The following is a 111,938-nucleotide window of genomic DNA, read 5'->3' on the forward strand; positions in this document are numbered from 1 at the left end:
TTGTTCTGTATTTCATTGGCAACACTCCTTCCGCTCATGCAGAATTTAAGGTGTTGCAGCGACCGGTTGAATCCGCCCCGCATTGTGGCCGTTTGTTGTTCCCTTGCGCATCCCCTGTTCGGGTTAATCTTCCAGTTCTCCCTTTCTTCTTACACGCCACGCCAGGCAGGTAGTCCGTGTACCCGGGCGCAGGCCCCACTCGCGGTTGCCACAGAGCAGGCGCGCCAAGCACATCGTTCACGCAGTAACGCGAGTGAACCCGAAGCCGCCGCCCGCGACGAGGCCGGAGAACGGGTACACGGGCTGCCTGCTCACCAAATCCGCTGGCTCGCGGGGAGCCCCAATCCCCAGCCCTCCCTAAAATGCAAGCATCGCCACCCACTCCAAGCCAATGAAGCTCAAACTCCCCAGCCTCTTGCTCGCCGCGTTGCTACTCACCAGTTGCGGCACTGCCATGGTCAACCCGGTCACGGGACAGACCGAGATGTCAGTGATGAGCGAGGACGACGAGATTGCTGAAGGCGCCAAAGGGCACCAGGAGGTGCTCAAGGAATATGGCGTCTACAACAACCCGGCGGTGCAGGCCTATGTGAACGCGCTGGGCCAGAAGCTGGCCGCGCAGAGCCACCGCAGCCAGTTGCAATGGCACTTCACGGTGTTGGACAGCCCCGAGATCAACGCCTTTGCGCTGCCCGGCGGCTATGTGTACGTGACGCGCGGCATCATGGCCTATATGGACAGCGAGGCCGATCTGGCGGGCGTGATCGGGCACGAGATTGGCCACGTGACCGCGCGCCACGGCGCGCAGCGCGCCACGCGCCAGCAGAACGCCGGGCTGGGTGTGTTTGCCGCCAGCGTGCTCGGGGCCGTGCTGGAGAGCCAGGGCTTTGGCGGTGCCGGTCAGTTGGCCAGCCAGGCCTCGCAAAGTGTGGCGGCGGGCTATATCGCCTCCTACGGGCGCGACCAGGAGCTGCAGGCCGATGGTCTGGGGGCCGAATACCTCTCGCGCGTTCACTACGACCCGCGCAACATGGTCAATGTCATCACCGTGCTGAAGAACCAGGAACGTTTTGCCGCTGACCAGGCCAAGGCCGAAGGCCGCGCTGCCCCCGCACAGAGCGACTGGCTGGCTTCCCACCCCAGCAACGACCAGCGTCTGCAGTCCATCACCGCGCTGGCCGCGCAGTACAAAGGCCAGGGCGGCTACCAGGACGAGGGCCGCGCGCGCTACCTCAAGGCGATTGCCGGCATGACCTTTGGCGACAGCCCGGAGCAGGGCTTGGTGCGTGGGCGCAACTTCTACCACGAGGGGCTGGGTTTTGCGCTCACCGCACCTGCCGGCTGGGCGATCCAGAACGACGCGGACCAGCTCGCGCTGGTCAACACGGCGCGGGATGCCGCACTGCTGGTGCGCGTGGCGCCGCCGCAGGCCGGCAAGACGCACAACGAGGTGATCCGCAGCATGCTCAAGCCCAGCCAGGGCCGGACGGAAAGCACCACCGTGAACGGTCTGCAGGCCACGCGCTTCAGCGGTGCCCGTGCGGGCAGCAATGGTCAGGTGCAGGCCCTGGAAGCCACGGTGGTTACCGGGCCGGGTGAACGCATTTACCTTTTGCAGAGCAGCGCCAAGGACAGCAATGCCCTGCAGCGCGCCCGCGCCATGCTGCGCGAAGCCGAAGGCAGTTTCCGCACCCTCACCGCGCAAGACCGCAGCGCCGCCCGCCCCTGGGTCATCAAGACCGTGAATTACCCGCGCGGCGGTTTTGCCGAGCTGGCCAAGACCTCGCCCATCGCGAGGCCCGAGCAGCAGCTGCGTCTCATCAACGGGTACTACGGGGGTGGCGAGCCCGCCGCAGGGCAGCCGGTGAAGGTGGTGGATACCCCTTAATTGCTATTGTTTCGATAGCTGCTTGCGCAGCATCAACGGGGGCTGGATACAGATTTTTAGGTGAATCTGCGTGGACGGATGGGGTGGCTTCAGGCGAAGGTATTGAGCCGGGTACCCACCGTGCCGCTGGTGGCCAGGGGTTGTGCTGGTGGCAGGGCCTGGAGCAGGGCGGTCGCGGCCACGGTTTGCTGGTCCAAGGCCTTTTTCAGCACTAAAAGATGCACGGCATCGGCCGTAGCGCCTTGGGCGGCCGCAGTGGCGGCTTGTACGGCGGGGGTACTGGCGATGTTCATGGCGGGGCTCCGGAGTGCGCAGGGGCAGTGCCCCTGTATCGGCATCCGGGCGCCGGAACTTGAGGGCGACTTCTACAATCCACGGATTGCCCGGGCCCGAAATTCCGCTTGGTTCGCCCGCTTCTTGCCTTCTGTCCCTTTTCTGCATGCAGTCACTTCATATTTCCACCCAGTTCGATTCCGGCGCCATTGAGGTGGTGCGTCTGGAGAGTGCCGACGATATCCAGCTGCGCATCCGGCCGGACAATGCCTCCGAGTTCGCGCAATGGTTCCACTTCTGCTTGCAGGGCGCGGCCTACCAGCCTGTCACGCTGCGCTTTCTCAATGCGGGCACAAGCGCCTATCCCAAGGGCTGGGAGGGCTACCAGGTGTTGGCCAGCCACGACCGCCAGAACTGGACGCGCGTGGACACCGAGTACGACGGCCAGGAAATGACAGCGCGCCTCACGCCGCTGGCGCAGGCCGTCTACTTCGCCTACTTCGAGCCCTATTCCTACGAGCGCCACCTGGACCTGCTGGCTTCCGCCGCCGACTCGCCCTGGGTGACCTTGCAGCGCCTGGGCAGCACGGTGCAGGGGCGCGACATGACGCTCTTGCGCATCACCGACGAGGCCAGCGAAACCCCGCCCGAACAGCGCAAGAAGGTGTGGGTGATTGCACGCCAACACCCTGGCGAGACCATGGCCGAATGGTTTGTGGAAGGCTTTCTGGAGCGCCTGCTTGACGCGGACGACTCGGTCAGCCGCGTGCTGCGCGAGCGTTGCATCTTCCATGTGGTGCCGCACATGAATCCCGATGGCGCGGTGCTGGGCAATCTGCGAACCAATGCAGCCGGTGCCAACCTCAACCGCGAGTGGGCGGCCCCTAGCGCCGAGGCATCGCCTGAAGTGCTGCTGGTGCGCCAGGCCATGCTCGACACTGGTGTGGATATCAACCTCGATGTTCACGGCGACGAGGCCTTGCCCTACAACTTTGTGGTGGGCTCCGAGGGCACGCCCGGCTACAGTCCGCGCATTGCAGCGCTCGAAGACGCTTTCAAGACAGCTTGGCAGGCCAGTTGCCCGGACTTCCAGGACACACACCACTACCCGCGGATCGCGCCGGGCCAAGCCAATATGACGCTGGCCACCAACTGGATTGCCCAGCAGTTCGGCTGCCTGGCGCTGACGATTGAAATGCCCTTCAAGGACAACGCCGACCTGCCCGACGCCGCCGTGGGCTGGAGCGGCGAACGCTCCAAGCGCCTGGGCGCCAGCGTGCTGCAGCCGCTGCTGCAGTTCTGCCGCTAGGCGCCTTACCCAGGGTTTGCGGTGCACGTTCAACGTGTACCGCATGTGTGCCAGCGCACAGTGCGCGCGCCCGGCTGGCCCCATGCTCCGTCTATTCCTAGATCCTAGGACAACGACTGAGAGGTATTGCCATGGACCGATCCAAGCCCATTGATGTGGACGCATTGCGTGCGCGTGCCCGCTGTGACATGGAGCAGGGGGCTGTGACCGAAGGGTACTCAGCAGACCGTCACGCAGTGCTGGAGATGCTGAACGGAGCCCTGGCCACCGAGCTGGTGTGCGTGCTGCGCTATCGGCGCCACCACTACATGGCGCGTGGTATTCACTCGCAGGCGGTTGCCTCGGAGTTTTTGATCCACTCCAACGAGGAGCTGGGTCATGTGGACCTGATTGCCGAGCGCATTGTGCAACTCGGAGGTGAGCCCGACTTTGCACCCGATACCTTGGTGGAGCGTAGCCATGCGCAATACATGGAAGCGGCCTCGCTGGTGGACATGATCAAGGAAAATCTGGTGGCCGAACGCATTGCGATCGACAGTTACCGGCACTTCATCCAGTATCTGGGCGACCAGGACCCGACCACCCGTCGCATGCTGGAAAGCCTCCTCGCGGTTGAGGAGGAGCATGCCGATGATCTGGCCGATCTGTTGCAGCATGTGCCGCCCCAGCCCCTGCAGGCCCAGCAATTGCTTGGTTTGCATGCCACTTGATGCACGGGTGTGCCGCATGTTCCGGCTTGCGCACCTTTTTGCCTTGTGTGCAGCATGCTGCCTTTGCGCTTGCGGGGAGGTCGCGACACAGTCTGTGCTGGCAGGTACTGGGCCCTATCCGGCTTTGCCAGAGCCAGTGGTGAGCCTCGTGCCAACCATGAACATTGCCCCCGCACAAGGCTGGAGCCAGGGGCAGGCCCCTGTCCCTGCCGCTGGCCTGCAGGTGCGTGTGTTTGCCAGTGGTCTGGAGCATCCGCGTTGGTTGCTGGTGCTGCCCAATGGCGACGTGCTGGTGGCGGAGACCAATGCGCCGGCCCGGCCAACCCAGGCGCCCAGCGCCAGGGGCTGGTTCATGGCATGGCTGATGGGCAAGGCCGGCGCCAGCGGACCGAGTGCTGACCGCATTACCCTGCTGCGTGACACCGATGGCGATGGTGTTGCCGACCTGCGTACGGTGTTGCTGGACCAACTGCATTCCCCCTTCGGCATGGTGCTGGTGGGTACGGACCTGTATGTCGCCAACACCGATGCGGTGCTGCGCTTTCCCTATACCTCTGGGGATACCCATATTGCGGGGCCCGGCACCAAAGTGCTGGATCTTCCTGCAGGCTACATCAACCACCATTGGACCAAGAACCTGATTGCCAGTGCGGACGGCCAGCAGCTGTATGTCACCGTGGGCTCCAACAGCAATGTGGGAGAGCGCGGCATGGACGTGGAGGTGGGGCGGGTCGCGATCTGGCAGTTCGACTTGCGCACCCAGACGCAACGCATCTATGCCAGCGGCTTGCGCAACCCGAACGGCCTGGCCTGGGAACCTTACACCGGTGCCTTGTGGACCACGGTGAATGAGCGCGATGAAATCGGTAGTGACCTGGTGCCCGACTATCTCACGCAGGTCCACGACAACGGGTTTTACGGTTGGCCTTACGGCTACTACGGGCGATCGGATGCGCGGGTCACACCGCCCCGTCCGGATCTGTTGGCTGAGGCCCGCATGCCGGACTATGCGCTGGGGCCGCATACCGCGTCGCTGGGCCTTGCCGCTGCGACGGGTGAGGGTTTGTTGCCCGCCCTGGCGCAGGGCATGTTCATTGGCCAGCATGGCTCCTGGAATCGCCGGCCGCACAGCGGCTACAAGGTGGTGTTTGTCCCATTTGCGCAGGGCAAGCCGGTGGGGCTCCCCATGGATGTACTGACAGGGTTCTTGGGGGTCGATGGCCAAGCCCATGGACGCCCCGTGGGCGTGGTGCTGGACCGCCGGGGTGGCCTGCTGGTGGCGGACGATGTGGGCAATGTCGTGTGGCGTGTGAGCCGTGCCGCAGCCTCCTGACGCCATGACCCAGGCATCCGGTGCGACTCCCCCTGCCAATGCGCTGCGCGTGGTTTTGCTGGAGGGGATAGACCCGTCGGCTGCCAGCACCTTTCGCGATGCGGGGTTTTCCCACCTTGTATCGATGGCCCGTGCACCTGTGGGTGCCGCCTTGGTCGAGGCTTTGCAAGGGGCGCACCTGTTGGGTGTGCGTTCCGGTACGCAGCTGACCGAAGCCGTGCTGCAGGGCGCCCCCGACCTCATCGGCATTGGATGCTTCTGTATTGGCACCAACCAGGTGGATCTGCCCGCAGCCACGCGCCTGGGGTTGCCGGTGTTCAATGCGCCGTTTTCCAATACGCGCAGTGTGGCGGAGCTGGTGCTGGCCCACATCATCTATCTGTTGCGCGGCATTCCTCTGCGCAATGCCGACTTGCACCGCGGGCTGTGGGTGAAAAGTGCCGCGTCTTCATACGAGGTGCGGGGCAAGACCCTGGGGCTGGTGGGCTATGGGCACATCGGTTCGCAAGTCGGTGTGCTGGCGGAGCAGTTGGGGATGGTGGTGCTGTTTGTGGACATCGAGGACAAGCTTCCGTTTGGCAATGCAAAAGAAATGCCCAGTCTGCCCGCGCTGTTGGAGCAGGCCGATGTTGTCAGTCTGCACGTGCCGCAGACACCCGAAACACAGGGTATGTTTGGTGCCGAGCAAATCGATCAGATGAAACCCGGCAGCCACCTCATCAACGCGTCCCGCGGTACGGTGGTCGATATTGATGCCCTGGCCTTGGCCCTGGACAGAAAACATGTGAGCGGTGCGGCGGTGGATGTGTTCCCGCTGGAGCCTTGGGGCAATGAAACCGAATTTGATTCCCCCCTATCCCGGTTTGACAATGTGGTGCTGACACCGCACATTGCTGGCTCCACACGCGAGGCCCAGGCCAATATTGGCAAAGAGGTGGCTACCAAGCTTGTGCGCTATGCCCTCAACGGTTCCACCATCGCGGCGGTGAACTTCCCCAAGGTGGCGCTTCCTGCGCAGGCCGGGCGGCAACGGCTCTTGCATATCCACCACAACACGCCAGGTGTCCTGGCGCAACTCAACGCACTGCTGTCGGCTGCAGGGGCCAATATTGCCGCTCAGTACCTCAGCACCCATGGCGACATGGGCTATGTGGTGGTGGATGTGGAGGGCACGACCGACCTGCCCGCGCTGGATCGTCTGTGCGCCATTCCCGGCACTGTGCGGTGCCGCTGGGTCTAGCCGCTACGGCTTATTTTCCGTTGATGCCCAGCAGTTCCACCTCAAACTGCAGTGTGGCATTGGGCGGAATTACTCCGCCAGCGCCGCGCGCGCCATAGGCAATGGCAGCAGGGCAGGTGAGTTTGGCCTTGCCGCCCACCTTCATGCGCTGCACGCCCTCGGTCCAGCAGGGAATCACGCGGTTGAGCGGAAACTCCAGCGGCGTTCCACGTGCGTAGGAGCTGTCGAACTCGCGGCCGTCGGCCAGTGTGCCGCGGTAATGCACCTTCACCGTGTCGCTGGCCTTGGAGCTGGCGCCACTGCCTTCCTTGAGGCTGCGGTAGATGAGGCCGGAGCTGCTGGTCACGGCGCCGTCTTCCTTGGCGGCTGCGGTGAGGGTGGCGTCCTGGGCCCAGCTGGTGGCGCCGAACAAGGCGAGTGTGAGGGCGGCTATGCGGAGGGTGGTGTGCATGGGGTATCCCTGGGTTGTTATTGCGGCATTGTCGCCGCCAGCCGTTCAACCTTGCGCGAACGCAGCGCGGTGGTGAGGCCGACCGCGGCCAGCACCGCACCCGTCAACACCTCAAACCAGATGGTGAGATTCGTGGCCAGCGTGTGCTCGCCACACAGCGCCAGTGTGTAGTGCAGCAAGCCGGCCAGTCCCAGTGCGCCATACACCGCCAGCAGCAAGGCCCCGCTGCGCCGCCAGCCCAGGCTGCGCAGGGCCAGGCCCAGCACCCCGGGAAGGCAGACCACCAGCCACGCTTTGTAGACCGATTCGCGTGTCATCCAGACGGGGAGGTTGGGGTAGATGGCAATGAACTCTGCGTTGTGCGCGAAGTGGGTGAGGCTGGCGACGAAATACAGGGCCAGCAGGGCCCAGAAGGGTTTGGAGAGCCGGATGGCGGAGACGGGGTGGTGCATGTTGAAGAGGTGGCTGGGCGAGACGCCCTGGAACTGACGGATGGTACGGGGGCTTTAAGCCAACTCGCTCAGTGCCCAGCCCAGCACCAGCATGGCTGCGGCAGTGCATAACGATGGTGACAAAAGGCTGCGCCGCCTGTACTGCGGCCCATAGGTCGACAGGAGCATGCGGCTCTGGCGCTGACCTGCAAAAAAATACCAAAAGACGGTCAATGGCCAAAGGAAGAAGCTGGCCCGGAACAGGACAAAGGTCCCGGTATTCAGCATGTGGAACATGGCCATGCTGGTCACGCTTGCGGCGCCCAGCAGCGCCAGCCAAACCCAATGGCTGATGCGGCGTGCTGCCGGGCCCAGGAGCTGGGCATTGACGATTTGGATCACGATCGGAAATGCAGGCGTCAGAAAAAAGCTGAGCAATGCCGCACGGTCTGGATTGAATACAGCTGCGGGCTGCTCGGCGTGCACCACAGCGGCCACCTCTCCGTCGTCTGCGAGCTGGTAGTTGCCCGCGTGGAACTCGGCAATGGCTTGCTTGGCCTCGGAGACCTGAGACGCGGGAACCAGAACCCGTACACCCCCAACCGCCTGGGTGAGCCAGGAGTTCATCTGCACGAGGTGTTCATCCGCGATGAAGGCCTTGAGGCCATTGGATTCCAGTACGCCCTTGAGTACATGCGCTTCGGTGGGCGTTGCGCAGGTTGCCACGCGCACAAAGTCTCCTGCGTCTTCTGTCAATTCATCTGCCATTCTTTGCTCCCTGGGTGTGACTGCGTGCAGGGTACCGTACTCGCGCGACGGCGGAAGGGGTGTGGCCTATGTCCCGCTCTGTTCAAGAAAAAAGCCCCGCCAGTCTTCCGACTGCAGGGCTTCTCATTCACACGGAATCTGCTATATATTCAGTAGCATCTTGCGCATATTCCACGGGGGTTAGAGGTTGATTCTCTAATCCATTCGGACATCAAACGAGCAGGGCGTTCACGCGCTTCACATAAGCAGCTGGGTCGGCCGGCAGGCCGCCTTCGGCCAGCAGGGCCTGGTCGAACAGGATGTGGGCCAGGTCGTTGAAGTGCACCGAGCCATCCAGTTTTTTCACCAGCGCGTGTTCGGCGTTCACTTCCAGCACGGGCTTCACCTCGGGCGCAGCTTGGCCAGCTTGTTTCAGCATGCGGGCCAGTTGGGTGCTCATTCCGTGGTCTTGCACCACCAGGCAGGCGGGGCTGTCGACCAGGCGTGTGGTCACGCGCACGTCCTCGGCCTTGTCCTTGAGCGCTTCCTTGAGCTTGGCCAGCACGGGCTTGAAGGCTTCGGCGGCCTCTTCGGCAGCCTTCTTCTCCGCTTCGTCTTGCAGCTTGCCCAAATCCACCGCACCCTTGGCCACACTTTGCAGGGGCGTGCCATCAAAGTCGTGCAGGTAGCTCAGGGCCCACTCGTCCACGCGGTCGGTCATGAGCAGCACCTCGATGCCCTTCTTCTTGAAGACTTCGAGCTGCGGGCTGTTCTTGGCGGCAGCCAGGGTGTCGGCGGTGATGTAGTAGATGGCCTCTTGGCCGTCCTTCATGCGGGCCTTGTAGTCGGCCAGTGAAACGCTCACGGTGTCGCTGGTGCTGCTGGCAAAGCGCAGCAGCTTGGCGATGCGTTCCTTGTTGCTGAAGTCTTCGCCCAGGCCTTCCTTCAGGACCGCACCAAACTCGGCATAGAACTTGGTGTACTTGCCGGCGTTGGCTTCCTGTTCAGCCTTCTCTTCGGCGCTTAACACGTCAGTGACGCCATCGGCGCCAGCTTCTGGCACCTTGTCCTGCTTGGCCAGGGTTTCCAGCATGGAGAGCACGCGTTTGGTGTTGCCTTCGCGGATGGCCTTCACATCGCGGCTCTCCTGCAACAGTTCACGGCTCACGTTCAGGGGTAGGTCGGCGCTGTCGACCACACCCTTGATAAAGCGCAGGTAGCCGGGCAGCAGGGCTTCGGCGTCATCCATGATGAAGACACGCTTCACATAGAGCTTGAGGCCGCCCTTGCGGTCGCGGTTGTACAGGTCCATGGGCGCCTTGCCGGGGACGTACAGCAGCTGGGTGTACTCGGTGCTGCCTTCCACGCGGTTGTGCGTGTGGGCCAGGGGGACCTCAAAGTCGTGGCTGATCTGCTTGTAGAAGTCGTCGTACTGCTCTTGGGTCACGTCCTTCTTGGCGCGGCTCCAGATCGCGTTGGCCTTGTTGACGGTTTCCCACTCGCCGGTCTTGACCATGCCACCGGGCTGGCGGCCGCCATTCTCGTCCGAAGGGTTGATCAGCTCGCCGTCTTTCCACTCTTCCTTTTCCATGAGGATGGGCAGGCTGATGTGGTCCGAGTACTTGCTGATGATGCCCTTGACCTTCCAGGTCTGCAGGTAGTCAGAGGCGTCTTCGCGCAGGTGCAGGATCACGCTGGTGCCGCGGGCTTCGCGCGTGATGCCTTCCACCTCGAAGGCACCGCCACCGCTGGCGCCGCCGTCGCTGACCCAGCGCACGGCCTCGTCGGCCTTGAGGCCGGCGCGGCGGGATTCCACGGTGATCTTGTCGGCCACGATGAAGCCTGAGTAGAAGCCCACGCCAAACTGGCCGATGAGGTTGCTGTCGGCCTTCTGGTCGCCGGTCAGCTTGCTCACAAAGTCTTTGGTGCCGCTTTTTGCAATCGTGCCCAGGTTGTCGATAGCTTCTTGCATGGATAAGCCGATACCGTTGTCCGTGATGGTCAGCGTCTTGGCATCCTTGTCGAAGGTGACTTTGACCTTCAGCTCAGGGTCGTTTTCGTACAGGCCGCTGTTGTTGATGGCTTCAAAGCGCAGCTTGTCGCAGGCGTCGGACGCGTTAGAGATCAGCTCGCGCAGGAAGATTTCCTTGTTGGAGTACAGCGAGTGCGTTACCAGGTGCAGCAGCTGGGCCACTTCGGCCTGGAAATTCATGGTTTGCTTGGTCATAAGTCAGTCTCAGGGTCTTAAAAAACGGTTCACGCGCCCGCAAGGCGGTGCCTGCGACGCGGGCAACCCGCAATTATGGGCGAGGGCGGATGTTTCAAGCCTGCTGGCTCCATCCGGCCCATAGGCGAGTGCCGCCCAGGGGCTTGGGGTGGCCCCTTCCCTTCGCCCGGGCTTGGGACTACATTGGCAAAAAAGCAGCCAGGGACTCCGCCACATGACGCCAGACAAGTCACCGCCCAAACCACCCGCAGGCCCGGCCAGTACGCCCAAAGCGTACGACGCGTTGCTGGACCCCTTGCCCCTGCCCGACGTGTCCGAAAGCGATACGGATACGGCCTGGGGCTTGTGGGAAGCCAGCGTGGGCGGCTTGCTGGAAGAGGGCAAGGGTGCACCCGACACCCCGCCGCCCCATGGCTATGAGCCTACCCAGCCCTTGGGCCTGGATGGCGAGCCGCTGCCCAAGGACAAGACTTAGGGTGCGTCAGCGCCCGGCGCCAGCCAAGCCAGCAGTTGCGCCGTCACCTCGGGCCGGTGCAGCAGCTCCATGTGGTTCATCCTGTAGGCAATGCACTGGCTGGGTTTGGCAAACACCAGGGTGCGCTGTGTTTCGTCGTGCAGGCCCAGCGCGCTGCGCAGTGGCACCAGGCCGTCGCCCAGCAGCCGGTCGGCCAGTGCGCCGCGCCGGCTGGCGGTGGTGGCGGCCACGGTGTAGCAGGCCACACCCTCGGGCAGTGGCACGGGCGTGCGCCGGTCCGGCCCTTTCTGGAAGCGGTTGCGGCCCTGCCAGTCCTGCGGGCTGACCACGCCGTAGCGCAGGTCGGTGATGCCGGCACTGCGCAACTGGCCCAGCTTGGCGAAGGGGCGCGAGTAGGGCGTGGCGCCCAGAATCACATCCACCCAGTTACCCGCGCGTTCCAGCGGCGCGCCATGGTGCGGCGTGCCCAGAAAGATGATGTTCTGCAAGACCTTGCACCACGGTGTGGAGGGCCCGGCTTGCAGCACCGCGCTGCGCGTGACCAGCCCGCCCATGCTGTGCGCAAGCACACTGATCTCTGTCACCGGCACGGGCCAATGGGCCATCAGTTGGCCCAGTTCGGCTGCCAACATCGCACCGTTGCCCGAGGTGTGCAGGCCCGTGTTGTAGCGCACGTAGACCGGCGTGTAGCCCAGCGCAGCCAGAGCGCTGGCATGGTTGCGCACCTCGCCATCGGCCGTGGTGTGGGTCCACTGCAGGTCGTTCATGCACAGGCCGTGGATGATGATCAGCAGCCTGCCGCTCACCGCTGTGGCCGTGGGTAGTGTGGCGGGAGCATTCCAGTCCAGCGTAGTGCCTGCGTAGCGCAACTGCATGCGTGTGGCCAGTGGGTTGGCACTGGCGGCCAGGCGATCACCCAGCACGCCGTTGAGCGCGGCAAGCACAGCCTCGCGCTGCGGTGTCTCAGGGGTGGCCGCATCGGCTGCATCCAGCAGGGGCTCTAGCCTTGCCAGGATGGCATCGGCCCCGCTGCCCACCAGTTGGGTCACGCTCTGCACTGTTTGGTAGATGAGGCCCGTCAGCCCGCGTGTGGTGCCGGCGGTCTTGCCACCCCGCACGCCCATGCTGCCCCAAACCGACTGGTGCACGCCCTCGGCCATGCGGGCCACGCCGCGGGTGGCCTGGGTGGCCAGCTGCACCACGCCGCGCAAGTCCGTCGCGCGAAAGTGCTGGAGGGCCTTGGGGCGGGGCGGCAGCGCCATCAGAACTTTTCGTGCGGCTGCAGGTAGCGCCACTGGCCCACGGGCAGATTGCCCAGCATGACGCGACCCACGCGCACCCGTTTGAGGCCCACCACGCGCAGGCCGACGAGCTCGCACATGCGGCGGATCTGGCGTTTTTTGCCCTCCGTCAGCACAAAGCGCAGCTGCTCGGGGTTTTGCCATTCCACCTTGGCGGGCTTGAGTGCCTGGTCGTCCAGTCGCAGGCCGTGGCGCAGCAGGCGCAGTTTCTCGGCGGGGAATACGCTTTGCACATCGTTGCTGATGGGGTCGTCATCGTCGATGCGGCTGAGCTGTTGCACCTTGCCGCCGTAGGTGGCGGCCGGCGAGGTGGCCGCTGCGGCGTTGGCCACGCCGGTGTAGACCACACGCACCAAATATTCCTTCTCCATCACCGAGTCTTCGCCAATCAGCTGGCGGGCCACGCGGCCGTCCTGCGTCAGCACCAGCAGGCCGGTGGAATCAATGTCCAGCCGGCCAGCCGGTACCAGGCTCTTGAGCTGGCTGCCGTGGAAGAAAAAGCGTGCGTTGTCGTCGGCCCAGCGGTTTTGCGGCTGGATGAGCTTGATGGCAGGCTCGTGCCCGTCTTCGGCCTGGCCGCTGACGATGCCGATGGGCTTGTGCAGCAGGATGGTGACCTGGTTGGCCTGCTGGCCCTGGGCCTGCTTGTCGATCTCGATGCGCACGTTGGGCAGCACCTGCATGCCCATCTCGGCCACCTTGCCGTTCACTTTGACCCAGCCCTTGGCAATCCAGTCGTCCGCTTCGCGGCGCGAGGCCAGGCCCAGCTCGGCCATGCGCTTGTTCAGCCGCACCGTGCCGCCGGCACCTTGGGCGGCGGTATTGGTCTGGCCTGCGGGGATGGCGGCCTTCACCCGGCCCGGTGGCGGCGCGGCGCGGCGGAAGATGGGGGCGGGCGGTTTCTGGTCGGTCATGATTGCTATATTTTTAGGAGCTGCTTGCGCATATTTTACGCGGGCTGGGTGCCGAGTTGTTATGTAGCTGCGTGGGGTTGTACGAGGCAGAAAAATCACGCTGTGCATGCGCGAAAGACATCTAGGGTAAACCCTAGCTGTTGAACGCAACAGTTGGCGTGTTTGGGGGCAATCCGTATCGTCGCGCCCTGCCATTCACTCCCCCCAAAAGGTCATCTCCATGTCCGCAACCCCAGCGCGCAAACCGCTTTACAAATCCCTCTACGTCCAGGTCCTGTTCGCCGTCACGGTGGGCGTGCTGCTGGGCCATTTCTACCCGCAGCTGGGGACAGACATGAAGCCCCTGGGCGACGGCTTCATCAAGCTCATCAAGATGATCATCGCGCCCATCATCTTCTGCACCGTGGTCATCGGCATTGCCGGCATGGAAGACATGAAGAAGGTCGGCAAGACCGGCGGCCTGGCGCTGCTGTACTTTGAAGTCGTCTCCACGCTGGCCCTGATCATCGGCCTCGTCGTCGTCAACGTGCTGCAGCCCGGTGTGGGCATGCATGTGGACCCGACCACGCTGGACACCAAGGGCATCGCCGCCTACACCGGTCCCGGAAAGATGCAGGGCACGGTGGATTTTCTGCTCAACGTCATCCCCACCTCGGTGGTCGATGCGTTTGCCAAGGGCGAGATCCTGCAGGTGCTGCTGTTCTCGGTGCTGTTCGGCTTTGCGCTGCACAAGTTTGGCGGGCGCGGCACCATGGTGTTCGACTTCATCGAGAAGAGCTCGCATGTGTTGTTCGACATCGTCGGCATCATCATGAAAGTTGCCCCAATCGGCGCTTTCGGTGCCATGGCCTTCACCATCGGCAAGTACGGCGTGGACTCCCTGTTCTCGCTGGGCAAGCTCATGGGTGCCTTCTACCTGACCTGCCTGTTCTTCATCTTCGGCGTGCTGGGCGTGGTTGCCAAGCTGCACGGCTTCAGCATCTTCAAGTTCGTGCGCTACATCAAGGAAGAACTGCTCATCGTGTTGGGCACCTCGTCCTCCGAATCGGTGCTGCCGCGCATGATGGAAAAGCTGGAAAATCTGGGTGCGCGCAAGTCCGTCGTCGGCCTGGTCATCCCCACCGGCTACTCCTTCAACCTCGACGGTACCTCCATCTACCTGACGATGGCCGCCGTCTTCATCGCCCAGGCCACCGACACGCCCATGACCCTGGTGCAGCAGCTCACCCTGCTGGCCGTGTTGCTGCTCACCTCCAAGGGCGCCGCCGGCATCACTGGCAGCGGCTTCATCGTGCTGGCGGCCACACTCTCTGCCGTGGGCGGCGTGCCCGTGGCGGGCCTGGCACTCATCCTCGGCATCGACCGTTTCATGTCTGAAGCCCGTGCGCTGACCAACCTGGTGGGCAACGGCGTGGCCACCCTGGTGGTGGCCAAATGGACCGGCGACCTCGATACGCAGCGCCTGCAGGCCGGCCTGAACAATCCCACCCAACAGGAAGCCCAGGACCCCGAAGGCATCCTCGACCAGCGCGTGGAGCACATGGCAGTAACGCCCGCCAAGGGCTGAGTGGCTCGCAGCCCGGCGGTGCAAGCTGCCGGGCTATGTGCGTTGGCGAACGGTGCGCCGGCGTCAGGAGGCGCACTATGGGCCTCTTTGGGAGATCACTCATGAGCCTTTACCGGAATGCAGTGCTGCTTGGCAGTTTGCGGCGTGACCCGTTCAGCCGAAAGCTGTCCAGGGTTCTTGGGGAGCCGGTCAGAGCCGTCGGCGCGGCAATCGCCCTGCGCCATGTGCGCATCATCCCGGTCTGAGGAGATGGCGATGTTGCTTTCCCTGGATCTGGATACCTCCTCCCCCGCGCGCGAAGCGCTGGAAGCCCTGCCCCGGCCTTCGTTGCAGCCCGGCGCTTCGGGTACCGGGCTGCAAATCCGCGTCGGGTTTGAGCTCGAATACCTGTGCCCTGCCCCCACGCCCATGCTGCTGGCGCTCAGCATTCACTACACACGTGCAGGCGACTTGATCGTTCCTGATGTGCTGGTGAGCGAGCCACCCGTGGCCCTGGACGCCTACCGGGATCGGTTTGGCAACTGGTGTGGCCGTATCGTGGCTCCCAAGGGGCGGTTGGTGCTGCGCGCCGATGCGCTGGTGCACGACAGCGGGATGCCTGATACGGTACTGCCCATGTTGCACCAGACGCCGGTAGAGCAATTGCCTGAAGCCGTGCTGGTGTATCTGCTGGGCAGTCGCTACTGCGAGACAGACGAGCTCTCGGACTTCGCCTGGCGCGAGTTTGGCAACGGCCCCACAGGCTGGGCGCGCGTGCAGGCGATCTGTGACTTTGTGCACCGCCACATCGAGTTCGGCTACCACCATGCGCGCCGCACGCGCACCGCCCTGCAGGCTTTCAACGAGGGGCAGGGTGTGTGCCGGGACTATGCCCATCTGGCCATCACGCTGTGCCGCTGCATGAACATTCCGGCGCGCTACTGCACTGGCTATCTGGGGGATATCGGTATCCCGGCCAGCCCGGACCCGATGGACTTCGCTGCCTGGTTTGAGGTCTATTTGGGCGGACGGTGGCTCACCTTCGACGCGCGCAACAACACTCCGCGCATCGGCCGTGTGCTCATGGCGCGTGGCCGTGATGCCTGCGATGTGGCGCTCACGAATACCTTCGGCCCGAACACCCTGCAGCGCTTCAGCGTCTGGGCCGACGAGGTGCCTCTTCGCGCATGACGTACTGCGTGGGCGTCCGGCTCGACGAGGGGCTAATTTTTGCCAGTGATTCACGCACCCATGCGGGCGTGGATAACTATGCCAAGTTCAGCAAGATGATGGTCTTCGAGAGCCCGGGCAGCCGGGTTATCGTGCTGCTGAGCTCCGGGGGGCTGGCTGCCACGCAGGCCATCATCAATGTATTGCGCCAGCGTGCACTGGGCGACCCGCCGCATTTGTGGAGTGTGGGATCCATGTTTGATGTGGCCAACCTGGTGTCCGATGCCATGCGCGACATCGAACGCCGCGATGCCCCCTTCATGGAGCCGGATGGTCTCAAGTTCAATGCCTCGTTCATCTTGGGCGGGCAGATTGCAGGCGAGCCCATGCGCCTGTTTCGCCTGTATGCCGAAGGCAATTTCATCGAGGCCGGCTCCGACACCATTTTTTTGCAGACCGGTGAGGCCAAGTACGGCAAGCCGATTCTGGATCTGGCGGTCACCTCCCGTGCCACGCTGGAGGACGCCACCAAATGCGTGCTGGTGTCATTTGATTCCACCATGCTCAGCAACCTGTCCGTGGGCATGCCCATTGACCTACTGTGCTACGACAACAACAGCTTGCGGGTCAGCAAGCGGCGCAGATTCGACGAGAACGATCCCTACTTCGCCCAACTCACCGGACAGTGGTTGCTCGGCACCCGCCGGGTGTTCCACGAGTTGCCGGTATTGGAGTGGGGCCTGCCCTAGGCGCGGATGAAGGTTAGCAAATCCTGGCAAAGCTGCCGCTGGTGCGTGGCCAGCAGCCCGTGTGGGGCGCCGTCGTACTCCAGCAGGGTAGATTGGGCAATGCCCCTGGCCGCTGCGCGGCCTGCGGCGTCGATGGGCACAATCTTGTCCGCAGTGCCGTGTACCACCAGCGTGGGAACGGTGAAAGCTGACAAGTCACCCCGGAAATCGGTGCTGGCAAACGCCTTGGCACATGCCAGCGTGGCGGGCAGGCTGGCCTGCATGGCTTGGCGGCATGACCATTCCACCCGCTCGTTGCTGACGGGATGGGACATCAGCCCCACGCCATAAAAGTCTTTGAAGAATCCCGGGTAAAACTTGGCTCTGTCGTCTTGCAGACTCTGGGTCATCTGGTCAAACGCCGACTGTGCGGTGCCAAGGGGGTTCTCATCGGATTGCAGCATGCAGGGCACCACCGATGCCAGCAGCGCGGTTTTCACCACCGACTTGCCGGCATGGCGCGACATATAGCGGGCCACCTCGCCTCCGCCCATCGAAAACCCCACCAGCGTGACATCCTGTGCGCCGGTCTGGTCGATCACCGCGGCCAGGTCATCAGCCAGGGTGTCGTAGTCGTAGCCGCCCCAAGGCTGGGTGGAGCGGCCAAACCCGCGCCGGTCGTAGCTGATCGCGCGATAGCCAGACTGCGCTATCGCCATGGCCTGCTCATCCCATGTGTCGCAGGACAGTGGCCAGCCGTGCAGCAGCACCACGGCACGCCCGGCACCCCAGTCTTTGACATACAACGCCGTGTTGTCAGCGGTTTTGACCATGACCATAGTGTTTCCCTGTGTTAGTGGTATCCCACGCCCATCACGTAGTTGCGCAGGAGCGCCTCTTCGTAAGCGCCTGACGTCAACAGTGCGCGTAGTCCGTCGCGTGCATTGAGAACGCCCTGGGGTATGTTGTCTGTGCCGACCACGGGGACGTGGACGTGCCCGCGTTGGTGCATCACGGCCAGTACCTCTGCAATGGAGTCGCCGGGCGCGCACACCGGGTGGCCACGTTCCATGACCTGTTCGGCCTGTGTGGAAAAGATGTCCGCCTTGGCAAACCCGAGTTGCCGTACCAGGATGGTCTCCGTGATGGTGCCCACCATGGAACCCGTGGCATCGCACACCACCACCATGCCGATTTGTGCGTCGGCCAACAGGGCTGCCACTTTGGCCAATGACGCGTCGGCCCTCACCCGCAGCAGTCGGGTGTGTGTGATGGCGTAGATGCTGTCGACCAAGGCGGGTTTGGCTGTGCCGTGTGCGGATGTTTCGGAGCCCCCATCCAGGGTGCCGATATGGAGAAAGTCATGGCTCATGGGAGCATGGTGGCGCGCCACCCGCAACCGTGTCTGTTTGTCAACGTACAGAAAGTGGAGCCAGCGTGGGTATTTTTCTCAAATGTGCGCTGCAGCACAGGCAGTTCCAAGCATTTGCTGCATTGTGGGTGGGATGACACACGCCCCCAACTGGTATGACGCCCTGGAGCTGTGCCCGCGTGCCAGCCCGCCGATGATTAAGGCGGCCTACCGGTGTCTGGCCCAACAGCACCATCCTGACAAGTGCCCAGGCATGGCGGGTGCCGGTGCCCGGCTCGCACAGATCAACCAGGCGTATGCAGTGCTGTCAGACCCGCAGCGGCGCATGGTCTATGACCGTGGCCTGGGAATCGTCAGTACCGGCAGCGAGCGACGCTCGCCCTTCGCGAATACCGTACCACTCGCCTCTGGAGAGTTGGGGTTACGCCTGTTCGCCTTTCGGCCGCTGGTGTGACGCAATGCGAAAGCCCTCAAGGTATTTTCCTGTCATGGCCTCGGCTTCATCACGCAGTGGGGAAGGCACTTCCGCCTGAATATCGCTCAGGCTGCATGAGATCTCTAGCCAGGCGTCTCTGATGTCCTCCAGTGCCTTGGCCAGCGTTTCCCAATCCGAAATGCGCGAACTGGACCCAGTTGTAGGTGTCACGGTGTACCTCCTTGTTCAGGGAAAAACGACCGCACATTCATGTGCTGTATCGCTCAGGGGCCCTGGGTCATGGCCGCGTGCTGCGGCATGGTGTCGGGCTGCGGACAAGCGTAGTCCCGAACCCTGCGTGGTTCTGTGCGCAAACGCACGCCCCCTTGAACAGGGTCGCTGACTCGAGGCTCGCGAGCGTCGTCGCAGACGCCGCTTGATTTTGGGCGTACGAGGTGAACCGCTCAGTGACTCTCTCGGGTCAGGATTCCCTTGTTGAGGATCAATGGCGAATCCCCTCCGGGGTCACCACTTTTGATTTCTTCGCCGGCTTCCCACTGCAACGTATCCCGGACCAGCTTGGCCCGTCCCAAGACCATGGCGCCATTTCTGCCACTGGTGACGACCAGCAAGGCGGTATTGCCCACTGCAATCCCCTTTACGGTCCCTTCTCCGCCTTTGTTCAGGCGGCCGCATTGTGGTGTGGCCATGTAGTGATTGCCGGTAATCTTGTCGCCCGATTGGGTGAGTTCAAAGGTTGCTGTCCCACATTCCACATGCCGATTTCGCTCCTGCGCAGAGCAAAGATCAAGGCTCCAGATCCCGGAAAAGGACGCTTGCTGCGCAAAACACCAGCATGGCAACAGCGCCAGAAGCAAGGCACCTTTTCGACAATGAACGTTCATGGGGATGTCTCGGACGAGCGGCTTTCTGTATGTTGGCAACTGTAACCAGCTGCTCGGGAAGTGCCCTGCCAGCTTCACCCGGACAGAGTGAAAATTTCGAAAATGTCAAAGTAGTTCGCGATGAAAATAATAGCTGCTTGCGCAATATCTATAAGGGCTAAGAGCTGATTTGTCGTGTAAACACCCTTGACCGAAGCGCCTGTAAATCCAGTACCCGCAGCCCGCCGTATTCCACCCGTATGAAGCTCTGCGCCTCCAGCGCGTTGAGCGCTTCGTTGACCCGCTGGCGGGACAGGCCCACCAGGTAGGCCAGCTCCTGTTGGGTGATGCGCAGCACCTCGCCCACACCTGGGTAGAGCACGGGGTTGAAGAGCGAGGCCAGGCTGCGAGCCACGCGGATGTCAGGGTTGGTCATGCGGTCGATCTCGCGCGCGGCGATGAACTGGCCCAGGCGTTCGTTGAGCTGGTTCATCACAAAGCGGTTGAAGCCGATGGAGTGGTCCAGCAGCCAATGGAAGGTGTCCACATGCAGGCCCGCTACCAGGCTCTTGCGTAGGGCCTGGATGTTGTAGCGGTAGGTCTCGCGCTTGAGGGCCGTGCCTTCGCCAAACCAGCCGCCGGGCGGCACGCCGGTGAAGGTCATGGTCTGGCCCTCGGCGTTGTCGCTGCTCATCTTCAGAAGGCCATCCACCACGCCAAACCAGTAGGTCACCGGCCGGCCCATGCGGCAAAGGTATTCGCCGGGCTCGGCCTCGGCAATGCGCAGGTCGTCCACGGCGCGCTGGCGCTCATCGGGCAGCAGCACCTGCAGCCAGGGAATCGCAGCCAGCTCGCCCTCGGTCAGGGGGCGACGGCGCTGGTGCAGTGTGGTGTCGGAGCTGGGGGCCGGGGTGCGCATGCGGGCTTGTAAGTTGCGAATAAGCGAAGGGAAAACACCTAGCAAGAACTGCTGAAATTGTCGTCCAAACGACAACTTGGCGTCAAATGCAGTCCTACCATTCGCCCCATACCAAAGCCCCCGGCTACCCGCCGAGCGGCCATAACGAGGTGACATGCAATGGGACCACAAACGACATTCCCGCAGTTGTTGCTGCAGCACGCCAGCCAGCGACCCCAGGCGCCAGCGATGCGTGAGAAGGAGTACGGCATCTGGCAGACGCTGAGCTGGTCCGCCCTGGCGGACATGGTGTCGCATCTGGCTTGTGGCCTGCATCAGGCTGGCTTGCAGCGCGGCGAGCATATGGTGGTGGTGGGGGCCAACCGCCCGCGCCTCTACGCCACCATGTTGGCCTCGCAAAGCCTGGGCGCCATTCCCATTCCGCTCTACCAGGACGCCGCTGCGCCCGAGTGCGTGTTCCCGCTCAACAATGCCGAAGTGCGCTTCGCCTTTGCGGAAGACCAGGAGCAGGTGGACAAGCTGCTGGAGGCGCGCGCGCAATGCCCGCAGCTGGCCCACATCTACTTTGACGACCCGCGCGGCCTGCGCAACTACAACGAACCCGGCCTGCAGGCGCTGGACGCACTGCTGGACAGCGGCAAGACCTACGCTGCGGCGCACCCTGGCTTTTTTTCCAACGCTGTGGCCTCTATCCGTCCCACCGATGTGGCGGCCATGTTCTTCACCTCCGGCACCACGGGCAACCCCAAGGGCGTGGTGCACACGCACGACTCGTTGCTCAACCGCGCTCGGGCGGGCGCCATGTTCGACCGGCTCACCAGTGACGAAGATGTGCTGGCCTACATGCCGCCTGCGTGGATCGGGCAGAACATCTTCAGCTATGCGCAGTGGCTGGCATGTGGCTATGTGGTGAACTGCCCCGAGAGCAGCGCCACCTCCAGCATCGACCTGAAAGAGATTGGACCCACCTACTACTTCGCACCGCCGCGGGTGTTTGAGGGCATGCTGACTACGGTGATGATCCGTATGGAAGATGCCGGCGCCATCAAGCGCAACATGTTTCATTACTTCATGCGCGTGGCCCAGAAGGTCGGTCCCGCGCTGATGGATGGCTTGCCAGTGTCGGCGGCGGACCGTGCGCTGTATGCACTGGGTAATGTGCTGGTCTATGGCCCGCTGCGCAATAACCTGGGCTTCAGCCGCGTGCGCGTGGCCTATACGGCGGGTGAGGCGATTGGTCCGGACCTGTTCACGTTTTACCGCTCCATCGGCATCAACCTCAAGCAGCTCTATGGCTCGACGGAGACGGCGGTGTTCGTCTGTCTGCAGCCCGACAACCAGGCGCGCGCCGACACCGTGGGCGTGCCCTGCGAGGGCGTGGAGATCAAGGTGGCGGACAACGGCGAGATCCTGGTCAAGTCCCCCGGCCTGCTCAAGGAGTACTACAAGAACCCCGGTGCCACGGCCGAGGTGCTGACCGCTGACGGCTGGTACCACACCAGCGACGCCGGGTTTATCGATGCCCACGGCCACCTCAAGATCATTGACCGCGTGAAGGACGTGGGTCGCATCCGGGGCGGCGCATTCGATGCCGCCATGTTTGCACCCAAGTATGTGGAGAACAAGCTCAAATTCTTCTCCCACATCAAGGAGGTTGTCGCCTATGGCGATGGCCGCGAGAAGGTGTGCGTCTTCATCAACATCGATTTTGAGGCCGTGGGCAACTGGGCCGAGCGCCGTAACTTGCCCTACGCCGGCTATACCGATCTGGCGCAAAAACCGGAGGTCTACCAGCTGATCAAGGAGTGTGTGGAAAAGGTCAACGCCGACCTGAGTGCCGACGCGCTGTTGGCCGGCAGCCAGATCTCCCGCTTTCTGGTGCTGCACAAGGAGCTGGATGCGGACGATGGAGAACTGACGCGGACCAACAAGGTGCGGCGAGGCTTTATTGCCGAGAAATACCAGGTGCTGGTGGATGCGCTGTACGACGGCAAGACCAGTCAATTCATCGAAACCCAGGTCAAGTTTGAAGACGGGCGCACCGGCAGCGTGAGCGCCACGCTCAAGATCGAAGACGCCAAGACCTTTGCCCCCGTGAAGGCCGCCGCATGACAAGCAAAAAAATCGGTGACGTCATCCTCGACGTCAAGAACATTTCCCTGCGATTCGGCGGCGTCAAAGCGCTGACCGACATCAGCTTCAATGTGCGGGAGCACGAAATCCGGGCCATCATCGGACCTAACGGCGCCGGCAAGAGCTCGATGCTCAACTGCATCAACGGTGTCTATGCGCCGCAGGAGGGTGCGATCACCTTCCGCGGCCAGTCCTTCAAGCATATGGACAGCCACCAGGTCGCGAGCATGGGGATTGGCCGCACCTTCCAGAACCTGGCGCTCTTCAAGGGCATGAGCGTGCTGGACAACATCATGTCCGGGCGCAACCTCAAGATCAAAAGCAACATATTGCTGCAGGCCTTGCGCCTGGGCCCGGCCGAGCGCGAGGAAATCCGTCATCGCGAGTATGTCGAACGCATCATCGACTTCCTGGAGATCCAGGCCTACCGCAAGACGCCAGTGGGACAGCTTCCCTATGGCCTGCAAAAGCGCGTGGACCTGGGCCGCGCCCTGGCCATGGAGCCGCAGGTGCTGCTGCTGGACGAACCCATGGCCGGCATGAACGTCGAAGAGAAGCAGGACATGTGCCGCTTTGTGCTCGATGTCAACGACGAGTTCGGCACCACGGTGGTGTTGATCGAGCACGACATGGGCGTGGTCATGGATATCAGTGACCGCGTGGTGGTGCTGGACTACGGCAAGAAGATTGGCGACGGTACGCCCGATGAGGTGCGCAACAACGCTGACGTGATCAGCGCCTATCTGGGGACTTCTCACTGATGGCTTTCTTTCTCGAAACCCTCCTGGGCGGCCTGATGGCCGGCATGTTGTATTCGCTGGTGGCGCTGGGCTTTGTGCTGATCTTCAAGGCCTCGGGCGTGTTCAACTTTGCGCAGGGCGCCATGGTGCTGTTCGCGGCCCTGGCCATGGCGCGCTTTGCGGAATGGATTCCGCTACACCTGGGGATTGCCAGTCCCATCGCTGCCAATGTGCTGGCCTTTGTGGGGGCCGGTGCCGTGATGTTCGTCGTGGCCTGGATGGTGGAGCGCCTTGTGCTGCGCCATCTGGTGAACCAGGAGGGCGCCACGCTGCTCATGGCCACGCTGGGCATCACCTACTTCATGGAAGGTCTGGGCCAGACCCTGTTTGGTAGCAGCATCTACAAGATCGACATCGGCATGCCCAAGGACCCGGTGATGATTCTGGAGAGCACCTTTGAAGGCGGCATCCTCATCAACAAGGAAGACTTCTACGCCGCCATCATCGCCGCCGCGCTGGTGGCCCTGCTCAGCCTCTTCTTCCAGAAGACCGCCACGGGCCGGGCGCTGCGCGCTGTGGCCGATGACCACCAGGCCGCCCAGTCCATCGGAATTCCGTTGAACCGCATCTGGGTCATCGTCTGGTGCGTAGCAGGTGTGGTGGCCCTGGTGGCCGGAATGATCTGGGGCAGCAAGCTCGGCGTGCAGTTCTCGCTGACCACCGTGGCGCTGCGTGCCCTGCCGGTGGTCATCCTGGGCGGCCTCACCTCGGTGCCTGGTGCCATCGTGGGCGGTCTCATCATCGGCGTGGGCGAGAAGCTGTCCGAGGTGTACCTCGGTCCCATGGTGGGCGGTGGCATCGAAATCTGGTTTGCCTATGTACTGGCCTTGGGCTTTCTTCTCATCCGGCCACAAGGTTTGTTCGGCGAGAAGATCATCGACCGCGTGTAAGGGGAAGACATGTTTTATAGAGAAAACGGCCAGTTCAAGACCACGTACCGCGCGGACCAGCAGATCTTCCCCATCGCGCAGGACCGCTGGGCCATGCTGCTCCTGCTGCTGGCGGCCTTTGTGGCCGTGCCCATGGGCGCCAGCGACTACCTGTTTCGCGCCATCCTGATTCCCTTCCTCATCTTCTCGCTGGCGGCGGTGGGCGTGAACATCCTGGTGGGCTTCTGCGGGCAGATCTCGCTGGGCTCGGGTGCCTTCATGGCCGTGGGGGCCTATGCGGCCTACAACTTCTTTGTGCGCATCGAGGGTATGCCGCTGCTGGTGGCGCTGCTGCTGGGGGGTGTCAGTTCCATGCTGTTTGGCATTGTGTTTGGCCTGCCCAGTCTGCGCGTGAAGGGCCTGTACCTGGCCGTGGCCACGTTGGCAGCGCAGTTTTTTGCGGACTGGATGTTCCTGCGCATCCAGTGGTTCACCAACAACTCGCCCTCGGGCTCGGTGTCGGTGTCCAACCTGCAGGTGTTTGGCCTGTCGCTGGAAAGCCCGGTGGCCAAGTACCTGTTCTGCCTGAGTCTGCTGGCCGTCATTGCGTTGCTGGCCAAGAACCTGGTGCGCGGTGCCGTGGGCCGGGAGTGGATGGCCATCCGCGACATGGACGTGGCCGCCGCCGTCATCGGCATCCGCCCCATGTACGCCAAGCTCAGCGCGTTCGCGGTCAGCTCTTTCATCGTGGGCGTGGCGGGCGCGTTGTGGGGCTTCATATACCTGGGGGCCTGGGAGCCGGCGGCGTTCTCGGTGGACCAGTCCTTCAAGCTGCTGTTCATGGTCATCATTGGCGGCATGGGGTCCATCATGGGCAGTTTCTTTGGCGCCGCCTTCATCGTGGTCCTGCCCATCTTCTTGAGCCAATTCCTGCCTGCCCTGGCAGGCTTGCTCGGCATCGAGATTTCCACCGCTGGCGTGTCGCATGCCGAGCTCATGGTGTTTGGCGGCCTCATCGTCTGGTTCCTCATCATGGAGCCGCATGGCCTGGCCAAGCTGTGGTCCATTGGTAAACAGAAATTGCGTTTGTGGCCCTTCCCCCATTGAGAGGGGCCAGGTTCCGTGTTTTCCCCGTGCTTCAACCACTTATTACAGGAGAGACAAATGAAGCTTTCTAAACTTGCACTTGCAAGCGCCATTGTTGCCGCCGGTGCCTCTGTCTTGCTGGCGGGCAACGCCCAGGCCCAGTCCAAAGAGCAGTTCATCCCGGTGCTGTCCTACCGCACCGGGCCCTACGCACCCAATGGCGTACCGTGGGCCAACGGCTATGTGGACTACCTCAAGCTGGTCAACGCGCGCGGTGGCATCAACGGCGTGAAGCTCAGCTTTGAAGAATGCGAAACCGGCTACGACACGGCACGCAGCGTGGAGTGCTACGAACGCCTGAAGGGTAAGAACGGCGGCGCTTCGCTGGTGCAGCCGCTGTCCACGGGCGCCACCTTTGCCATTACCGAAAAGGCTCCGGCGGACAAGATCTCGGTGGTGACGGTGGGCTATGGCCGCAGCGAGAGCGCAGACGGCACGGTGTTCAAGTGGAACTTCCCCATCGCAGGCACCTACTGGGTGGCCGCCGACGCGATCCTGCAAGCCATCGCCAAGAAGGAAGGCGGCTTTGACAAGCTCAAGGGCAAGAAGATCTCGCTGGTGTACCACGACAGCCCGTTTGGCAAGGAGCCCATTCCGCTGCTGCAAGAGCGTGCAGCCATGCACGGGTTCACGCTGACGCTGTTGCCCGTGACCGCACCCGGCGTGGAGCAAAAAGCCACCTGGCTGCAGGTGCGCCAGAACCGGCCGGACTACGTGGTCCTGTGGGGCTGGGGCATCATGAACAGCACCGCCATCAAGGAGGCGCAAGCCACTGGTTACCCGCGCGAGAAGATGTATGGCGTGTGGTGGGCCGGTGCCGAGCCGGACGTGAAGGACGTGGCCGACGGTGCCAAGGGCTACAACGCCGTGACCATGCAGCACGGTGCCGAACCGCAGTCCAAGCTCGTCAAGGACGTGATGGAACTGGTACACGGCAAGGGCCAGGGAACGGGCCCCAAGGACGAAGTGGGCCAGGTGCTGTACATGCGCGGTGCCATGAGCGCCATGCTGGGCGTGGAAGGCATTCGCGCCGCCCAGGAGCGCTATGGCAAGGGCAAGGTCATGACCGGCGAGCAGGTGCGCTGGGGCCTGGAAAACCTGAACCTGACCCAGCCCAAGCTGGACGCGCTGGGCTTTGCCGGCGTGATGCGCCCCATCAGCACCTCGTGCGTGGACCACATGGGCGCCTCCTGGGCGCGCATCCACACCTGGGACGGCAGCAAGTGGCAGTTCACCTCCGACTGGCTGCAGGGTGATGAGCAGATCATCAAGCCGCTGGTCAAGAGCACGGCGGCGAAGTACGCGGCCGAGAAGAAGCTGACCCCACGTACTCCGGCGGACTGCCAGAGCTAAACCGTTTGGCGGCCCGCAAGGGCTGCCAATCGACAGCGCTGCGGTGCAGCTTTGTCGATTGGTAAAGGCAAACCTATGGACGCGAAAAACATCGTTCTCAACGTGAATGGCATCGAGGTCATTTACAACCACGTCATCCTGGTGCTCAAGGGTGTGTCGCTGCAGGTGCCCGAGGGCGGCATCGTCGCCATCCTGGGCGGCAACGGCGCGGGCAAGACCACCACTTTGCGCGCGGTGAGCAACCTGCTGGCGGGCGAGCGCGGCGCGGTGACCAAGGGAAGCATCGAGCTGCGCGGAGAGCGCATCGAGAACCTGAGCCCGGCCGACCTGGTGCAACGCGGCGTGGTGCAGGTGATGGAAGGGCGGCACTGCTTTGCCCACCTGACGATTGAGGAAAACCTGATGACTGGCGCCTACACCCGCAAGAGCAAGGCGGAGGTAGAGGCCAACCTGGAGAAGGTCTACACCTACTTCCCGCGCCTCAAGACCCGCCGTACCAGCCAGGCGGCGTACACCTCGGGCGGGGAGCAACAGATGTGCGCCATTGGCCGCGCGCTCATGGCCAACCCCAGCATGGTGCTGCTGGACGAGCCCTCCATGGGCCTGGCGCCGCAGATCGTGGAGGAGGTCTTCAACATCGTGAAGGACCTCAATGCCAAGGAGAAGGTCACCTTTCTGCTGGCGGAGCAAAACACCAACATGGCGCTCAAGTACGCGGACTACGGCTACATCATGGAAAGCGGCCGTGTGGTGATGGACGGCGCCGCCGAAGACCTGCGCATCAACGAGGACGTGAAAGAGTTCTACCTCGGCATGGGCGGCGGCGAGCGCAAGAGCTTCAAGGACGTGAAGAGCTACAAGCGGCGCAAGCGCTGGCTGGCCTGATGCGCTATAAAAACTATAGCTGTTTGCGCAAATTCTACGAGGGCTAGAGGCCCAAAACACACCTAATTACCTCGGCAGACCACCATGACCAGACCTTTTGATGCCCTGGAAATCCGCTCCCCCGACCAGCGCGAGGCTGCCCTCATGGCGGCGCTGCCAGCGCAGGTGGCGCATGCGCAGCGCAATGCTCCGGCGTTTGCCCGCATTCTGGATGGCGTGGACGCTGCCCAAGTCACCAGCCGCGCTGCCTTGGCGCGCCTTCCGGTTACCCGCAAGACCGAGCTGCAGGCCCTGCAGCAGGCTGCGCGCGAGCAGGGCGGCGACGTGTTTGGAGGCTTTAGCGCGTTGGGCTGGGGTGCAGCAGCACCCCGCGTGTTTGCCAGCCCGGGCCCCATCTACGAGCCCGAGGGCACCGGCAAGGACTATTGGCGCATGGCGCGCGCCATCTACGCGGCAGGCTTCCGGTCCGGCGAGTTGATTCACAACAGCTTCAGCTACCACTTTGTGCCTGCCGGCTCCATGATGGAAACTGGCGCCCACGCGCTGGGTTGCACCGTGTTCCCCGGCGGTACGGGGCAGACCGAGCAGCAGGTGCAGGCCATGCGCGAGCTGCAGCCAGCGGGCTACATCGGCACGCCCAGCTTTCTCAAGATCATTTTGGACAAGGCCGCCGAGATGGGCGTTGCCATTCCTAGCGTCACCAAGGCCATGTTTGGTGGTGAGGCCTTTCCGCCGTCCCTGCGCGACTGGTTTCTGGAGCGGGGCGTGGACGGCTACCAGTGCTACGCCACCGCGGATCTGGGCCTGATTGCGTATGAGACCAGCGCCCGCGAGGGCCTGGTGCTGGATGAGGGTGTGATCGTGGAAATCGTGCGTCCAGGCACCGGCGACCCGGTGGCTGAAGGCGAGGTGGGCGAGGTGGTGGTGACCACGCTGAATCCCGGCTACCCGCTGATCCGCTTTGGTACGGGGGACCTGTCTGCCGTGCTGCCCGGCCCCTGCCCCACGGGGCGCACCAATACCCGCATCAAGGGCTGGATGGGCCGGGCCGACCAGACCACCAAGGTGCGTGGCATGTTTGTGCATGCCAAGCAGGTGGACGCGATTGCCAAGCGCTTCCCCGAGGTGCTGCGCGCACGCCTGGTGGTCAGTGGCGAGATGGCCAGTGACACCATGGCCCTCCACATCGAGGTGCAGGGGCAGCCGGACGGCCTGGCAGCCCGCGTGGGCGAGGCGATTCGTGACGTAACCAAGCTGCGCGGCGACGTGCTGCTGGTGGCGCCTGGTAGCCTGCCCAATGACGGCAAGGTGATCGAGGACGCGCGCAGTTACAAGTAGCCGGACCCGGGCTAGAGCAAGGGTTTTCCCGAGCTGTTGAAGGCCACAGTTCCCAGGCCACGCCCGCGTGGATAAGCTGTCCGCAGCAGATGCCCCGTGGCCGGTAAAAGGCCTTACGCACTAAGTGCTTTCCGCATGACAGTGCGTAGGTGGGCACGCTAGACTGCACACATTAACAAGGAGACTTTGCTATGAAAAAACTACTCGTCGTTGTCGCCGCCATGGCTGCTTTCAGCGCCCATGCCGACACCTACCCCTCCAAACCCATCACCATCGTGGTGCCTTTCGCCGCCGGTGGCCCCACCGACCGCGTGGCCCGTGACCTGGCAGAAGCCCTGCGCAAGCCCCTGGGCGGCGTGAGCATCATCATCGACAACGCCGCAGGCGCCGGCAGTTCCATCGGCTCCAACAAGGTGGCCAAGGCGGCACCGGACGGCTACACCCTGCTGGTCAACCACATTGCCATGGCCACCATGCCCACGCTGGTGCGCAACATGCCCTTCAAGGTGGACAGCGATTTCGAGTACCTGGGCATGATCAATGACGTGCCCATGACCCTGATCGGCCGCCCCAGCCTGCCAGCCCAGAACTACAAGGACCTGAGCACCTGGATTGGCCAGAACAAGGGCAAGATCAATCTGGGTAACGCTGGCGTGGGCTCGGCTTCTCACCTGTGCGGCCTGCTGTTCCAGAACGCTGTGGCCACCGACATGACCACCGTTCCTTACAAGGGCACAGCCCCCGCCATGACCGACCTGATCGGTGGCCAGATCGACCTGATGTGCGACCAGACCACCAACACCACGCAGCAGATCGAAGGCAAGAAGGTCATCGCCTATGCCGTGACCACGGCCCAGCCGCTGACCACGCCCGCCCTCAAGGCACTGCCCACCCTGCAATCCGCCGGCCTGAAGGGCTTTGAAGTGACCATCTGGCACGGTATCTATGCCCCCAAAGGCACACCTGCCGACGTCCTGAAGAAGGTCAACGATGCGCTGAAGGTCGCCCTGAAGGACCCCGAGTTCATCAAGAAGCAGGAAGGCCTGGGCGCCGTGGTGGTGACTGACAAGCGCGTGGAACCGGCTGAACACAAGAAATTTGTGGCTGCCGAAATCGCCAAGTGGAGCCCCATCATCAAGGCCGCCGGCGTCTACGCCGACTAAGCCGGATGGCGGCGGCCCCGCCCGGGCCGCCTCTCCCTCACATCGTCTGGTGGTGCTTACGCGCCCCAGACGATTTCTTTTTGGGCCTCCTGGCTGCGCCGCAGCATGTCCAGCAGGGGCGTGGCGCGCTGGCGCAGCGACACGCCGCCGGCAGCGGCACCATCGTCACCTCGCGTCTGGGCCTCCAGCGCAGCCTGGGCGCGCTGAGCTTCTTCGTGGGCAATGGCTTCTTCCAGTGCCGCGCGTGCGGCCGGCATGTCCTGCGGCAGCAGGATGCCCTTGGCCGGTGCGCCTTCCTCGAACTTACCCCAGATCTGTAGGATCTGGCGGCCGTTGGGTTCGAGCATGATGACGTCGCTGCAGACCTTGGACTTGAACTTGTAGAGCATGGCGCGGGCCCCTTGTTTTATGGTGCAATGGCTGCACTCTAAATGCATTTCATCCGAGGAGCAGCACCGTGGCAGATCTTCACATTCTTCGCGAACACACGCTGGGTCTGGCCAGCGCCCGCAAGATCGCCTTTGAATGGGCCGAGCAGGTCGAAGAAGAATTCGATATGGAGTGCGTCTACATCGAGGGCAAGACCGAAGACGAAGTCGGCTTCAAGCGCTCGGGGGTGAACGGGACGCTGCGGGTGACCAAGGACCGCTTCGAGCTCAACGCCAAGCTGGGTTTTCTGCTGGGCGCCTTCAAGGACAAGATCGAGGCCGAGATCGTCAAGAACCTGGACCAGTTGTTGGCTCCCAAGCCCGCCGCGAAGGCGAAAAAAAAGTAGCGGGGTCGCTACTTTTTTGATAGCTGCTTGCGCAGTATTGATGGGGGCTAGAGCCTGATTTAGCTCAGAGACTCGATCAGGTCGATGTACTGCTGCATCGCGTCTTCGCTACCCGTTCCCTTGAAGCCGTTCCAGGCGTCCCACTTGGCGCGGCCCACCATGTCGGCAAAGCCGGGCTTCTTTTCGGTGTTGTCGCCGGCGGTGGCCTGCTTGTAGAGCGCGTAGATCTTGAGCAGGGTGCCGTTGTCGGGGCGCTCGCTGAGATTCTTGGAATTTGCGACGGCGGCTTCGAATGCGGCTTTGAGGTCGGCCATGGAGTTCTCCGTTGATGGTTACCCTTGTATCTTACGGTGCGTTTTCACTGCAGAATAGGCAAGCATCCCCAACCCATTGTCCTGTCTGGAGATTCCATGGTCACCCGAGTTCTTGCCCAAGATGTTGCCCGGAAGGCTACGCGCCGTGTGGCCGCCACCGTTGCCCCGGTCGCCCCCGTGGCGCGCAAGGCCGGGCGCCAGGCGCAGCAGGCCGTGCGCGTGGTGCAGAAGAATGTGAGCGATGCTGTGACCGGCACGCTGGGCCTGAACGGCGAGCGCATGAGCAAGGTGGACACGGCTTGGCTGCGCATGGACTCGGCCTCCAACCTGATGATGATCGTGGGCGTCTGGGTGATCCACCCCAAGCTCAAGCTGTCCGACCTGCAGCAGCGCATCGAGGAACGCCTGCTCAAGTACCCGCGCTTTGTGCAGTGCGCCGTGGAGGACGCGGCCGGTGCCACCTGGGTGAAAGACCCGGCTTTTGACATCCGCAACCATCTGGTCACCGAGACCCTGCCCAAAAAGCCGACCGGGCGCGAGCAGGAAGCGCTGCAGGACCGCTTGGCTCAGTTGACCATGGAGCCGCTGGACAAGCAGCACCCGCTCTGGCAAATCCATTTGGTGGAAGACTACAAGGGTGGCTCGGCCATGATGGTGCGCATCCACCATTGCATTGCCGATGGCATTGCGCTGATTTCGGTCACGCAGTCGCTGGTGGACGGCGGCGCACCGCCGCCCCAGCGCAAGCCGCGCGAGGCGCGGGCCGAAGGGCTGGAGGGGGCCGAGGAATGGATTGCCGACGCACTGCTCAAGCCGCTGACCTCGCTGACCGTGAAAGCACTGGGCGTGGCCGGCGAGGGCGCGGCACGCTCCATGGGCCTGCTCATGGAGCCGCAAAAGGGGGTGGAGCAGGGCATGAACAGTTCGGTGGACGCGGCGAAGATGGCTTACCAGGTGGTGAGCGATCTGGCCTCGCTGGCCCTCATGCCTGACGACTCGCCGACCCGCCTCAAGGGCCTGCCGGGCAACCGCAAGCGCGTGGCCTGGTGCCCGCCGATTCCGCTGGAAGAAGTAAAGGCCGTGGGCAAGGCCTTGAACTGCTCGATCAACGATGTCTTGCTGAGCTGTGTGGCGGGCGCCATTGGTGAGTACCTCAAGGAACAGGGCGAAGCTGTGGCGGGCAAGGAGATACGCGCCATGGTGCCGGTGAACCTGCGCCCCATCGAACACGCTTACAAGCTGGGCAACCAGTTTGGCCTGGCGCCGCTGGTGCTCCCCATCGGCGTGGAGAACCCGGTGGAGCGGGTGTACGAGGTGCGCCGCCGCATGCGCGGGCTCAAGGGCAGCATGCAGCCGCTGCTGGCCTTTGGTCTGCTGGCGGTGGCGGGCTTGCTTATCAAGCCGGCGCAGGACGCGCTGCTCAACCTCTTCTCCAAGAAGACCACGGCCGTGATGACCAATGTGCCGGGGCCGCGCGAGAAGCTCACCATCTGTGGCTCCACGATCGAGGAGACGCTGTTCTGGGTGCCGCAGAGCGGTTCGGTGGGGCTGGGTGTGTCCATCCTCAGCTACGGCGGCGGTGTGCAGTTCGGCGTGGTGTCGGATTCCAAGCTGTGCCCGGACCCGCAACTCATCATTGACCAGTTCGAGCCTGAGTTCGCCAAGCTTTCCATGCTCACGCTGATGCTGCCTTGGGGCGAGTGATCGCATCCGCAGAGAGCAGTGCCGAGCTCACGCGCTGAGTTCGGCCTGCACGCGCGCCACGCCCAAGTGCTCCATGGCGTCCATGGGGGTGATGCTGGCGGCTTCTTCGTACAGGCGCTGAGCCTCCGCCAGGCGAGTTTCGCCGTCCAGCATGAGCAGGGCCTTGCCGTATTCGGTGAGCGCAATGGCAGCTTGCGGGACGCGCGCCATGCCCTGTTCAAACAAATGCAGTGCGGTCTCCCGCTTGGCGCCGTAGGTGAGCTGGCCAATCAGCGCGCCCACCTTGTCAATGACCTCGGCATGGAAGGCCGCCAGCGCAATATAGGCATCGGCATGCTCGGGCTGCAGCGCCAGCGCGGATTCAAACGCGGTCTTGACCTTGCCACCCATGCCCTTGGCCAGTGCCTTGGCCACACTCACGCCCTGGCTGTAGCGGCCCAGTGCATAGCCGTGCAGGTAGTGGGCATTGGCGCACTGGGGTTGTTGCGCCGCCAGGGCCTCGCAGCGCGTGGCCACTTCCATGAACATGTCGAGCCGCGCTTTCTCGCGTGGCTCCAGGTACTCGGCGTAGATGAGGCGGGCTTTGCTGGCCACGATGGCTCCGGCTTCGCCCAGCGCATCGCCGGCTAGGGCGGCGGCCTGGAATTCGCCGCGGTGGTAGAGCACCCAGGCGTTGAGTACCTGTGCGTCCTCGGGCAATGGCTCCTGGTCGCCCCGGTGCAGCTCGCTCCAGCGTTCCCGCACCTGCGCCGCATCAAACGGGTGTTGTTGCGTGTGGGGAAAGGCGGTCCAGGCGCTCATGAATTTGGGTCGCGGGTCAGGCGCTGGTGTAGGCCCCGGCCAAGGTTTGCAGGTGCGCGCGCTGCTGCGGTTCCAGATAGGGCAGGAGCAGGTTGAGCACATGGTGGCCACCGCGCAGCAGTGCGGCCTGGGCGCTGGCCGGCTCCAGTGCGTTGCGCGGGTCGCGCACATACTCGAAGCTGAGCCAGTAGGTGAGCACCACCACCATGCTGGTGGCCGTGGCCTCCATGTCGCGCAGGTCCATGCGCAGCGCACCTGAGCGTGCCATGCTCTCCAACATGGCGCGCAGCGAGCGGGTCTTGTTCTTAAGCACGCTCTGGAAATGCGTCTCCAGGCGGCGGTTCTTGCTGAGCAGGTCGTTGAGGTCGCGGTACAGAAATCGGTACTGCCAGATCAGCTCGAACAGCGTGTGCATGAAGAACCAGGCGTCTTCCACGTCACGCACGTTGTCGCTGGCGTTGAGCACCTCGTTGAGGGAGCGCTCGTAGCGGTCAAATAGCGAGTTGATCAGCTCGTCCTTGGCCGGGTAGTGGTAGTAGAGGTTGCCGGGACTGATGCCCAGTTCGGCCGAGATCAGCGTGGTGGAGACATTGGGTTCGCCAAAGCGGTTGAATAGCTCCAGCGTGACCTCGAGAATGCGTTCGGCGGTGCGGCGCGGGGGTTTCTTGACCATTGCTTGCCTTCTCAGTGCAGGGCCCGGGCTGGCGCGGGTGCGGCCACCAGATGACCCAGGTCGTCCATGAGTTCTTGCAGTGTACTGATGGCACGGCCCAGCTCGGTGGGCGCCTTGCGTGGCAGGCAGAGGTGGCGCTTGGGATCGTCCAGCGCGGCGTGATTCAACGCAATGCCGTGGCGCGCCAACTTGGCCGAGAGGCCGGTCTTGCGCGAGCGCAGCATCTGGCGGGTCTGCTGGTAGGCGTGCTCGGCCAGGTGGCGGCGCTGCGCGTAGCTAAAGGTGTTGGCCAGATACAGCTCAGGGTCGCGGTGGTCGGGCTCAATCCAGAGGATGTCGGTGTCGGGGTAGGCGTGTTCGTAGTGTTTCATGCCCAGTTCCATGCGCGAATGGATCATGGAGCGGAAAGTCTGGCTGAGCACGGCGGGCAGGCCGCCGTCGACGATGCGCGGAATCTTGCGCCGCTCAGGCGGCAAGTCGCTGCGCATGACCTTGTCGACTTGGGGCGCGGTTGCGTTGAAGGGCACCAGTGGGTTGAGGCAGATCATGAGGTCCACCCCTTCGTCCAGTGCTACAGATGCGTGCATGGTCTTCTTGAGCGCGCCGTCTACAAAGTACTGGTCACCAATCTCCACGGGCGGAAATAGTCCCGGCAATGCGGCGCTGGCCTGTACAGCTTGGGAGATGGGCACATGGTCAAAACCCGGGCGCCCAAACGGGGCAGCCTCACCGCTGTCGAGGTTGGTGGCGACCAGCGTCAGGCGGGCTTTGAGCTCGCGGAAGTCGTTGGTACGACCGGGTTGGCTGAACAGGCGCGCGAGCTCGGTATGCACCAGTGCGTTGGAGAACACACCGGTGGGCAGGCCGGGGCTCAGTTGCTCCAATGCGCGCAGCACACTGCGGCGGCCGCTAAGTACTTGCCACGCCTGCTGCAGGGCCAAGCCAGGCAGCATGATGCCGCGGCGTGCAAATTCGCCGTAGGCGGGCTGCATGAGCCAGGCGGGGTCGAAGGCGTCGGCGGGTGTACTGCCGTCGTTCTCGATGAAGGAAGCGCACATGGCGCGCGGTGTCATGCCATTGGCCAGGGCGGCGGCGATGAAGCTACCGGCCGAGACGCCCACGTAGTGGTGCAGGCGTGTGAAGTCCAGGCCCTGCAGCGATTCCTCGAGTGCGCACATGGCGCCTACCTCGTAGATGGCTCCCAGGGGACCACCGCCTGCAAGCGCCAGAGCGATCTTGGGGGCGGCGTTTTTCGGTACGGTCATGGTCTCAAAGTGTAGATGCGAGTGCAGCCGGGTTTTGCTGCATTGCAGCAGCCGGATCGGCGCACAAAAAAGGGCGCCGCAGCGCCCTCGTGGTCAGCCTATGGCCGCAGCCATCAGGCTTGTGCGGCAGGCGTGTCGGAGTCCACGGCAGCCACTGTGGCACGTTGGGTCGTGGGCTTTTTGGCAGCGGGCTTGGCGGCTACCTTCTTGGCCGGGGTGGCCTTTTTCGCTGCAGCTTTCTTGGCGGTTGGTTTTTTTGCCGCGGGCGCTGCCTTGGCAGGAGCAGCCTTGGCGGGTGCCGGTGCTTTGGCCGAGAGTTTTTGCACGGCCTTGTTGAGTTCGTCGATACGGGCGATCAGCGCGGCCACGTCCTTGGCGGAGGGCACGCCCAGCTTGTTGAGGGCCTTGGCGACGCGTTCTTCGAAGATGTTTTCGAGCTTGTCCCACTGGCCCGAGGCCTTGCTGGAGATGTCGGTGGCCATGGTGGACATCTTGGCCGTAGCTTCGGAGATCTTCTCTTCGGCAGCGGCCTGGGTCTTGCGTTGGATGCTCACGCCTTCCTTGACCAAGGCTTCAAAGGCCTTGCTGCCTTCGGCCTGGGCGCGGGTGAAGGCACCGAGGCCGGCTTGCCAGATTTGCTGGGCCGAGTCCTTGACCGAACCGGAAAGGTGGATGCCAGCGGCTTTGGTGGCCTGTTTCTTTTGTAGCTTCTTGACCATGGGTGCTCCTAATGAGAATGGGGTCTGACGGGGTACTTTAGCCCAGACTCTAAGCGCAGATACGTCCCCTGTGTAGGTGGGGCTTACTAACGTGGGCGGGCTGCGGGTTTACGATGAAAGAGAGCACTTATAAAGTCGGACAGAATGGTTTGATTCTTTGGAGCATGTATGCAGTACTTTGTGACCGGAGCCACCGGATTTATTGGCAAGCGTCTTGTGAAAAAACTGCTGGAGCGCAAGGGCGCTGTGGTGCATTTCCTGATCCGCAAGGAGAGTGAAGACAAGGTTGCAGGTCTGCGCGAATTCTGGGGGCTGAAGGATGCCAAGGGCGCGGCACGCGCGGTACCGGTGTTTGGTGACCTGACCAGCAAGAAGCTGGGTGTGGCGGCCGATGCCGTGAAAGCGCTCAAGGGCCAGGTGGACCATTTCTACCACCTCGCCGCCGTCTACGATCTGGGCGCCGACGAGGAAAGCCAGATCGCCGTCAACATCGAGGGCACACGCAATACGATCGACTTTGCCAAGGCAATTGACGCCGGGCATTTCCACCACGTGTCGTCGATTGCGGCGGCCGGGCTCTATGAGGGTGTGTTCCGAGAGGATATGTTCGAGGAGGCCGAGAACTACGACCACCCCTATTTCATGACCAAGCACGAGAGCGAAAAAATCGTGCGCAAGGACTGCAAGGTGCCCTGGTCGGTCTACCGCCCGGCCATGGTGGTGGGCGACAGCCAGACCGGCGAGATGGACAAGATCGATGGACCCTACTATTTCTTCAAGCTGATCCAGCGCATGCGCCAGCTGCTGCCGCCCTGGATGCCCTCCATTGGCTTGGAAGGCGGGCGCGTCAACATCGTGCCAGTGGACTTTGTAGTGGATGCGCTGGACGTGATCAGTCACAAGGCCGGCATTGCCAAGCAGTGCTACCACCTGGTGGACCCGGTGGGCTACCGTGTGGGCGATGTGCTGGACATCTTCAGCAAGGCGGCACACGCGCCCAAGATGAATGTGTTTGTCAACGCAGCCCTGCTGGGCTTCATTCCGCGCAGTGTGACCAAGAGTCTGATGGGGCTGGCACCGGTGCGCCGCGTGCGCAATGCCATCATGAAGGACTTGAGTCTGCCCGAGGACATGCTCACTTTCGTGAACTACCCCACGCGCTTTGACTGCCGCGACACCCAAGCCATGCTCAAGGGCAGCGGCGTGGAATGCCCCAACCTCAAGGACTACGCTTGGCGCCTCTGGGACTACTGGGAACGCCACCTTGACCCCGACCTACATATCGACCGCTCACTGCGCGGTACAGTGGGCGGCAAGGTGGTGCTGGTGACGGGCGGCTCCTCGGGCATCGGCCTGGCTGCGGCGCACAAGTTCGCCGAGGCCGGCGCCATCACCATCATCTGCGGGCGTGACGAGGACAAGCTCGAGGAAGCCTGCAAGGAGGCCAAGGCCAAGGGCTACAGCTTTGTTGCCTACCCGGCCGATATTGCCGACCTGGCCGACTGCGACCGCTTCGTCAAGTTACTCGTGGACAACCATGGCGGCGTGGACTTCCTCATCAACAACGCGGGCCGCTCCATACGCCGTGCCATTGAATCAAGCTACGACCGCTTCCACGACTACGAGCGCACCATGCAGCTCAACTACTTCGGCTGCCTGCGCGTGACCATGGGCCTGTTGCCCGGCATGGTGGCCAAGAAGAAGGGCCATGTGGTCAACATTAGTTCCATCGGCGTGCTGACCAATGCGCCGCGCTTCAGCGCCTACGTGGCTTCCAAGGCTGCGCTGGATGCCTGGACCCGTTGCGCATCAAGCGAATTTGCCGATCAGGGCATCAGCTTCACCACTATCAATATGCCGTTGGTACGCACCCCCATGATTGCGCCCACCAACATCTACAACAATGTGCCAACGCTCTCGCCCGAGCAGGCCGCCGACATGGTGGCCGACGCCTGCATCAGCAAGCCGGTGCGCATCGCTACCCGCCTGGGTATCACCGGTCAGGTGCTGCACGCCCTGGTGCCACGCATCGCCCAGATCGCGATGAACACCAGCTTCCGAATGTTCCCCGACTCCTCCGCCGCCAAGGGCGAAAAGGGCGAGCGACCCAAGCTCTCGCCCGAGGCGATTGCGATGCAGCAGATGATGCGGGGCATCCACTTCTAAAGTGCGAGAGTGACGGTGGCTTCTGGCGTTTAGAATTGTTCAATCGATGAACAATCTCGCGCCAGATGCCCGCCTCCTCTGAGGAGTCCAGCCTGCAGGTCTTGCGCCTGCTGGAGAAAAACCCGCAGCTCACCCAGCGTGAGCTGGCGGCGGAGCTGGGCGTGAGCCTGGGCAAGGTCAATTACTGCGTGCAGGCCCTGCTGGCCAAGGGTTTTATCAAGCTGCAGAACTTTCGCGGCAGCCGCAACAAGCTGGCCTATGCGTATTTGCTGACCCCGGCAGGGATCGCGGCCAAAAGCAGTCTGGCGCTGAGTTTTTTGCAAATCAAGATGGCTGAGTACGAGCGCCTGCAGGCTGAAATTGAGCAATTGCAGCGCGAGGCTGAGGCTGTGGCTCTGGCGGGCGAGCCTGTGAATGGGATGGATGTGACATGAAACAACTCGACGGCGTGATTGCAGTCATTGGCCTGGGCTACGTGGGTTTGCCACTGGCGGTGGAGTTTGCCAAAACGCGCAAAGTCATTGGCTTTGACATCAATGCAGCGCGCATTGCCGAGTTGCAGGCCGGCAAGGACAGCACCTTGGAGGTCTCTGCCGAGGCGCTCAAGGCCGCAGCCCATGCGCGCTACACCGCTGATGTGGAGCTGCTCAAGCAGTGCCAAGTGTTTATCGTCACTGTACCGACGCCGGTGGACACCGCCAACCGCCCCGATATGACGCCCCTGGTGAAGGCCAGCGAGACCGTCGGCAAGGTGCTCCCCAAGGGGGGTGTGGTGATCTATGAGTCCACGGTCTACCCGGGTGCGACCGAGGAAGTCTGCGTGCCTGTGCTCGAAAAGTTCTCTGGCTTCTCCTTCAACCAGGACTTCTTCTGTGGTTACAGTCCCGAGCGCATCAACCCGGGCGACAAAGTAAACACCCTGACCAAGATCAAGAAAATCACCAGTGGCAGCACGCCCGAAGTGGCAGATGCGGTGGATGCTCTGTATCGCAGCATCATCACGGCCGGCACGCACAAGGCCAGCAGCCTTAAGGTGGCCGAGGCCGCCAAGGTCATTGAGAACACCCAGCGTGACCTCAATATCGCGCTTATCAATGAGCTGTCTGTCATCTTCGCGCGCTTGGGCATAGATACTCTGGATGTGCTGGAGGCTGCGGGCAGCAAGTGGAACTTCCTGCCCTTCCGTCCGGGCCTCGTGGGTGGCCACTGCATCGGCGTGGATCCCTATTACCTCACGCACAAGGCTGAGGAGGTCGGTTACCACCCCCAGGTCATCTTGGCGGGGCGGCGCATCAACGACAACATGGCGCGCTATGTGGCGCGCAACACCATCAAGCTGATGCTGCAGAACAGCCTGGATGTGCCGCGCTGCCGCGTGGGCGTGCTGGGCGTGACCTTCAAGGAAAACTGCCCGGACATCCGCAATAGCAAGGTCATAGACATGGTGCGCGAGTTCCAGGGCTGGGGCGTGGAGGTTGTGGTGGCTGACGCTTGGGCCAGCGCCGAAGAGGTGCAGCATGAGTACGGCCTGACGCTGGGCGTGGTCGATGCGGCCCATCCGGTGGATGCGCTGGTGGTCGCCGTGGGGCACAACGAATACCGCCATGCCCAGCTGGCCGATCTGCGCGCCCTGTGCCGTGGCGCGCAGCCCGTGCTGGCCGATGTGAAAAGTCTGTACGACCGCCATGCCGCCGCTGCCGCCGGCTTTACCGTGTTCCGACTGTGACCGCAAAGTGAGTGACGCCATGAGCCACCCCGCCATCTCCGAACGCAAGATCCGCTTCGCCCTGGTGGGCTGTGGGCGCATCTCCAAAAATCACTTCGATTCGATCCAGCAGCACGCCGACCGGGCCGAACTGGTGGACGTCTGCGACACCGACCCGGCCGCGCTGCAAAAGGCGGTGCAGGCCACCGGCGCTGCGGGCCATGCGAGCCTGGCGGCCCTGTTGCAAAAGACCACGGCCGACTGCGTGATCCTGACCACGCCCAGCGGCATCCATCCGCAGCAGGCCGTGGAAGTGGCGCGCGCAGGTCGCCATGTGCTGAGTGAGAAGCCCATGGCCACCAAGTGGGAGGACGGCCTGCGCATGGTGCGCGCTTGTGAAGAGGCCGGTGTGCGCCTCTTTGTCGTCAAGCAGAACCGCAAGAACGCCACGCTGCAGCTACTCAAGCAGGCCGTGACGCAGAAGCGCTTTGGCCAGATCTATATGGTGACCCTCAATGTGTTCTGGCAGCGGCCCCAGGCGGGCTACTACGACCAGGCCAAGTGGCGCGGCACCTGGGAACTCGACGGCGGCGCCTTCATGAACCAGGCCAGCCACTATGTGGACCTGCTGGAGTGGCTGATTGGCCCGATTGACTCCCTGCACGCCTACACGGCTACGCTGGCGCGCGACATCGAGGCCGAAGACAGTGGCGTGCTCAGCGTGCGCTGGCGCAATGGCGCGCTGGGCTCGCTCAACTGCACCATGCTGACCTACCCCAAGAACCTGGAAGGCTCCATCACCATCCTGGGCGAAAAGGGCACGGTGCGCGTGGGCGGCATGGCGGTCAATGAAATCCAGGAATGGCAGTTTGCCGACAGCCGTCCCGAGGACGCGCAGATCAAGGCGGCCAGCTATGAGACCACCAGCGTCTATGGCTTTGGCCATCCGCTGTACTACGACAATGTCATCAAGACCTTGCGCGGCGAGGCCGAGCCCGATGTGGACGGCCGTGAGGGCCTGAAGTCGCTGGAAGTGCTGATTGCCGCCTATCGCTCGGCGCGCGATGGCGCGCGCGTGGGTCTGCCGCTGGAGCTGTGATGGGCATGGGCGCTACGGTTCACCCCACGGCTATCGTTGACGCTGGCGCGCAGATCGGCGAAGGAAGCCGCGTCTGGCACTGGGTGCATATCAGTGCGGGCGCGCGCATAGGGCGTGGCTGTTCTTTTGGGCAGGGCGTTTTTGTCGGCAACGATGTGCTGATCGGCGACAACGTCAAGGTCCAGAACAACGTCAGTGTCTATGACGCGGTGACGCTGGAGGACGATGTGTTCTGCGGCCCCAGCATGGTGTTCACCAATGTCTACAACCCGCGCAGCGCCGTGGTGCGCAAGGACGAGTACCGCCGCACCCTGGTGCGGCGCGGTGCCACGCTGGGCGCCAACGCTACCATCGTCTGCGGTGTGACGGTGGGGCAGTACGCCTTTGTGGGCGCTGGCGCGGTGGTGAATCAGGATGTGCCGGACTACGCGCTCATGGTGGGCGTGCCAGCGCGCCAGATTGGCTGGATGAGCCAGCACGGCGAGAAGCTGGACCTGCCGTTGAACGGCAACGCCCAGACCGTCTGTGCGCAGACCGGGCAGCGTTACGAACTGCGCGATGGCCAGTGCCTTCTGGTGGCCTGAAGACTGAAAAGGACTCCATGGAATTCATAGACCTCAAGAGCCAGTACCAGCGGCTCAAGCCCCAGATCGATGCGGCGATCCAGCGCGTGCTGGACCATGGCCAGTTCATTCTGGGCCCGGAAGTGGCGGAGCTTGAAGAAAAGCTGGCGGCCTACACGGGCGCCAAGTACTGCATCAGCGTGGCCAATGGCACCGATGCTTTGCAGATCGCCTTGATGGCCTTGGGCGTGGGGCCGGGCGACGAAGTCATCACCCCGGGCTTTACCTATATCGCCACGGCCGAAACCGTGGCCCTGCTGGGCGCCAAGCCGGTCTATGTGGATGTGGATGCGCGCACCTACAACCTGGATCCGGCGCTGCTGGAGGCGGCGATCACGCCGCGTACCAAGGCCATCATTCCGGTCAGCCTCTACGGCCAATGCGCCGACTTTGACGCCATCAACGCGATTGCGGTGCGCCATGGTCTTTCCGTCATCGAGGATGCCGCGCAGAGCTTTGGCGCCAGCTACAAGGGCCGCAAGAGCTGCAACCTCAGCACCATTGCCTGCGCCAGCTTCTTCCCCAGCAAGCCCCTGGGCTGCTACGGCGACGGCGGCGCCATCTTCACCAGCGATGATGAACTGGCCAAGGTCATGCGCCAGATCGCGCGCCATGGTCAGGACAGGCGCTACCACCATGTGCGTGTCGGCGTGAACAGCCGGCTCGACACGCTGCAGGCGGCGATTTTGCTGCCCAAGCTGGCGATCCTGGACGAGGAGCTTGCGCTGCGCCAGCAGGTTGCTGCGCGCTATGCCGAGTTGCTGGGAGGGGCAGGGCTGAAGACGACTCCCTTTGTCGAGTCGCACAACGTCAGCGCCTGGGCGCAGTACACCGTGCGTGTGCCGTCGCGCGACGCGCTGCAGAAGCATCTGGCCGAGGCGGGTGTGCCCACGGCCGTGCATTACCCCATCCCCCTGAACCAGCAACCCGCTGTGGAGGACCGCTCCGTGCGCCTGGTGGTGGGTGATGCAGTGGCCAAGCAGGTGATGAGTCTTCCCATGAGCCCGAACTTGGCGCTTGAGCAGCAGCGCAAGGTGGCCGACGCCTTGTTGCGCTGGGGGCAGGCGCTTGAGGCGCCGCTGCATTTGACGGAGGGGCTGTGATGAACGTGCTCGTGCTGGGCGCCAGTGGCATGCTTGGGAACGCAGTGATGCGCGTCTTGAGCGAGAAAAGCGATTGGCAGATTTTTGGGACGGTGCGCTCAGGCTCTGCCGCCAGATTCTTTGCGCCAGAGATCGCGGACAAGCTCATCGCCGGTGTGGATGTGGAGGACCAGGATGCGCTGGTCCGCGTGTTCACGCAGGTGCGACCGGATGTGGTGATCAATTGCATTGGACTGATCAAGCAACTGGCCGACGGGGATGATCCCCTAGTGGCGCTGCCGATCAATGCCATGCTGCCGCATCGCCTGGCCCGGCTGTGCAAGTTGGCGGGCAGTCGCCTGATCCATGTCAGCACGGACTGCGTGTTTTCAGGCGCCAAGGGCGGCTATGTGGAAGAGGACGCCTCGGACGCGCAGGATCTCTATGGCAAGTCGAAGTTCCTGGGCGAGGTGCACGATGCCCACACCATCACTTTGCGGACATCGATCATCGGGCACGAGCTGCAAAGTGCGCACGGCCTGGTCGAATGGTTTCTGTCTCAGCAAGGACGCTGCAAGGGGTATCGCCGCGCCATTTTTTCGGGGCTCCCCACCGTCGTTCTGGCGAAGATCATGCGCGATGTGGTGATCCCCCGGCCTGAGCTGAGTGGCTTGTTCCACGTGGCTGCAGCGCCGATTGCCAAGCTGGAACTGCTGACATTGGTGGCCCGTCAATACAATCAAAGCATAGAGATTGTTCCTGATGATGCGCTGGTGATCGATCGGTCCCTGCGTGCGGATCGTTTTCAGCAGGCCACTGGCTATGTCGCTGAGGAATGGCCTGCGCTGATCCAGCAGATGCACGCATACAAATAAACCGGGGTGACGATATGTTCGAAGACAAAGTGCTGATGATCACCGGTGGTACGGGCTCCTTTGGCAACGCGGTGCTGAAGCGGTTTCTCTCGACCGATTTGCGGGAGATACGGATCTTTAGTCGTGACGAGAAGAAGCAGGAGGAGATGCGTCTTGCGCTCAACCATGACAAGCTGAAGTTCTACCTGGGCGATGTGCGCGAATACAGCAGCATCCACCAGGCGCTCAAGGGCGTGGACTATGTCTTTCATGCAGCGGCGCTCAAACAGGTGCCCTCGTGCGAGTTCTATCCCATGGAGGCGGTCCGCACCAATGTCCTGGGAACGGAGAACCTCATGGCTGCGGCGATCGCCAATCAGGTCAAGCGGGTTGTGCTGCTCAGCACGGACAAGGCGGTCTATCCGATCAACGCCATGGGCATCTCCAAGGCGATGATGGAAAAACTCATGGTGGCCAAGGCGCGCATGCAGGCTGAGAACGAAACCCTGTTCTGCGCGACCCGCTATGGCAATGTGATGGCGTCGCGGGGGTCGGTGATCCCGTTGTTCATCCAGCAGCTGCGCGAGGGCAAGCCGCTGACCGTGACTGATCCGGCCATGACCCGTTTCCTGATGTCTCTGGAAGAGTCGGTGGACCTGGTGCTGTTCGCTTTTCAGAATGCGCGGCAAGGCGACATCTTTGTACAAAAGGCCCCGGCGTCCACTGTGGCTGACCTGGCGCAGGCCTTGAAAGAGCTTTTCTCGCCCAAAGCGGAGGTGCGGATTATTGGCACGCGCCATGGCGAGAAGCTGTACGAGTCGCTTCTGTCGCGTGAGGAAATGGCGCACGCGCACGATATGGGCGACTACTACCGCGTCCCTGCGGATAACCGGGATCTGAATTACAACAAGTTCTTTGTGGACGGGGAGACAAAGATCTCGCGCTTCGAGGACTACACCTCTCACAATGCCGAGCGCTTGAATGTGGAGCAGGTCAAGGCCTTGCTGTTGAAGCTCGACTACATCCAAGAGAGACTTGCATCATGAAGGTGATGACCATCGTGGGAACCCGCCCCGAGCTGATCAAGATGAGCCGGGTGATTGCCGAGTTTGACCGGCATGTCACACACATCCTCGTGCATACCGGGCAGAACTACGACTACGAGCTCAATCAGATCTTTTTCGAGGATCTGGGCATTCGCAAGCCGGATTATTTTTTGGAAGCCGTCGGAGAGAACGCTGCACAGACCATTGGCCAGGTGATCATCAAGGCCGATGAGGTGCTGCGCAAGGAGCGCCCCGATGCGCTGCTTCTGTATGGAGATACCAACTCCTGCATGGCCGTGATTTCGGCCAAGCGCCTGAAGATTCCGGTGTTTCATATGGAGGCGGGCAATCGCTGCTTTGATGAGCGAGTGCCGGAAGAGCTCAACCGCAAGGTGCTGGACCATCTGAGCGACATCAATCTGGTGCTGACCGAGCATGCGCGTCGCTATCTGCTCGCAGAGGGCGTGCGGCCGGAGACCATCATCAAGACCGGCTCGCACATGGAAGAGGTGCTGGAGTTCTACAAGCCAGGGATAGACGCGTCTGACGTACTGAGCCGCATGGGGCTAGAGCCTGGCCGCTACTTTATCGTGAGCGCGCACCGCGAGGAGAACGTCGACACGCCGGCCAATCTGAAAGATCTGCTGGACACCTTGAACGCCTTGGCACAGGCCCATGGCGTGCCGGTCATCGTCTCTACGCATCCGCGCACCCGCAAGCGCCTTGATGATCTGGGCGTGGGCTTGCTGAATCCACAGGTGCAATTCTCCAAACCCTTTGGGTTCTTCGACTTCATCAAGCTGCAGATGCATTCCCTGTGCGTGGTGTCCGACAGCGGCACGATCACGGAAGAGGCCTCGTTGCTGGATCTGCCTGCGATCACCATCCGCAATGCGCATGAGCGGCCCGAGGGCATGGATGTGGGCACGCTGATCATGACGGGCCTGAAGCAGCAGCCCGTGCTGGACGCCGTGCAGGTGGTGTTGGCGCAGCGCAAGGCGGGCGCCCGTTTGTTGCCGGTGGACGATTACAAGGGCGGCGCTGTGTCTGCCAAGGTGTTGCGCATTGTTCTGAGCTACTCGGACTACGTCAAACGCACCGTGTGGTCAGAGTCCTGATTCAGATAGACCGGCAATGACAATGAGAAACCGAGACGAAGTGATGGGCGCCAAGGTGTCGATTGTGATCCCTGTGTACAACGGGGCCAACTATCTGGCCGAGGCGATCGAGAGTGCTTTGGCGCAGACGCACTCCCATCTCGAGGTGATCGTTGTCAATGATGGCTCTACGGATGATGGCGCGACCCGGCGCGTGGCGCAGCACTATGGCGATCGGATTCGCTATTTTGAAAAACCGAATGGCGGGGTCGCATCGGCATTGAACTTCGGCATTGCGGAGATGAGCGGCGAGTATTTCTCGTGGCTGAGCCACGATGATCTGTATCTTCCTGACAAGGTCGCGTCGCAGCTGGACTGTCTGGCGAGCGTGGTGTCTGATCGTGCAGTCATTGTGTATGGCAATTGCGCGGTTTTCACGCAGGACCCGGCGCAGGCGCAGGCGGTGGATGTGCCGGATGCCGGTCTGAAGTATTTCAGGTATCTGCTGGCGACCAGTAGCGCCGTCCATGGCTGCACATTGCTGATACCCAAATCTGCCTTTGACAAAGGGGGGTTCGATGTTTCCAAGCCGACGACGCAGGACTACGACATGTGGTTCCGTCTGGCTGGCGCATTGGATTTCGTGAAGCTCGACAGGACCTTGGTGCTGGCGCGCCAGCATCCGGAACAGGACAGCGTGAAGAAGCGAAAAAAAGTTCGCGCGGAAAAGAATGCGATCTATTGCAGCTTTCTGGCGGAACTGGGTCCAGAGGATGTCAATCCTGCAACCCGACTCTCACCAGCGCGAGCCTACATGCGGGTTGCAATGGACTATGCCAAGCATGGCCTCGTGGGCGCCACTTTGGCGGCGGCGGGAAAGTCGATGTCTTGCCTGCGTTTTCGTAATGGGTCAGATGCGCTAGTCACCGTTTTGGGCTTGGCGCTGATCTACACCGTGGGCATTCCCTGGGGGCTTGCGAGGGCGCGTGTCGCTGACGCTGTGCGAGGAGCGAAGGCGGCCGCGTAAGGCGGCTGTTGGTAGCGCGCAGCTACCTTGATGGTTCGGACGACGTTTCAATTGTTTTAGATCATGAGCACAATTAATCGATATAAAGCTTTTATCGCACGCATCCCGGTTCTGGGGACTGTTGCGAAAACCGTTTGGGCGGCGCTGCGTCCACGCCCCCATTTCCCCGGGTCTGGAGCCTATTGGGAGAGCCGATATGCGGCAGGGGGGACATCGGGATCAGGTTCTTACGATCAACTGGCTGTTTTCAAGGCCGACGTCATCAATGGTTTTGTCCATGAACACGGGGTGGCCAGTGTCATGGAGTTTGGCTGTGGCGACGGCAATCAGTTGAAGCTGGCCCGCTATCCGGACTATCTGGGCCTGGATGTCTCCGACGCTGCCATTGCGCGATGCGGCGCAGTTTTCTCGGGCGATGCGTCCAAGCGATTCAAGAATGTCGCAGCCTATGCGGGTGAAAAAGCCGACCTCTCCATGTCGCTGGATGTGATCTACCACCTTGTCGAGGATGCGGTGTTTGACGCCTATATGCACAGGCTGTTTGAGTCTGCGAATAAGTATGTGATCGTTTACTCATCCAATGATGAAGGCTTGAATGCCAAATATGGCGGCTATCACGTCAAGCACAGAAAATTCACCGATTGGGTGACGACCCAGGCCCCAGCCTGGAGTCTGCAGTCCATGCGGGCCAATGCCTATCCTTTTGACGATGCGAATTCCGACCATACGTCCTTGGCAGACTTTTACTTCTACCAGCGCACGGCCTCGGTAGAATGAAGGGTTGGCAGGCGCAGCCCTTGCAGCGCGCAGTTCTCTGCGCGAAAAGGGTTCTAAGAGTAGCCTCCTACTGAGGCCGGGCAGACTTTATTGGTGATCTATTCATGATGCAGCAGCATATCGAGGCTTATACAAAAAATCTGATCCAGGCGTTGAGCCTGGCGGGCATGCGCCAGGTGCCCGTACTTGGCGCCGCCATGCGTGAAGCCTGGCAGAAGGGCAAGGGCATCTACTTCTGCGGCAACGGTGGTAGCGCGGGCAACGCGGTGCATCTGGCCAACGATTTTCTGTATGGCGTCGGACGCAAAAAGGGCATCGGTATGCGGGTCGAGGCCCTGAGCGCCAATCCGGCCGTGCTGACCTGCCTGGCCAATGACATCGGGTATGACCAGGTGTATGCCGAGCAGCTTCGGGTCAAGGCAAACGCCGGCGACGTTTTGATCGTTTTCTCTGGCAGCGGAAATTCGCCCAATGTCGTGAAGGCCATCGAGATGGGCAATTCCCTGGGTATGAAGACGTTTGCGGTGCTGGGCTATTCGGGCGGCAAGTGCAAGGAAGTTGCACAGGTTCCGATTCACTTTGCCATCGACGATATGCAGATCGCTGAGGACCTGCAGTTGATCGTGGGCCATATGTGTATGCAGTGGCTCTGCGCGCACCCGGACGATTGATTGACGGCGATGTTTTTCTTCTGCTTTCCGGGATGGGGCCAGTAGGCCTGAACGGAGAGTGACCCAAATTCTTATGAGCAAACGATTTCTCGTCATTGGCAGCAACTCGTTTTCCGGCGCGTGCTTCGTCGACTATCTGCTGGAGCAAGGCTGCGAGGTGCTGGGGGCCAGCCGCTCGGCTGAGCCGCACGACGTCTTCCTGCCCTACAAGTGGGGCGCGAAGCGCGAGCATTTCGCGTTTCGCCAGATCGACCTCAACCATCAGCTCGATGAGCTGCTGCGCTGGGTCGAAGAGCTGCAGCCGGAGTACGTGGTGAATTTCGCGGCGCAGGGCATGGTGGCCCAGAGCTGGCTGACGCCCGAGCACTGGTACCAGACCAATGTCGTCGGGCAGGTCCAGTTGCACGACCGGCTGCGCAAGCTGCCCTTCCTCAAGCGCTATGTCCATGTCAGCACACCCGAGGCCTATGGCAGCACAGAGGGCTGGATCAAAGAAAGCTTCCATTTCGCACCCAGCACGCCCTATGCGGTGTCGCGCGCAGCCTGCGATTTGCACCTGATGAGTTTTTTCAAGGCCTACCAATTCCCGGTGTGTTTTACGCGTGCCGCGAATGTGTATGGCCCAGGCCAACAGCTGTACCGGGTGATGCCGCGCGCCATGCTCTATGCGCGCCTTGGCAAGAAGATGCAGCTGCACGGCGGCGGGCACTCCATCCGCTCCTTTATCCACATGAGCGACGTGGCCGATGCCACCTACCGGATCGCGCTGGATGGCGTGGCGGGTGACAGCTACCATATTTCCACTCCCGACACGGTGTCGATCCGGGAGTTGGTCGAGCAGATCGCCGATCTGACGAAGGTGCCGTTTGCAGATCTGGCCGAAGTTTCCGAGGACCGTCTAGGCAAGGACCAGGCCTATTTGCTTGAGAGCAGCAAAATCCGCAAGGAACTGGGCTGGTCCCATCGTGTGGGCCTGAACGACGGCCTCAAGGAGACACTGGCCTGGGTGGACAAGAACCTCGAAGTCCTGAAAACCCTGCCGGCTGATTACATTCACAAACCCTAAGAGATTCCATGAATATCCTGATTACTGGCGGTTGCGGCTTTGTCGGCACCGTGCTCACCGCGCAACTCTTGCAAGAGGGGCATCAGATCACGGTGGTCGACACGCAGTGGTTTGGCAATCACCTCAAGCCGCACCCTCAACTGACGGTGCTGCAGCAGGACACGCGCGATGTGGACAGCATTCCGCTGAAGAATGTCGACGCCGTGATCCATTTGGCGAATATCGCCAATGACCCCGGCGTCGAGATGAACCCCACGCTGTCATGGGAAGTCAATGTGCTGGCTACGCAGCAACTGGCCGACCGTGCCGTGCGTGCGGGCGTCAAGCAGTTCATCTTTGCAAGCTCAGGCAGCGTGTATGGGGTGAAGGATGATCCGCAGGTCACCGAAGACCTGGAGCTGGTGCCCATCAGCGCCTACAACAAGACCAAGATGGTTGCCGAGCGTGTGCTGCTGAGCTACTCGGATGCCATGCAGATCCATTGCATCCGCCCGGCGACGGTATGCGGCTACTCGCCGCGCATGCGCCTGGATGTCAGCGTCAACATGCTCACCATGCAGGCCCTGAAGAACGGCCGGATGACGGTGTTTGGCGGTGACCAGACGCGACCCAACATTCATATCAATGACATGGTGAATGTGTATCGCCATTTCCTGACCAGGCCGGAATTGCCATCAGGCTGCTACAACGCCGGTTTCGAGAATATTTCTATCCTCGATATCGCGAAGAAGGTGGCCGAGAAGATTCCCGCCGAGATCGTGGTCTCCGCCTCCAACGATCCGCGTTCTTATCGCCAAAACTCTGACAAGTTGCTGGCCACGGGGTTTGTGCAGAGCACGACGGTCTCCGATGCCATCGACGATGTGATTGCCAAATTCAAGTCCGGCGAACTGGTCGAAGCCGACCAGTGCTACACCGTGCGCTGGATGAAGCATTTGAACCTTCAAGCCTGACGGCCACGCCATGACCACTTCCGTTCAATTGGCCGCGCAATTCCGTGCCAAGGCGATAGAGATGTCCCACGCCGCAGAAGCGGCGCACCTGGGATCTGCGCTGTCGTGCATCGACATGGTTGCGGTGCTGTACCACTCTGTGCTGCGCCTGGACCCCAAGCAACCCAAATGGGAGGGGCGTGATCGCTTCATCCTGAGCAAGGGACATGCTGCTACTGCGCTGTATGCGGCACTGGCTTACAAGGGCTTTATCAGCGAAGCCGATTTGAAGACCTATGGCAAGGTGGGCTCCCTGCTGGAAGAACACCCCACGCCCAAGCTGCCGGGTGTCGAAGCGGCCACAGGGTCTCTGGGGCATGGTTTGCCCATCGGCTGTGGCATGGCGCTGGCCAGCCGTATCAAAAACCAGGACTACCGCAGCTTTGTGTTGATGAGCGATGGCGAATGCAATGAAGGCTCCGTCTGGGAGGCTGCGCTGTTTGCCGCCGCCAATCGGCTGGGCAGTCTCTGTGCCTTTGTCGACTTCAACAAATGGCAGGCGACCGGCCGCAGCAAGGAAGTGCTGGCCCTGGATCCCTTGGTGGACAAATTCAGAAGTTTTGGTTGGTTGGTGCACGAGATAGATGGGCACGACCATCAACAGATTCTTGCGGCCGTGCAAGGCGTTTCGAGCGCCAATGCGAAACCCACCATGGTGGTTGCGCACACGGTCAAGGGCAAGGGTGTCTCCTTCATGGAGGATGACAACAATTGGCACTATCGGATTCCTACGGTAGAAGAAGTGAGCAAGGCTAAATTGGAGCTCGGTGTGTCATGAGAAATGCATTCGCGAAGGCCGTGACTGAGCTGGGTGATGAGTACCCGGAACTGGTCATGATGGCCGGGGACATTGGAAACCGTCTCTTTGACAAGTTCAAGGAAAAACACCCGACCCGTTTTTACAACTGCGGAGTCGCGGAGGCCAATATGACCGGGGTTGCCTCGGGGCTTGCTGCGTCAGGACTACGCCCTATTACCTACACCATCACGCCGTTCAATACGGTGCGCTGTCTTGAGCAGATCCGGCTGGACATCTGCTATCCCAACCTGCCCGTTATTGTGGTGGGAACAGGGTCCGGGCTCTCCTATGCGGGGCTGGGTGCTACGCACCATTCCATGGAGGACGTCGCCATTCTCCGCACGCTGCCCAATATGCATGTGGTTTGCCCGGCCGACACGGTAGAGGTCCGTCTGGCGGTCAAGGCCGCTCTGCGCCTAGGGCGCCCCACCTATATCCGGCTTGGAAAGAAGGGAGAGCCTTTGGTTCACCAATCCGACCCTGTCTTCGAAATCGGGCGCGGCATCGTGGTGCGCGAGGGCTCCGATGTGGCGATTCTCAGCGTAGGCGCCATGCTGGATACGGCCTTGAAAAGTGCCGATCAGTTGCAGCAAGCAGGTTTATCGACCGAGGTCATCAGCCTGCATACGGTCAAGCCGCTGGATGATCAGCTATTGAGCGCGCTCTTTGCCGACAAGAAGCTGGTGGTGGTTCTGGAAGAACACGGTCTCACCGGTGGTGCAGGTAGCGCCGTGTTGGAGTGGGGCAATGCCAAGCGCGTTGCGCTGGACAAGCTTGTCTGCATTGGTGCTCCGGATCGCTTCCTGTCTGCATGCGGAGACCAAGATCAGGCCCGAGCCTTGTATGGCTTGGTGCCTGACAAGATCAGTGAGCGGGTGCTCGAACGCCTGAAGTGAGTTTATGCGCCTAGGTTTTGATTTCGACAACACGCTGATCAGCTATGACCGGCTGTTTCATCGCGTTGCTTTGGATAAGCGCTTGATTCCCGAGACGACGCCGCCGCAGAAGAATGCTGTCCGCGACTACCTGCGACAGCAGGGCATAGAAGATGAATGGACCCGCATGCAAGGCGAGGTCTATGGCGGTCGCATTTTGGAAGCCGAGCCTTATCCCGGAATGCCGGCCACCTTGCTCGCACTGAAGGGCAAGCAGATTCCCATGTGCATAGTCAGTCACAAGACGCGCACTCCGTATCTGGGCGAGCCCTGGGATCTCCATGCAGCGGCCCGAAGCTGGCTGCGTAACCAAGGCTTTTTTGATGCGCAGGGGCTGGGCTGGTCGGATGAGCAGATATTCTTTGAGTTGACCAAGGAGGCCAAGGTGGCGCGCATCCAGGCCTTGGGTTGCACGCACTATGTGGATGACTTGCCGGAGATTCTGGAGATGCTTCCCGGCAGTGTGGAAAAGATATTGTTTGATCCGGGCCAGGCCCATCGCCTGGATTCTTCCTGGAAGCGGTTGTCCGCCTGGGAGGTTCTGCCCGCACTGCTGGCGCTGTAATGGCAAGCCATGCGGTGGAACCGCTGGAGCAGTTTTGCCGCAGCCATGGCGTCACTGCTGCTTTCGAGCTGCAGCCCATTCGGGCGGGGCGCAATAGCCAAGTGTTTTTGGTGAACGCAGAGGATGGCCGCCGGATTCTCAAGCACTACTACCAGCCGCCTGGCGTCAATCAGCGTGACAGGCTGGGCACGGAGTATGGTTTCCTCGAGTTTCTGAAGGAGGCGGGGGTGCTCGGTGTACCGCAGCCTTTGGGCCTGGACCGTGCTTCGAATCTCGCTTTGTATTCCTACTTGCCGGGCCTGCGGCCCGAGGTGATCCATTCTCAGCACATTAGTCAGGCGGCGCGCTTCATCGCCCGGCTCAACGGCTTTCGCGGAACAGAGCAGGCCAAGGCGCTCCCACTGGCCGCAGACGCTTGTCTAGGCTGGAGTGCCCATCTGACACTGGCTGAGTCGCGGATCAGCCGCTTGCTTGCGGTGGAGGCCGAATCCGGCGTGGCGCGCGAGGCGCGCGAATTTGTCGAGTCTCGTGTACGGGCCTTGTGGGAGAAAGTCCAAATAGAATTGGCGCCCCACCCAGAGTGGGCACTTTTGCCGCCCGAAGACCGGATTCTTTCGCCCTCCGATTTCGGCTTTCACAATGTGCTGGCGCATGGAGCGGATCTGTCCTTTGTTGATTTCGAGTACGCGGGCTGGGATGACCCGGCCAAGCTGATCTGCGATTTCATGTGCCAGCCAGAAGTACCCGTGACAGAGGGCCAAGGGCAGCAATTCATGGAGGAGTTGGTGCGGGCCTTGCCTGACGCTGAGGGCGTGGCGCGTCGTGTCGAGTTGCTTTTGCCGGTGCACCGGCTTAAATGGTGCTGCATTCTGTTGAACGAATTTCGAGCAGAAGACCGGAAAAGGCGCGAGCATGCGGGCCTTGCGTCGGATCGCTTGCTGCGAGAGCAACTGGGCAAGGCACAATCGTATTTCGACACGCATCTTGCGGCTTTGATTTAGGGAAAAAATGGCTTATATCGACTTACTCTCGGCAATCCACAAGAGCACGCAGCGCGACTATCTGGCGCGCGTCAACGATCCGGACTTCCCCAAGGCCAAGGCCGCGAAACTGGCGAAACAATGGGGCCATGATTACTGGGATGGGGACCGCCGCATCAACTACGGCGGGTATCGCTATATGCCGGGGCGTTGGGCGCCGGTGGGCCAGGCGATGATCAAGCACTACGGCATCAAGCCCGGAGACAAGATTCTTGATGTCGGGTGCGGCAAGGGATTCCAGCTCTATGAGCTGACCCAGCTGTGCCCCGGTGTGGAGGTGCATGGAATCGATGTTTCCAGCTATGCCATCGAGAATGCCAAGGAGGAGGTCAAGGACCGTCTGCAGGTGGGCAGTGCGACCTCCCTGCCGTATAGCGACAGCGAGTTTGACTTTGTCTTTTCGATCAATACGCTGCACAACCTCCATTGCTATGACCTGGACAAGGCGCTCAGGGAGATTGAGCGCGTCGGAAAAAAGAACAAGTACATCTGCGTAGAGTCCTATCGCACCGAAGAAGAGAAGGCCAACCTTCTGTACTGGCAAGTAACCTGCGAAGCTTTCAACACGCCCGAGGAATGGGCCTGGTGGTTCAAGCAGACCGGTTACACCGGCGACCATTCCTTTATCTACTTCGAATAAGAAACAGCTATGTCAAAGATGCCGAAAACCATGCGGGCTGCAGTCCTGACCGAACTCAAGGCGCCCCTGCAGATCATCGAGCTGACCATGCCCGAGTCGCTGGCCGTCGGGCAGGTGCTGGTAAAGGTCCACTACAGCGGGATCTGCGGCTCGCAGTTGGGTGAAATCGACGGGGCCAAGGGCGAGGACAAATACCTGCCGCATCTGCTGGGGCATGAGGCCTCGGGGACCGTGCTTGAGATCGGCGCCGGTGTGCGCCATGTAAAGGTCGGCGACAAGGTCGTGCTGCACTGGCGCAAGAGCTTGGGCATTGAGTCGCCCACGCCGGTCTACCACTGGGGTGATCGCCAAGTCAATGCCGGCTGGGTGACCACCTTCAATGAGTACGCCATCGTCTCTGAGAACCGCATGACACCGATCCCGGCGGACAGTGATCTCGAGGTGGCTGCCTTGTTCGGCTGCGCGGTGACCACGGGATTTGGCGTGGTGGAGAACAACGCCAAGGTGCGCATCGGCGAGTCGGTCGTAGTCTTCGGCGCGGGTGGTATCGGTCTGAATATCGTGCAGGCGGCGGCCTTGGTTTCGGCCTATCCCATCGTGGCGGTGGACCTGCATGATGAGCGGCTGGAGCTGGCCAAGCAGATGGGCGCGACACACCTCATCAACAGCAGCAAGGTCGACACACGGCAGGCCATTCTGGACATCGTCGGGCGCGAGGGGGTGGACGCCTTCATTGATAACACGGGCCGGCCGGCGATCATCGAGATGGGCTATCAGCTGACCAAGCCTCAGGGGCGCGTCACCTTGGTCGGGGTGCCGCGTCAGGGCAGCTCGATCAACATCTATTCGCTCCCCCTGCATTTCGGCAAGGGGCTCAGCGGTTCGCATGGCGGCGAGGCGGTGCCGCAAGCCGACATACCCCGCTACCAGAAGCTGTATGGCTCGGGGCGCATCAAGCTGCGGGAGCTGATCACCAACCACTACACGCTAGACCAGGTCAATGAGGCTATCGCCGGCATGCGAGATGGATCGACGGCGGGGCGCTGCCTGATCAACCTGGACGCGGCGGCGTCCTCCTGAGGGCGGTGAGAACCATGGCTGCAGTCAACAACAAGGCTCCGGCGCGCTGCATCAGTTGCGACGCCGACGCCGTCAGGCCGATGCTGGATTTCGGGGCACAGCCTCCGAGCAATCGTTTCTTTCGCGCGGGCGAGCCGCAGAAGGAGAGCCATGGGCTGGTCCTGGGCCAGTGCGCCGCGTGCGCCCTGGTCCAGTTGATCGACCCGATGCCCGCGGAAATCATCCGCTCGCGTTACGAGTGGATTAGCTACAACGAGCCCGAAGGCCATCTGGACCAGATGGTCGAGGATCTGATTGCGACCACCGACCTGCAGGCCGGAGCCCGTATCGTCGGTCTGAGTTACAAGGACGACACGACGCTCGCGCGCTTCAATCGCAAGGGGTACACGAACACCTACCGCTACAGCATCGACAAGGATCTGGATGTGGCCGAGCCCCTGGCGGGACTGGAAACAATCCAGAGCGCTATGACGCCGGAGCGGGCGGAGCAGCTGGTTCGCCAGCACGGGCAGGCCGATCTGCTGCTGGTGCGCCATGTCTTGGAGCACGCGCATGCTCCCAAGGATTTTCTGAAAGCGTTGGCACGCTTGGTGAAACCAACCGGATGCATGGTGTTCGAAATGCCGGAGAGCAGCAAGTTCCTGGCGGCTTTCGACTACAGCTTCGTCTGGGAAGAGCACATCAGCTATTTCACAGCGCAGACCGTGAGCCGGCTGATCCACAATGCCCGCCTTGACCCGTGGGTGCTCAAGAGCTATGTGTATCCGCTGGAAGATTCACTCGTGGCGCTGGTCCGCCCCATTCCCGCCGCAGCGCCGGCGGCCATGCCCACGGAGCAGGAACTGGAGCTGGGCCTGGCTTACGGCCGGCACTTCGACGAGATCCGCGAGCGCATACGCAGTGATCTGCTGCGACTCAAGACCGAGGGCAAGAAGGTTGCGGTTTTCGGCGCCGGGCATCTGGCGGCCAAGTTCCTGAATCTTTTCGAACTGAAAGACCTGGTCAGCTGTGTCATCGATGACAACCCGAACAAGTCCGGCCTGTTGATGCCGGGCTCGGGTGTTCCGGTGCGGCCTTCTTCCATGTTGATGGATGAGAATATCGATCTCTGTCTTCTGTCGCTCAGTCCGGAGAGCGAGAAGAAGGTCGTGGCCGCCAAGAAGGGCTATCTGGACCAGGGGGGGCGTTTCCTCTCCATTTTTGCCCTGAGCCCGATTGCATACCAGTCGGGAGTGCGCTGATGACAGCCCTTAGAAAAGTCAGCGATGAGGTCTTCGTGGCGGACGAAGCCATCGTGCGGCTCGGCGTTGAACAGATTGCTTTTCTGAAGGCGCAGGCGCGTTTGAGCCGCCGCAAGCGCGCGCGTATCTGCGCGCATCGTTCGAATGAGGATGCCCTGCATGAAATGCTGATCGCTATTTCAGCGGACAGCTATATTCATCCGCACAAGCACACCCGCAAGGTCGAGTCCTTCCATATCGTCGAGGGGCTGGTAGATGTGGTGGTGTTCGACGATGACGGGGCAATTGTCGATGTGGTCGAACTGGGCGACATCACGACGGGGCGCAACTTCTACTACCGTCTTTCCGACAGCATGTTCCACACGCTGCTCATCCACAACGAGTTTTTGCTTGTCCACGAGGTGACCAACGGCCCCTTCGTGGCAAACGAAACTATCCTCGCCCCGTTTGCGCCGTCCGAAAGTCAGGGCGACGACGCGCGGGCCTATATCGACCACCTCCGCCAGGCCATTGCGGCGCGCGGACGTCTTCATCAGGAGTAAGAAATACCATGACGCATTCCATTATTTTTGGCGGCAGCAAAGGCCTTGGACGGGTGCTGGCCCGGCAACTGGCGGCACGTGGTGACGCCGTTTCAGTCGTGAGCCGCAGCGAACCGCCGGCGGCCGAACGCACTGACGGCGTGAGTTACTTCCAGGCTGACATCGCCGATGCGCAGGCGACGCGCGCAGCGCTCGACGCCGCAGTGCAGAAAAACGGCGGGCCGAGCTACCTGGTCTTTTGTCAGCGTTACCGCGGCAAGGAAGACGCCTGGGCCGGCGAGATCGATGTCAGCTTGACGGCCTCCAAGCGCGTTGTCGAGTACCTGCAGGACAAGTTCGCGGTCGAAGGCGACTGTGCGATTGCCTTCGTGAGCTCGGTCTTCGGGGACCGTGTCGGTGAAGGGCAGGATCTGAGCTACCACATCGGCAAGGCAGGCATGGGCCATATGGCGCGCTACTATGCGGTCAATCTGGGACGCAAGGGTATCCGGGCCAACACGGTGACGCCGTTCACCTTCCTCAAGGAAGAGTCGAAGAGCTTCTACCTCAACAACAAGGAACTGCTGGGGCTGTATGAGGAGATCGTTCCTCTGGGCCGGATGCCGACGTCCGAGGACAGCGCGAACGTGCTCTGCTTCCTGTGCAGCCCCGGCGCAGCCTTCGTAAACGGCCAGAACATATATGTGGACGGTGGACTATCGCTGGTCTGGCCAGAGACGCTGGCCCGCAAGCTGAAATCCATTTAAACGAACCGACTGGACCGAATGAACTCCTCTCTGACGCGCCGCGATAGCTGCCGCCTGTGCGGCAGCAAGCATCTCGAACTTGCGCTACCGATCGCCGCCTCGCCGATTGCTGATGCCTATCTGCCAGAAGAACGCCTGAATGAAAAACAGGACGTCTACCCGCTGGACCTCTATCTGTGCACCGCCTGTGGCCATGTGCAGAACATCGACGTGGTGAACCCGGAGATCCTGTTTCGCGACTATATCTACGTGACGTCGAGCTCGCTGGGCCTGGTCGAGCATTACCGGCGTTATGCCGACGAGGTGGTGGATCAGTTCGACGTCAAACCCGGCGCGCTGGTGCTCGAGATCGGCAGCAATGACGGCTCCTTGTTGAGTTTCTTCAAAGCCAAAGGCCTCAAGGTCCAGGGCGTCGACCCGGCGCGGCGTATTGCCGAGGAGGCCACGGCCAAGGGCGTGCCCACGCTGCCAGATTTCTTCGGCTTCAAGCTCGCGGCCCAACTGCGTCAGGAGCAAGGGCCTGCGGCCGTCGTCACGGCCAACAACGTCTTTGCGCATGCCGACAATCTGGCTGACATCGTGCGGGGCATCCACACCATGCTGGCCGACGACGGCGTGTTCGTCTTCGAGGTGTCCTATCTGCCAGACATCGTCGACCGATTCTTGTTCGACACGGTCTACCACGAGCATGTCTCCTACCACTCGATTATTCCGCTGGCGAAGTTCTTCGAGAGCCTGGGCATGCAGCTCTTCGACGTGCAGCGCATCAGTTCCAAGGGCGGCTCGATTCGCGGGTTTGCGCAGCGTGCGTCAGAAGGGCGGCACGCAGTGACCTCACGGGTGCTTGATCTGATAGCAGAGGAGACCCGCCGCGGCTTCGACAAATTGGCGATCTATCGCGAATACGATGCCGCGATTGCGGCACGCAAGGCGGCTGTCACCAAGGTGGTGGATGAGGCGCGGGCGCAAGGCAAGACGGTGGCGGCTTACGGCGCTTCAACCACTGTCACGACTTTGATGTGGCACTTTGATCTGGCGCAGAAGCTTGATTTCTTGGTGGATGACAATCCGCTCAAACAAGGTCTGTTTGCGCCAAAGTGTCACCTTCCTGTTTTGCCATCGGACGCGCTCTATACGCGGCGTCCCGACTATGTACTTATCCTTGCATGGAATTATGCGGAACCCATCATGAAGCGGCACCAACGCTATGTTGCCGAAGGCGGAACTTTCGTGATTCCTTTGCCAGAACTCAAGCTTGTTGCTTGAGCATGGCTGTCGTGTTCCACATGGCCTCGCATTGCATAGCTAGTTATTAAGGCGCAACTGAATCATGTTCTCAGCCAAGACGGTACTTGTTACGGGCAACTTCAATGTCCTTCATGCGGGGCATCTGCGCCTGTTCAAATACGCCAAGGAGTGTGGCGGGCGTTTCATCGTCGGCGTTAACTCCGACCGGGTCGCGGGTGAGGGTTCCTACGTGCATGAGAGCCTGCGGCTCGAGTGCGTGCAGAACAGCAACTGGGTCGACGAGGCTATTCTCATTGACGAGCCCATCGAAGCGGTGATTGCCCGCTTGCGCCCCGATATAGTGGTCAAGGGAAAGGAGCATGAGTCGCGCTTCAACCCCGAGCTGGCGGCGCTCGGCCCCTTTGGCGGCAAGCTGCTCTTCAGCTCAGGGGAGACGGTGTTCTCGTCGGTCGACCTGATCCGCAAAAGCTTCTACGAGCCGGCAGTGCGCGGGATCGAGTTGCCGCACGAGTACCTGGCCCGCCACCATATCTCCCCAGGTCGCCTGTCCGAGATCGTTGGCAGCTTCCAGGAATTGAAGATTTGCGTGGTCGGCGATCTCATCGTTGACGAATACATTACCTGCCAGCCCCTGGGCATGTCGCAGGAGGATCCGACCATCGTCGTGACCCCGATCGACTCAACCAGTTTCCTTGGTGGTGCGGCCATCGTGGCAGCGCACGCGGCCGGGCTCGGTGCGAGCGTGGATTTTGTCTCGGTTGCCGGCGTCGACGCCAGCCGTGAGTTCGCGGCCAGGCATCTGACCCAGGCCGGGGTCAATGCGCATCTGCTCGCCGACGACAGCCGTCCGACCACGCTCAAGCAGCGCTACCGCAGCCAGGGCAAGACGCTGCTGCGGGTCAGCCATCTGCATCAGGGCGCGATCAGCCTGGGTCTGCAAGAGCAGATGCTGGCGCTGATCGATACCTCGCTCCAGACGGCCAAGGTGCTGGTGTTCTCGGATTTCAACTACGGCTGCCTGCCGCAGTCCATGGTCGAGAAAGTTATCGCCCTGGCCAAGGCGCGTGGTGTCATGCTCGCAGCCGACAGCCAATCCTCCTCGCAGATGGGGGACGTCAGCCGCTTCCAGGCGATGGATCTGATTTGTCCGACCGAGCGCGAAGCGCGTATCGCTACACGCAACCGCGAGGACGGACTGGTGGTCTTGACCGAGCAGTTGCGTGCGCAGGCCAAGGCGAAGAACATCTTGCTCAAACTCGGTGAAGAAGGCCTGCTGATCCATACCGGCAGCAGCGGTGGTGCTGGGAACTGGCTGACGGATCGCGTCGGCGCCCTGAATTCCTCGCCCAAGGATGTGGCTGGCGCCGGCGATTCGTTGCTGATTGCCAGCGCACTGGCCCTGGCTAGCGGGGCTTCGATCTGGGAGGCGTCCGCGCTCGGATCTATCGCGGCGGCCGTGCAGGTGGGGCGGGTGGGGAACACGCCTCTGCTTTCCAAGGAGCTACTGAAAGAACTCGATGGATCTGGGCATCAATGACCGCATCGCCCTGGTGACCGGGGCGAGCAAGAACATCGGGCGCGCCATCGCCAAGGCGCTAGCACGCGAGGGCGCGCGCCTGATCCTGGTCAGCCGCTCGCGCGAGCCGCTGGAGCAATTGGTCGCGGAGCTTGGTGGACCAGCCGGCCGGCATCTCTGTGTGGACCTTGATTTGCAGCAGCCTGCCAGCGCGCGGCGCCTGCAGGAGCGTCTGGGTGGCGATTTTGCGCAACCCGAGATCATGGTGCACAACCTCGGCGGCTCGCTGGGCGTGACCGACGCCTGGGCAGGCGCTGATGACTGGGCCCGGGTCTGGCACTTCAACCTCGGTATCGCACACGAACTCAACCGGGTTTTTGTCCCCGGCATGGTGGCCCGCAAATGGGGGCGTATCGTGCATCTTTCTACCTTGTCGACGCAGACGTATGATGGCTACACACCCTATGTGTCGGCGAAGTGCGCGCTGGATGCCTATGTGAAGGGTATGAGCCGCCAACTGTCGCGCGAAAACGTCATCATGAATGCGGTGGCGCCCGGCTTGATCGGCCTCGAAGGGCGTTATTTCAAGCGCATGGAGAAGGAAAATCCGGCGCTGCTGGAGCAGTATTACGACAACCATCTGCCGATCCGGCGCATGGGTGAGGCCGAAGAAGTGGCCATGGTCGCGGCATTTTTGTGTTCCGAGCACGCGGCCTTTATGCCGGGTGCCATCGTGGCGGCGGACGGTGGCGGCCACTGAGGCGGCGCGTCGTTCGATCTTGGCGCTTTCTTGACTCCGGGCTTAACCTCTCAACAGCTGACATCATCATGAGTAACGTGATTTCCCTAGAGCAGGGCTTTTCCGTCGTGGACGCGGACGAAGCCAGTCATCTGATCAAGCTGCGCCAGCAGATATTCGACCTGATGCGCGAGATATTCAAGCTCCCCGCCTCCGAGCCGGAGGCGGGTCTGAATAACTTCCATCAGACCACCCAGGGCATGCCGCTGGGCGAGCTTAACAAGCTTCGCATGGAGCTGATCCAGCGCATCACTGCAGAGTGCAATGTGCGGGAAGTGGTTTTCAAGGCCTTTGAAAAGAACCTGCGCCATTTGCTTGGCCCCGACATCCTGGCGCAGAAGAACACCAATCTGGTTTTGCAGCCACCAGGAGACCCCAATCCGTCCGAGTTGCATCGCGATGCGCCTGCCAATTCACCCTATGAGTTGGTGGTCTGGGTTCCCATGGTGAATTGCTATGGCACCAAAGCGATGTACATATTGGACGTCAGCAATACTGAAAAAGCGTTTGAGCACCTGGAAGCCAATCCCAACGATTGGGACGGTTTCGAGAAGTTTGCGAAATCACTGTCCGTGACACCTCCTGTAGCGTTTGGTCAGGCACTCATCTTCTATACAGGGTGCTTGCATGGGTCCGATATCAATGCGGAGCAGGAAACTCGGGTGAGCCTGAATATTCGCTACAAGAATCTCTTTTCGCCGTCCGGATTGAAGAACCAACTTCAATTTTTCAGTCCACTTCGGATTTCAGATGTGGCCCGGCTAGGAAGTCTGCTGGAAGCGCGAGAGCTGCAGAGATGAGACAGTTCTATTCCTGCATCGATGGGTTGCTGCCCGCGCCTCAGCCTGAGCAGCACGAGCTATCCAGAAAGAAGGCCGCCAAAGAGGGCGGACAGATCGTGTTTTATGGGGCGGAGGAGTACAGGGTTGTGGGGCAGCAGCCCTTCATCCTTCCCAAGCTGAAGCGAACCCCTGGAATTGATGGCGTGGTTTTCTTCTCCATCGATCAGTTTTGCTACGGAGAGAAATTCAATCTGAAGCTTCTGCAAGAAATACTCGCCTTGGGCCTGAGTGTCCATTTCGCACGCGAAGACATTTCTTTTCAGAGTTTTGATGAGGTCTCGGCGAACTTCATCACCCTCTCGGCATATTTCCACGCCTTCAAGCGCAGCCGGCGCGTGAGTGTGGACGAGATTCTGAGCGTGCTGGCTTGATGCGCGCCCTCCTGCTTGCTGCCGGTCTGGGTACGCGTCTGCGTCCCATCACGGACAGCATTCCCAAGTGCCTGGTCGAAATCAACGGCCGCCCCCTGCTGGATCACTGGCTCGAGTTGCTGAGCGCTGGCGGGGTCCATCAGGTACTCATCAATCTGCATTACCTGCCTGCGGCGGTCCAGTGTTTCCTGGCCACTACGCGCTATCCGATCGAGATCACCACCGTGCAGGAAGCGTCGTTGCTGGGCACGGCCGGGACAGTGCTCAAGAACCGTGCGTACTTCGGCCACCAGCCCCTGGTGCTGATCCACGCCGATAACCTGTCCTGCTTCGACTTGCGCGCCTTCATGGCGCGCTACGAGCTGCGCGCGCCCGGCATCGAGATTACGATGATGACCTTCGAGACCGATGCGCCCCAGACCTGCGGCATTGTCGAACTTGACGCTGCGGGGGCGGTGCAGGCTTTCCATGAAAAAGTTCCGAACCCACCCGGAAATCTGGCCAATGGCGCCGTCTACATCCTTTCGCCCCAGGTGATCGACTTCATTGCCGGCCTGAATCGGGAGGTGGTGGATTTCAGCCTGGATGTGCTGCCGCATTACATGGGAAAGATCAACACCTTTCACAACGACATCTACCATCGCGATATCGGGACGGTGCAGAGCCTAGCGGCGGCCCAGACCGAATACCCTTTGGCGCTCGCGCGGAGTCGCTCCAATGTTCCGGAATGAGCTTGCAGGACGGATGTTGCGGTGTTGCTAAATAAGCTGCAGCGCTTTCTGGCGATTGACCAGGCTGTGCGCTATTCGATCGCGGGCAAAATCTGGCTGCTCGCGAGCGGCCTGCTCACCACCCTGCTAATCGCCCTGCACTTCACCTCCGAGCTACAGGGCTATTACTACACATTCAATGCAGTCCTCGTGGTACAGGTTTTCGCGGAGCTGGGCTTGTCGTCCGTGCTTGTGAGTTTCGCAAGCCACGAGTGGTCCAAGTTGCATATTGATGCGCAGGGCGGAGTTGCCGGTGATGGTCCCGCGCAGTCGCGGCTGATCAGCTTGGCCCGTTTTTCCCTGCGCTGGTATTGGATCGCGGGGCTCGCGGTCACATTGGGGCTGGCCGTCTTCGGCCTGTTTTTCTTTGGTGGCAGAGCGGCGCCGGCGGCGAACTGGGTTGGGCCCTGGCTGCTGCTGTGCCTCTCGGCTGGACTGACTTTGTGCTTCATGCCGATCGCGGCCTTGCTTGAAGGCTGCAACCAGGTCGCGAACGTCTACAAATTCAGATTCGCGCAATACGTCGTAACGGGTGTGGTCGCCTGGTCGGTCATCGGCCTGGGCGGCGGGCTGTGGGCTGCGCCTTTGTCGGGCTTGGCCGGGCTGTCTCTCATGGCCATGCTGAGCTGGCTGCGCTACCACCGCTTCATCCGCTCGGTCTTCGAGGCAGTGCCGCAGGGGGCGCATCTGCGCTGGAAGAGTGACATCCTGCCCATGCAGTGGCGCATTGCCCTGAGCTGGATTGGCGGCTATTTCACCTTCGCCCTGTTCACACCGGTGATCTTTCATTATCACGGCGCGGTGGTCGCGGGTCAGATGGGAATGACCTGGGCCTTGGTGTCGGCCTTGTCGACGCTGGCAGCGAGTTGGGTCGCGCCCAAGGCGCCGATGTTCGGCATGCTAATCGCCCAAGGTAGATACGCCGAGCTTGACCGCGCGTTCTGGCGGCTCGAGGCTGCGGTGGTGGCCGTGGTCGTGGCCGGTGCGATGGCCTTGCTCGGCGCGCTGGGCCTGCTCCATCTCGTCGACCATCCCTATGCCGGGCGCCTGCTGCCACCGCTGGTGACGGCCGCTCTGCTGCTCGGTGTCATTGTGCAGGCGATCTCCCTTCCCATGGCGACATACTTGCGGGCGCACAAGAAGGAGCCCTTGCTACTCATCTCCGTGCTTAGTGGCCTGGCCACCGGCGTACTGACTCTGGTGCTAGGGCGCCTCTACGCGGCTCAGGGTGTGGCCGCTGCTTTCCTGGTGGTTAGCTGCATAGTGACACCCTTTGTGGCGCTGATCTGGCAACGCTGCCGTGTCGAATGGCATGCTGCTCCCCAGGAGCAGCCCGGAGCGCAACATTTCCAGACTGAGCTGCATGAAACAAGGGCTGACTGAAGGCAAAAGCCATATCAAATACCAAGATGATGATGTTTCGCTTAAAAATTCTTGAAGCACTTAAAAAGCTACTGCGTCCGGTTTTTGTTCCCGTGTATGCAAATGCCAGAAGGTATGTCAGGTACCTGGCGTGGCAATCCTCGGCACTTAGAAATTTGTTGCTGCCCGTGCCGCCTGGCAAGAAGAGATTGCTGTTGGTTTACGATACATCAGGACAACCTTTCAGCCTGGGTGACATACTCATGGTGCAAGCCGCTTCGCTCCCTCTGCGGGAAAAATATGGCGTAGACAAAGTCGATTTCGCTGTGATATTCCCTCCGTTCGAGCCTGCGGCGGCGGACGCAGCTTACAACTCGATAACCCCTGACAATGTCATGTACCACTTGGCTTCGGTGTTGCCGATAGCGCAGGTCAACCAACACCTTGGGTCATTGTTGGTGTTTGATTCAGCTCTGCATTTGCAGCGGTACGTCGCAGACTGTGCTGACCTCTACCACGTATGGCCCGAAGGTGCGAAATTTGCTGCAAAAGATTATCTTTACTACGAAATCTTCAATGATGTGCTCTACCAGCACTTCAAGAATTCTGGCGAGCTTCTGCCTTTGACATGCCGCCCTGTGCTCGTGGATTGGGCCAATGGGTTTTATCAAAAGAACGTATCTCCACGTATCCCGGTGACTGTCAATATCCGGAACAATATGGCCTACCAAGTGCATCGCAATGCAAGTATCGAAGCATGGGTGGATTTTTTTACGCACTGCGAGACAAGATACCCGGTGGTGTTTGTGGTCATCTGTGCCTTCTCGGAAATTGATGAGCGGTTGCGATTGTGCAAAAACGTGATCATTGCCAAAGATCACCACACGGGCGTGGAGCAGGAGTTGGCGCTGGTCCATACATCGGCGATGCATATGGGAGTCGGTTCCGGGCCGATGATGTCCATGGCCTGGTTCAATACCAAGCCGTACCTCATGGTGAATACCTCGTACGGGCCGGCATACTTCAAGCGCACAGATATGGTGGTGACGGTTGAGCCTGGCATTCAGCGCTTCTGCTTTGCCAACGCTTCGCAGCGCATAGTCAATAGCAAGGAAACCAAGGAGATCTTGATCGATGAGTTTGCGAGGATGTGGGCGAATGCCGATCTGTCGGCCTGGCAAACTTCACAGGGGGCAGAATCGAAGACAGCCTCCGATCTGAGCACATGGCTACGATGACCGGGTTTGAGCTTTTGGCACTACACTGCAAGTTGCTTTTTCGACCTTGAGAGCATGAAGAGCTGCCTGCTTGAGGCCGGCGCGATGGAGGAAGTGGGGCTGCAGTCTTGCTGGGATACTTGGTGTCCTAGGGGGCGGCAGTAGGGATCATCCAAGCGATGAATTTTGGCAAATCGATTATCCAATGGGAGAGCAGAGTTGAAAAACAAAATATATTTTGCCGACATCACCCATACGGCACAGGGGATCAGCGCAGCGACATTTCCTCTTGGCATTAGTTATGTGATGAGCTATGCCAAATTTTGCTTTGGCTCAGACTTCGAATTCAGTCTGTTCAAGTTTCCAGAACACCTCGATGATGCGCTCAAAAAGGATGAGCCTTTGATGCTCTGTTTTTCCAGCTACAGCTGGAACCGGGAGCTTTCATACAAGATCGCCAGTTTGGCAAAAGAACGCTATCCAGGGTTGATCGTGGTTTTTGGCGGACCTAATTTCCCGACGGATGAGGAGGAAAAGCTAGCCTTGATGACTGCGCGGCCCGCCATTGACTTCTATGTAGAGCTGGAAGGAGAGATGGGGTTTGCGGACTTGATACGCAAGCTTGAGACCTATGGTTTCGATGCCGCGCGTTTCAAGAAGAGTGGCACGCCTGTCAATAATACCTATTACCTGTCAGAAGGCCGGAGTGTTTGCGGGGAGATGGAGAGAATTCTTGACATCACTGTCATCCCATCGCCGTACTTGACCGGCTTGATGGATCCTTTCTTCAGTCTGCCGCTGGTGCCCATGCTGGAGACGACGAGAGGATGTCCGTTTGCTTGTACCTTTTGTGCCGATGGGCTGGCTATCAAGAACAGAGTGGTTCGCTTTGGGCAGGAGCGAATCCGTGAGGAGCTTCTTTACATCGCGGAAAGACTGAAAAACATCGATGAGCTGATCATTACGGACCTGAACTTTGCCATGTACGACGCGGACTCTGCAACGGCGCGATCCATCATGGAGGTTAAAGAGCAGTTCGGCTGGCCCAAGGTGCTCTCCGCATCGGCGGGTAAAAACAAGCCGCACCGGACGATTGAGGTGGCCAGCATTCTGAAGGGAGCATGGACACTGGGCGCCTCCATTCAATCCACCGATCCTGAAGTACTCAAATCCATCAGACGCAGCAATATTTCCAGCGCGGCGTATCAAAAACTGATCGATTACGGCAATGTGTTGCCCGACAGCAAAACCCACTCGGAAATTATCTTGGGGCTCCCTGGTGACACGAAGCAAAAGCATTTCGAATCCCTGCGCTTTGGCGTGGAGAACCGAGTCAATAGCATGCGTATGTTTCAGGCAATGCTCTTGTCGGGAACGGAGATGGCGTCGAGGGCGGATCGAGAACGCTATCAATTGAAGACGAAATTCAGGACCATCCCCGGGTGTGTCGGTATTTACGATCTGTTTGGCGGCCAGCATCCGGTTTCCGAGATGGAAGAGATCATAGTCGGGAGCAAGGATATGTCCTTCGACGATTATCTCGACTGCCGAGTGATGAATCTGATTGTCGAGACCTTTTATAACAACGCAATTTTCGAAGAGGCTTTTGCCGTTGTGAGGGAGTTGGGCGTCTCCGTATTTGATTGCCTGCTTTATATCAAGAGGCACGACGAACTGTATACCCCGCGGATCAAGGAGATTGTGGATGAGTTCGTCCATCAGACTAGCTGCGACCTCTATGACAGCCTGGAGGAGGCTCAGAGCCACGTTCTAACGCCGGAGATCATCGGAAAATACATAGGTGGCGAGCTAGGTATCAACGAGCTTCTGGTGCATAAATCACTTCTGTTGTCTGAATTCGAAATGGTCAGTGAGCTGCTGTTCCATGCGATCAGTGCGACGCTGCGGGAGCGAGAGCTGTACAGCCCCGGCGTTGAGCAGTACTTGTCAGAACTGTTGATTTTTATGTCTTTGCGAAAGAAAGATATTTTCAACGATACGCAGTCTGTCACATATTCCGAGTTTCACTATGATTTCGAGGCGATACGCGATGCTAACTATCGTGTAAACCCCAATCAATTGGTCGCTGCAGAGCCGCCCATCAAGCTCGCTTTCTTCCATGATGAAGAACAGAAAAATCATATTCAAAACCAGATGAAGATATACATGAATACGCCGATAGGCTTGGGGCGCCTGATACAGCGCTCCAACCTCAAGCTCATGTATCGGCGCTTCTGCAAGGACGGCGAGTTGCTGGAGAGCACTGCTCGCTAAGACTCCCCAGTCCGCTGTTGGCTGCGTTGAGGTGAGCGCATGCCTGGCCTGCCACCTCGCCGTTTCGCCGATTGCGCGCTTGGCCATGGTTGAATCGTCTCTTTGGGTTCGAGAATGAAGGTTTTGCTGCTGGCAGGAGCCAACTCCATCCATACAGCCCGTTGGGCCAATGGCTTGGCATCGCGTGGTCACCAGGTCCATCTCGTCTCAGCCCATGCGTTGACACATCCGATTGATGCGCGCGTCAAGTTGCATCTTCTGCGAGTACAGGCACCTTGGGCTTATCTGCTGGCTGCGCGCGAAGTGAGAGCCATCGCGAAGCGGGTGGATGCGGATATTGTCAATGCGCATTACGCCACCGGGTATGGCCTCTTGGCGCGTTTGGCTGCCGTCAAACCCACGCTGCTATCGGTCTGGGGTAGCGATGTGTATTCCTTCCCTGATAAATCAGTTTTTCACAAGACCTTGGTGCGAGGAAACCTGAAGTCATCGACTGCTGTCGCCTCGACCAGCCACTGCATGGCGCGCAAGGCCCAGGAGATTTATCCTCACCCGCACGTTTTCATTACCCCCTTTGGCGTGGATGTCCGGGCGTTTCAGCCGCAGAGCCGCTCGCCGGTGTCGAACCGGGTGGTGATCGGGACGGTCAAGTCGCTTTCGCCCGTTTACGGTATTGATGTGCTGATTCGTGCGTTTGCCTGGGCCAGAGATCAAGTGAATGAGTCCACGGATCTGCAGCTGGAAATATTTGGTGAGGGTCCGCAGAGACCGGAGTTGGAGGCCTTGGTTGAAACACTGCATCTCGCCAAACAAGTGCGTTTTGGTGGTGCTATCGCGCATGAACAGGTGCCAGCAGCCTTGAATCAGTTCGATATCTTTGTGGCACTGAGTCGGTTTGAGAGTTTCGGTGTGGCCGTGCTTGAGGCTGCGGCCTGCGGCCTGCCAGTCCTTGTGTCGGCCGCAGAAGGCCTGGCGGAGGTCACTCAAGACGGGGTCAACGGCTATGTGGTCCCGCGCGACAATGTGCAAGCCGCAGGTGCCGCGCTTTTACGGCTGATTCAGGACTCGGAGCTTCGGGCGCGCTTTGGTGAAGCCGGACGCAGGCATGTCGTCAAGCACTATTCTTGGGAGCGATCACTGGATGCCATGCTGGAGGCCTATGCGCAAACCATTGCGCTGGCCAGGCAATAGTTGGCCTGATTCTGACCAAAAGCAGGCAGAATGACCACGCTAGGCGAGCGCACTGTACTCTGCGCCATGCCCTTCCAAAGGGGGAACTTATGATCCTCCTATTCCCTTCAATGGTTGACCTTTACTCCTTGGCTTTTTGATATGTGCGGCATTTTCGGAATCGTTTCAGACACTCCTGTCCTTGAGAGTGAACTCCATGTGCTGGTAACGCACGCCCAGCAACGCGGTCGCGACTCCAGCGGCCTGGTGACCTTTGTCAACGATGCCTACCAGATCTACCGCGCCGACTACCCCATCACCCGCTTGCTCAAGGAGGTCCGGCCGCAGGCCAGCCACCTGGTGCTGGGCCATAGCCGGCTGATCACCAACGGCCTGGGCGACAACCAGCCCGTGGTGCGCGACGGCGTGGCCGTGCTGCACAACGGCATCGTTGTCAACGATGAAGCGATCTGGCCCCAGATCGGCAAGGTGCGGATGCTGCAGGTGGATACCGAGGTCATTGCGGGGATTGCTGCGGCCTATCTGGAGTCCGGGCGTGAGCTCGCGCAATTGCCAGCGCACATCCTGAGCCTGTGCCGTGGCGTGGTGGCCTGCGCGCTGATCCTGCCCAAGCTGGGCAAGCTGTGCCTGTTCTCGAACAACGGCAGCCTGTATGTGGGGCGCAAGCATGGTGCGACCTTGTTTGCGTCGGAGCGCCATCCGCTGGTGGTGATTGGCTGCGAGGACATTGTGCAGGCCCGCGACGCGGTGTTTGTCGATATTCCTGCGTCCCAGGCGGCTTTGGAGATCTCTGGCAGGAATGATCGCAAGACCGACTTGATCCCGGCTCTGTCCCTGTCGGGCGCAGAAGAGCAGTTGCTGGAATACCGTCGCTATGAAGGGCGTCGCTGCAGCAAGTGCCTGCTGACCGAGACCATGCCCTTCATCAAGTTTGATGCAGAGGGCGTCTGCAACTACTGCCGGAACTACAAGCCGCGCAACAAGCCGCGCCCCAAGGAAGAGCTTTTCAAGCTGGTGGAGCCCTATCGCCGCGCGAAGGGTGATGACTGCTTGGTGCCGTTCTCGGGTGGGCGCGACAGCTGCTACGGTCTGCACCTCATCGTCAAAGAACTGAAGATGAAGCCCATCACCTATACCTACGACTGGGGCATGGTGACGGATCTGGGGCGCCGCAATATCAGCCGCATGAGCGCCGAGCTGGGGGTGGAAAACATCATCGTGGCCGATGACATTGCGCAGAAGCGCGACAACATCGCCAAGAATCTGAAGGCTTGGCTCAAGTCGCCCCATCTGGGCATGCTGAGTGTGCTGACCGCAGGCGACAAGCACTTCTTCCGGCACATAGAGACGGTGAAGAAACAAACCGGTATTGGGCTGAACCTGTGGGGGGTCAATCCGCTGGAGGTGACCCATTTCAAGGCCGGCTTCCTGGGTGTCCCGCCGGACTTCGAGGAAGAGCGGGTCTACTCCCACGGCGCCATGAAACAGCTGCGCTACCAGTATCTGCGCTTCAAGGCGATGCTGGAGAGCCCCGGGTACTTCAATAGCTCGCTGTGGGACACCTTGTCCGGCGAGTACTATCGCAGCTTTGCGGAGAAGACGGACTACTTCCACATCTTCGACTACTGGCGCTGGGATGAAAATCAGATCAACGAGACGCTCGCCACCTATGACTGGGAGCGTGCGCCAGATACGACCACGACCTGGCGTATCGGCGACGGCACGGCAGCTTTCTACAACTATGTGTATTACACGGTGGCGGGATTCACCGAGCACGACACCTTCCGCAGCAACCAAATCCGCGAGGGTGACCTGACGCGCGAGGAGGCGCTGGAGATGGTCATGGAGGAGAACGCGCCCAGGTATCCCAATCTCAAGTGGTATCTGGATGTGCTGGGCATGGACTTCAAAGAGGTGGTCTCCGTGGTCAATGCCATCCCCAAGCTGTACTGAGCCTTCTTGTGAACCCCTGCATCTGGTACGTTTCCAAGTACGTGGCCCCGCCGGACAAGGTCAGCGCGGGCGGGCGCGGCTACCTCATCATGCACGAGCTTGCGCGCATGGGCTACCGCAGCGTCATCATCACCTCTGACTCCAACCAGCTCGCCGAAGTGCCGGTGCTGGACGCGCCTTATCTGTTTCAGGAGATCGATGGCCTTCAGCTGTGCTGGGTGCGAACCATGAAGTACGGGGTCGCCAAGTCGCTGCGGCGTATCATGAGTTGGCTGGATTTCGAGTGGCGGCTGTGGCTGCTGCCCAAGGACAAGTTGCCCGCGCCTGACGTGGTCATCGTCTCCAGCCTGTCGCTGCTCACCATTCTCAATGGCTTCCTGCTGCGCTGGCGTTACAAGTGCCGCCTAGTGCTGGAGATCCGTGACATCTGGCCGCTGACCATCACCGAAGAGGGCGGCTTCAGCCGCTGGAACCCGCTGGTGCTGGGCCTGGGCTTTATCGAGAAGCTGGGCTACCGCTATGCGGACGCCATTGTGGGCACCATGCCCAATCTGGGCGAGCATGTGGCTGGCGTGCTGGGCCATGCCAAGCCCACCCATTGCATCCCCATGGGGGTCGATGAGGCTACGCTGGCCGCAGGCGCTGCGCTGCCGGCCGGCTATGTCGAGCAATACATCCCCCAGGGTAAATTCATCGTGACGCACGCGGGCACGATTGGCATTACCAATGCGCTGGACACCCTGCTGGACTGCGCCGAAGCAATGCAGGACGACCCCGGGGTGCACTTTCTGGTGGTGGGCGAGGGCGATCTACGCGCGCACTACCAGCAGAAATACGCACACCTCGGCAACCTCACGTTTGCCCCGCGCGTGCCCAAGCGGATGGTGCAGACTGTGCTGTTGCACTGCGATCTGCTGTACTTCTCGGTGCATATCTCCAAGGTCTGGAAATACGGTCAGTCGCTCAACAAGGTGATCGACTACATGCTCTCGGGCAAGCCCGTCGTCGCCTCCTATACCGGCTATCCCTCCATGATCAACGAAGCCGACTGCGGCAGCTATGTGCCCGCAGGGGATGTCGCCGCGCTGCGCCGCGAAGTGCTTCGCTATGCGGCCATGGATGCCTCGCAGCGCGAAGCCATTGGGCGGCGGGGTCGGGAGTGGATTTTGTCCAATCGTCGCTACGAAACACTGGCGCAGAATTACCTCGCCATCCTGTTCGAACAGAGTGTAGACAAGGTGCAAGGATGAAGCGCCTCTTCGACGTGCTCGTAGCGCTGGGCCTGCTGCTGGCGCTGGCGCTGCCTTTGCTCGTGCTGGCCTGGGTGGTGCGCCGCAAGCTCGGCAGCCCCGTGCTATTTCGCCAGCTGCGCCCGGGCCTGCAGGGGCGTCCCTTCATGATGGTGAAGTTCCGCACCATGACGGATGGGCGCGGCGCGGACGGGGTGTTGCTGCCCGATGCCCTACGCCTGACCGCCTTTGGCCGGTTTTTGCGTGCCAGTAGCCTAGATGAATTGCCCGAGCTGTGGAATGTGCTGCGCGGCGAGATGAGTTTGGTAGGCCCGCGCCCGCTGCTGATGGAATACCTGCCGCTTTACTCCCCCACGCAGGCGCGCCGCCATGAGGTGCGCCCCGGCATCACCGGCTGGGCCCAGGTGAACGGGCGCAATGCCGTGAGCTGGGAGGAGCGCTTTGCGTTGGACGTCTGGTATGTGGACCACCGATCGCTGTGGCTGGATCTGCGTATTCTCTGGCGCACGCTGCGCAAGGTGCTGGTGCGTGAAGGCATCAGCGCCCAAGGCGAGGCCACCATGTCTCGATTCACTGGGAGCAAGCCATGAAGCGCCTTGCACTGCTGGGGGCTAGCGGGCATGGCAAGGTGGTTGCCGATGCAGCGCTTATGGCGGGCTGGGCGGTCGTCGAGTTCTTTGACGATGCTTGGCCCCAACGGCAGCATAACGGAAGCTGGCCAGTGGTGGGTGACAGCAAGGTGCTGGAGGCACGCTTGCAGAAGTTTGATGGCGTACTGGTGTCGATTGGTGATTGCGCAGTACGCTGGGCGAAACAACAGAGGTTGGCTACCGCCGGAGCTCCTCTGGCGACCATCGTTCACCCGGCTGCCTCAGTGAGTCGCTACGCGGCGTTGGGGGCGGGGACTGTTGTCATGGCCGGGGCCGTGGTGAATATAGACACCGTGGTGGGGCAGGCCGGGATCATCAATACCGGCGCGACTGTGGACCACGATTGCCAATTGGCCGACGGGGTACATATCTGCCCCGGCGCCCATCTGTCTGGCAACGTGCAGGTAGGCCTATGCGCCACCATCGGAGTGGGCGCTGCGGTCAAGCAGGGGCTGCAGATTGGGCAATACGCCCTTGTGGGTGCTGGCGCAGTCCTTATTCACGCGGTGGCAGATGCGACTGTGGTTGCAGGCAATCCCGCGCGGCCTCTGCAGGGGCGGCGCGCATAGTTTCAAAGACACCTTATGCTGAATACAGAATTTTCTCCTTGGCCCAGCTTCTCTGAAGAAGAAGTGCAGGCCGTATCCGCAGTATTGCGCTCCAATAAGGTGAACTACTGGACCGGCACGGAATGCCGGGAGTTCGAGAAGGAATTTGCAGCCTGGTGCGGCACCCGCTATGCGGTGGCCTTGGCCAATGGCACACTGGCGCTGGACCTTGCTCTGAGGGCTTTGAATATCGGCCCGGACGACGAGGTCATAGTGACGCCGCGTACCTTTATGGCCAGTGTGTCCTGCGTAGTAAACGCCGGTGCTATTCCCGTGTTTGCCGATGTGGACGCCGACAGCGGCAATTTGACGGCAAGCAGCATTGCCGCCGTCGTGTCGCCGCGAACCAAGGCGGTGATCTGCGTGCACTTGGGGGGGTGGCCTTGCGACATGGATCCCATCATGGCCCTTGCAGACCAGCACGGCTTCAAGGTCATTGAGGACTGTGCTCAGGCGCATGGCGCGCTTTACAAGGGGCGACGCGTGGGGGGTATCGGCCATGTGGGTGCCTGGAGCTTTTGCCAAGACAAGATCATGACCACCGGTGGCGAGGGCGGTATGGTGACCGTCAACGACGAGGCACTTTGGCGCTCCATGTGGGCGTATAAAGACCATGGCAAAAGTTATGCGGCTGTCTATGAGCGTGCGCACCCCCCCGGCTTTCGCTGGGTGCATGAAGGCTTCGGGACCAATTGGCGCATGCTGGAAGTTCAGGCCGTGATTGGGCGTATTCAATTGCAGCGCATGAAGGACTGGAACCAACGACGTGCTAGCAATGCGCAGGCCCTCTTGTCAGTATGTCGCGAGTTTGATGTTCTGCGCGCACCCGTTCCTGCAGAGTATTCGCGCCACGCTTGGTATAAGTTTTATGCCTATATCATTCCTGCCTGCATGAAAAAAGGGTGGAGCCGCGACAAAATTCTGCAGGAAATATCTGCCCAGGGAGTGCCTTGTTATCAGGGGTCCTGCTCAGAGGTATATCGGGAAAAGGCATTTGACGGCACGGGGTTTAGACCTGCGGAGCCGCTCGCGGTTGCCAAAGAATTGGGTGAAAACAGCCTGATGTTCCTAGTGCACCCGACTTTGACCGAGGCCGAAATAGATAAAACCTGTACAGTTTTGAAATCGATTTTCTCGCAAGCCTGTGCATAATCATTGAGTTATCTTCAACGCGAGGTGCTATGTCTAATCTGATCGATATCCAAAGCCAAATCGAAAAACTGCAAAAACAGGCCAGCGAAATCAAGGCCAAGGAATTCAATAGTACGGTGCAGGACATCTTGGCAAAAATGCAGGCCTTTGGCATCACGATCAAGGATTTGCAAAGTGCTAAGCCGGCCAAAGCTGGCAAGGCAGGCCGTGGCAAAAAGACTATTGCAGCCAAAAAAACTGCCAAGGTGAGCAAGACGGCTGGCGTCGCGGTGGCTGCCAAGTACCGTGGCCCCAATGGCGAGACCTGGTCTGGCCGTGGCTTGATGCCCAAGTGGTTGGCCGCGCTGGTGGCGCAGGGGCAAAGCAAGGAATCGTTTGCTGTGAATGCTCAATAGTCGGCGGGTTCTCGCTTGGCCGCGTGCGGTCAAGCGCTTGGCCGTCATTGCGCTGGACGTAGTCCTTGCCGTGGTGGCCACCTGGATCGCCTACGCACTGCGTCTGGATAGCGCCTACTACCCCGTAGGCCAGCAATGGTGGGTCTATGGGGTGGCCCCGTTGCTGGCCATTCCCATCTTTATTCGTCTGGGGCTCTACCGGGCGATCTTCCGCTACACCGGTCAGGCCGCCTTGATTGCTACCGGCAAGGCGGTGGCCATGTATGCCGTGTTGCTCACGGCGCTGCTCTTGTGGCAGCAATGGCAGGGGGTGCCGCGTAGCTTGGGGCTGTTGCAACCCATCATTTTTCTTGTGCTCGTTGGCGCCAGCCGTGCCTTTGCCCGCTTCTGGCTGGCCGGCTTGGCCGCGCAGTCGGCTGGCCGTGCCGGGCGACTGCTGATTTTTGGCGCGGGCTCTGCAGGTGCACAGACGGCGGCTGCGCTGGGGCTGGCGCGCCACTACACGCTGATCGGTTTTGTCGACGACGACACCAGCAAGGATGGCCGCAGTATCAATGGCGTTCCTGTGCATGCCGCCGGGAAGCTTTTGCAGTTGGTGCGCGACGAGGCGATCACTGACATCCTGCTGGCCATGCCCCGCGCCACGCGTGAGCGGCGCAACCAGATCATCCAGTCCTTGCAAGGGCAGCCAGTGCACGTGCGCACCTTGCCCAGCATGGGTGATCTGGCCAGCGGCAAGGTCACGGTACAGGACATCCACGAACTGGATATCGAAGACCTGCTGGGGCGCGATCCGGTGGCGCCCAATGCGGCCTTGTTGGCGCAGGACTTGGCGGGCCAGGTGGTGCTGGTATCGGGTGCTGGTGGCAGCATAGGCGGCGAGTTGACACGCCAGATCGTGCTGCAGCGGCCGCGTCAGTTACTGCTGCTGGACCACAATGAGTTTGGTCTCTACGCCATCCACCAGGAACTGGAAGCCGTGTGTGCTACCCAGCAGCTCGGCGTGGAATTGGTGCCGCTGTTGGGCAGCGTGATCAATCCCGAGCGCCTGCGCGCCATTTGCGAGACCTATCGCCCTGCCACGGTCTACCACGCAGCCGCCTACAAGCACGTGCCCATGGTGGAAGACAACCCCGGAGAGGGTGTGCGCAACAATGTCTTTGGCACCCAATACATGGCGCAGGCCGCCGCGGCCGTGGGTGTGAAGCGTTTTGTGCTCGTCAGTACCGACAAGGCGGTACGTCCCACCAATGTGATGGGAGCGACCAAGCGCGTGGCCGAGCTGGTGCTGCAGGCGTTGGCGCAAGAGCATCCCGGTACCTGCTTCTCCATGGTGCGCTTTGGGAATGTACTGGGCTCCAGCGGCAGCGTCGTGCCCCTGTTTCGCAAGCAGCTCGCTGCTGGCGGGCCGCTGACGGTGACCCACGAGGAGGTCACGCGGTACTTCATGACCATTCCTGAGGCGGCACAACTGGTGCTGCAGGCTGGCGCGATGGGGCAGGGGGGCGACGTGTTTGTGCTCGACATGGGACAGCCCGTGAAAATCATGGACCTAGCACGCCGCATGGTGCAGCTCTCGGGTTTGTCGGTGCGCGATGCGGCGCATCCGTCTGGTGATATCGAGATTGCCGTCACTGGCCTGCGCGTCGGTGAGAAGCTCTATGAGGAGCTGCTGATAGGCGACAACCCCCAGCCCACGGCACACCCCCGCATCATGAAGGCGCATGAGCCCATGCTGCCCTGGGCGCAGTTGCAACCGGAGCTGGCCCAGCTTTGGGACGCGGCCCAGGCCAACGATGCCGAGGCTATCAAAGCCTTCATGGGGCGCCATGTGCAGGGCTACCAGGCTGCCTGACATTGCTGTTGGCCTGCCGCAAGGCAGGGCCGCGGTGATGCGGCACAATTTGGACTTCTTTCCCGAACCCACTACGGACCCTGACCATGTCTGACACCAGCGCACCGTCTCCCATCGCCCCTTTTGACAAGGCGCAGATCCTGGCCCAGGCCTTGCCCTATATCCGCAAATTCCACGGCAAAACCATGGTCATCAAGTACGGCGGCAACGCCATGACTGACCCGGCTCTGCAAAAGGCTTTTGCTGAAGACGTGGTGCTGCTCAAGCTGGTGGGGATCAACCCCGTGGTGGTGCACGGCGGTGGCCCGCAGATCGAGAATGCGCTCAAGCGTCTGGGCATGCAGGGCCAGTTCATCCAGGGCATGCGGGTGACCGATGCGCCGACCATGGAAGTGGTGGAGTGGGTGCTGGGCGGTGAAGTGCAGCAGGACATCGTGGGCCTGATCAATCAGGCCGGCGGCAAGGCCGTGGGACTGACCGGGCGTGATGGCGCCATGATTCGTGCGCGCAAGCTCAAGATGCTGGACAACACAGACCCCAGCAAGGAGCACGACGTGGGCCAGGTGGGCGACATCGTCAGCGTGGACCCCAGCGTGGTCAAGGCGCTGCAGGACGACGCCTTCATTCCCGTCATCAGCCCCATCGGTTTTGGTGAACACAATGAGAGCTACAACATCAACGCCGACGTGGTGGCCGCCAAGCTGGCCACAGTATTGCAGGCCGAAAAACTCATGATGCTGACCAACATCAGTGGCGTGCTCGACAAGGCTGGTCAGCTCATGACCGACCTGACCGCCAAGCGTATTGACGAGCTGTTTGCCGACGGCACCATCAGCGGCGGCATGCTGCCCAAGATCGCCGGCGCGCTGGACGCTGCCAAGAGCGGCGTGAACTCGGTGCACATCATCGACGGCCGCGTGCCGCACGTGCTGCTGCTCGAAATCCTGACCGATCAGGCCTTCGGCACCATGATCCGCTCGCACTGATCTGCTATTGAATTGGTAGCTACTTGCGCACATTCCATTGGGGCTGGAGGCATAAAACACCATGAGACTGCTGCTGGTCGAAGATGATGTGATGGTGGCCAGCGGCATCAAGCTGGGACTGTCCGATGCGGGCTACGCCGTGGACTGGGTAGGTAGCGCCGAACGTGCGCTGGAAGTCACGGCGGCCGAGTCCTTTGACGTGGCCGTGGTCGACATCGGCCTGCCCCTCATGGATGGCCTGGAACTGACCCAGACCCTGCGCAAGAATGGCCACAGCATGCCGGTGCTCATCCTCACTGCGCGCGACGCGCTGCAGGACCGCGTGCAGGGCTTGGACATGGGCGGCGACGACTACATGATCAAGCCATTCGAGCTGCCCGAGTTGCTGGCCCGCCTGCGTGCGCTCTTGCGCCGCTCGCAGGCCGCCACCTCGGCCACATTGAGCTTTGGCCCGCTGGAGCTGGATACGGCCCAGCGCCTGGCCTGCATTCGCGCAGAGGGTGGCGTGACCCAGCCTATCGAGCTGGGTCCGCGCGAGTGGACGGTGATGGAATACCTGCTGCTGCAGGCTCCCAAGCCCGCCAACAAGGACAAGCTGCTGCAGGCCCTGACGGGGTGGGACAAGGAGATCACCCCCAACGCGGTGGAGGTCTATATCTCCCGCCTGCGCGGCAAGCTGGAGCCGCACGGCATCGCGCTGCGCTCCATCCGCGGTTTTGGTTACCGGCTGGAACTGCTGGCTGGCTAAGCCGTGATAACCAGCGGCATGTCATCCGGCTTGCAGCGGCGCCTGCTGCTCTTGCTGCTGTTGCCCCTGCTGCTGCTGGCCCTGCTCAACACTTGGTTTGACTTTCGCAGTGCCGACAGTGTTGCCTTGCAGCAGGATCGCCAGCTCCTGAACCTTGCCCCTTTGCTCGCTGACTCTGTCATCGGAGGTGGCACCACCGCGCAGAATCCCCCCCTCTTGCTGACGGCGCCGCCCGTGGATGAATTCCTGCACAGCCGCCCGGACCTTTCGGCCTTCGCGGTGGTGAATCTGGAGGGGCATGTGCTGGTGGGTGACGACTGGCTGACCGGCCTGCCGCCCACCACCAAGGAGGCCGAGTTCTCCAGCGAGGAGTACCGTGGCGTCACCTACCGCATCGTCAGTCAGCGTGCCAAGACCACGGCGGGCGAACTGGTGGTGCGCTTGGCCGATGGCTCCGACCCGCGCCAGCACTGGCTTACCCTGCTCGCGTTCAAGGTGCTGGTGCCCAACATGGTCTTGGCCATTGCCGGCTTCTTCGCCGTCAACTGGGCGGTACGCACCGCGCTGCGGCCCCTCTTGGAGCTCAAGGACGCGGTGGAGCGCCGCTCGCCGCGCGACCTGTCCGCGCTGGACCCTGATGCCTCGCCTGACGAGGTGCGCCCGCTGGTGCTCTCGCTCAACCGTCTCTTCGGTCTGGTGAACGCCCAGGCGGAAAGCCAGGCCCGCTTTGTGGCCGACGCGGCCCACCAACTGCGCACCCCCTTGGCGGGGCTGCAGGCGCAGGTGGAAGCCTGGGCGCAGGCGGTTACGGGCAGCAAGCAGGCGTCAAATGGTGCTGTGGCCCCCGCCAATAGTGCGCAAGCAGCTATTACTTTGGGAGCGGATCAGGTGCTGCGCCTGCGCCACGCCGCGCGCCGCACCTCGCAACTGGCCAACCAGCTGCTGGCCCTGTCGCGCGCCGACGCGCGCAGTGCCCAGGCCCAGCCGCTGCAGCGCGTGGACTTGCAGCAGCTGTGCGAGGCGGTGCTGGAGACCCTGCTGGAATCCGCCACGCGCAAGGATATCGACTTTGGCCTGGATGCGGCCCACGCCCACATCAGCGGACAGGAGTGGCTGCTGCGCGAGTTGCTGGTCAACCTGGCCGATAACGCCATCAAGTACACGCCCGCTGGCGGGCGTGTCACGCTGCGTTGTGGGCTACGCGCGCCCACGGCGGAGGCAACCCCCACGCCGTTTCTGGAGGTGGAGGACGACGGCCCCGGCATCGCCCCGCAGGAGCGCCGCCGCGTGCTGGAGCGCTTCTACCGCGTGCCGGGTACGGCGGTGGAGGGCAATGGCCTGGGCTTGGCCATTGCGGACGAGATTGCCCGCGTGCACCGCAGCCACTTGCAACTGGCCACTGGCGCCGGTGGGCGCGGCCTGCGCGTCTGGCTGAGTTTTCCCGCTTGAAACGGCAAAGCCCTGTGCGAGAATCATTCGACGCCAACGCCCACCACACCATGCCCGACGCCACCGCACCCCTTGCAGACTTGGCCGAGACTGCGGCCCCGACCAGCACCCGCAAGCGCCCCAAGCCCGGCGAGCGGCGCGTACAGATTCTGCAGACCCTGGCCGGCATGCTGGAGCAACCCGGTGGCGAACGCATCACCACCGCCGCCCTGGCCGCGCGCCTGGACGTGAGCGAGGCAGCCCTTTACCGCCATTTCGCCAGCAAGGCGCAGATGTTCGAGGGCCTCATCGACTTCATTGAAGAAACCGTCTTCACGCTGATCAACCAGATCGTTGAACGCGAACCCGCCGGTGGTGTGGCCGCCGCTGCGCGCATTGCCAGTATGCTGGTGCAGTTTGCCGAGAAGAACCCCGGCATGGCCCGCGTCATGGTGGGGGACGCGTTGGTGCTGGAAAACGAACGCCTGCAGCAGCGTATGAACCAGCTCTTTGACAAGGTCGAGGCCGCGCTCAAGCAATGCCTGCGCGATGCTGCGGCCGATTCCGCCACGCCCACGGTGGACGCTCAGGTGCGCGCTGCCGCGGTGACTGCCTTTGTGGCCGGCCGCCTGCAGCGCTATGCGCGCTCGGGCTTCAAGCGTTTGCCCTCCGAACACCTGGAGCCAGCGCTGCAGCTGATGCTGGGGTAAACCCGTAGTCTGCTTAGGATTAGCCCTCTAGAACACTGGGGTTCTGGGGGCGGATGGTGGAAATGCTGCAAAATAGCACGATCGTTCTATTTTTGTGGTGTGTTTCCATGTCTCTTGCTTCGGTTCCCAGCCAGCCCCAGACCGCGCCAGATGCCCCGGCCAAGCGCGCGCCGGCCAAGCGCGCCATGCAAAAAGGGCAGCAGACCAAGGCCGCCATCGTCGAGGCCGCGTTGGGCCTGGCCACGCAGATTGGCCTCGAAGGGCTGAGCATAGGCGTATTGGCCGAAGTCACCCAGATGAGCAAGTCGGGTGTGTTTGCCCACTTCGGCTCGCGTGAAGAGCTGCAGATCTCCGTCATCCGCGAGTACTTCAACCGCTTCGAGCAGGAAGTGTTCTACCCCGCGCTGCACGCTGAGCGTGGTCTCCCGCGTGTCGAAGCACTGTTCAACAACTGGATGAAGCGCGTGGCCGTGGAAATCCAGTCGGGCTGCATCTTCATCAGCGGTGCCGTCGAGTTCGATGACCGCCCTGGCCCCGTGCGCGATGCGCTGGCCAGCTCGGTTCAAACGTGGCTCAGCGCCCTGTATCGTGCCGTGGTGCTGGCCAAGCAGTGTGGCCACCTGCACGCCAACGCCGACGAACACCAGATGGCCTTCGAAATCCATGGCCTCATCCTGGCCCTGCACTACGAAGCCCGCTTCCTCAAAAACCCCGGCTCCATCGAACGCGCCAACCGGGGCTTTGCCAACATCCTGGCGCGCTATGGCGCCAAGCCGGCCTGAGTCCAGGCCTCCCATCCATTCAGTTACCCCTAGGAGAAAGCACCATGCCAACTTACACCCCCCCACTGCGCGACATGCAGTTCGTGATGCACGAAGTGCTCAATGTGGTCGACGAGTTCAAGCAAATCCCCAAGCATGCGGACATTGACGCCGATACCATCAACGCCGTGCTCGAAGAGGGTGGCAAGTTCGCTGCCGAGGTGACATTCCCCCTGAACATCAGCGGTGACGAAGAGGGTTGCAAGATCGATCAGAGTACCCACGCAGTCACTACGCCCAAGGGCTTCAAGGAAGCCTATGCCAAGTACATCGAGGGCGGCTGGGCTGCCTTGGGCTGCGACCCGGAATACGGTGGTCAAGGCCTGCCCTATGTGGTCAACGGCATGTTCTATGAAATGCTCAACAGCGCCAACCAGGCCTGGACCATGTACCCCGGCCTGACCCACGGCGCCTACGCTGCGCTGGAAACCCATGGCACCCCCGAGCAAAAGGCCACCTACCTGCCCAAAATGACCAGTGGCGAGTGGACCGGCTCCATGTGCCTGACCGAACCCCATTGCGGTACCGATCTGGGCCTGATGCGCACCAAGGCCGAGCCTCAGGCTGACGGCACCTACCGCATCAGCGGCAACAAGATCTTCATCAGTGCTGGTGAGCACGACATGACCGACAACATCATCCACCTGGTGTTGGCCCGCCTGCCTGATGCGCCTCCTGGCATCAAGGGCGTGAGCCTGTTCATCGTGCCCAAGGTGCTGGTGAACAAGGACGGTTCCCTGGGCGAGCGCAACGGCATCTATTGCGGCGGCCTGGAGCACAAGATGGGCATCCACGGCAACGCGACTTGCCAGATGGTGCTGGATAACGCCGTAGGCACCATGGTGGGCCAGCCCAACAAGGGCATGCAAGGCATGTTCGTGATGATGAACGCCGCCCGCTTGGGCGTGGGCAACCAGTCCCTGGGCCTGACCGAAGTGGCGTTCCAGAACGCACTGGCCTACGCCAAGGACCGCATCCAGATGCGTTCGCTGACCGGCCCCAAGGCCAAAGACAAGCCCGCCGATCCGATCATCGTGCACCCCGATGTGCGCAAGATGCTGATGACCGCACGTGCCTACGCTGACGGCGGCCGCGCTCTGCAGGCCTACTGCTCCATGCTGCTTGAAAAAGAGCACAACCATCCCGACGAGAAGGTGCGCAAGGACTCTGGCGAAATGCTGGCCATGCTGACCCCTATCGCCAAGGCTTTCCTGACCGACAACGGCCATATCGCCACCAACGCCTGCATGCAGGTCTTCGGCGGCCACGGTTTCATCAAGGAATGGGGCATGGAGCAGTTTGTGCGCGACAACCGCATCAACATGATCTATGAAGGCACCAACACCATCCAATCCTTGGACCTGCTGGGCCGCAAGATCCTGGGCAACAACGGCGCCACGCTGAAGAAGTTCGGCAAACTGGTGGGCAAGCTGGTGGAAGAAGAGGGCGTCAACGAAAAGATGGCCGAATTCATCACCCCCATCGCCGTCCTCGGCGACCAGATGACGAAGTTCACGACCGAAATCGGCTTCAAGGGCTTCCAGAACCCCGACGAAGTGGGCGCAGCCGCCGTGGACTACCTACGCGTGGCCGGCCATCTGGTGTTTGGCTACTTCTTCGCACGCATGGCCCGGGTGGCACTGCGTGAAATCGCTGCCGGCAACACCGACCCCTTCTACGTGGCCAAGCTGCAGACCGCACGCTTCTACTTCGCCAAGCTGTTCCCCGAGACCGCGACCCTGATGCGCACCGCGCGCGCCGGCTCCAAGTCCCTGATGGACACCGAGGCGGCTTTGGCCTAAAACCAGCCCTGCTATTTGGCACTTCAGTCCTTTTCTCGACAGCACTACAAGGAGACAACCATGCTGCGTACGACTTTGGTATTGGCAATCGGATGCTGCGCTGGCGCAGCCATGGCGCAAATGAACCCCGTGGGGCTCTGGAAGACGATCGACGACAAGGACGGCAGTGCCAAGTCCGAGATCCGCATCGTGGAAACCGCGGGCGTGATCAGCGGCAAGATCGAGAAGGTGCTGGACCCCAAGTCCAAGCCCGATGACAAGTGCGTGGAGTGCAAGGACGACCGCAAGGACCAGCCCATCGTGGGCCTGGACCTGATGCGCGGCCTGAAGAAGTCCGAAACGCGTGACAACCTGTGGGACGGCGGCACCATCGTGGAGCCGTCAACCGGCAAGGTCTACAAGGTGCAGCTCACGCCCATCGAGGGCGGCAAGAAGCTCGAAGTCCGCGGCTACATCGGTGCGCCCCTGTTCGGCCGCACCCAGACCTGGATTCGCGTCCAGTAAACCCATGAACCAGGGCCGGCTGCGTGCCGGCCCATCTGCGAAAGAATGGCCATGTCCAAATTTCAAGTGAAAAAAGTTGCCGTGCTTGGTGCCGGCGTGATGGGGGCGCAGATCGCGGCCCACCTTGTCAACGTCAAGGTGCCCGTGGTGCTGTTCGACCTGCCCGCCAAGGAGGGCGCCAAGAACGGCATCGTGACCAAGGCCATCGACAACCTCAAGAAGCTCAAGCCCGCGCCGCTGGGCGTGGCAGACGACGCCGCGCTGATTGGCCAGGCCAATTACGAAGAGCATCTGGAGCAACTGCGCGACTGCGACCTCATCATCGAGGCCATCGCCGAGCGCATGGACTGGAAGCTTGATCTGTACAAGAAGATCGCCCCGTTTGTCGCCCCCCACGCGATCGTGGCCAGCAACACCTCGGGCCTGTCGATCACCAAGCTCTCCGAGGCCCTGCCCGAAGAAATCAAGCCGCGTTTCTGCGGCATCCACTTCTTCAACCCCCCGCGCTACATGGCGCTGGTGGAACTGATCAACACCCCCACCACCCAGCCCAAAGTGCTGGACGACCTCGAAGCCTTTGTGACCAGCAACCTGGGCAAGGGCGTGGTGCGTGCCAAAGACTCCCCCAACTTCATCGCCAACCGTGTCGGCATCGCCGGCATGCTGCTGACCATGAAGGAAGTGGAAAACTTCGGTCTGACCTTTGATGTGGTGGACGACCTCACGGGCAAGAAGCTGGGTCGCGCATCGTCGGGTACCTTCCGCACCGCCGATGTGGTGGGCTTGGACACCATGGCCCACGTGATCAAGACGCTGCAGGACACCTTGAGCATCGAGACCGACCCCTTCTACGAAAGCTTCGCCACCCCCACCGTGCTCAAGACTCTGCTCGAAATGGGCAACTTGGGTCAGAAGACCAAGGCCGGCTTCTTCAAGAAGGTGGGCCGCGATGTGTCGCGCTTCGACCTTGCCAGCAAGGAATATGTGCCCGCCGGCCAGAAGGCCGACGAGGTCTACGGCCGCATGCTCAAGAAGCCTGCTGCCGAGCGCCTCAAGCTCTTGCGCAATGCCGAAGGCAAGGAAGGCCAGTTTCTCTGGGCCATCCTGCGCAACAGCTTCCACTACGCGGCCATCCACCTGGCTTCCATCGCTGACAACGCGCGCGATGTGGACTTCTGCATGCGCTGGGGCTTCGGCATGAAGCAAGGCCCATTTGAGCTCTGGCAGGAAGCCGGTTGGCTCGAAGTGGCGAAGATGGTGCAGGAAGACATCGACGCCGGTAAGGCCCTGTGCAAGGCGCCGCTGCCGGAGTGGGTGTTCAAGGGACCTGTGGCCGAGCGTGGAGGTGTGCACCAGCCGGAAGGTTCGTGGAACCCCTCCACTGGCCAGTTCGTCGCCGTGCGCCAACTGCCCGTGTACGCGCGCCAGCACTTCCCCGAGAGCGTGCTGGGTGCCAACGCGCCCAAGGCAGAAACTGCCGGCAAGACCGTGTTCGAAGACGAGTCCATCCGCCTGTGGACGCTGGACGATGAAGTGCTCATCGCCAGCATCAAGACCAAGATGCACGCCATTGGTGGTGGCGTCATCGAAGGTCTGCTGCAGGCCCAGGAGCTGGCCGAGAAGGACTACCAGGGCTTGGTGATCTGGTCGCCCGACGAGATGTTCTCTGCCGGTGCCGACCTGCAAGGCATGATGCCCGCCTTCATGATGGGCGGTGCCAAGGCCATTGAAGGTGCAGAAGCCGAGCTGCAAAACGCCATGCTCAAGCTGCGCTACTCCAACGTGCCCGTGGTCTCCGCCATCCGTGGTCTGGCCTTGGGCGGTGGCTGCGAACTGGCGGTGTACTCCAGCAAGCGCGTAGCCGCGATGGAAAGCTACATCGGCCTGGTGGAAGTCGGCGTGGGCCTGGTGCCTGGCGCTGGTGGCCTCACCTACATCGCACGTCGTGCCGCCGAGAACATGGCGCTGTCCACCTCCAAGGACATCCTGCCTTTCCTGACCGAGGGCTTCACCGCCGCCGCCATGGCCAAGGTGGGCACCAGCGCGCTCGAAAGCCGCAAGCTGGGTTACCTGCTGGACAGCGACATCGTGGTGCCGCACAAGGATGAGCTGCTGTTTGTCGCCATCAACGAAGCCAAAGCCTTGTTCAACGGCGGCTACCGCGCGCCGCACAAGCGCAGCTTCCCCGTGGCCGGACGCAGTGGCATTGCCACCATCCGCGCCCAGCTAGTCAACATGCGTGATGGCGGCTTCATCAGCGCGCATGACTTCCACATCGGCTTGCTGATTGCCGAAGTGGTGTGTGGCGGCCAAGTGGATGCCGGCACCCTGGTGACGGAGGAATACCTCATGGCCATGGAACGCAAGGCATTCTGCAGCCTGCTGACCCACCCCAAGACGCAAGAACGCATCATGGGCATGATGTCCACCGGCAAGCCGGTGCGCAACTAAGATGGCTCAGCCCAACCGCCTGGCCCGTTCGATTGCCAAGCTCGAGCGCGTGCCTGCCTTTCTGCGTCCCTGGGCGCGGAGCAAGGTCATGGGCCGCGCCGTTCCTTTCACGGGCACGGCCGGGCTGGACTTTGCGCACATGGCGCCTGAACGTGTGGAGATTGCCGTGGCCAATGAGCGCCGCGTGCAGAACCACATCCAGGGCGTGCACGCCGCCGCTATGGCCTTGTTGGCCGAAACGGCCACGGGCATGGTGGTGGGCATGAATGTGCGTGATGACTGCCTGCCCCTGGCCAAGACCATGCGCATCGACTTCAAGCGCCGTGCCCAAGGTGCCATGCGCGCCGTGGCCACCCTGTCCGATGCGCAGCGCCTGCAGATGCTGCAAAGCGACAAAGGCGAAGTCAGCGTGCCTGTGCTGGTCAGCGACGAATCGGGCGAGCAGCCCATCCAGTGTGAATTCATCTGGGCGTGGATTCCCACCCCGAAAAAATAAAGGAGTTTCCCTATGAAACAAGTCCAAGACGCCTACATTGTTGCCGCCACCCGCACCCCCATCGGGCGCTCCGGCCGTGGCTACTTCCGCAACACTCGCCCCGACGAACTGCTGGTTGCAGCGCTGAAGAGCGCCATGACCCAGGTCCCCACGCTGGACCCCAAGGCGATTGAGGACGCCATCATCGGCTGCTCCTTCCCCGAGGGCGAGCAGGGCATGAACATGGCCCGCGTGGCCGTGGGCCTGGCCTTTGACCACCCCGTGGGCGGCATCACCGTCAACCGCTTCTGCGCCTCCGGCATCTCCGCCATCCAGATGGCCGCCGACCGCATCCGCGTGGGCGAAGCCGATGTGCTCATCGCCGGCGGCGCCGAATCCATGAGCATGGTACCCATGGGCGGCAACAAGCCCTCCTTCAACCCCGCCATCTTCGAGCGCGATGAGAACGTCGGCATCGCCTACGGCATGGGCCTGACCGCTGAAAAAGTGGCCCAGCAGTGGAAGGTGACACGCGAGATGCAAGACGCCTTCGCGCTGGAATCGCACCTGCGCGCCATCAAGGCCCAGCAGTCGGGTGAGTTCAGCAACGAAATCACCTCCATTGACGTGATCGAGCGCACGCCCAACCTCGCCACGGGCGAAGTGTCCACACGCACGCGCACTGTGAGCCTAGACGAAGGTCCCCGCCCCGACACCTCGCTCGAAGGCCTGGCCAAGCTCAAGCCCGTGTTCGCTGCCCGTGGCAGTGTCACCGCTGGCAACAGCTCGCAGACCAGTGATGGCGCCGGCGCCCTCATTCTGGCGAGCGAAAAGGCCGTCAAGCAATTCGGCCTGACCCCGCTGGCGCGCTTTGTCAGCTTCGCCGCCCGCGGCGTGCCGCCCGAAATCATGGGCATCGGCCCGATCGAGGCCATCCCCGCCGCGTTGCGCTACGCCGGCCTCAAGCACGAAGACATCGACTGGTTCGAACTCAACGAAGCGTTTGCCGCCCAGTCGCTGGCCGTCATCAACACGCTAGGCCTGGACGCCACCAAGGTCAACCCCATGGGCGGCGCCATTGCGCTGGGCCACCCGCTGGGCGCCACCGGTGCCATCCGCGCCGCGACCGTGGTGCACGCACTGCGTCGCCACAACCTGAAGTACGGCATGGTCACCATGTGCGTGGGTACCGGGCAGGGTGCCGCCGGCATCTTCGAGCGCGTGTAAACGCCAATCCGAAAGGCCACCTCGTGTGGCCTTTTTTTATTCTTCAGGAGTGCAGCATGGCCAGCCCTTCTTTTGTCTCCCACACCCTGCAGGCCGAAGACGGCACGCCGTTGGCCCTGCGCACTTACGCGCCCCAGGGCGCGGCACGTGGCAATGTCGTCATAGGCGGCGCCATGGGCGTGCGCCAGGACTACTACGCCGCCTTCGCCCAGTGGCTGGCGGCACAGGGCTGGCAGGTCACCAGCTTTGACTACCGTGGCATGGGCGACTCACTACCCGCGGGCGGGCTCAAGGGTTTTCGTGCCGACCTTTATGACTGGGCGCGCGACTACGAAGCTGTCATCACCCAGGCCAAGGCCAGCCTGCCGGAGCGGCCGCTGTACCTGCTGGGCCACAGCCTGGGTGCGCAACTGCCGGGTCTGCTGCGCAACGCGGGCCAGGTCGACGGCCTGCTCAGTGTGGCAGCGGGCAGTGGCTACTGGCGCGAGAATGCGCCCCAGCTCAAGCGCATCGTGCCCTACTTCTGGTTCATCCTGGTGCCGCTGGCCACGCGCCTGTGCGGCTACTTCCCGGGCAAGCGCCTGCGCAAGGTCGGTGACCTGCCCAAGGGCGTGATCCTGCAGTGGCGCAAGTGGTGCCTGAACCCGCGCTACAGCGTGGGCGCCGAAGGCAGCGCCGTGCAGCAAAGTTATGCCAAGGTGCAATTTCCGGTGCTGGCCCTGTCGGTCACCGACGATGAGCTTATGACACTGCGCGGCACGCACAGCCTGGTCAATCTCTACGAGAATGCGCCGCGCTCGGTGCTCAGCATTGCCCCATCCGACGTGGCTGTGCGCCGCCTGGGACACTTCGGTCCCTTCCGCCCTGAACACCAGACCTTGTTGTGGCCGCGCCTGGAGCAGTGGCTCAGCGGTTTCGCAAACACTTCTTCCCAACCCGTTTCCGCATGACCCATCCTTTTGATGAAGCTGTGGCGCTGCAACGCCAGACCGATGGTGGATGGTTGGGCCATACCCATTCCGGTTACGCCAACATGGTGGGGCCGTTTGGCGGTATCACTGCTGCGCAGGCCCTCTCGGCGGTGCTGCAGCACCCGGATCGCCTGGGTGAGCCGGTATCGTTCACCGTGAATTTCTGCGCCGCTGTCGCCGATGGCAGTTTCACGCTGCAGGCGCGCCCGGTGCGCACCAATCGCTCCACCCAGCACTGGAGCATTGAGATGTTGCAGGATGGCCAGGTGGTACTCACCGCCACCGCCGTGACGGCGGTGCGCCGCGAAACCTGGAGTCTGGATGAGGAGCCCATGCCGGCTTGCCCGCCGCCGCAGTCATTGGCCCTGCCGGAGGTGCGTGCCCCCATGCAGTTTGTGCGGCGCTACGAGTCGCGGCCGGTGGTGGGTTCCCTGTCGCAGGAATGGAACGGCAGCGGCGAGAGCAGCCTGTCCCAGCTCTGGGTGCGCGACCACCCGCCGCGTCCGCTGGACTTTGCCTCGCTCACGGCCATCGCCGATGTTTTCTTTCCGCGCGTCTTCATTCGCCGAGCCACCCCTACGCCCGTGGGTACGGTGTCCATGACCGTCTACTTCCATGCCAGCACTGAGCAACTCGCGGCCACAGGCAGCGGCTACCTGCTGGGCCAAGCCAAGGCCCAGGCCTTTCGCAACGGGTTTTTTGACCAGAGTAGCCAGCTTTGGAACGAAGCAGGCGTATTGCTGGTCAGCACACACCAGATCGTCTATTACAAGCAGTGACGCAAACAGTGATCCAATCAGGCCATCCCTTCACGAGACAGACCATGCAAGACATCCTCATCCATACCGACGCCGGCGTTACCACCCTCACGCTGAACCGTGTCGAGAAAAAGAACTCCTTCACCCAGGCCATGTACGCCGCCTGTGCCGATGCGCTGGAAGCCGCTGCGGCCGATGCCAGCGTGCGCGTGCTGGTGCTGCAGGGCGACGCCACGGTGTTCAGCGCGGGCAATGACATTGGTGACTTCCTCAGCAACGCGCCCAAGGCCCAGGATGCGCCCGTGTTCCGCTTTCTGCGCGCCATTGCCTCCTTCCCCAAGCCCATCGTGGCGGCCGTCTGCGGCCCGGCTGTGGGCATTGGCACCACGCTGCTGTTCCACTGCGATCTCGTCTATGCGGGCGACAACGCGGCCTTCTCCATGCCCTTTGTGAACCTGGGCCTGTGCCCCGAGGCAGCGTCGAGCCTGCTGGTGCCGCAGATGCTGGGCTACCACCGCGCGGCCGAAGCCCTGCTCATGGGCGAGCCCTTCATGGCCGAGGCCGCGCTTGAAGTGGGCCTGGCCAACCGCGTGGTGCCACCCACCGAGGCCAATGGCATCGCCCAGGCCCAGGCCCGCAAGCTGGCCGCCAAGCCTATTGCTTCGCTGATCGAAACGAAACGCCTGCTCAAGAAGGGCCAGATGGAACAAGTGCTGGCGCGCATCGACGAGGAAGCGGTGAGTTTTGGCAAGATGCTGGGCGAACCGGCGGCCAAGGAAGCTTTTTCTGCGTTCATGGAGAAGCGCAAGCCCGACTTCAGTAAAGTCTGATCGTATTTTTGCCAAGCAAGCGCTTGTCAAAAATATAGGGTTTTGCTAAGGTGCGGGGATGACATCCGCCGACGCCCCGATTATTGCTTTTGAGTCTTCCGCCGAGGCGCCTAAGCGTCCCCGCGGCCGCCCGCGCAAGACAGTGGACGAACGCGACGACGGTAACCGCCGCCATGAGCTTCTTGCTGCCGCCGCCCAGCTGTTCCGGCGCAAGGGCTTTGCCGCCACCACCACGCGTGACATTGCCGCGGCGGCGGGCATGCAGAGCGGCTCGCCCTTCTACCATTTCAAGAGCAAGGATGCGCTGCTGTTTGCCGTCATGGAGCAGGGCATGCACACCGCACTGGCCCAGCAGCAGGCTGCCTTTGGCCAGCCCGGCTATGCCGCGCTGCCCCCGGCCGAGCAGTTGCGGGCGCTGGTGCATGCGCACTTCGCGGTGCTGCTGGGGCCGGGCAATGACTTTGTTCCGGTGATGCTCTATGAGTGGCGCTCGCTCAATCTGCGCCAGCGCAAGCTGCTGGCCAAGCTCATTGCCGACTACGAGGCGCTGTGGATGCCGGTGCTCGAAGCCCTGCATGCCCAGGGGCAGCTCAAGGCCCCGGTCAAGCTCGCGCGCCTGCTCATCCTGGGGGCGCTGAATTGGTCGGTGCAATGGTTCGATGCGCGCAAGGGCGCCAGCATGCAAGCGCTGGGCGATGCCGCCGTGTCCCTGTTTCTGAAGGAGTCCTGATGCCCTACGCTTCGGTGTTCGCGCCCGGCCTGTTTGCCGGAAAGGTGGTGGTGGTAACGGGCGGCGGCTCCGGCATAGGCCGTTGCGTTGCGCACGAGCTCACGGCGCTGGGCGCAACCGTGGCGCTGGTGGGGCGCAAGCTGGAAAAGCTGCAGACCGTGCAGGCCGAGATTGCCGAGGACGGTGGCAGCGCCAGCATCCACAGCTGCGACATCCGGCAGGAAGAGGCGGTCAAACAGACCGTGGCCGACATCCTGCAACAGCACGGCCGCATCGACGGCCTGGTGAACAACGCAGGCGGCCAGTACATGACACCGCTGGAAGCCATCAGCGCCAAGGGTTGGGAGGCCGTGGTGCACACCAACCTGACGGGCGGCTTCCTGATGGCGCGCGAGTGCTACACCCAGACCATGGCCAAGCAGGGCGGCGCCATCGTCAACATCGTGGCCGATATGTGGGGTTCCATGCCGGGCATGGGCCACAGCGGTGCGGCGCGTGCGGGCATGGTGAGCTTTACCGAGACTGCCGCCGTGGAGTGGGCCAACCGCGGCGTGCGTGTGAACGCGGTGGCGCCGGGCTATATCGCCTCCAGCGGCATGGACCACTACCCGGCGGAGATGGCGCCCATGGTGCGCGAGATGGCCAAGACCGTGCCTGTGGGCCGCTTTGGCACCGAGGCCGAGACGGCGGCGGGCATTGTGTTTTTGCTGAGCCCTGCGGCCTCCTTCATCAGTGGCACTACCTTGCGTATCGATGGTGCGCGCCCGCAAGCCCGCATGGGCTACCCCATGCGCGTGGCTGACGAGAAGGCCCAGGCGCGCGAGGGGATCAAGCCCTTCAACGGCTTCCACCGCGCGCGCCTGCCCAAGGTGTTCGGAGGGAGCTGAACATGTCGGCCGCCATGGATGACGTGTTTTCGCCCCAAGATATTGCCGCCGTCGAGGACGCGGCGCGCCGCTTCATCCAGACCGAGGTGGCACCCCACCTGGGGGGTTGGGAAGATGCGGGCGAGTTTCCGCGCCACCTCTACGAACGTGCGGCCGATCTGGGCTGGCTGGGGCTGGGCTACCCCGAGGCGCTGGGCGGCACACCCGCACCCTGGGCCTTGCGCAACGCGTTGACCATCGCGCTGGCGCGTGCTGGTGGGAGTGGTGGCCTCATGGCCAGCCTGTTCAGCCACAACATCGGCCTGCCGCCCGTGTTACGCCATGGCTCGGCGGCGCTGCAGGATCAGGTGATTCCGGATGTGCTGGCAGGCCGCAGGATTGCGGCGCTGGCGATTACCGAGCCCGGTGGCGGGACCGATGTGTCCGCCCTCAAGACCACGGCAGTGCGCGACGGCGGCGACTATGTGGTGAACGGAGAAAAAGTCTTCATCACCTCCGGCATGCGGGCAGACTGGATCACCGTGGCCGTGCGTACCGATCCGCAGAACAAAGGGGCCATGGGCATCTCCATGCTCGTGGTGCCGGGCGATGCGCCAGGGTTGTCACGCAGCCCGCTGCGCAAGATGGGCTGGCAGTGCTCGGACACGGCCCAGCTGCGCTTCGACAACGTACGCGTGCCAGTGGCGAATCTGGTGGGTGAGGAGGGTGCGGGTTTCAAGATCATCCTGACCAACTTCAATGGCGAGCGCCTTTCCATGTCGGCCATGGCGCTGGGCTTTGCCGAGTGCTGTTATGACGAGGCGCTCTCCTGGGCGCAGCAGCGCAAGACCTTTGGAACGGCCCTGGTAGACCACCAGGTCATCCGCCACAAGCTGATGGACATGAAGATGCGCATCGAGTCCACACGCGCCTGGCTGCAGGCCGTCAGCGCACGGGCGGATGCCGGCGACCGGGGCGACAAGTCCGCCAAGGGTGCAGAATGGGTGGCTCAGGTCTGTCTGCTCAAGAACCATGCCACGCAGACCATGCAGTTCTGCGCCGACCAGGGCGTGCAGATTCTGGGGGGCATGGGCTTCATGCGCGGCACGGCGTGTGAGCGCATCTACCGCGAGGTCAAGGTCATGATGATTGGCGGCGGGGCCGAAGAGATCATGAAGGAACTGGCATCACGCCAACTGGGAATCTGATGAGCAAAACACCAAATGCCCCCATCGTCTTCGAGCCGGAATTCATTGCGCCGCTGAAGAAAATCTTCGAGGAGTCCATCGCCTTCAATCGCGTGCTGGGGCTTTCCATCGGCAGCATCACGCCCGAACGTGTAGAGGCTTCCATCACCATGAAGCCGGAACTGGTGGGCCACTACAGCTTCAACCGCATCCACGGCGGCGTCATCAGCGCGGGGCTGGACGCCATGGGCGGTCTAGCGGTCATGGCCGCTATCGGTGCACGCCATATGGACGAACCACCGTTGCAGCGCCTGCAACGCTTTGCCAAGCTGGGCACCATCGACCTGCGCATTGACTACCTGCGCCCCGGCATCGGCGAGCACTTCACCCTGCGCGCCGAGGTCATGCGCCTGGGCTCGCGCGTGGCGTCCACGCGCATGGAATTCCTGGGGGCGGACGGCAAGCTGCTCTCCACCGGTTCTGCCGCCTACATCGTCTCCTGATTTGCTATTAATTTGGTAGCTGCTCGCGCACTATCCATGGGGGCTGGGTGCCAGCTTTATTGATGGCTTGAACTGAGGGGGCTTTTCCGTCCACCTCCGGGCTTCAGCCGCGCCCGGCTTGGGCACCATGCGCGCTTGCACGGGGCTTGCCGGCCTCACGAAGGGAGCGTCCATGACAATCACCGCCTGGTCCAGCACAAGTATCAGCAGCAGCCAGACCACCACCCAAACCAGCACACAAAGCACATCCGCCAGCGATCGCCTGGACCCGATTGGTACCGGGCTGCAACGCTCGGGCAACAAGATCCAGACGCAGCTGGATACCGCCTCGGCCAGCCTGTCCACCCTGGGCAAGTTCAAGGCTGCGGTGGCCCAGGCCCAGAGTGCGGCGAAAGTTGTGGCCGACCTCAAGGACAATGCCACGGCCGACGAAGTGAAGGCCGCCATGACCAGCCTGGTGGAGAAATTCAACGCGATGGCGTCGGCCTCTTCCGCCGTGACCACCGACACGAGCGGCGCGTCGCGCATCAGCAAGGCCTTGGTGCGCACCATGGGGGCGGACATGTCCAAGATCAGCAGCCTGCGCAACCTGGGCCTCTCCAAGGGCAGCGACGGCCGCTACACGCTGGACGCGACCAAGCTCGCGACGGCTTACCAGGCGTCGCCCTCCGGCGTGCGGGATACCCTGGACAAGCTGGGCAACCTGATGGACAAGGTGGCGACCAAGGAATTGGCCAGCGACGGCGCGATTGCCCAGACCAGCACGGCGCTGACCAACAAGGCATCGCTGCTGCAGCTGCAGAAAAGCGCCTTGCAGAAGGCCCTGCAGCAATACACCAGCTTTGCGGCCTCGTCGGCCAGCTGAGCACCACGCGCAGCGCCCAAAAAAAAAAGCCACCTTCCGGTGGCTTTTTTGTTGCTGCAACAGGGCTTACTTCTTCGCGGGTGTGCCACCCATGTAGTCAGACACAACCTTCCATTTGCCGTCGGTGATTTGCGACAGCCGCGCTGCATCGCTGCCCAGGCGCTTGGTGGCACTGAAGGTCTGCACGGGTGCACCGAACATGTCTGCCGGAATGGTCAGGGTGTCCATCACCTTGATGAAGCTGTCGCTGCTCAGGTTCTTGCCCGCCTTGTTGGCCACCGAGGCAAAGGTGTTGATGATCATGTAGCCGTAGACCGAGAAGACGGTGGGGTCTTCGCTGAACTTGGTCTTGTACTTGTTGGCCCAGAAGCGAATGGCGGGAGATTGCTCATCCGTATAGGGGTTTTGTACCGTCATGGTGGCGTACAGGCCGTCCATGGCCTTGCCGCCGATCTTGTGGATCAGGTCGGTATAGGCGGCGCTGGAGCCCAGGAAGGTGGGGTTGTAGCCCAGCTTGCGCGCGGTACCGATGGCGCCGATGGTCTCGCGGATGATGGTGCCCAGCACGATGAAGTCGCAGCCGCTGGACTGCATCTTGGCGACCTGGGAGGAGAAGTCGGTGGCGCCGCGCTTGTACGAGGTCTTCTCGGCGAATTCCATGCCGATGGTCTTGAGACCGTCCTCGCCGCCCTTGAGCACTTCCAGGCCGAAGTCGTCGTCCTGGTACAGGGTGCAGACCTTCTTGGCGCCCTTTTCCTTCACCAGCTTGGGCGTGGCCAGGCGGATCTGGTCGTAATAGGGGGCGGCAAAGGAGTACTTGAGCTTGTGGAAGGGCTCGTACATTTCGCGCGCAGCGGTGATGGGGAAGAAGTTGATGACATTCTTCTCGAATTGCACGGGCATGGCGGCCATATTCTGGGCGGTGCCGATGTGACCCACCATCATGAAGATCTTGTCCTGATTGACCAGTTTCTGTGCCGCGAGCACTGCCTTCTTGGGGTCGTAGCCTGAGTCTTCCACATTGAGCTTGAGTTTGCGGCCGTTGATGCCGCCTTGCTCGTTGATCTCGTCCACGGCCAGCAGCATGCCGGCGCGTGCCTGTTTGCCAAAGCCCGCTAGTGGGCCGGAAAGGTCCTGGATGGAGCCCAGCAGGATCTCGTCTTTGCCAACGCCTTGCTGGGCGCTGGCCAGCGTCGCGCCCAGGGCCAGGGTGGCCAGCGCGATGGTGGTACGCAGTTTCATGGTCATGTCTCCTCGTTGTTGAAAGGTGTGCTGATGGCGCGGCCGCGCTTCAGCGATACATCGCCTCTATCTGGGCTTCGTATTTCTTCTCCACCAGCTTGCGTTTGAGCTTCATGGTGGGGGTGAGTTCCTCGTCTTCGGCGGTGAGCTGGTTCTCCAGCAGGAAGAACTTCTTGATCTGCTCCACGCGGGCGAACTTCTTGTTGACCCGGTCCAGCTCGGCCTGGATCAGCGCCTGCACCTCGGCCGCGCGCGTGAGCGAGGCGTAGTTGCTGAAGGGAATGTCGGCATCCTGGGCAAACTTCTCCACGTTCTCCTGGTCGATCATGACGATGACCGTGAGGTAGGCGCGCTTGTCACCGATCACCACCGCGTCGGTGATATAGGGCGAGAACTTGAGGTCGTTCTCCAGCTCGCTGGGTGTGATGTTCTTGCCGCCGGCCGTGATGATGATGTCCTTCATGCGGTCGGTGATGCGGAAGTAGCCTTCCGCGTCCACCACGCCCACATCACCCGTGTGCAGCCAGCCTTCGGCGTCGATGGTCTCGGCGGTCTTTTCGGGCAGGTTGAGGTAGCCCGCAAACACGTTCTTGCCGCGTACCAGGATCTCGCCCGTGGCCGGGTCCAGCTTCACTTCGTTGAAGCCCGCCGCGGGCCCGATGGAGCCGGGCTTGATCTTGTCGGCCGGCACGCCGGTGGAGGCGCCGCAGGTCTCTGTCATGCCCCACACCTCCAACATGGGCACGCCCAGCGCCAGGTACCACTTCACCAGATCGGGGGAAATGGGCGCCGCGCCGGTTACCAGAAACCGCGCGCGGTGGATGCCGATGAGCTTGCGCACATTGTTGAGCGCCAGCCACTGGGCCAGGCGGAACTGCAGCTTGAGCCCGGCCCCCACGGGCTGGCCGGCCAAAACCCGCTCGGAGATGCGGGTGCCCACGCCAATGCCCCAGCCGTAGACGGCCTGTTGCAGCCAGCCGGCTTCCTTGAGCGCAATCATCACGCCCGAGTAGAACTTTTCCCAGACGCGCGGCACGGCAGTGAACACCGTGGGCGCGATCTCGCGCACGTTCTCGGGAATGGTCTCGGGGTTCTCCACGAAGTTGAGCTTGGAGCCGGTGTAGAGCGCGAAGTACTCGCCGCCCATGCGCTCGGCAATATGGCACAGCGGCAGAAAACAAATGCGCTCATCGTTTTCGTCTTGCGCCACCAGCGTGTTGTAGCCGCGCACGGTGTAGACCAAGCCCTGGTGCAGGTGCATGGCACCCTTGGGCTTGCCGGTGGTGCCCGAGGTGTAGACCAGGATGGCGAGGTCCTCGGGCTGGCAGGTGTGCACCCGCTGCTGCACGGCTTGCGGATGGGTGGCGTTGTAGGCGCGGCCCAGCGCACGCAGCGCCTCCAGGCTCAACACGCCGGGTTCGTCCAGGCCGCGCAGACCCTCCATGTCAAAGACCACGATGGTGCGCAGCGTGGGGCACTGGTCGCGTACTTCCAGCGCCTTGTCGAGCTGCTCGTCGTCCTCTACAAACAGCACACTGGTGCCGGAGTCGGTGCACAGGTACTGCACCTGGCTGGGCGCGTCGGTGGGGTAGATGCCATTGGAGACACCGCCAGCCGAGAGAATGCCTAGGTCCGCCCAGACCCACTCGACCACGGTATTGGCCAGTATCGAGGCAGTGTCGCCTTTCTGGAAGCCCAGGCTCATGAGGCCGCCAGCAATTTCGGCCACGGCATCGGCCGTCTGTTGCCAGGTCCAACTGCGCCACAAGCCCAGGTGCTTTTGCCGCAGCCAGACATTGGGGCCGCGTTTTTCGACGGCATTCCAGAACATGGCCGGAATGGTCTCGCCCGCCATGGCAATGCCTTGTTGCGGCTTGATGTGTGAGGTGTCCCAGAGGCCGGTCATGCTGCCGTCCTTAACGTGCTACAGCCAAGTAGCTCGGAGGGAAAGGCAATTTGCCGCAGGGCCGCCCCAAGGCAAATTAGCCCCCTCGGGGGGCAGCGACCCGCGAAGCGGCGGAGCGTGGGGGTCATATTCATCTCCAGGTCTTCTTTTTCTTCCAGCGCCGCTCGCCGCGCACGCCCGTTTCCTTCATGCCGAGGTAGAACTCCTTGATGTCGTCCTTCTCGCGCAGGTGGGCGCAGGTGTCTTCCATGACGATGCGGCCGTTCTCCAGCACATAGCCGTAGTCCGAAGCGTTGAGCGCCATGTTGGCGTTCTGTTCGACTAGCAGGATGGTGGTGCCGCGCTCGCGATTGATGCGCACCACGATCTCGAAGATCTCCTTGGTGAGCTTGGGGCTGAGGCCCAGGCTGGGCTCGTCCAGCAGGATCAGGTCGGGGTTGGCCATGAGTGCGCGGCTGATGGCCAGCATCTGCTGCTGCCCGCCCGAGAGCAGGCCCGCGTCCTGCGTGGCGCGCTCCTTGAGGATGGGGAAATAGCCGTAGACCGTCTCGATGTCCTTGGCCACGCCATCGCGGTCCGGCCGGGTGTAGGCGCCCATGAGCAGGTTGTCGCGCACGGACAGCAGGGGAAACACCTCGCGCCCCTCGGGCACATGGCTCAGGCCTTCCTCGACGATATAGGCCGGGTCCTGCGCGGTGATGTCCTCGCCCTTGAACTCCACCGAGCCCTTGCGCGGATCGATGATGCCGGAGATGGTCTTGAGGATGGTGGTCTTGCCCGCGCCATTGCTGCCCAGCACGGTGGCGATCTCGCCGCGCCGCACCTGCAGGCTCACGCCGCGTATCGCCTTGATCGGGCCGTAGGCACTCTCCACATTAAGCAGCTTGAGCACAGGCTGGTCGCTTATGGGGGGCGGCTGGGTGCTCATGCGGCCTCCACGGTGTTTTGCCGGCGCAGGGAGGACACGTCGTCGATGGAGCCCAGATAGGCCTCCACCACGCCGGGGTCGGTCTGTACCTCGCGCGGTGTGCCCATGGCCAGTACCTCGCCCTGGTTCATCGCCAGCACGCGGTCACTGACCTTGGAGACCAAGCTCATGTCGTGTTCCACCATGAGCACGGTGATGCCCAGCTCGTTCTTGATGTCCTGGATCCAGAAGGCCATGTCGTCGGTTTCTTCCACATTCAGGCCGCTGGAGGGTTCATCCAGCAGCAACAGACGCGGCTCGGTACACAGTGCGCGCGCCATCTCCACCACCTTGCGCACGCCGTAAGGCAGGCCGGCCACCATGGAGTCGCGATGGTGCTGCAGGTCCAGGAACTCGATGACTTCCTCCGCCTTTTCACGGGCGCGCAACTCGGCCTCACGGGCTTTGGCGGTGAAGAAGATGTCTTGCCACAGCCCGGTCTGGCGGTGCGTGTGGCGACCGATGAGCAGGTTGTGCAGCACGCTGGCGTGCTCGAAGAGCTCGATGTTCTGGAAGGTACGTGCAATGCCCAGCGAGGCCACGTCCTGCGGGGGCTGCGCGGTGAGCTTGAGCGGTCCTTGCGGGCCCAGGTAGTCGATGCTGCCGGTGGTGGGCGTGTAGATGCGGCTGATGAGGTTGAACACCGTGGTCTTGCCGGCGCCATTGGGGCCGATGAGGGTGAACACCTCGCCCTGCTTGACCTCGAAGCTCACGTTGTTGACCGCCAGCACGCCGCCAAAGCGCACGCTGAGGTTTTGGGCAGAAAGCAATGTGTCGGGGGTCATTTCAGTCTGTCCGATTTCTGGAACGATTTCTGGCGCTTGAACATGCCCTTGCGGTAGAAGGGGAACATCTGCAGGTAGGTGCGCACCTTGAGCCAGCGGCCGTACAGGCCCAGCGGCTCGAACAGCACAAAGGCGATCAGCATGCTGCCGTAGATCACGCTCTTGAGCCCCGGGGCCTGGCCAACGACTTCGGGCAGGAATTCCTTGATGGCCGAGATGCCCTGCGGCAGGATGATCAGGAAGATGGCGCCCAGGAACACGCCGTGGATGGAGCCCAGTCCGCCAATGACGATCATGAGCAGCAGGTCGATGGACTGCATCAGGTTGAACTGGTCGGGCGAGATGAAGCGCAGATTGTGTGCATACAGCGCGCCGGCCACGCCCGCCAAGGCCGCCGAGATGGCGAAGGACAGGGTCTTGTAATAGGCCAGGTGGATGCCCATGCTCTGCGCCGAGATTTCCGAATCGCGGATGGCGACAAAGGCCCGGCCGGTGGGCGCGCGCAGCAGGTTGAGAATGCCCAGCGTGGCGGCGATGGTGACCAGCAGGCAGACAAAGTAGAAGCCGGTGCCACTGCCCAAGTCGTAGCCCATGAACTGGATGGCGTTGACGGATTTGCCTGCGTTGCCACCGGTGACAGATTCCCAGCGCGCAAACACCTCTTCGATGATGAAGCCGAAGGACAGCGTGGCCATGCCCAAGTAAATGCCCTTGAGTCGCAGCGCGGGCAGGCCCACCACGATGCCGATCAGCGCCGACAGAAAGCCCGACACCGCCAGCGACAGCAGGAAGGGCAGGCCCGCTGCCGTGAGGTAGGCCTGGGTATAGGCGCCCACGCCCAGAAAGGCGGCATGGCCCAGCGAGAACTGGCCGGTAAAGCCCGCCAGAAGCATCAGCCCCAGGCCGGCGATGGCGTAGATCAGCACGAGGATGAGCTGCGCCAGGCTGTACTCGGTCAGCAGCCAGGGGGCAGCCGCCAGAAACAGCAGCAGCGCGCTGTACCAGAACACATGGCCACCATGCTTGGCCAGGCGGATGTCCTGCGCGTAGTTCGTTTTGAAGATGAAGCGCATCAGACTTTTTTCCGCAGTTTTTCGCCGAACAGGCCGTTGGGCTTGACCATCAGCATGACGAGCACCACCACATAGGCGGCGGTGTCCTTGAAGCCGTCAGGCAGGTAAAAGCCGGCGAAGGATTCGACCAGGCCGATGACCAGCCCGCCCACGATGGCGCCGGGCAGGCTGCCAAAGCCTCCCACCACGGCGGCAGGGAAGGCCTTGAGCCCAATGAAGCCCATGTTGGCGTGCACAAAAGTGATGGGGGCGAGCAGGATGCCGGCAATGGCCGCGACCGCAGCAGCCAGACCCCAGGCCAGGCCGTTGAGGCGCTGCACCGGAATGCCCATGTAGTAAGCAGCCAGCTGGTTTTGCGAGGCGGCCTGCATGGCGATGCCCAGCTTGCTGTAGCGGAACAGCGCAAACAGCAAGGCGCAGAGGGTGCCGGTGGCGCCGATGATGGCGAGGTGTTCCAGGTTGAGGATCAGTGCGCCCACACCCATCTCGTTGCCACCGAACTTGAGGATCTCGTCCTTGTAGGGCACGGGCAGGGCGTTGGTGTCGGTGCCCATGCCGGGCACCATGGTGATGAGGCCGCGCGCCACGTAGCCGATGCCGATGGTCAGCATGACGATGGAGAAGGCAGGCTGGCCCAGCACGGGGCGGATGACGATGCGTTCGAGCAGGATGCCGAAGACCACCATGGCCACAATGGCGCAGGGCACGGCCACCCAGTAGGGAAAGCCCAGCAGCGTCATGCCAGCCAGGCCGCCAAAAGCGCCCAGCATCATCAGTTCCCCTTGGGCAAAACTGACGGTCTCGGTCGCCTTGTAGATGAGCACGAAGCCCAGTGCGATCAGCCCGTAAATGCACCCTTGTGCCACGCCGCTGATCAGCAATTGAAGGAACTGCACCTTGCCTCCTTGTGTTGTGCAGTTCGGTTATAGCGGGAGCCCTCTGATTCACCGATAGGGTTCTCACTGATCTCGTTCTCCCTAGGCGCAGGGCTATTCCATCAGTCCGCGTAGGGCTTTCTGATTTTCAGCGAATCGGTCTGTAGGCCCCGTAAATATTGCGCCAGAAGCTATATAAAAAATAGCATCACAGTGTGCGGACCGGTATCTCTCGGGGCTGTCCTTTGTCATCAATCGCCACATAGGTCAGTGACGCCTCGGTGACTTTGATGTACTGCCCCTGGGTGCGGAAACGCTCGGCATAGACCTCCACCTTCACGGTGATGGAGGTGCGGCCAATGCGGCTGACCTTGCTGAAGAAACTCAGGATGTCGCCCACGCGCACGGGTTGTTTGAAGACGAACTCGTTGACCGCGACCGTGGCCATGCGGCCCTGGGTATAGCGGGCCGGCAGTACGGAGCCGGCCAGGTCGACTTGGGCCATGACCCAGCCGCCGAAGATGTCGCCGTTGGCATTGCAGTCGCCGGGCATGGGGATGACTTTGAGCACCAACTCCTGGTCCTGGGGCAATTGGACGAGTAGGGGACTTGAATTGGTAGACATGGGCACAATCCTGACTAAAGATAACTAGCTCCGATTGTCCCCCATGCGTTCCTCCGCCCTCCCTGCCGCCGCCGCGCCCGCCACCGCGAGCGGCAGCGTCCCGCGTTCCGACTGGGACACCCTGCGCCGCCTCTTTCCTTATCTCTGGGCCTACAAGTGGCGGGTCATGGCGGCGCTGGCTTTCATGGTGGGGGCCAAGGTGGCCAATGTGAGCGTGCCGGTGCTGCTCAAGAACCTCGTCGACGCCATGACCCTCAAGCCCGGCGACCCGACCGCGCTGCTGGTCGTGCCCGTGGCGCTGTTGTTCGGCTATGGCGCGCTGCGCCTGTCTACTTCCTTGTTTGCCGAGTTGCGCGAGCTGGTCTTTGCCAAGGCTACCGAAGGGGCGTCTCGCTCCATCAGCCTGCAGGTGTTCCGCCACCTGCACGCCCTGAGTCTGCGTTTTCATCTGGAGCGCCAGACCGGTGGCATGACGCGCGACATCGAGCGCGGCACCCGCGGTGTCCATTCGCTCATCAGCTACTCGCTCTACAGCATCATCCCCACCCTCATCGAGGTGGTGCTGGTGCTCACGCTGCTGGCTGTCAAGTTCGACGTCTGGTTCGCATGGATCACCGGCGCGGCCCTGGTGCTCTACATCATCTTCACCGTCACGGTGACCGAGTGGCGCAGCCAGTTCCGCAAGAAGATGAACGACCTCGACAGCACGGCCCACAGCCGTGCCATCGACTCGCTGCTGAACTATGAGACGGTCAAGTACTTCAACAATGAGGCCTTCGAGGCGCAGCGCTACGACGAAAACCTGGAGCGCTACCGCCGTGCCGCCATCAAGAGCCAGACCACGCTGTCCCTGCTCAACACCGGTCAGCAGCTCATCATTGCCACGGCACTGGTCACCATGCTGTGGCGCGCCACGCAAGGCGTGGTGGACGGACGCATGACGCTGGGCGACCTGGTCATGGTCAACGCCTTCATGATCCAGCTCTACATCCCGCTCAACTTCCTGGGCGTGATCTACCGGGAGATCAAACAGAGCCTGACTGACCTGGAAAAGATGTTCGGCCTGCTGGAGCGCGAGCGCGAGATTGCTGATGCCCCGGGCGCGCAGGCACTGCAGCTTGCGGCCGATGGCAGTGATGCCACAGTGCGCTTTGAGGACGTGACCTTTGCCTACGACCCGGTAGCCCAGCCGGTGCGCACCATCCTGCATGGCATCAGCTTCGAGATTCCGGCGGGCAAGACCGTGGCCGTGGTCGGTCCCAGCGGCTCGGGCAAGTCCACCCTGGCGCGGTTGCTGTTCCGCTTCTATGACGTGGGCGCATCGGCGGCGGGTGGCGTGGGCTGCGGGCGCATCACCATCGCCGGCCAGGACATTCGCCAGGTCACCCAGTCCAGCGTGCGCCAGGCCATAGGCATCGTGCCGCAGGACACGGTGCTCTTCAACGACACGGTGGAATACAACATCGCCTACGGCCGCCCCGGCGCCTCGCGCAGTGAGGTGGAGGCCGCAGCTCGTGCCGCCCATATCCACGGGTTCATTAGCGCCACGCCCAAAGGCTACGAGACCATGGTGGGCGAGCGCGGCCTCAAGCTCAGCGGAGGCGAGAAGCAGCGCGTGGCGATCGCGCGCACCCTGCTCAAGAACCCGCCCATCATGATCTTCGACGAGGCCACCAGCGCACTGGACAGCGCCAACGAACGCGCCATCCAGGCCGAGCTGCAGGGTGTGTCGCAGAACCGAACCACGCTGGTCATTGCGCACCGCCTCTCCACCGTGGTGGATGCGCACGAGATCCTGGTCATGGATGCCGGCCACATCGTCGAGCGCGGCACCCACGCCCAGCTGCTGGCCGCCAATGGCCGGTACGCCGCCATGTGGGCCTTGCAGCAGAGTTCGGAGTAGTTTTAATAAATGCAGCTCTAGCCCTCGTAGTCATTGCGCGAGCAGCTCCGTAATTGATAGCATGCCCGCCGCGTCAAAGGTCTTGTGCGGCGCCCTTACACTTTGGGCCGCGGCCCCCGGGGCCTTTCCTGTTCTCCCTTTCTCTTTCCCTCCATGGATCTTCTCCTGTTTGTCGCGCTGGTACTGGGCGTGCTGGTGCTCAAGACGCGCGAGCAGCGCGTCCGCATTGCCTTGCTGGGCCGGCACCTCGCGCGCTACGACATCGAACAGCTCATGGAAGGCCTGACCGAGGGCTACCTGCGCGCCTTGGGCGAAACGGATATCACGCGCCAGAACCAGGTCTGGAGCTTTCTGGCGGTGCAGGAGGAGCGCCTGCGCGACCAGTTCCAGTCCTTTGCCAATGACGTGGCGCAGGAAGATGCGGCCGCCACCCGCATCAGCACCCTGCCCGTGGCCCTGCCGCTGGCCACTGTCTGGATGCCGGGCGCCAGTTTTGACCTGCGCGAGGCCCTGGCCCTGCATGCCCGTGCCATCGCCCAGGCCATGGACAACCGGGAGCAGCGCAGCCAGAAAGCCAGGGCCTTCACCCTGTCGGCCGAGCTCTTCCTCATGCAGCACACCTGCCACTGGTTCTGCCGTTCCAAGGCCGTGGCCTCGGCGCGGCTGCTGGCGCGGCATCAGACACCCTACGCACAGGTGCTGGCTTCCGTCGCACCTGCTACACGTACTGCCTACGCCGCCCTGACGGGGCAGGGCGTCAAAGCGTGAAGCCTCTGCGGTCGCAGGCGCCGGGTGGCCGGTGGTCGCCACATGGCGGCAGATCTCATGCATTCCGCGCATAATCGAGGGCCATGGAAACCAAATGGCTTGAAGACTTTGTGTCGCTGGCGGAAACGCGCAGCTTCAGTCGTTCTGCGCAACTGCGCCATGTCACCCAGCCCGCGTTTTCGCGGCGTATTCAGTCTTTGGAGGCGTGGGCCGGCACCGATCTGGTGGACCGCAGCAGTTATCCCACACGACTGACGCCCGCCGGTGAAACCCTGTACGACCAGTCGCTGGAGGTTCTCCAGTCTCTGCAGAGCACGCGCGCCATGCTGCGCGGGCATACCACCACCGCGCAGGACGTGGTGGAGTTCGCCGTCCCACACACGCTGGCCTTCACGTTTTTCCCCGCCTGGGTGTCCGGCCTGCGCGACAAGTTTGGCCCGATCAAGAGCCGCCTGATTGCGCTGAATGTGCATGACGCGGTGATGCGTTTGGTGGAAGGCAGCTGCGACCTGCTGATCGCCTACCACCATCCGTCCCAGCCTTACCAGCTCGACGCCGACCGCTATGAAATGGTGAGCTTGGGCGAAGAGGTGGTGGCGCCGTATGTCAAGCCTGACGCCGATGGCCAGCCCTTGTTCACCCTGCCGGGCAAATCCGGCCAGCCTTTGCCCTACCTGGGGTATGCGCCCGGTGCCTACCTGGGGCAGATGGTGGAGTTGATCCTCAAGCAGTCCGACGTGGCCATCCACTTCGACCGCGTGTACGAAACCGACATGGCCGAAGGCCTCAAAGCCATGGCGCTGGAAGGGCATGGCATTGCCTTCCTGCCCTTTAGTGCGGTAAAAAAGGATCTGCGTGCCAAGAAGCTGGTCAGTGCGCTGCCTGCCCACATGCGCGACCTGCAGATCACCATGGAGGTTCGCGCCTACCGGGAGCGTCTGTCAGGAAAGGAGGCGGCTCGCGGATTGTCGGCGGCACAACGTGCCCAAAGCCGGCCGCCAAAGGGCGCTACCCAGGCGCTGTGGGACTATCTGCAGACCCATAGTTCCCCGGCATGAATCTTGCATGTCCTTTTTGCATGCGACGTGAATGAATTGGCATTGGCTTAGGCTGGCGCCGGGGGATAGAGTCACGTTGCTGTCAAAAATATGTTGTTGGAGTGGCTATGCAAACTAACAGTTTGGGTCGTGCTGGATTATTGGCGGGCTTGCTGATGGCCGCCGTGGCTGCGCAGGCGGGGTCTGTGCTGGAGCGGGTGGCTTCTGGCGGCAAGCTGGTGGTCGCGCACCGTGAGTCTTCCATTCCTTTTTCGTATCTGGATCAGGAAAAAAAACCTGTGGGCTATGCCTTGGACCTGTGTCTGAAGCTGGCTGAGGCCGTGCGCAAGAAGACCGGGGCCAAGAACATGCAAGTCGAATTCCTGCAGGTCACGCCGGCCAACCGCATCGCCATGGTCGAGCAAGGTAATGCCGACATGGAATGCGGCTCCACCACCAACAACGCTGATCGCCGCCAAAAGGTGTCCTTCACCATTCCACACTTCATCACCGGCGCACGCATGCTGGTGCGTGCCGACAGCAAGATCGAGCGCATTGAAGACTTGTACGGCAAGAAGCTGGTTTCCACCAAGGGCACCACACCCCTGAAGGCGGCCGAGCAGGCCAACCGCGAGCGCCTGCTGCACATCACCATTCTGGAGGCACCCGACCACGCTAAGGCCGTAGAAATGGTGGAGTCCGGCGAGGCCGATGCCTTTGTGATGGACGACGTGCTGTTGTATGGCCTGGCGGCCAACCGCGCCAAGCCCGAGGCGCTCAAGGTGGTGGGCAAGTTCCTGACCACGGAGCCGCTTGCCATCATGCTGCCCAAGAATGATCCCGAGTTCAAAAAGGTGGTGGATGACGAAATGCGCCGCCTCATCCTCAGCAAGGAAATTCAACCGATCTACGACCGCTGGTTCCTCAAGCCCATTCCCCCGAATGACAAGCCGCTGAACCTGCCGGTAAGCTATCTGCTCAAGGATTTCTGGAAATACCCCACAGACTTCGTTCCCTTCTGACAGGAATAAAGTCATTGCGCATTTGCATGGGTTTTAGGGGTTAGTAGGTGGTTCAAAGAAGAGGTGGTTGTCTTACAGTTCACCGCAACGCTCAACATTGGGACGTCGTTTTGGTTTTTTGTTAGTTCGTTTTTACTTAAGGAAAAACATGAAAAAGAGCATTTTCATCCTGGGCCTGTTGTCTGCCAGCATCTTCGGTGTGCAGGCACAAGGTACTGACACCTTGGCCAAGGTCAAGGCTGACGGCGCTATCACCATGGGTGTGCGCGATTCGTCCGGTTCTCTGTCGTACGCCCTGGGCGACGGCAAGTACGCTGGTTTCCACGTCGAGGTGTGCCAGCGCATCATCGCCAACGTGGAAAAGGCCGTCGGCAAGAAAGTGGAAGTGAAGTACCAGTCCGTGACTTCGCAAAACCGTATTCCCCTGGTGCAGAACGGCACTGTGGACATCGAGTGCGGCTCCACCACCAACAACGCCACCCGCCAGAAGGACGTGTCCTTTGTGGTCACCACCTATGTGGAAGAAGTGCGTATCGCCGTGAAGGCCAACTCCGGCATCACCTCCATCGCCAACTTGGCTGGCCGCAACGTGGCAACCACCACGGGTACCACTTCGGTGCAAACCCTGCGCAAGCATGAGCGCGCCACTGGCGTGGACTTCAAGGAAGTCTTCGGCAAGGACCACGCAGACAGCTTCTTGCTGCTGGAATCCGGCCGTGCTGACGCCTTCGTGATGGACGGCCAGATCCTGGCTGGCAACATCGCTGCCTCCAAGGCTCCCAACGATTACAAGATCGTCGGTGAAGTTCTGTCCGTGGAACCCATCGCCATCATGATCCGCAAGGACGACCCCGCCTTCAAGAAGCTGGCTGACGACACCGTCATCGGCCTGGCGAAGTCCGGCGAGCTGGCCAAAATCTACGACAAGTGGTTCATGCAGCCCATCCCTCCCAAGAACGCCCGCGTGGGCCTGCCTGCCAGCGACAGCACCAAGGCTGCCTGGGCTACGCCAAACGACAAACCTGCCGAAGACTACGCCAAGAAGTAATCTGCGGTATCAGGTCTGAGTAAAACCCGCTGGAAACTATCCCAGCGGGTTTTTTGTTTGTACGATGGCGCGGTATTTGCAGTGGAGGTGGTATGCATTGGGATTGGCAGATTTTTTTGAGTGACGACGGCAGCGGCCGCACGTACTGGCAATGGATGATGGAAGCCTGGCGCTGGACGCTGGCGGTTGCAGGTTGCTCATGGCTGGTGGCTGTGGGTGTGGGTGCTGTGGTGGGGACCTTGCGGACCTTGCCCAACAGCCCTTGGCTAGTGCGCTTGGCCAATGCCTGGGTGGAGTTCTTCCGCAATATTCCGTTGCTCGTGCAGATCTTCTTGTGGTACTTCGTGGTGCCCAAAATTTTCCCGTCTTTCCAGTCCGTGCCCGGCTTTGCGCTGGTCGTGGTGGGGTTGGGGTTCTTCACCTCGGCACGTATCGCCGAGCAGGTGCGTGCCGGCATTCAGGCCTTGCCCAAGGGGCAGCGCTACGCGGGCATGGCGATGGGGTTTACCACGGCGCAAACCTACCGTTATGTGATCCTGCCCATGGCGTTTCGCATCATCCTGCCGCCGCTGACCAGTGAGTCCATGAACCTGCTGAAGAACTCGTCCGTGGCATTTGCCGTGTCCATCTCGGAGCTGACCATGTTTGCCATGCAGGCGCAGGAAGAAACCTCGCGCGGTGTGGAGGTCTACCTTGCCGTGACCATTCTGTACGCGATCTCGGCCTTTGCCGTGAACCGCGTGTTCGCACTGGTGGAGCGTTCCCTTCAAATCCCCGGCTTCATCGTGGCTGGCGGTACAGGCGGAGGACACTGAGATGCTGGGTCTGGATATTTCCTTCCTGAGCTGGGAAGTCATCAACAAGTTCGTGCTCAACGGCCTGCGTTTCAGCGTGCTGTTGACCATCGTGGCCACCTTGGGTGGCGTGTTTCTGGGCACGATCCTGGCGCTGATGCGTTTGTCGGGCAACAAGGTGCTGGGCGGCGTGGCTGCGTTCTATGTGAACGGCATGCGCTCCATTCCGCTGGTCATGGTGATTCTGTGGTTCTACCTGCTGATCCCCTTCATGATTGGCAAGCCCATCGGCGCCGAGCTATCGGCGGCGATCACCTTCATCGCCTTCGAAGCCGCGTATTTCAGTGAAATCATGCGTGCCGGCATCCAGTCCATTCCGCGCGGTCAGGTATTTGCCGGCCAGGCGCTGGGCATGACCTACAACCAGAACATGACCCTGGTGGTGCTGCCGCAGGCCTTCCGCAATATGCTGCCGGTGCTGTTCACGCAAACCATCATCCTGTTCCAGGACACTTCGCTGGTGTATGCCATTGGCGCCTATGACCTGCTCAAGGGCTTCACCCTGGCTGGCAAGCTGTATGGCCGCCCCGAAGAGGCGTACCTGCTGGCCGCCGTCGTTTACTTTGTGATCTGCTTTGCGCTCTCGTGGGCTGTCAAGCGCCTGCAAACCCGTATCGCCATTATTCGCTGAACAAAAGAGATAGACATGATTGAAATCAAAAACGTATCGAAGTGGTATGGCCCGGTGCAGGTGCTCAACGACTGTTCCGTCAATATCAACAAGGGTGATGTTGTGGTGGTGTGCGGCCCCTCGGGTTCTGGCAAGTCCACGCTGATCAAGACCGTCAACGGCCTGGAGCCCATCCAGAAGGGCGATATCACGGTGGACGGCGTGCACCTGCAGGCACCCACGACCAATCTGCCCCAGCTGCGCAGCCGCGTGGGCATGGTGTTCCAGCATTTCGAACTCTTCCCCCACCTCAGCGTGACTGAGAACCTGACGATTGCGCAGATCAAGGTACTGGGTCGCAGCGCCGATGAAGCCAAGGTGCGTGGCCTCAAGATGCTGGATCGCGTGGGCCTGATGGCGCACAAGGACAAGTTCCCCGGTCAGCTTTCCGGCGGCCAGCAGCAGCGTGTGGCGATTGCCCGTGCGCTGAGCATGGACCCTGTGGTCATGCTGTTTGACGAACCTACTTCCGCGCTGGACCCTGAAATGGTGGGCGAGGTGCTGGACGTGATGGTGTCCTTGGCCAAGGAGGGCATGACCATGATGGTCGTGACCCACGAAATGGGCTTCGCCCGCAAGGTGGCCAGCCGCGTGATCTTCATCGATGTGGGTGGCCGCATCCTCGAAGATTGCAGCAAGGACGAGTTCTTCGGCAACCCCGAGGGGCGCCAGCCGCGCACCAAGGATTTCCTGAACAAGATCCTCCAGCACTGAGTCCGAACGCCCTGCCCTGCAGGGCGTATTTCCATATAAAAAAAGAAGGTGCCTATGTCCACTTCTTCCTCCTCGTTGGCGCGCAAGCTCTCCCTCGGCTTTATTGCCATCCTGTTGCTGCTGCTGGGCGTGGCAGCGACGGGGGTGTACTCGGTGCGACAGGTCAGCAAGTCCCTGGAGCACATCGTGCAGGTCAACAACCGGCAGACCGAGTTGACCAATGCATTGATGGACAGCATCAACCGCGTGACCATCCACAGCCGCTCTGTGGCCCTGTTCACGGAACTGGACCCCAAGCAACTGCAGGTGGAGTTCAAGGCAGCGGAATCGGCCATGGCCAATATGAGCCAGGCCGAGGCCGCCTTGAGCGCACTGCTCGCGACCGCTGACGCCAGTAGCGACGAGCGCGCCCTGATGGGCCGTATTTCCGAGCAGACCAAGAAGTTGTTGCCCGAAGTGACCGATGCGCTCAAGCAGGCCAATGATGGCGATACTGTGGCGGCGGTGCTCACGCTCATGAACCGCGTGCGCCCCGCCGAAGAGGCCTTGCGCAAGGACGCTGCCAGCCTGATTGCCCTGCAGCTGGCGCAAACCCAGGAGGCCAACGCCGAGTCGGAGGCCCTGCAGCGCAAGATGATGGTGCTGCTGGGTGGATTGGTGGTGGTGGCCCTAGTGGCAGGCGGACTGATCGCTTGGCGCATCACGGTGGGGGTGACGCACCCCGTCAAACTTGCCATGCGCATGACCGAGCGCATTGCCGCCGGAGACCTGACCACCAAGGTGCCCCAGGGGGCCAACGATGAAATCGGCCGCCTGTTGCAGGCGGTCACGGCCATGCAGAACAACCTGCGCCAGATGGTGGAAAGCATTCGCGAGGCGGCTAGTTCCATCCATCGCTCCAGCCAGGAGGTCGCAGAGGGCAATCTGGATCTGAGCAATCGCACCGAACAGACAGCCGCGAACCTGCAGCAAACCGCCCACTCGGTGAGCCTCCTGACGGACGCCGTGCAAAACAGTGCCAACGCAGCGCAACAGGCCAATCAGTTGGCGGGCACCTCGGCCGAGGTGGC

Annotated in this window: 112 protein-coding genes (1 of these 112 running past the window's edge); 87 read left to right on the top strand and 25 right to left on the bottom strand. The window is 61.7% G+C overall.

Annotated elements, in window-relative coordinates; all coding sequences use genetic code 11:
- The first annotated feature begins 391 nt into the window (after positions 1–391).
- The gene (locus AC1RNN_RS10735) at positions 392–1,888 is read left to right on the top strand and encodes a M48 family metalloprotease (protein WP_493089481.1); all 1,497 of its coding nucleotides are present in this window, start codon (positions 392–394) and stop codon (positions 1,886–1,888) included.
- Between the two features lie 89 nt (positions 1,889–1,977).
- Here the strand turns inward: AC1RNN_RS10735 and AC1RNN_RS10740 are convergent, their stop codons facing one another.
- A complete protein-coding gene (locus AC1RNN_RS10740; protein WP_493089480.1) occupies positions 1,978–2,181 on the bottom strand; it encodes a putative motility protein in 204 nt (67 codons plus the stop codon).
- 146 nt (positions 2,182–2,327) lie between these two features.
- Here AC1RNN_RS10740 and AC1RNN_RS10745 point away from each other — a divergent pair, with 146 nt between their 5' ends.
- From AC1RNN_RS10745 to serA, 4 genes are all read left to right on the top strand, one after another.
- On the top strand, positions 2,328–3,470 hold the full coding sequence (locus AC1RNN_RS10745) for a M14 family metallopeptidase (protein ID WP_493089479.1): 1,143 nt from the start codon (positions 2,328–2,330) through the stop codon (positions 3,468–3,470).
- 131 nt (positions 3,471–3,601) lie between these two features.
- A complete protein-coding gene (locus AC1RNN_RS10750) occupies positions 3,602–4,180 on the top strand; it encodes a ferritin-like domain-containing protein (RefSeq protein ID WP_493089477.1) in 579 nt (192 codons plus the stop codon).
- Positions 4,170–5,513 carry a PQQ-dependent sugar dehydrogenase gene (locus AC1RNN_RS10755; RefSeq protein ID WP_493089475.1) on the top strand — a complete coding sequence of 448 codons (1,344 nt, stop codon included), beginning with the start codon at positions 4,170–4,172 and terminating at the stop codon, positions 5,511–5,513. The genes AC1RNN_RS10750 and AC1RNN_RS10755 overlap by 11 nt, the downstream gene beginning before the upstream one ends.
- A 4-nt stretch (positions 5,514–5,517) precedes the next feature.
- Positions 5,518–6,753 (top strand): phosphoglycerate dehydrogenase, encoded by a 1,236-nt coding sequence (gene serA / locus AC1RNN_RS10760; protein WP_493089473.1) that lies wholly within the window; start codon positions 5,518–5,520, stop codon positions 6,751–6,753.
- A 10-nt stretch (positions 6,754–6,763) separates the two neighbouring features.
- Here serA and AC1RNN_RS10765 read toward each other — a convergent pair whose 3' ends face one another.
- From AC1RNN_RS10765 to htpG, 4 genes are all read right to left on the bottom strand, one after another.
- Positions 6,764–7,204 carry an FKBP-type peptidyl-prolyl cis-trans isomerase gene (locus AC1RNN_RS10765; RefSeq protein ID WP_493089471.1) on the bottom strand — a complete coding sequence of 147 codons (441 nt, stop codon included), beginning with the start codon at positions 7,202–7,204 and terminating at the stop codon, positions 6,764–6,766.
- A gap of 17 nt (positions 7,205–7,221) precedes the next feature.
- Positions 7,222–7,656, bottom strand: a complete 435-nt coding sequence (locus AC1RNN_RS10770) for a hypothetical protein (RefSeq protein WP_493089469.1) — start codon at positions 7,654–7,656, stop codon at positions 7,222–7,224.
- A gap of 54 nt (positions 7,657–7,710) precedes the next feature.
- Complete coding sequence (locus tag AC1RNN_RS10775; protein WP_493089468.1) at positions 7,711–8,403, bottom strand: putative signal transducing protein; 693 nt, start codon at positions 8,401–8,403, stop codon at positions 7,711–7,713.
- Positions 8,404–8,614: 211 nt separating this feature from the next.
- On the bottom strand, positions 8,615–10,609 hold the full coding sequence (gene htpG / locus AC1RNN_RS10780; protein ID WP_493089466.1) for a molecular chaperone HtpG: 1,995 nt from the start codon (positions 10,607–10,609) through the stop codon (positions 8,615–8,617).
- A gap of 214 nt (positions 10,610–10,823) precedes the next feature.
- Here htpG and AC1RNN_RS10785 point away from each other — a divergent pair, with 214 nt between their 5' ends.
- Positions 10,824–11,084: a hypothetical protein gene (locus tag AC1RNN_RS10785; RefSeq protein ID WP_493089464.1), complete on the top strand. Its 261-nt coding sequence runs from the start codon at positions 10,824–10,826 to the stop codon at positions 11,082–11,084.
- Here AC1RNN_RS10785 and AC1RNN_RS10790 read toward each other — a convergent pair.
- Entirely contained in the window at positions 11,081–12,346 is a 1,266-nt protein-coding gene (locus AC1RNN_RS10790; protein ID WP_493089463.1) for an esterase/lipase family protein, read from the bottom strand. The genes AC1RNN_RS10785 and AC1RNN_RS10790 overlap by 4 nt on opposite strands.
- Positions 12,346–13,299, bottom strand: coding sequence for a pseudouridine synthase (locus AC1RNN_RS10795; RefSeq protein WP_493089461.1), 954 nt, complete (start codon positions 13,297–13,299; stop codon positions 12,346–12,348). Before AC1RNN_RS10795 ends, AC1RNN_RS10790 begins: the two co-directional genes overlap by 1 nt.
- A 220-nt stretch (positions 13,300–13,519) precedes the next feature.
- Between AC1RNN_RS10795 and AC1RNN_RS10800 the strand changes: the two genes are divergently transcribed.
- The 3 genes from AC1RNN_RS10800 (at position 13,520) to AC1RNN_RS10810 (ending at position 16,764) form a co-directional block, all read left to right on the top strand.
- A complete protein-coding gene (locus AC1RNN_RS10800; protein WP_493089460.1) occupies positions 13,520–14,866 on the top strand; it encodes a dicarboxylate/amino acid:cation symporter in 1,347 nt (448 codons plus the stop codon).
- 255 nt (positions 14,867–15,121) lie between these two features.
- Entirely contained in the window at positions 15,122–16,036 is a 915-nt protein-coding gene (locus AC1RNN_RS10805; RefSeq protein ID WP_493089458.1) for a transglutaminase-like domain-containing protein, read from the top strand.
- Positions 16,033–16,764 (top strand): proteasome-type protease, encoded by a 732-nt coding sequence (locus AC1RNN_RS10810; protein WP_493089457.1) that lies wholly within the window; start codon positions 16,033–16,035, stop codon positions 16,762–16,764. Before AC1RNN_RS10805 ends, AC1RNN_RS10810 begins: the two co-directional genes overlap by 4 nt.
- Here AC1RNN_RS10810 and AC1RNN_RS10815 read toward each other — a convergent pair.
- A complete protein-coding gene (locus AC1RNN_RS10815; RefSeq protein ID WP_493089455.1) occupies positions 16,761–17,582 on the bottom strand; it encodes an alpha/beta fold hydrolase in 822 nt (273 codons plus the stop codon). The genes AC1RNN_RS10810 and AC1RNN_RS10815 overlap by 4 nt on opposite strands.
- Positions 17,583–17,596: 14 nt before the next feature.
- The gene (locus AC1RNN_RS10820) at positions 17,597–18,115 is read right to left on the bottom strand and encodes a CBS domain-containing protein (RefSeq protein ID WP_493089453.1); all 519 of its coding nucleotides are present in this window, start codon (positions 18,113–18,115) and stop codon (positions 17,597–17,599) included.
- Positions 18,116–18,248: 133 nt separating this feature from the next.
- On the opposite strand from AC1RNN_RS10820, the gene AC1RNN_RS10825 reads away from it, so the two are divergent.
- On the top strand, positions 18,249–18,569 hold the full coding sequence (locus AC1RNN_RS10825) for a J domain-containing protein (RefSeq protein ID WP_493089451.1): 321 nt from the start codon (positions 18,249–18,251) through the stop codon (positions 18,567–18,569).
- Here AC1RNN_RS10825 and AC1RNN_RS10830 read toward each other — a convergent pair.
- The 3 genes from AC1RNN_RS10830 to AC1RNN_RS10840 form a co-directional block, all read right to left on the bottom strand.
- Entirely contained in the window at positions 18,537–18,761 is a 225-nt protein-coding gene (locus tag AC1RNN_RS10830) for a hypothetical protein (RefSeq protein ID WP_493089449.1), read from the bottom strand. The genes AC1RNN_RS10825 and AC1RNN_RS10830 overlap by 33 nt on opposite strands.
- 233 nt (positions 18,762–18,994) lie before the next feature.
- Complete coding sequence (locus tag AC1RNN_RS10835; protein ID WP_493089447.1) at positions 18,995–19,435, bottom strand: hypothetical protein; 441 nt, start codon at positions 19,433–19,435, stop codon at positions 18,995–18,997.
- A 157-nt stretch (positions 19,436–19,592) separates the two neighbouring features.
- Positions 19,593–20,333 carry a Crp/Fnr family transcriptional regulator gene (locus tag AC1RNN_RS10840; RefSeq protein ID WP_493089445.1) on the bottom strand — a complete coding sequence of 247 codons (741 nt, stop codon included), beginning with the start codon at positions 20,331–20,333 and terminating at the stop codon, positions 19,593–19,595.
- 159 nt (positions 20,334–20,492) lie between these two features.
- Here AC1RNN_RS10840 and AC1RNN_RS10845 point away from each other — a divergent pair, with 159 nt between their 5' ends.
- From AC1RNN_RS10845 to AC1RNN_RS10880, 8 genes are all read left to right on the top strand, one after another.
- Positions 20,493–22,445, top strand: a complete 1,953-nt coding sequence (locus AC1RNN_RS10845) for an AMP-dependent synthetase/ligase (RefSeq protein WP_493089443.1) — start codon at positions 20,493–20,495, stop codon at positions 22,443–22,445.
- Positions 22,442–23,227 carry an ABC transporter ATP-binding protein gene (locus tag AC1RNN_RS10850; protein WP_493089442.1) on the top strand — a complete coding sequence of 262 codons (786 nt, stop codon included), beginning with the start codon at positions 22,442–22,444 and terminating at the stop codon, positions 23,225–23,227. The genes AC1RNN_RS10845 and AC1RNN_RS10850 overlap by 4 nt, the downstream gene beginning before the upstream one ends.
- Positions 23,227–24,156 carry a branched-chain amino acid ABC transporter permease gene (locus tag AC1RNN_RS10855; RefSeq protein WP_493089440.1) on the top strand — a complete coding sequence of 310 codons (930 nt, stop codon included), beginning with the start codon at positions 23,227–23,229 and terminating at the stop codon, positions 24,154–24,156. The genes AC1RNN_RS10850 and AC1RNN_RS10855 overlap by 1 nt, the downstream gene beginning before the upstream one ends.
- 9 nt (positions 24,157–24,165) lie before the next feature.
- Entirely contained in the window at positions 24,166–25,242 is a 1,077-nt protein-coding gene (locus AC1RNN_RS10860; protein WP_493089438.1) for a branched-chain amino acid ABC transporter permease, read from the top strand.
- Positions 25,243–25,299: 57 nt separating this feature from the next.
- Positions 25,300–26,634 (top strand): ABC transporter substrate-binding protein, encoded by a 1,335-nt coding sequence (locus tag AC1RNN_RS10865; RefSeq protein WP_493089437.1) that lies wholly within the window; start codon positions 25,300–25,302, stop codon positions 26,632–26,634.
- Positions 26,635–26,709: 75 nt separating this feature from the next.
- Positions 26,710–27,519 carry an ABC transporter ATP-binding protein gene (locus tag AC1RNN_RS10870; protein ID WP_493089436.1) on the top strand — a complete coding sequence of 270 codons (810 nt, stop codon included), beginning with the start codon at positions 26,710–26,712 and terminating at the stop codon, positions 27,517–27,519.
- 84 nt (positions 27,520–27,603) lie between these two features.
- A complete protein-coding gene (locus AC1RNN_RS10875) occupies positions 27,604–28,857 on the top strand; it encodes a phenylacetate--CoA ligase family protein (RefSeq protein WP_493089433.1) in 1,254 nt (417 codons plus the stop codon).
- Between the two features lie 191 nt (positions 28,858–29,048).
- Positions 29,049–30,020: a tripartite tricarboxylate transporter substrate-binding protein gene (locus tag AC1RNN_RS10880; RefSeq protein WP_493089432.1), complete on the top strand. Its 972-nt coding sequence runs from the start codon at positions 29,049–29,051 to the stop codon at positions 30,018–30,020.
- Between the two features lie 56 nt (positions 30,021–30,076).
- On the opposite strand, the gene AC1RNN_RS10885 is transcribed toward AC1RNN_RS10880, so the two are convergent.
- Entirely contained in the window at positions 30,077–30,409 is a 333-nt protein-coding gene (locus AC1RNN_RS10885) for a DUF1840 domain-containing protein (RefSeq protein WP_493089430.1), read from the bottom strand.
- Between the two features lie 68 nt (positions 30,410–30,477).
- Here AC1RNN_RS10885 and AC1RNN_RS10890 point away from each other — a divergent pair, with 68 nt between their 5' ends.
- Entirely contained in the window at positions 30,478–30,795 is a 318-nt protein-coding gene (locus tag AC1RNN_RS10890; RefSeq protein WP_493089429.1) for a polyhydroxyalkanoic acid system family protein, read from the top strand.
- 59 nt (positions 30,796–30,854) lie between these two features.
- On the opposite strand, the gene AC1RNN_RS10895 is transcribed toward AC1RNN_RS10890, so the two are convergent.
- Positions 30,855–31,109: an acyl-CoA-binding protein gene (locus AC1RNN_RS10895; RefSeq protein ID WP_493089427.1), complete on the bottom strand. Its 255-nt coding sequence runs from the start codon at positions 31,107–31,109 to the stop codon at positions 30,855–30,857.
- Between the two features lie 96 nt (positions 31,110–31,205).
- Between AC1RNN_RS10895 and AC1RNN_RS10900 the strand changes: the two genes are divergently transcribed.
- Positions 31,206–32,813, top strand: a complete 1,608-nt coding sequence (locus tag AC1RNN_RS10900) for a wax ester/triacylglycerol synthase family O-acyltransferase (RefSeq protein ID WP_493089425.1) — start codon at positions 31,206–31,208, stop codon at positions 32,811–32,813.
- 27 nt (positions 32,814–32,840) lie between these two features.
- On the opposite strand, the gene AC1RNN_RS10905 is transcribed toward AC1RNN_RS10900, so the two are convergent.
- The 4 genes from AC1RNN_RS10905 to AC1RNN_RS10920 form a co-directional block, all read right to left on the bottom strand.
- Complete coding sequence (locus AC1RNN_RS10905) at positions 32,841–33,614, bottom strand: hypothetical protein (protein ID WP_493089423.1); 774 nt, start codon at positions 33,612–33,614, stop codon at positions 32,841–32,843.
- Between the two features lie 16 nt (positions 33,615–33,630).
- Positions 33,631–34,287, bottom strand: coding sequence for a TetR/AcrR family transcriptional regulator (locus tag AC1RNN_RS10910; RefSeq protein WP_493089422.1), 657 nt, complete (start codon positions 34,285–34,287; stop codon positions 33,631–33,633).
- Between the two features lie 11 nt (positions 34,288–34,298).
- Positions 34,299–35,552 (bottom strand): patatin-like phospholipase family protein, encoded by a 1,254-nt coding sequence (locus AC1RNN_RS10915; protein ID WP_493089420.1) that lies wholly within the window; start codon positions 35,550–35,552, stop codon positions 34,299–34,301.
- A gap of 113 nt (positions 35,553–35,665) precedes the next feature.
- Complete coding sequence (locus tag AC1RNN_RS10920) at positions 35,666–36,271, bottom strand: phasin family protein (RefSeq protein WP_493089419.1); 606 nt, start codon at positions 36,269–36,271, stop codon at positions 35,666–35,668.
- Between the two features lie 168 nt (positions 36,272–36,439).
- On the opposite strand from AC1RNN_RS10920, the gene AC1RNN_RS10925 reads away from it, so the two are divergent.
- The 58 genes from AC1RNN_RS10925 (at position 36,440) to AC1RNN_RS11210 (ending at position 95,379) form a co-directional block, all read left to right on the top strand.
- Entirely contained in the window at positions 36,440–38,437 is a 1,998-nt protein-coding gene (locus tag AC1RNN_RS10925; RefSeq protein ID WP_493089416.1) for an SDR family oxidoreductase, read from the top strand.
- A 65-nt stretch (positions 38,438–38,502) separates the two neighbouring features.
- Positions 38,503–38,871 (top strand): MarR family EPS-associated transcriptional regulator, encoded by a 369-nt coding sequence (locus AC1RNN_RS10930; RefSeq protein ID WP_493089414.1) that lies wholly within the window; start codon positions 38,503–38,505, stop codon positions 38,869–38,871.
- On the top strand, positions 38,868–40,163 hold the full coding sequence (locus tag AC1RNN_RS10935; RefSeq protein WP_493089412.1) for a nucleotide sugar dehydrogenase: 1,296 nt from the start codon (positions 38,868–38,870) through the stop codon (positions 40,161–40,163). Before AC1RNN_RS10930 ends, AC1RNN_RS10935 begins: the two co-directional genes overlap by 4 nt.
- Positions 40,164–40,182: 19 nt before the next feature.
- Complete coding sequence (locus tag AC1RNN_RS10940) at positions 40,183–41,241, top strand: Gfo/Idh/MocA family protein (RefSeq protein WP_493089411.1); 1,059 nt, start codon at positions 40,183–40,185, stop codon at positions 41,239–41,241.
- 5 nt (positions 41,242–41,246) lie between these two features.
- A complete protein-coding gene (locus tag AC1RNN_RS10945) occupies positions 41,247–41,825 on the top strand; it encodes an acyltransferase (protein WP_493089409.1) in 579 nt (192 codons plus the stop codon).
- A gap of 17 nt (positions 41,826–41,842) precedes the next feature.
- Positions 41,843–42,967 (top strand): DegT/DnrJ/EryC1/StrS family aminotransferase, encoded by a 1,125-nt coding sequence (locus tag AC1RNN_RS10950; protein ID WP_493089407.1) that lies wholly within the window; start codon positions 41,843–41,845, stop codon positions 42,965–42,967.
- On the top strand, positions 42,967–43,821 hold the full coding sequence (locus AC1RNN_RS10955; protein WP_493089405.1) for a dTDP-4-dehydrorhamnose reductase family protein: 855 nt from the start codon (positions 42,967–42,969) through the stop codon (positions 43,819–43,821). Before AC1RNN_RS10950 ends, AC1RNN_RS10955 begins: the two co-directional genes overlap by 1 nt.
- A gap of 14 nt (positions 43,822–43,835) precedes the next feature.
- Positions 43,836–44,846, top strand: a complete 1,011-nt coding sequence (locus AC1RNN_RS10960; protein ID WP_493089401.1) for a polysaccharide biosynthesis protein — start codon at positions 43,836–43,838, stop codon at positions 44,844–44,846.
- Complete coding sequence (gene wecB, locus AC1RNN_RS10965; protein ID WP_493089502.1) at positions 44,840–45,964, top strand: non-hydrolyzing UDP-N-acetylglucosamine 2-epimerase; 1,125 nt, start codon at positions 44,840–44,842, stop codon at positions 45,962–45,964. The genes AC1RNN_RS10960 and wecB overlap by 7 nt, the downstream gene beginning before the upstream one ends.
- A 16-nt stretch (positions 45,965–45,980) precedes the next feature.
- Complete coding sequence (locus tag AC1RNN_RS10970; RefSeq protein WP_493137409.1) at positions 45,981–46,970, top strand: glycosyltransferase family 2 protein; 990 nt, start codon at positions 45,981–45,983, stop codon at positions 46,968–46,970.
- Positions 46,971–47,033: 63 nt separating this feature from the next.
- The gene (locus AC1RNN_RS10975) at positions 47,034–47,747 is read left to right on the top strand and encodes a class I SAM-dependent methyltransferase (protein WP_493089397.1); all 714 of its coding nucleotides are present in this window, start codon (positions 47,034–47,036) and stop codon (positions 47,745–47,747) included.
- A gap of 104 nt (positions 47,748–47,851) precedes the next feature.
- Entirely contained in the window at positions 47,852–48,418 is a 567-nt protein-coding gene (locus AC1RNN_RS10980; RefSeq protein WP_493089395.1) for an SIS domain-containing protein, read from the top strand.
- A gap of 73 nt (positions 48,419–48,491) precedes the next feature.
- Positions 48,492–49,484: an NAD-dependent epimerase/dehydratase family protein gene (locus AC1RNN_RS10985; RefSeq protein WP_493089394.1), complete on the top strand. Its 993-nt coding sequence runs from the start codon at positions 48,492–48,494 to the stop codon at positions 49,482–49,484.
- An 8-nt stretch (positions 49,485–49,492) separates the two neighbouring features.
- A complete protein-coding gene (locus AC1RNN_RS10990; RefSeq protein ID WP_493089393.1) occupies positions 49,493–50,437 on the top strand; it encodes an NAD-dependent epimerase/dehydratase family protein in 945 nt (314 codons plus the stop codon).
- Between the two features lie 10 nt (positions 50,438–50,447).
- Positions 50,448–51,254, top strand: coding sequence for a transketolase (locus AC1RNN_RS10995; RefSeq protein ID WP_493089391.1), 807 nt, complete (start codon positions 50,448–50,450; stop codon positions 51,252–51,254).
- Positions 51,251–52,171, top strand: a complete 921-nt coding sequence (locus AC1RNN_RS11000; RefSeq protein ID WP_493089389.1) for a transketolase family protein — start codon at positions 51,251–51,253, stop codon at positions 52,169–52,171. Before AC1RNN_RS10995 ends, AC1RNN_RS11000 begins: the two co-directional genes overlap by 4 nt.
- Positions 52,172–52,175: 4 nt before the next feature.
- The gene (locus AC1RNN_RS11005; protein WP_493089387.1) at positions 52,176–52,775 is read left to right on the top strand and encodes a haloacid dehalogenase-like hydrolase; all 600 of its coding nucleotides are present in this window, start codon (positions 52,176–52,178) and stop codon (positions 52,773–52,775) included.
- The gene (locus tag AC1RNN_RS11010; protein WP_493089385.1) at positions 52,775–53,776 is read left to right on the top strand and encodes a phosphotransferase; all 1,002 of its coding nucleotides are present in this window, start codon (positions 52,775–52,777) and stop codon (positions 53,774–53,776) included. Before AC1RNN_RS11005 ends, AC1RNN_RS11010 begins: the two co-directional genes overlap by 1 nt.
- 7 nt (positions 53,777–53,783) lie before the next feature.
- Positions 53,784–54,455 (top strand): class I SAM-dependent methyltransferase, encoded by a 672-nt coding sequence (locus AC1RNN_RS11015; RefSeq protein WP_493089383.1) that lies wholly within the window; start codon positions 53,784–53,786, stop codon positions 54,453–54,455.
- Between the two features lie 9 nt (positions 54,456–54,464).
- Positions 54,465–55,535 carry a zinc-binding dehydrogenase gene (locus AC1RNN_RS11020; protein ID WP_493089381.1) on the top strand — a complete coding sequence of 357 codons (1,071 nt, stop codon included), beginning with the start codon at positions 54,465–54,467 and terminating at the stop codon, positions 55,533–55,535.
- A 14-nt stretch (positions 55,536–55,549) separates the two neighbouring features.
- Positions 55,550–56,776 carry a class I SAM-dependent methyltransferase gene (locus AC1RNN_RS11025; protein ID WP_493089379.1) on the top strand — a complete coding sequence of 409 codons (1,227 nt, stop codon included), beginning with the start codon at positions 55,550–55,552 and terminating at the stop codon, positions 56,774–56,776.
- Positions 56,776–57,318 (top strand): WbuC family cupin fold metalloprotein, encoded by a 543-nt coding sequence (locus AC1RNN_RS11030; RefSeq protein WP_493089377.1) that lies wholly within the window; start codon positions 56,776–56,778, stop codon positions 57,316–57,318. Before AC1RNN_RS11025 ends, AC1RNN_RS11030 begins: the two co-directional genes overlap by 1 nt.
- 8 nt (positions 57,319–57,326) lie before the next feature.
- Positions 57,327–58,064, top strand: a complete 738-nt coding sequence (locus tag AC1RNN_RS11035) for an SDR family NAD(P)-dependent oxidoreductase (RefSeq protein ID WP_493089375.1) — start codon at positions 57,327–57,329, stop codon at positions 58,062–58,064.
- Positions 58,065–58,082: 18 nt separating this feature from the next.
- Positions 58,083–59,330: a methyltransferase domain-containing protein gene (locus AC1RNN_RS11040; RefSeq protein WP_493089373.1), complete on the top strand. Its 1,248-nt coding sequence runs from the start codon at positions 58,083–58,085 to the stop codon at positions 59,328–59,330.
- Between the two features lie 64 nt (positions 59,331–59,394).
- Positions 59,395–60,849: a PfkB family carbohydrate kinase gene (locus tag AC1RNN_RS11045; protein ID WP_493089371.1), complete on the top strand. Its 1,455-nt coding sequence runs from the start codon at positions 59,395–59,397 to the stop codon at positions 60,847–60,849.
- Positions 60,830–61,588, top strand: coding sequence for an SDR family NAD(P)-dependent oxidoreductase (locus tag AC1RNN_RS11050; protein ID WP_493089369.1), 759 nt, complete (start codon positions 60,830–60,832; stop codon positions 61,586–61,588). The genes AC1RNN_RS11045 and AC1RNN_RS11050 overlap by 20 nt, the downstream gene beginning before the upstream one ends.
- Positions 61,589–61,656: 68 nt before the next feature.
- Positions 61,657–62,427 (top strand): sporadic carbohydrate cluster 2OG-Fe(II) oxygenase, encoded by a 771-nt coding sequence (locus AC1RNN_RS11055; protein WP_493089367.1) that lies wholly within the window; start codon positions 61,657–61,659, stop codon positions 62,425–62,427.
- Positions 62,424–62,840 (top strand): hypothetical protein, encoded by a 417-nt coding sequence (locus AC1RNN_RS11060; RefSeq protein ID WP_493089365.1) that lies wholly within the window; start codon positions 62,424–62,426, stop codon positions 62,838–62,840. Before AC1RNN_RS11055 ends, AC1RNN_RS11060 begins: the two co-directional genes overlap by 4 nt.
- Entirely contained in the window at positions 62,840–63,571 is a 732-nt protein-coding gene (locus tag AC1RNN_RS11065; protein WP_493089501.1) for a nucleotidyltransferase family protein, read from the top strand. Before AC1RNN_RS11060 ends, AC1RNN_RS11065 begins: the two co-directional genes overlap by 1 nt.
- A 21-nt stretch (positions 63,572–63,592) precedes the next feature.
- Positions 63,593–64,993, top strand: coding sequence for a lipopolysaccharide biosynthesis protein (locus AC1RNN_RS11070; RefSeq protein ID WP_493089364.1), 1,401 nt, complete (start codon positions 63,593–63,595; stop codon positions 64,991–64,993).
- 26 nt (positions 64,994–65,019) lie between these two features.
- Complete coding sequence (locus AC1RNN_RS11075; protein ID WP_493089362.1) at positions 65,020–66,210, top strand: hypothetical protein; 1,191 nt, start codon at positions 65,020–65,022, stop codon at positions 66,208–66,210.
- 198 nt (positions 66,211–66,408) lie between these two features.
- A complete protein-coding gene (locus tag AC1RNN_RS11080; RefSeq protein ID WP_493089361.1) occupies positions 66,409–68,463 on the top strand; it encodes a B12-binding domain-containing radical SAM protein in 2,055 nt (684 codons plus the stop codon).
- Positions 68,464–68,577: 114 nt separating this feature from the next.
- Positions 68,578–69,654 carry a glycosyltransferase gene (locus tag AC1RNN_RS11085; RefSeq protein WP_493089360.1) on the top strand — a complete coding sequence of 359 codons (1,077 nt, stop codon included), beginning with the start codon at positions 68,578–68,580 and terminating at the stop codon, positions 69,652–69,654.
- 198 nt (positions 69,655–69,852) lie between these two features.
- Positions 69,853–71,607, top strand: a complete 1,755-nt coding sequence (locus AC1RNN_RS11090; protein WP_493089358.1) for a glucosamine 6-phosphate synthetase — start codon at positions 69,853–69,855, stop codon at positions 71,605–71,607.
- Between the two features lie 8 nt (positions 71,608–71,615).
- The gene (locus AC1RNN_RS11095; RefSeq protein WP_493089356.1) at positions 71,616–72,857 is read left to right on the top strand and encodes a glycosyltransferase family 4 protein; all 1,242 of its coding nucleotides are present in this window, start codon (positions 71,616–71,618) and stop codon (positions 72,855–72,857) included.
- A complete protein-coding gene (locus AC1RNN_RS11100) occupies positions 72,854–73,447 on the top strand; it encodes a sugar transferase (protein WP_493089354.1) in 594 nt (197 codons plus the stop codon). Before AC1RNN_RS11095 ends, AC1RNN_RS11100 begins: the two co-directional genes overlap by 4 nt.
- Positions 73,444–74,076, top strand: a complete 633-nt coding sequence (locus AC1RNN_RS11105) for an acetyltransferase (RefSeq protein WP_493089353.1) — start codon at positions 73,444–73,446, stop codon at positions 74,074–74,076. The genes AC1RNN_RS11100 and AC1RNN_RS11105 overlap by 4 nt, the downstream gene beginning before the upstream one ends.
- Positions 74,077–74,091: 15 nt before the next feature.
- On the top strand, positions 74,092–75,267 hold the full coding sequence (locus AC1RNN_RS11110; RefSeq protein WP_493089351.1) for a DegT/DnrJ/EryC1/StrS family aminotransferase: 1,176 nt from the start codon (positions 74,092–74,094) through the stop codon (positions 75,265–75,267).
- Positions 75,268–75,296: 29 nt separating this feature from the next.
- Positions 75,297–75,662, top strand: coding sequence for an H-NS histone family protein (locus AC1RNN_RS11115; RefSeq protein ID WP_493089349.1), 366 nt, complete (start codon positions 75,297–75,299; stop codon positions 75,660–75,662).
- Positions 75,652–77,517, top strand: coding sequence for a polysaccharide biosynthesis protein (locus AC1RNN_RS11120; RefSeq protein WP_493089348.1), 1,866 nt, complete (start codon positions 75,652–75,654; stop codon positions 77,515–77,517). Before AC1RNN_RS11115 ends, AC1RNN_RS11120 begins: the two co-directional genes overlap by 11 nt.
- A gap of 86 nt (positions 77,518–77,603) precedes the next feature.
- Complete coding sequence (gene argB / locus AC1RNN_RS11125) at positions 77,604–78,503, top strand: acetylglutamate kinase (protein WP_493089346.1); 900 nt, start codon at positions 77,604–77,606, stop codon at positions 78,501–78,503.
- A gap of 61 nt (positions 78,504–78,564) precedes the next feature.
- On the top strand, positions 78,565–79,251 hold the full coding sequence (locus AC1RNN_RS11130) for a response regulator (RefSeq protein WP_493089344.1): 687 nt from the start codon (positions 78,565–78,567) through the stop codon (positions 79,249–79,251).
- Positions 79,252–79,269: 18 nt separating this feature from the next.
- Positions 79,270–80,700, top strand: coding sequence for a sensor histidine kinase (locus tag AC1RNN_RS11135; protein WP_493089342.1), 1,431 nt, complete (start codon positions 79,270–79,272; stop codon positions 80,698–80,700).
- A gap of 50 nt (positions 80,701–80,750) precedes the next feature.
- Complete coding sequence (slmA, locus tag AC1RNN_RS11140; protein ID WP_493089340.1) at positions 80,751–81,389, top strand: nucleoid occlusion factor SlmA; 639 nt, start codon at positions 80,751–80,753, stop codon at positions 81,387–81,389.
- A gap of 185 nt (positions 81,390–81,574) precedes the next feature.
- Positions 81,575–82,171 (top strand): TetR/AcrR family transcriptional regulator, encoded by a 597-nt coding sequence (locus tag AC1RNN_RS11145; RefSeq protein ID WP_493089499.1) that lies wholly within the window; start codon positions 81,575–81,577, stop codon positions 82,169–82,171.
- A 44-nt stretch (positions 82,172–82,215) separates the two neighbouring features.
- Complete coding sequence (locus AC1RNN_RS11150) at positions 82,216–84,012, top strand: acyl-CoA dehydrogenase C-terminal domain-containing protein (RefSeq protein WP_493089338.1); 1,797 nt, start codon at positions 82,216–82,218, stop codon at positions 84,010–84,012.
- 60 nt (positions 84,013–84,072) lie between these two features.
- Complete coding sequence (locus AC1RNN_RS11155) at positions 84,073–84,516, top strand: DUF2147 domain-containing protein (protein WP_493089336.1); 444 nt, start codon at positions 84,073–84,075, stop codon at positions 84,514–84,516.
- A 51-nt stretch (positions 84,517–84,567) separates the two neighbouring features.
- Positions 84,568–86,967: a 3-hydroxyacyl-CoA dehydrogenase/enoyl-CoA hydratase family protein gene (locus AC1RNN_RS11160; RefSeq protein WP_493089335.1), complete on the top strand. Its 2,400-nt coding sequence runs from the start codon at positions 84,568–84,570 to the stop codon at positions 86,965–86,967.
- A gap of 1 nt (position 86,968) precedes the next feature.
- Complete coding sequence (locus AC1RNN_RS11165; protein WP_493089333.1) at positions 86,969–87,463, top strand: DUF4442 domain-containing protein; 495 nt, start codon at positions 86,969–86,971, stop codon at positions 87,461–87,463.
- Positions 87,464–87,475: 12 nt separating this feature from the next.
- The gene (locus AC1RNN_RS11170; RefSeq protein ID WP_493089331.1) at positions 87,476–88,669 is read left to right on the top strand and encodes an acetyl-CoA C-acyltransferase; all 1,194 of its coding nucleotides are present in this window, start codon (positions 87,476–87,478) and stop codon (positions 88,667–88,669) included.
- 56 nt (positions 88,670–88,725) lie between these two features.
- Positions 88,726–89,619 (top strand): alpha/beta hydrolase family protein, encoded by an 894-nt coding sequence (locus tag AC1RNN_RS11175; protein ID WP_493089330.1) that lies wholly within the window; start codon positions 88,726–88,728, stop codon positions 89,617–89,619.
- Positions 89,616–90,419 (top strand): acyl-CoA thioesterase, encoded by an 804-nt coding sequence (locus AC1RNN_RS11180; protein WP_493089328.1) that lies wholly within the window; start codon positions 89,616–89,618, stop codon positions 90,417–90,419. The genes AC1RNN_RS11175 and AC1RNN_RS11180 overlap by 4 nt, the downstream gene beginning before the upstream one ends.
- A gap of 44 nt (positions 90,420–90,463) precedes the next feature.
- A complete protein-coding gene (locus AC1RNN_RS11185; RefSeq protein ID WP_493089327.1) occupies positions 90,464–91,228 on the top strand; it encodes an enoyl-CoA hydratase in 765 nt (254 codons plus the stop codon).
- A 58-nt stretch (positions 91,229–91,286) separates the two neighbouring features.
- Entirely contained in the window at positions 91,287–91,958 is a 672-nt protein-coding gene (locus tag AC1RNN_RS11190) for a TetR/AcrR family transcriptional regulator (protein ID WP_493089326.1), read from the top strand.
- The gene (locus AC1RNN_RS11195; RefSeq protein WP_493089324.1) at positions 91,958–92,845 is read left to right on the top strand and encodes an SDR family oxidoreductase; all 888 of its coding nucleotides are present in this window, start codon (positions 91,958–91,960) and stop codon (positions 92,843–92,845) included. The genes AC1RNN_RS11190 and AC1RNN_RS11195 overlap by 1 nt, the downstream gene beginning before the upstream one ends.
- A 2-nt stretch (positions 92,846–92,847) precedes the next feature.
- Complete coding sequence (locus AC1RNN_RS11200) at positions 92,848–94,032, top strand: acyl-CoA dehydrogenase family protein (RefSeq protein WP_493089323.1); 1,185 nt, start codon at positions 92,848–92,850, stop codon at positions 94,030–94,032.
- Positions 94,032–94,514 carry a thioesterase family protein gene (locus AC1RNN_RS11205; protein ID WP_493089321.1) on the top strand — a complete coding sequence of 161 codons (483 nt, stop codon included), beginning with the start codon at positions 94,032–94,034 and terminating at the stop codon, positions 94,512–94,514. Before AC1RNN_RS11200 ends, AC1RNN_RS11205 begins: the two co-directional genes overlap by 1 nt.
- Positions 94,515–94,686: 172 nt before the next feature.
- A complete protein-coding gene (locus AC1RNN_RS11210) occupies positions 94,687–95,379 on the top strand; it encodes a hypothetical protein (RefSeq protein WP_493089320.1) in 693 nt (230 codons plus the stop codon).
- Between the two features lie 66 nt (positions 95,380–95,445).
- Here the strand turns inward: AC1RNN_RS11210 and AC1RNN_RS11215 are convergent, their stop codons facing one another.
- From AC1RNN_RS11215 to AC1RNN_RS11245, 7 genes are all read right to left on the bottom strand, one after another.
- Positions 95,446–96,621 carry an ABC transporter substrate-binding protein gene (locus AC1RNN_RS11215; protein WP_493089319.1) on the bottom strand — a complete coding sequence of 392 codons (1,176 nt, stop codon included), beginning with the start codon at positions 96,619–96,621 and terminating at the stop codon, positions 95,446–95,448.
- 49 nt (positions 96,622–96,670) lie between these two features.
- Complete coding sequence (locus AC1RNN_RS11220; protein ID WP_493089317.1) at positions 96,671–98,527, bottom strand: AMP-dependent synthetase/ligase; 1,857 nt, start codon at positions 98,525–98,527, stop codon at positions 96,671–96,673.
- Positions 98,528–98,657: 130 nt separating this feature from the next.
- Positions 98,658–99,455 carry an ABC transporter ATP-binding protein gene (locus AC1RNN_RS11225; protein WP_493089315.1) on the bottom strand — a complete coding sequence of 266 codons (798 nt, stop codon included), beginning with the start codon at positions 99,453–99,455 and terminating at the stop codon, positions 98,658–98,660.
- On the bottom strand, positions 99,452–100,279 hold the full coding sequence (locus AC1RNN_RS11230; RefSeq protein ID WP_493089314.1) for an ABC transporter ATP-binding protein: 828 nt from the start codon (positions 100,277–100,279) through the stop codon (positions 99,452–99,454). Before AC1RNN_RS11230 ends, AC1RNN_RS11225 begins: the two co-directional genes overlap by 4 nt.
- On the bottom strand, positions 100,276–101,352 hold the full coding sequence (locus AC1RNN_RS11235) for a branched-chain amino acid ABC transporter permease (protein ID WP_493089313.1): 1,077 nt from the start codon (positions 101,350–101,352) through the stop codon (positions 100,276–100,278). The genes AC1RNN_RS11230 and AC1RNN_RS11235 overlap by 4 nt, the downstream gene beginning before the upstream one ends.
- Positions 101,352–102,248, bottom strand: a complete 897-nt coding sequence (locus AC1RNN_RS11240; RefSeq protein ID WP_493089312.1) for a branched-chain amino acid ABC transporter permease — start codon at positions 102,246–102,248, stop codon at positions 101,352–101,354. Before AC1RNN_RS11240 ends, AC1RNN_RS11235 begins: the two co-directional genes overlap by 1 nt.
- 187 nt (positions 102,249–102,435) lie before the next feature.
- The gene (locus tag AC1RNN_RS11245; RefSeq protein WP_493089310.1) at positions 102,436–102,852 is read right to left on the bottom strand and encodes an acyl-CoA thioesterase; all 417 of its coding nucleotides are present in this window, start codon (positions 102,850–102,852) and stop codon (positions 102,436–102,438) included.
- A gap of 43 nt (positions 102,853–102,895) precedes the next feature.
- Between AC1RNN_RS11245 and AC1RNN_RS11250 the strand changes: the two genes are divergently transcribed.
- The 9 genes from AC1RNN_RS11250 to AC1RNN_RS11290 all read left to right on the top strand — a co-directional run.
- Positions 102,896–104,755, top strand: a complete 1,860-nt coding sequence (locus tag AC1RNN_RS11250) for an ABCB family ABC transporter ATP-binding protein/permease (protein ID WP_493089309.1) — start codon at positions 102,896–102,898, stop codon at positions 104,753–104,755.
- 153 nt (positions 104,756–104,908) lie between these two features.
- A complete protein-coding gene (locus AC1RNN_RS11255) occupies positions 104,909–105,523 on the top strand; it encodes a hypothetical protein (RefSeq protein WP_493089308.1) in 615 nt (204 codons plus the stop codon).
- An 83-nt stretch (positions 105,524–105,606) separates the two neighbouring features.
- Positions 105,607–106,581: a LysR substrate-binding domain-containing protein gene (locus AC1RNN_RS11260; RefSeq protein ID WP_493089307.1), complete on the top strand. Its 975-nt coding sequence runs from the start codon at positions 105,607–105,609 to the stop codon at positions 106,579–106,581.
- 155 nt (positions 106,582–106,736) lie between these two features.
- Positions 106,737–107,582: an amino acid ABC transporter substrate-binding protein gene (locus AC1RNN_RS11265; RefSeq protein ID WP_493089498.1), complete on the top strand. Its 846-nt coding sequence runs from the start codon at positions 106,737–106,739 to the stop codon at positions 107,580–107,582.
- A gap of 148 nt (positions 107,583–107,730) precedes the next feature.
- A complete protein-coding gene (locus tag AC1RNN_RS11270) occupies positions 107,731–108,630 on the top strand; it encodes a transporter substrate-binding domain-containing protein (protein WP_493089306.1) in 900 nt (299 codons plus the stop codon).
- Between the two features lie 92 nt (positions 108,631–108,722).
- On the top strand, positions 108,723–109,445 hold the full coding sequence (locus tag AC1RNN_RS11275) for an amino acid ABC transporter permease (RefSeq protein WP_493089304.1): 723 nt from the start codon (positions 108,723–108,725) through the stop codon (positions 109,443–109,445).
- Position 109,446: 1 nt separating this feature from the next.
- Positions 109,447–110,115: an amino acid ABC transporter permease gene (locus tag AC1RNN_RS11280; protein WP_493089302.1), complete on the top strand. Its 669-nt coding sequence runs from the start codon at positions 109,447–109,449 to the stop codon at positions 110,113–110,115.
- 15 nt (positions 110,116–110,130) lie between these two features.
- A complete protein-coding gene (locus AC1RNN_RS11285) occupies positions 110,131–110,868 on the top strand; it encodes an amino acid ABC transporter ATP-binding protein (protein WP_493089300.1) in 738 nt (245 codons plus the stop codon).
- Positions 110,869–110,922: 54 nt separating this feature from the next.
- On the top strand, positions 110,923–111,938 hold the 5' portion of the coding sequence (locus AC1RNN_RS11290; RefSeq protein ID WP_493089298.1) for a methyl-accepting chemotaxis protein. Its footprint extends 586 nt past the window's final position; 1,016 of the gene's 1,602 nt are visible here — the first part of the coding sequence; its start codon is at positions 110,923–110,925; its stop codon lies beyond the right edge, outside the window.

This window comes from Rhodoferax sp. GW822-FHT02D07, assembly GCF_058802405.1.

Bases quoted from the DNA above. Each gene is read 5' to 3' on its own strand.
- AC1RNN_RS10735 (WP_493089481.1), top strand. From the start codon at position 392: ATGAAGCTCAAACTCCCCAGCCTCTTGCTCGCCGCGTTGCTACTCACC.
- AC1RNN_RS10740 (WP_493089480.1), bottom strand. From the start codon at position 2,181: ATGAACATCGCCAGTACCCCCGCCGTACAAGCCGCCACTGCGGCCGCC.
- AC1RNN_RS10745 (WP_493089479.1), top strand. From the start codon at position 2,328: ATGCAGTCACTTCATATTTCCACCCAGTTCGATTCCGGCGCCATTGAG.
- AC1RNN_RS10750 (WP_493089477.1), top strand. From the start codon at position 3,602: ATGGACCGATCCAAGCCCATTGATGTGGACGCATTGCGTGCGCGTGCC.
- AC1RNN_RS10755 (WP_493089475.1), top strand. From the start codon at position 4,170: ATGCCACTTGATGCACGGGTGTGCCGCATGTTCCGGCTTGCGCACCTT.
- serA (WP_493089473.1), top strand. From the start codon at position 5,518: ATGACCCAGGCATCCGGTGCGACTCCCCCTGCCAATGCGCTGCGCGTG.
- AC1RNN_RS10765 (WP_493089471.1), bottom strand. From the start codon at position 7,204: ATGCACACCACCCTCCGCATAGCCGCCCTCACACTCGCCTTGTTCGGC.
- AC1RNN_RS10770 (WP_493089469.1), bottom strand. From the start codon at position 7,656: ATGCACCACCCCGTCTCCGCCATCCGGCTCTCCAAACCCTTCTGGGCC.
- AC1RNN_RS10775 (WP_493089468.1), bottom strand. From the start codon at position 8,403: ATGGCAGATGAATTGACAGAAGACGCAGGAGACTTTGTGCGCGTGGCA.
- htpG (WP_493089466.1), bottom strand. From the start codon at position 10,609: ATGACCAAGCAAACCATGAATTTCCAGGCCGAAGTGGCCCAGCTGCTG.
- AC1RNN_RS10785 (WP_493089464.1), top strand. From the start codon at position 10,824: ATGACGCCAGACAAGTCACCGCCCAAACCACCCGCAGGCCCGGCCAGT.
- AC1RNN_RS10790 (WP_493089463.1), bottom strand. From the start codon at position 12,346: ATGGCGCTGCCGCCCCGCCCCAAGGCCCTCCAGCACTTTCGCGCGACG.
- AC1RNN_RS10795 (WP_493089461.1), bottom strand. From the start codon at position 13,299: ATGACCGACCAGAAACCGCCCGCCCCCATCTTCCGCCGCGCCGCGCCG.
- AC1RNN_RS10800 (WP_493089460.1), top strand. From the start codon at position 13,520: ATGTCCGCAACCCCAGCGCGCAAACCGCTTTACAAATCCCTCTACGTC.
- AC1RNN_RS10805 (WP_493089458.1), top strand. From the start codon at position 15,122: ATGTTGCTTTCCCTGGATCTGGATACCTCCTCCCCCGCGCGCGAAGCG.
- AC1RNN_RS10810 (WP_493089457.1), top strand. From the start codon at position 16,033: ATGACGTACTGCGTGGGCGTCCGGCTCGACGAGGGGCTAATTTTTGCC.
- AC1RNN_RS10815 (WP_493089455.1), bottom strand. From the start codon at position 17,582: ATGGTCATGGTCAAAACCGCTGACAACACGGCGTTGTATGTCAAAGAC.
- AC1RNN_RS10820 (WP_493089453.1), bottom strand. From the start codon at position 18,115: ATGAGCCATGACTTTCTCCATATCGGCACCCTGGATGGGGGCTCCGAA.
- AC1RNN_RS10825 (WP_493089451.1), top strand. From the start codon at position 18,249: ATGACACACGCCCCCAACTGGTATGACGCCCTGGAGCTGTGCCCGCGT.
- AC1RNN_RS10835 (WP_493089447.1), bottom strand. From the start codon at position 19,435: ATGAACGTTCATTGTCGAAAAGGTGCCTTGCTTCTGGCGCTGTTGCCA.
- AC1RNN_RS10840 (WP_493089445.1), bottom strand. From the start codon at position 20,333: ATGCGCACCCCGGCCCCCAGCTCCGACACCACACTGCACCAGCGCCGT.
- AC1RNN_RS10845 (WP_493089443.1), top strand. From the start codon at position 20,493: ATGGGACCACAAACGACATTCCCGCAGTTGTTGCTGCAGCACGCCAGC.
- AC1RNN_RS10850 (WP_493089442.1), top strand. From the start codon at position 22,442: ATGACAAGCAAAAAAATCGGTGACGTCATCCTCGACGTCAAGAACATT.
- AC1RNN_RS10855 (WP_493089440.1), top strand. From the start codon at position 23,227: ATGGCTTTCTTTCTCGAAACCCTCCTGGGCGGCCTGATGGCCGGCATG.
- AC1RNN_RS10860 (WP_493089438.1), top strand. From the start codon at position 24,166: ATGTTTTATAGAGAAAACGGCCAGTTCAAGACCACGTACCGCGCGGAC.
- AC1RNN_RS10865 (WP_493089437.1), top strand. From the start codon at position 25,300: ATGAAGCTTTCTAAACTTGCACTTGCAAGCGCCATTGTTGCCGCCGGT.
- AC1RNN_RS10870 (WP_493089436.1), top strand. From the start codon at position 26,710: ATGGACGCGAAAAACATCGTTCTCAACGTGAATGGCATCGAGGTCATT.
- AC1RNN_RS10875 (WP_493089433.1), top strand. From the start codon at position 27,604: ATGACCAGACCTTTTGATGCCCTGGAAATCCGCTCCCCCGACCAGCGC.
- AC1RNN_RS10880 (WP_493089432.1), top strand. From the start codon at position 29,049: ATGAAAAAACTACTCGTCGTTGTCGCCGCCATGGCTGCTTTCAGCGCC.
- AC1RNN_RS10885 (WP_493089430.1), bottom strand. From the start codon at position 30,409: ATGCTCTACAAGTTCAAGTCCAAGGTCTGCAGCGACGTCATCATGCTC.
- AC1RNN_RS10895 (WP_493089427.1), bottom strand. From the start codon at position 31,109: ATGGCCGACCTCAAAGCCGCATTCGAAGCCGCCGTCGCAAATTCCAAG.
- AC1RNN_RS10900 (WP_493089425.1), top strand. From the start codon at position 31,206: ATGGTCACCCGAGTTCTTGCCCAAGATGTTGCCCGGAAGGCTACGCGC.
- AC1RNN_RS10905 (WP_493089423.1), bottom strand. From the start codon at position 33,614: ATGAGCGCCTGGACCGCCTTTCCCCACACGCAACAACACCCGTTTGAT.
- AC1RNN_RS10910 (WP_493089422.1), bottom strand. From the start codon at position 34,287: ATGGTCAAGAAACCCCCGCGCCGCACCGCCGAACGCATTCTCGAGGTC.
- AC1RNN_RS10915 (WP_493089420.1), bottom strand. From the start codon at position 35,552: ATGACCGTACCGAAAAACGCCGCCCCCAAGATCGCTCTGGCGCTTGCA.
- AC1RNN_RS10920 (WP_493089419.1), bottom strand. From the start codon at position 36,271: ATGGTCAAGAAGCTACAAAAGAAACAGGCCACCAAAGCCGCTGGCATC.
- AC1RNN_RS10925 (WP_493089416.1), top strand. From the start codon at position 36,440: ATGCAGTACTTTGTGACCGGAGCCACCGGATTTATTGGCAAGCGTCTT.
- AC1RNN_RS10930 (WP_493089414.1), top strand. From the start codon at position 38,503: ATGCCCGCCTCCTCTGAGGAGTCCAGCCTGCAGGTCTTGCGCCTGCTG.
- AC1RNN_RS10935 (WP_493089412.1), top strand. From the start codon at position 38,868: ATGAAACAACTCGACGGCGTGATTGCAGTCATTGGCCTGGGCTACGTG.
- AC1RNN_RS10940 (WP_493089411.1), top strand. From the start codon at position 40,183: ATGAGCCACCCCGCCATCTCCGAACGCAAGATCCGCTTCGCCCTGGTG.
- AC1RNN_RS10945 (WP_493089409.1), top strand. From the start codon at position 41,247: ATGGGCGCTACGGTTCACCCCACGGCTATCGTTGACGCTGGCGCGCAG.
- AC1RNN_RS10950 (WP_493089407.1), top strand. From the start codon at position 41,843: ATGGAATTCATAGACCTCAAGAGCCAGTACCAGCGGCTCAAGCCCCAG.
- AC1RNN_RS10955 (WP_493089405.1), top strand. From the start codon at position 42,967: ATGAACGTGCTCGTGCTGGGCGCCAGTGGCATGCTTGGGAACGCAGTG.
- AC1RNN_RS10960 (WP_493089401.1), top strand. From the start codon at position 43,836: ATGTTCGAAGACAAAGTGCTGATGATCACCGGTGGTACGGGCTCCTTT.
- AC1RNN_RS10970 (WP_493137409.1), top strand. From the start codon at position 45,981: ATGACAATGAGAAACCGAGACGAAGTGATGGGCGCCAAGGTGTCGATT.
- AC1RNN_RS10975 (WP_493089397.1), top strand. From the start codon at position 47,034: ATGAGCACAATTAATCGATATAAAGCTTTTATCGCACGCATCCCGGTT.
- AC1RNN_RS10980 (WP_493089395.1), top strand. From the start codon at position 47,852: ATGATGCAGCAGCATATCGAGGCTTATACAAAAAATCTGATCCAGGCG.
- AC1RNN_RS10985 (WP_493089394.1), top strand. From the start codon at position 48,492: ATGAGCAAACGATTTCTCGTCATTGGCAGCAACTCGTTTTCCGGCGCG.
- AC1RNN_RS10990 (WP_493089393.1), top strand. From the start codon at position 49,493: ATGAATATCCTGATTACTGGCGGTTGCGGCTTTGTCGGCACCGTGCTC.
- AC1RNN_RS10995 (WP_493089391.1), top strand. From the start codon at position 50,448: ATGACCACTTCCGTTCAATTGGCCGCGCAATTCCGTGCCAAGGCGATA.
- AC1RNN_RS11000 (WP_493089389.1), top strand. From the start codon at position 51,251: ATGAGAAATGCATTCGCGAAGGCCGTGACTGAGCTGGGTGATGAGTAC.
- AC1RNN_RS11005 (WP_493089387.1), top strand. From the start codon at position 52,176: ATGCGCCTAGGTTTTGATTTCGACAACACGCTGATCAGCTATGACCGG.
- AC1RNN_RS11010 (WP_493089385.1), top strand. From the start codon at position 52,775: ATGGCAAGCCATGCGGTGGAACCGCTGGAGCAGTTTTGCCGCAGCCAT.
- AC1RNN_RS11015 (WP_493089383.1), top strand. From the start codon at position 53,784: ATGGCTTATATCGACTTACTCTCGGCAATCCACAAGAGCACGCAGCGC.
- AC1RNN_RS11020 (WP_493089381.1), top strand. From the start codon at position 54,465: ATGTCAAAGATGCCGAAAACCATGCGGGCTGCAGTCCTGACCGAACTC.
- AC1RNN_RS11025 (WP_493089379.1), top strand. From the start codon at position 55,550: ATGGCTGCAGTCAACAACAAGGCTCCGGCGCGCTGCATCAGTTGCGAC.
- AC1RNN_RS11030 (WP_493089377.1), top strand. From the start codon at position 56,776: ATGACAGCCCTTAGAAAAGTCAGCGATGAGGTCTTCGTGGCGGACGAA.
- AC1RNN_RS11035 (WP_493089375.1), top strand. From the start codon at position 57,327: ATGACGCATTCCATTATTTTTGGCGGCAGCAAAGGCCTTGGACGGGTG.
- AC1RNN_RS11040 (WP_493089373.1), top strand. From the start codon at position 58,083: ATGAACTCCTCTCTGACGCGCCGCGATAGCTGCCGCCTGTGCGGCAGC.
- AC1RNN_RS11045 (WP_493089371.1), top strand. From the start codon at position 59,395: ATGTTCTCAGCCAAGACGGTACTTGTTACGGGCAACTTCAATGTCCTT.
- AC1RNN_RS11050 (WP_493089369.1), top strand. From the start codon at position 60,830: ATGGATCTGGGCATCAATGACCGCATCGCCCTGGTGACCGGGGCGAGC.
- AC1RNN_RS11055 (WP_493089367.1), top strand. From the start codon at position 61,657: ATGAGTAACGTGATTTCCCTAGAGCAGGGCTTTTCCGTCGTGGACGCG.
- AC1RNN_RS11060 (WP_493089365.1), top strand. From the start codon at position 62,424: ATGAGACAGTTCTATTCCTGCATCGATGGGTTGCTGCCCGCGCCTCAG.
- AC1RNN_RS11065 (WP_493089501.1), top strand. From the start codon at position 62,840: ATGCGCGCCCTCCTGCTTGCTGCCGGTCTGGGTACGCGTCTGCGTCCC.
- AC1RNN_RS11075 (WP_493089362.1), top strand. From the start codon at position 65,020: ATGATGATGTTTCGCTTAAAAATTCTTGAAGCACTTAAAAAGCTACTG.
- AC1RNN_RS11085 (WP_493089360.1), top strand. From the start codon at position 68,578: ATGAAGGTTTTGCTGCTGGCAGGAGCCAACTCCATCCATACAGCCCGT.
- AC1RNN_RS11100 (WP_493089354.1), top strand. From the start codon at position 72,854: ATGAAGCGCCTCTTCGACGTGCTCGTAGCGCTGGGCCTGCTGCTGGCG.
- AC1RNN_RS11105 (WP_493089353.1), top strand. From the start codon at position 73,444: ATGAAGCGCCTTGCACTGCTGGGGGCTAGCGGGCATGGCAAGGTGGTT.
- AC1RNN_RS11110 (WP_493089351.1), top strand. From the start codon at position 74,092: ATGCTGAATACAGAATTTTCTCCTTGGCCCAGCTTCTCTGAAGAAGAA.
- AC1RNN_RS11115 (WP_493089349.1), top strand. From the start codon at position 75,297: ATGTCTAATCTGATCGATATCCAAAGCCAAATCGAAAAACTGCAAAAA.
- AC1RNN_RS11120 (WP_493089348.1), top strand. From the start codon at position 75,652: ATGCTCAATAGTCGGCGGGTTCTCGCTTGGCCGCGTGCGGTCAAGCGC.
- argB (WP_493089346.1), top strand. From the start codon at position 77,604: ATGTCTGACACCAGCGCACCGTCTCCCATCGCCCCTTTTGACAAGGCG.
- AC1RNN_RS11130 (WP_493089344.1), top strand. From the start codon at position 78,565: ATGAGACTGCTGCTGGTCGAAGATGATGTGATGGTGGCCAGCGGCATC.
- AC1RNN_RS11135 (WP_493089342.1), top strand. From the start codon at position 79,270: ATGTCATCCGGCTTGCAGCGGCGCCTGCTGCTCTTGCTGCTGTTGCCC.
- slmA (WP_493089340.1), top strand. From the start codon at position 80,751: ATGCCCGACGCCACCGCACCCCTTGCAGACTTGGCCGAGACTGCGGCC.
- AC1RNN_RS11145 (WP_493089499.1), top strand. From the start codon at position 81,575: ATGCAAAAAGGGCAGCAGACCAAGGCCGCCATCGTCGAGGCCGCGTTG.
- AC1RNN_RS11150 (WP_493089338.1), top strand. From the start codon at position 82,216: ATGCCAACTTACACCCCCCCACTGCGCGACATGCAGTTCGTGATGCAC.
- AC1RNN_RS11155 (WP_493089336.1), top strand. From the start codon at position 84,073: ATGCTGCGTACGACTTTGGTATTGGCAATCGGATGCTGCGCTGGCGCA.
- AC1RNN_RS11160 (WP_493089335.1), top strand. From the start codon at position 84,568: ATGTCCAAATTTCAAGTGAAAAAAGTTGCCGTGCTTGGTGCCGGCGTG.
- AC1RNN_RS11165 (WP_493089333.1), top strand. From the start codon at position 86,969: ATGGCTCAGCCCAACCGCCTGGCCCGTTCGATTGCCAAGCTCGAGCGC.
- AC1RNN_RS11170 (WP_493089331.1), top strand. From the start codon at position 87,476: ATGAAACAAGTCCAAGACGCCTACATTGTTGCCGCCACCCGCACCCCC.
- AC1RNN_RS11175 (WP_493089330.1), top strand. From the start codon at position 88,726: ATGGCCAGCCCTTCTTTTGTCTCCCACACCCTGCAGGCCGAAGACGGC.
- AC1RNN_RS11180 (WP_493089328.1), top strand. From the start codon at position 89,616: ATGACCCATCCTTTTGATGAAGCTGTGGCGCTGCAACGCCAGACCGAT.
- AC1RNN_RS11185 (WP_493089327.1), top strand. From the start codon at position 90,464: ATGCAAGACATCCTCATCCATACCGACGCCGGCGTTACCACCCTCACG.
- AC1RNN_RS11190 (WP_493089326.1), top strand. From the start codon at position 91,287: ATGACATCCGCCGACGCCCCGATTATTGCTTTTGAGTCTTCCGCCGAG.
- AC1RNN_RS11195 (WP_493089324.1), top strand. From the start codon at position 91,958: ATGCCCTACGCTTCGGTGTTCGCGCCCGGCCTGTTTGCCGGAAAGGTG.
- AC1RNN_RS11200 (WP_493089323.1), top strand. From the start codon at position 92,848: ATGTCGGCCGCCATGGATGACGTGTTTTCGCCCCAAGATATTGCCGCC.
- AC1RNN_RS11205 (WP_493089321.1), top strand. From the start codon at position 94,032: ATGAGCAAAACACCAAATGCCCCCATCGTCTTCGAGCCGGAATTCATT.
- AC1RNN_RS11210 (WP_493089320.1), top strand. From the start codon at position 94,687: ATGACAATCACCGCCTGGTCCAGCACAAGTATCAGCAGCAGCCAGACC.
- AC1RNN_RS11215 (WP_493089319.1), bottom strand. From the start codon at position 96,621: ATGAAACTGCGTACCACCATCGCGCTGGCCACCCTGGCCCTGGGCGCG.
- AC1RNN_RS11220 (WP_493089317.1), bottom strand. From the start codon at position 98,527: ATGACCGGCCTCTGGGACACCTCACACATCAAGCCGCAACAAGGCATT.
- AC1RNN_RS11225 (WP_493089315.1), bottom strand. From the start codon at position 99,455: ATGAGCACCCAGCCGCCCCCCATAAGCGACCAGCCTGTGCTCAAGCTG.
- AC1RNN_RS11230 (WP_493089314.1), bottom strand. From the start codon at position 100,279: ATGACCCCCGACACATTGCTTTCTGCCCAAAACCTCAGCGTGCGCTTT.
- AC1RNN_RS11235 (WP_493089313.1), bottom strand. From the start codon at position 101,352: ATGCGCTTCATCTTCAAAACGAACTACGCGCAGGACATCCGCCTGGCC.
- AC1RNN_RS11245 (WP_493089310.1), bottom strand. From the start codon at position 102,852: ATGTCTACCAATTCAAGTCCCCTACTCGTCCAATTGCCCCAGGACCAG.
- AC1RNN_RS11250 (WP_493089309.1), top strand. From the start codon at position 102,896: ATGCGTTCCTCCGCCCTCCCTGCCGCCGCCGCGCCCGCCACCGCGAGC.
- AC1RNN_RS11255 (WP_493089308.1), top strand. From the start codon at position 104,909: ATGGATCTTCTCCTGTTTGTCGCGCTGGTACTGGGCGTGCTGGTGCTC.
- AC1RNN_RS11260 (WP_493089307.1), top strand. From the start codon at position 105,607: ATGGAAACCAAATGGCTTGAAGACTTTGTGTCGCTGGCGGAAACGCGC.
- AC1RNN_RS11265 (WP_493089498.1), top strand. From the start codon at position 106,737: ATGGCCGCCGTGGCTGCGCAGGCGGGGTCTGTGCTGGAGCGGGTGGCT.
- AC1RNN_RS11270 (WP_493089306.1), top strand. From the start codon at position 107,731: ATGAAAAAGAGCATTTTCATCCTGGGCCTGTTGTCTGCCAGCATCTTC.
- AC1RNN_RS11275 (WP_493089304.1), top strand. From the start codon at position 108,723: ATGCATTGGGATTGGCAGATTTTTTTGAGTGACGACGGCAGCGGCCGC.
- AC1RNN_RS11280 (WP_493089302.1), top strand. From the start codon at position 109,447: ATGCTGGGTCTGGATATTTCCTTCCTGAGCTGGGAAGTCATCAACAAG.
- AC1RNN_RS11285 (WP_493089300.1), top strand. From the start codon at position 110,131: ATGATTGAAATCAAAAACGTATCGAAGTGGTATGGCCCGGTGCAGGTG.